The 113604-nt window shown below is 72.2% G+C and carries 105 protein-coding genes (1 of these 105 only partly in view); 68 read left to right on the top strand and 37 right to left on the bottom strand.

Translation table 11 applies throughout. The features are described 5' to 3' along the window. The 5 genes from ACZ4TV_RS26115 to ACZ4TV_RS26095 all read left to right on the top strand — a co-directional run. A protein-coding gene (locus ACZ4TV_RS26115; protein WP_468137329.1) for an NAD(P)/FAD-dependent oxidoreductase crosses the window boundary here: on the top strand, window positions 1-720 show its 3' portion. Its footprint begins 501 nt before the window's first position; 720 of the gene's 1221 nt are visible here — the last part of the coding sequence; the start codon falls outside the window, past its left edge; its stop codon occupies window positions 718-720. Window positions 721-975: 255 nt separating this feature from the next. Beyond that, on the top strand, window positions 976-1341 hold the full coding sequence (locus ACZ4TV_RS26110) for an Rv2175c family DNA-binding protein (RefSeq protein WP_468137327.1): 366 nt from the start codon (window positions 976-978) through the stop codon (window positions 1339-1341). 73 nt (window positions 1342-1414) lie between these two features. Further along, window positions 1415-2050 carry a thiamine phosphate synthase gene (thiE, locus tag ACZ4TV_RS26105; RefSeq protein ID WP_468137325.1) on the top strand — a complete coding sequence of 212 codons (636 nt, stop codon included), beginning with the start codon at window positions 1415-1417 and terminating at the stop codon, window positions 2048-2050. 141 nt (window positions 2051-2191) lie between these two features. Then, on the top strand, window positions 2192-3106 hold the full coding sequence (gene metF / locus ACZ4TV_RS26100) for a methylenetetrahydrofolate reductase [NAD(P)H] (RefSeq protein ID WP_468137324.1): 915 nt from the start codon (window positions 2192-2194) through the stop codon (window positions 3104-3106). A 50-nt stretch (window positions 3107-3156) separates the two neighbouring features. Beyond that, window positions 3157-4029: a hypothetical protein gene (locus ACZ4TV_RS26095; protein WP_468137322.1), complete on the top strand. Its 873-nt coding sequence runs from the start codon at window positions 3157-3159 to the stop codon at window positions 4027-4029. Between the two features lie 51 nt (window positions 4030-4080). Here the strand turns inward: ACZ4TV_RS26095 and ACZ4TV_RS26090 are convergent, their stop codons facing one another. From ACZ4TV_RS26090 to ACZ4TV_RS26070, 5 genes are all read right to left on the bottom strand, one after another. After that, a complete protein-coding gene (locus ACZ4TV_RS26090) occupies window positions 4081-5499 on the bottom strand; it encodes a phytoene desaturase family protein (protein WP_468137321.1) in 1419 nt (472 codons plus the stop codon). A gap of 37 nt (window positions 5500-5536) precedes the next feature. Continuing rightward, window positions 5537-6163: a DUF4126 domain-containing protein gene (locus tag ACZ4TV_RS26085; RefSeq protein ID WP_468137319.1), complete on the bottom strand. Its 627-nt coding sequence runs from the start codon at window positions 6161-6163 to the stop codon at window positions 5537-5539. A gap of 104 nt (window positions 6164-6267) precedes the next feature. Continuing rightward, window positions 6268-6666 (bottom strand): DUF3040 domain-containing protein, encoded by a 399-nt coding sequence (locus tag ACZ4TV_RS26080; RefSeq protein ID WP_468137318.1) that lies wholly within the window; start codon window positions 6664-6666, stop codon window positions 6268-6270. Between the two features lie 314 nt (window positions 6667-6980). Then, on the bottom strand, window positions 6981-7739 hold the full coding sequence (locus tag ACZ4TV_RS26075; protein ID WP_468137317.1) for a class I SAM-dependent methyltransferase: 759 nt from the start codon (window positions 7737-7739) through the stop codon (window positions 6981-6983). A 73-nt stretch (window positions 7740-7812) separates the two neighbouring features. Then, complete coding sequence (locus tag ACZ4TV_RS26070) at window positions 7813-8307, bottom strand: SAV_6107 family HEPN domain-containing protein (RefSeq protein ID WP_468137315.1); 495 nt, start codon at window positions 8305-8307, stop codon at window positions 7813-7815. 171 nt (window positions 8308-8478) lie between these two features. Here ACZ4TV_RS26070 and ACZ4TV_RS26065 point away from each other — a divergent pair, with 171 nt between their 5' ends. From ACZ4TV_RS26065 to ACZ4TV_RS26055, 3 genes are read left to right on the top strand one after another with little or no spacing between them, the layout of a single operon-like run. Further along, the gene (locus tag ACZ4TV_RS26065) at window positions 8479-9339 is read left to right on the top strand and encodes an ATP-binding cassette domain-containing protein (RefSeq protein ID WP_468137314.1); all 861 of its coding nucleotides are present in this window, start codon (window positions 8479-8481) and stop codon (window positions 9337-9339) included. Continuing rightward, the gene (locus ACZ4TV_RS26060) at window positions 9311-11404 is read left to right on the top strand and encodes a YhgE/Pip family protein (protein ID WP_468137313.1); all 2094 of its coding nucleotides are present in this window, start codon (window positions 9311-9313) and stop codon (window positions 11402-11404) included. Before ACZ4TV_RS26065 ends, ACZ4TV_RS26060 begins: the two co-directional genes overlap by 29 nt. A gap of 29 nt (window positions 11405-11433) precedes the next feature. Next, on the top strand, window positions 11434-12060 hold the full coding sequence (locus ACZ4TV_RS26055) for a TetR/AcrR family transcriptional regulator (protein WP_468137311.1): 627 nt from the start codon (window positions 11434-11436) through the stop codon (window positions 12058-12060). A 495-nt stretch (window positions 12061-12555) separates the two neighbouring features. On the opposite strand, the gene ACZ4TV_RS26050 is transcribed toward ACZ4TV_RS26055, so the two are convergent. From ACZ4TV_RS26050 to ACZ4TV_RS26035, 4 genes are all read right to left on the bottom strand, one after another. Further along, window positions 12556-14973 carry a transglutaminase TgpA family protein gene (locus tag ACZ4TV_RS26050; RefSeq protein ID WP_468137310.1) on the bottom strand — a complete coding sequence of 806 codons (2418 nt, stop codon included), beginning with the start codon at window positions 14971-14973 and terminating at the stop codon, window positions 12556-12558. Then, window positions 14970-16337 carry a DUF58 domain-containing protein gene (locus ACZ4TV_RS26045; protein ID WP_468137308.1) on the bottom strand — a complete coding sequence of 456 codons (1368 nt, stop codon included), beginning with the start codon at window positions 16335-16337 and terminating at the stop codon, window positions 14970-14972. The genes ACZ4TV_RS26050 and ACZ4TV_RS26045 overlap by 4 nt, the downstream gene beginning before the upstream one ends. Next, a complete protein-coding gene (locus tag ACZ4TV_RS26040) occupies window positions 16337-17347 on the bottom strand; it encodes an AAA family ATPase (RefSeq protein WP_468137307.1) in 1011 nt (336 codons plus the stop codon). Before ACZ4TV_RS26040 ends, ACZ4TV_RS26045 begins: the two co-directional genes overlap by 1 nt. Before the next feature lie 135 nt (window positions 17348-17482). Next, window positions 17483-18097, bottom strand: a complete 615-nt coding sequence (locus tag ACZ4TV_RS26035) for a beta-class carbonic anhydrase (RefSeq protein WP_468137306.1) — start codon at window positions 18095-18097, stop codon at window positions 17483-17485. Between the two features lie 248 nt (window positions 18098-18345). On the opposite strand from ACZ4TV_RS26035, the gene rsmH reads away from it, so the two are divergent. The 16 genes from rsmH (at window position 18346) to ACZ4TV_RS25955 (ending at window position 36599) form a co-directional block, all read left to right on the top strand. Continuing rightward, window positions 18346-19305 carry a 16S rRNA (cytosine(1402)-N(4))-methyltransferase RsmH gene (gene rsmH / locus ACZ4TV_RS26030; RefSeq protein ID WP_468137305.1) on the top strand — a complete coding sequence of 320 codons (960 nt, stop codon included), beginning with the start codon at window positions 18346-18348 and terminating at the stop codon, window positions 19303-19305. Continuing rightward, a complete protein-coding gene (gene ftsL / locus ACZ4TV_RS26025) occupies window positions 19302-19826 on the top strand; it encodes a cell division protein FtsL (protein WP_468137303.1) in 525 nt (174 codons plus the stop codon). Before rsmH ends, ftsL begins: the two co-directional genes overlap by 4 nt. A gap of 240 nt (window positions 19827-20066) precedes the next feature. After that, window positions 20067-22088: a peptidoglycan D,D-transpeptidase FtsI family protein gene (locus tag ACZ4TV_RS26020; RefSeq protein ID WP_468137301.1), complete on the top strand. Its 2022-nt coding sequence runs from the start codon at window positions 20067-20069 to the stop codon at window positions 22086-22088. Between the two features lie 44 nt (window positions 22089-22132). Continuing rightward, the gene (locus ACZ4TV_RS26015; protein WP_468137299.1) at window positions 22133-23827 is read left to right on the top strand and encodes a UDP-N-acetylmuramoyl-L-alanyl-D-glutamate--2,6-diaminopimelate ligase; all 1695 of its coding nucleotides are present in this window, start codon (window positions 22133-22135) and stop codon (window positions 23825-23827) included. Further along, window positions 23824-25254 carry a UDP-N-acetylmuramoyl-tripeptide--D-alanyl-D-alanine ligase gene (locus ACZ4TV_RS26010; protein WP_468137298.1) on the top strand — a complete coding sequence of 477 codons (1431 nt, stop codon included), beginning with the start codon at window positions 23824-23826 and terminating at the stop codon, window positions 25252-25254. Before ACZ4TV_RS26015 ends, ACZ4TV_RS26010 begins: the two co-directional genes overlap by 4 nt. Next, entirely contained in the window at window positions 25251-26321 is a 1071-nt protein-coding gene (gene mraY, locus ACZ4TV_RS26005; RefSeq protein WP_468137297.1) for a phospho-N-acetylmuramoyl-pentapeptide-transferase, read from the top strand. Before ACZ4TV_RS26010 ends, mraY begins: the two co-directional genes overlap by 4 nt. Next, window positions 26303-27871 carry a UDP-N-acetylmuramoyl-L-alanine--D-glutamate ligase gene (gene murD / locus ACZ4TV_RS26000; RefSeq protein ID WP_468137296.1) on the top strand — a complete coding sequence of 523 codons (1569 nt, stop codon included), beginning with the start codon at window positions 26303-26305 and terminating at the stop codon, window positions 27869-27871. The genes mraY and murD overlap by 19 nt, the downstream gene beginning before the upstream one ends. 64 nt (window positions 27872-27935) lie before the next feature. Continuing rightward, window positions 27936-29297, top strand: a complete 1362-nt coding sequence (gene ftsW, locus ACZ4TV_RS25995; RefSeq protein ID WP_468137295.1) for a putative lipid II flippase FtsW — start codon at window positions 27936-27938, stop codon at window positions 29295-29297. A gap of 6 nt (window positions 29298-29303) precedes the next feature. Continuing rightward, window positions 29304-30398, top strand: coding sequence for an undecaprenyldiphospho-muramoylpentapeptide beta-N-acetylglucosaminyltransferase (gene murG / locus ACZ4TV_RS25990; RefSeq protein ID WP_468137294.1), 1095 nt, complete (start codon window positions 29304-29306; stop codon window positions 30396-30398). Between the two features lie 31 nt (window positions 30399-30429). Then, window positions 30430-31275: a cell division protein FtsQ/DivIB gene (locus ACZ4TV_RS25985; protein WP_468137293.1), complete on the top strand. Its 846-nt coding sequence runs from the start codon at window positions 30430-30432 to the stop codon at window positions 31273-31275. Window positions 31276-31554: 279 nt separating this feature from the next. Continuing rightward, the gene (ftsZ, locus tag ACZ4TV_RS25980; RefSeq protein ID WP_468137292.1) at window positions 31555-32763 is read left to right on the top strand and encodes a cell division protein FtsZ; all 1209 of its coding nucleotides are present in this window, start codon (window positions 31555-31557) and stop codon (window positions 32761-32763) included. A 17-nt stretch (window positions 32764-32780) separates the two neighbouring features. Then, a complete protein-coding gene (pgeF, locus tag ACZ4TV_RS25975) occupies window positions 32781-33491 on the top strand; it encodes a peptidoglycan editing factor PgeF (protein ID WP_468137347.1) in 711 nt (236 codons plus the stop codon). 3 nt (window positions 33492-33494) lie between these two features. Beyond that, the gene (locus ACZ4TV_RS25970; protein ID WP_468137291.1) at window positions 33495-34214 is read left to right on the top strand and encodes a YggS family pyridoxal phosphate-dependent enzyme; all 720 of its coding nucleotides are present in this window, start codon (window positions 33495-33497) and stop codon (window positions 34212-34214) included. Window positions 34215-34363: 149 nt separating this feature from the next. Further along, complete coding sequence (locus ACZ4TV_RS25965; RefSeq protein ID WP_468137290.1) at window positions 34364-34972, top strand: cell division protein SepF; 609 nt, start codon at window positions 34364-34366, stop codon at window positions 34970-34972. Between the two features lie 60 nt (window positions 34973-35032). Then, window positions 35033-35329, top strand: a complete 297-nt coding sequence (locus ACZ4TV_RS25960) for a YggT family protein (RefSeq protein WP_468137288.1) — start codon at window positions 35033-35035, stop codon at window positions 35327-35329. An 82-nt stretch (window positions 35330-35411) separates the two neighbouring features. Next, complete coding sequence (locus tag ACZ4TV_RS25955) at window positions 35412-36599, top strand: DivIVA domain-containing protein (protein WP_468137287.1); 1188 nt, start codon at window positions 35412-35414, stop codon at window positions 36597-36599. A 315-nt stretch (window positions 36600-36914) separates the two neighbouring features. Here ACZ4TV_RS25955 and ileS read toward each other — a convergent pair whose 3' ends face one another. After that, on the bottom strand, window positions 36915-40061 hold the full coding sequence (gene ileS, locus ACZ4TV_RS25950) for an isoleucine--tRNA ligase (RefSeq protein ID WP_468137285.1): 3147 nt from the start codon (window positions 40059-40061) through the stop codon (window positions 36915-36917). 612 nt (window positions 40062-40673) lie between these two features. Here ileS and ACZ4TV_RS25945 point away from each other — a divergent pair. From ACZ4TV_RS25945 to ACZ4TV_RS25925, 5 genes are all read left to right on the top strand, one after another. Then, window positions 40674-41741 (top strand): TraR/DksA family transcriptional regulator, encoded by a 1068-nt coding sequence (locus ACZ4TV_RS25945; protein WP_468137284.1) that lies wholly within the window; start codon window positions 40674-40676, stop codon window positions 41739-41741. A gap of 162 nt (window positions 41742-41903) precedes the next feature. Further along, the gene (gene lspA, locus ACZ4TV_RS25940) at window positions 41904-42464 is read left to right on the top strand and encodes a signal peptidase II (RefSeq protein WP_468137283.1); all 561 of its coding nucleotides are present in this window, start codon (window positions 41904-41906) and stop codon (window positions 42462-42464) included. A gap of 53 nt (window positions 42465-42517) precedes the next feature. Beyond that, a complete protein-coding gene (locus ACZ4TV_RS25935) occupies window positions 42518-43459 on the top strand; it encodes an RluA family pseudouridine synthase (RefSeq protein ID WP_468137282.1) in 942 nt (313 codons plus the stop codon). Beyond that, window positions 43456-43935, top strand: coding sequence for a GNAT family N-acetyltransferase (locus tag ACZ4TV_RS25930; protein WP_468137281.1), 480 nt, complete (start codon window positions 43456-43458; stop codon window positions 43933-43935). Before ACZ4TV_RS25935 ends, ACZ4TV_RS25930 begins: the two co-directional genes overlap by 4 nt. A 277-nt stretch (window positions 43936-44212) precedes the next feature. Further along, the gene (locus ACZ4TV_RS25925) at window positions 44213-45805 is read left to right on the top strand and encodes a Na+/H+ antiporter (RefSeq protein WP_468137280.1); all 1593 of its coding nucleotides are present in this window, start codon (window positions 44213-44215) and stop codon (window positions 45803-45805) included. Here the strand turns inward: ACZ4TV_RS25925 and ACZ4TV_RS25920 are convergent, their stop codons facing one another. After that, complete coding sequence (locus tag ACZ4TV_RS25920) at window positions 45806-46300, bottom strand: SRPBCC family protein (RefSeq protein WP_468137279.1); 495 nt, start codon at window positions 46298-46300, stop codon at window positions 45806-45808. 67 nt (window positions 46301-46367) lie between these two features. Here ACZ4TV_RS25920 and ACZ4TV_RS25915 point away from each other — a divergent pair, with 67 nt between their 5' ends. Next, on the top strand, window positions 46368-46946 hold the full coding sequence (locus ACZ4TV_RS25915) for a TetR/AcrR family transcriptional regulator (protein ID WP_468137278.1): 579 nt from the start codon (window positions 46368-46370) through the stop codon (window positions 46944-46946). A gap of 15 nt (window positions 46947-46961) precedes the next feature. Here ACZ4TV_RS25915 and ACZ4TV_RS25910 read toward each other — a convergent pair whose 3' ends face one another. Further along, window positions 46962-48005 (bottom strand): mechanosensitive ion channel family protein, encoded by a 1044-nt coding sequence (locus ACZ4TV_RS25910; protein ID WP_468137345.1) that lies wholly within the window; start codon window positions 48003-48005, stop codon window positions 46962-46964. 74 nt (window positions 48006-48079) lie between these two features. Between ACZ4TV_RS25910 and ACZ4TV_RS25905 the strand changes: the two genes are divergently transcribed. Then, window positions 48080-48649, top strand: coding sequence for a dienelactone hydrolase family protein (locus tag ACZ4TV_RS25905; RefSeq protein WP_468137277.1), 570 nt, complete (start codon window positions 48080-48082; stop codon window positions 48647-48649). Between the two features lie 101 nt (window positions 48650-48750). Here the strand turns inward: ACZ4TV_RS25905 and ACZ4TV_RS25900 are convergent, their stop codons facing one another. The 5 genes from ACZ4TV_RS25900 to ACZ4TV_RS25880 all read right to left on the bottom strand — a co-directional run bounded on the left by ACZ4TV_RS25900 (window position 48751) and on the right by ACZ4TV_RS25880 (window position 54628). After that, window positions 48751-49698 carry a zinc metalloprotease gene (locus ACZ4TV_RS25900; protein ID WP_468137344.1) on the bottom strand — a complete coding sequence of 316 codons (948 nt, stop codon included), beginning with the start codon at window positions 49696-49698 and terminating at the stop codon, window positions 48751-48753. Between the two features lie 222 nt (window positions 49699-49920). Next, entirely contained in the window at window positions 49921-51582 is a 1662-nt protein-coding gene (locus ACZ4TV_RS25895) for an alkaline phosphatase D family protein (RefSeq protein WP_468137276.1), read from the bottom strand. A 130-nt stretch (window positions 51583-51712) separates the two neighbouring features. Beyond that, complete coding sequence (locus ACZ4TV_RS25890) at window positions 51713-52507, bottom strand: DsbA family protein (RefSeq protein ID WP_468137275.1); 795 nt, start codon at window positions 52505-52507, stop codon at window positions 51713-51715. A gap of 56 nt (window positions 52508-52563) precedes the next feature. Next, entirely contained in the window at window positions 52564-53253 is a 690-nt protein-coding gene (locus tag ACZ4TV_RS25885; RefSeq protein ID WP_468137273.1) for a hypothetical protein, read from the bottom strand. A gap of 49 nt (window positions 53254-53302) precedes the next feature. Beyond that, on the bottom strand, window positions 53303-54628 hold the full coding sequence (locus tag ACZ4TV_RS25880; RefSeq protein ID WP_468137272.1) for a DUF2252 domain-containing protein: 1326 nt from the start codon (window positions 54626-54628) through the stop codon (window positions 53303-53305). Between the two features lie 194 nt (window positions 54629-54822). Between ACZ4TV_RS25880 and dnaE the strand changes: the two genes are divergently transcribed. After that, entirely contained in the window at window positions 54823-58365 is a 3543-nt protein-coding gene (dnaE, locus tag ACZ4TV_RS25875) for a DNA polymerase III subunit alpha (protein ID WP_468137270.1), read from the top strand. Window positions 58366-58462: 97 nt separating this feature from the next. Here the strand turns inward: dnaE and ACZ4TV_RS25870 are convergent, their stop codons facing one another. Next, complete coding sequence (locus ACZ4TV_RS25870) at window positions 58463-58624, bottom strand: hypothetical protein (RefSeq protein ID WP_468137269.1); 162 nt, start codon at window positions 58622-58624, stop codon at window positions 58463-58465. Between the two features lie 221 nt (window positions 58625-58845). Here ACZ4TV_RS25870 and ACZ4TV_RS25865 point away from each other — a divergent pair, with 221 nt between their 5' ends. From ACZ4TV_RS25865 to ACZ4TV_RS25850, 4 genes are all read left to right on the top strand, one after another. Beyond that, the gene (locus tag ACZ4TV_RS25865) at window positions 58846-60174 is read left to right on the top strand and encodes an NYN domain-containing protein (RefSeq protein WP_468137268.1); all 1329 of its coding nucleotides are present in this window, start codon (window positions 58846-58848) and stop codon (window positions 60172-60174) included. A gap of 28 nt (window positions 60175-60202) precedes the next feature. Continuing rightward, window positions 60203-61240, top strand: a complete 1038-nt coding sequence (locus ACZ4TV_RS25860) for an ABC transporter ATP-binding protein (RefSeq protein ID WP_468137266.1) — start codon at window positions 60203-60205, stop codon at window positions 61238-61240. Next, window positions 61237-62040, top strand: a complete 804-nt coding sequence (locus tag ACZ4TV_RS25855) for an ABC transporter permease (protein ID WP_468137265.1) — start codon at window positions 61237-61239, stop codon at window positions 62038-62040. Before ACZ4TV_RS25860 ends, ACZ4TV_RS25855 begins: the two co-directional genes overlap by 4 nt. Window positions 62041-62116: 76 nt before the next feature. Next, window positions 62117-62767: a hypothetical protein gene (locus ACZ4TV_RS25850; RefSeq protein WP_468137264.1), complete on the top strand. Its 651-nt coding sequence runs from the start codon at window positions 62117-62119 to the stop codon at window positions 62765-62767. Window positions 62768-62971: 204 nt separating this feature from the next. On the opposite strand, the gene ybaK is transcribed toward ACZ4TV_RS25850, so the two are convergent. The 3 genes from ybaK to ACZ4TV_RS25835 are packed head-to-tail and all read right to left on the bottom strand — an operon-like array spanning window position 62972 to window position 65835. Continuing rightward, on the bottom strand, window positions 62972-63460 hold the full coding sequence (ybaK, locus tag ACZ4TV_RS25845) for a Cys-tRNA(Pro) deacylase (protein WP_468137262.1): 489 nt from the start codon (window positions 63458-63460) through the stop codon (window positions 62972-62974). Next, window positions 63460-64197 carry an LON peptidase substrate-binding domain-containing protein gene (locus ACZ4TV_RS25840; RefSeq protein ID WP_468137261.1) on the bottom strand — a complete coding sequence of 246 codons (738 nt, stop codon included), beginning with the start codon at window positions 64195-64197 and terminating at the stop codon, window positions 63460-63462. Before ACZ4TV_RS25840 ends, ybaK begins: the two co-directional genes overlap by 1 nt. A 42-nt stretch (window positions 64198-64239) precedes the next feature. After that, window positions 64240-65835 carry an oxidoreductase gene (locus ACZ4TV_RS25835; RefSeq protein WP_468137260.1) on the bottom strand — a complete coding sequence of 532 codons (1596 nt, stop codon included), beginning with the start codon at window positions 65833-65835 and terminating at the stop codon, window positions 64240-64242. Between the two features lie 138 nt (window positions 65836-65973). Here ACZ4TV_RS25835 and hisD point away from each other — a divergent pair, with 138 nt between their 5' ends. The 8 genes from hisD to hisF are packed head-to-tail and all read left to right on the top strand — an operon-like array spanning window position 65974 to window position 71687. Next, complete coding sequence (hisD, locus tag ACZ4TV_RS25830; protein WP_468137259.1) at window positions 65974-67296, top strand: histidinol dehydrogenase; 1323 nt, start codon at window positions 65974-65976, stop codon at window positions 67294-67296. Then, window positions 67293-68408 carry a histidinol-phosphate transaminase gene (locus tag ACZ4TV_RS25825; protein WP_468137258.1) on the top strand — a complete coding sequence of 372 codons (1116 nt, stop codon included), beginning with the start codon at window positions 67293-67295 and terminating at the stop codon, window positions 68406-68408. Before hisD ends, ACZ4TV_RS25825 begins: the two co-directional genes overlap by 4 nt. Further along, complete coding sequence (gene hisB / locus ACZ4TV_RS25820; protein ID WP_326591415.1) at window positions 68405-68998, top strand: imidazoleglycerol-phosphate dehydratase HisB; 594 nt, start codon at window positions 68405-68407, stop codon at window positions 68996-68998. The genes ACZ4TV_RS25825 and hisB overlap by 4 nt, the downstream gene beginning before the upstream one ends. 2 nt (window positions 68999-69000) lie before the next feature. Beyond that, window positions 69001-69168, top strand: coding sequence for a hypothetical protein (locus ACZ4TV_RS25815; protein WP_468137257.1), 168 nt, complete (start codon window positions 69001-69003; stop codon window positions 69166-69168). Next, complete coding sequence (gene hisH / locus ACZ4TV_RS25810) at window positions 69165-69815, top strand: imidazole glycerol phosphate synthase subunit HisH (RefSeq protein ID WP_468137256.1); 651 nt, start codon at window positions 69165-69167, stop codon at window positions 69813-69815. Before ACZ4TV_RS25815 ends, hisH begins: the two co-directional genes overlap by 4 nt. Further along, window positions 69815-70552 carry a bifunctional 1-(5-phosphoribosyl)-5-((5-phosphoribosylamino)methylideneamino)imidazole-4-carboxamide isomerase/phosphoribosylanthranilate isomerase PriA gene (priA, locus tag ACZ4TV_RS25805; RefSeq protein ID WP_468137255.1) on the top strand — a complete coding sequence of 246 codons (738 nt, stop codon included), beginning with the start codon at window positions 69815-69817 and terminating at the stop codon, window positions 70550-70552. Before hisH ends, priA begins: the two co-directional genes overlap by 1 nt. Further along, the gene (locus ACZ4TV_RS25800; protein ID WP_468137254.1) at window positions 70549-70935 is read left to right on the top strand and encodes a RidA family protein; all 387 of its coding nucleotides are present in this window, start codon (window positions 70549-70551) and stop codon (window positions 70933-70935) included. The genes priA and ACZ4TV_RS25800 overlap by 4 nt, the downstream gene beginning before the upstream one ends. Continuing rightward, window positions 70932-71687, top strand: a complete 756-nt coding sequence (gene hisF, locus ACZ4TV_RS25795) for an imidazole glycerol phosphate synthase subunit HisF (RefSeq protein ID WP_468137252.1) — start codon at window positions 70932-70934, stop codon at window positions 71685-71687. Before ACZ4TV_RS25800 ends, hisF begins: the two co-directional genes overlap by 4 nt. A 124-nt stretch (window positions 71688-71811) precedes the next feature. Here the strand turns inward: hisF and ACZ4TV_RS25790 are convergent, their stop codons facing one another. Next, window positions 71812-72444, bottom strand: coding sequence for a TIGR03085 family metal-binding protein (locus tag ACZ4TV_RS25790; RefSeq protein ID WP_468137251.1), 633 nt, complete (start codon window positions 72442-72444; stop codon window positions 71812-71814). A 91-nt stretch (window positions 72445-72535) separates the two neighbouring features. On the opposite strand from ACZ4TV_RS25790, the gene hisI reads away from it, so the two are divergent. The 11 genes from hisI (at window position 72536) to lgt (ending at window position 81706) form a co-directional block, all read left to right on the top strand. Continuing rightward, window positions 72536-72904 carry a phosphoribosyl-AMP cyclohydrolase gene (gene hisI, locus ACZ4TV_RS25785; protein WP_468137250.1) on the top strand — a complete coding sequence of 123 codons (369 nt, stop codon included), beginning with the start codon at window positions 72536-72538 and terminating at the stop codon, window positions 72902-72904. Between the two features lie 15 nt (window positions 72905-72919). Continuing rightward, window positions 72920-74410 carry an anthranilate synthase component I gene (locus ACZ4TV_RS25780; RefSeq protein ID WP_468137249.1) on the top strand — a complete coding sequence of 497 codons (1491 nt, stop codon included), beginning with the start codon at window positions 72920-72922 and terminating at the stop codon, window positions 74408-74410. A 14-nt stretch (window positions 74411-74424) separates the two neighbouring features. After that, window positions 74425-75123: a TIGR02234 family membrane protein gene (locus ACZ4TV_RS25775; RefSeq protein WP_468137248.1), complete on the top strand. Its 699-nt coding sequence runs from the start codon at window positions 74425-74427 to the stop codon at window positions 75121-75123. Between the two features lie 148 nt (window positions 75124-75271). Continuing rightward, window positions 75272-75523: an HGxxPAAW family protein gene (locus tag ACZ4TV_RS25770; protein ID WP_468137247.1), complete on the top strand. Its 252-nt coding sequence runs from the start codon at window positions 75272-75274 to the stop codon at window positions 75521-75523. A gap of 71 nt (window positions 75524-75594) precedes the next feature. Next, complete coding sequence (locus ACZ4TV_RS25765) at window positions 75595-76071, top strand: DUF2752 domain-containing protein (protein WP_468137246.1); 477 nt, start codon at window positions 75595-75597, stop codon at window positions 76069-76071. 172 nt (window positions 76072-76243) lie between these two features. Next, window positions 76244-77053, top strand: coding sequence for an indole-3-glycerol phosphate synthase TrpC (trpC, locus tag ACZ4TV_RS25760; RefSeq protein ID WP_214932893.1), 810 nt, complete (start codon window positions 76244-76246; stop codon window positions 77051-77053). A 9-nt stretch (window positions 77054-77062) separates the two neighbouring features. After that, entirely contained in the window at window positions 77063-77275 is a 213-nt protein-coding gene (gene trpM, locus ACZ4TV_RS25755; protein ID WP_468137245.1) for a tryptophan biosynthesis modulator TrpM, read from the top strand. A 203-nt stretch (window positions 77276-77478) separates the two neighbouring features. Then, window positions 77479-78750 carry a tryptophan synthase subunit beta gene (gene trpB, locus ACZ4TV_RS25750; protein WP_468137244.1) on the top strand — a complete coding sequence of 424 codons (1272 nt, stop codon included), beginning with the start codon at window positions 77479-77481 and terminating at the stop codon, window positions 78748-78750. Continuing rightward, window positions 78747-79577, top strand: a complete 831-nt coding sequence (gene trpA / locus ACZ4TV_RS25745) for a tryptophan synthase subunit alpha (RefSeq protein WP_468137243.1) — start codon at window positions 78747-78749, stop codon at window positions 79575-79577. The genes trpB and trpA overlap by 4 nt, the downstream gene beginning before the upstream one ends. A gap of 110 nt (window positions 79578-79687) precedes the next feature. Beyond that, the gene (locus tag ACZ4TV_RS25740) at window positions 79688-80677 is read left to right on the top strand and encodes a DsbA family protein (RefSeq protein WP_468137242.1); all 990 of its coding nucleotides are present in this window, start codon (window positions 79688-79690) and stop codon (window positions 80675-80677) included. Window positions 80678-80764: 87 nt separating this feature from the next. After that, window positions 80765-81706, top strand: a complete 942-nt coding sequence (lgt, locus tag ACZ4TV_RS25735) for a prolipoprotein diacylglyceryl transferase (RefSeq protein WP_468137241.1) — start codon at window positions 80765-80767, stop codon at window positions 81704-81706. A 142-nt stretch (window positions 81707-81848) separates the two neighbouring features. On the opposite strand, the gene ACZ4TV_RS25730 is transcribed toward lgt, so the two are convergent. From ACZ4TV_RS25730 to ACZ4TV_RS25700, 7 genes are all read right to left on the bottom strand, one after another. Then, window positions 81849-82664, bottom strand: a complete 816-nt coding sequence (locus ACZ4TV_RS25730; RefSeq protein WP_468137240.1) for an HpcH/HpaI aldolase/citrate lyase family protein — start codon at window positions 82662-82664, stop codon at window positions 81849-81851. After that, window positions 82661-83893: a CaiB/BaiF CoA transferase family protein gene (locus ACZ4TV_RS25725; RefSeq protein WP_468137239.1), complete on the bottom strand. Its 1233-nt coding sequence runs from the start codon at window positions 83891-83893 to the stop codon at window positions 82661-82663. The genes ACZ4TV_RS25730 and ACZ4TV_RS25725 overlap by 4 nt, the downstream gene beginning before the upstream one ends. A 137-nt stretch (window positions 83894-84030) precedes the next feature. Next, the gene (gene rbsK, locus ACZ4TV_RS25720) at window positions 84031-85032 is read right to left on the bottom strand and encodes a ribokinase (protein WP_468137238.1); all 1002 of its coding nucleotides are present in this window, start codon (window positions 85030-85032) and stop codon (window positions 84031-84033) included. Further along, window positions 85029-86501, bottom strand: a complete 1473-nt coding sequence (locus ACZ4TV_RS25715) for an ADP-ribosylglycohydrolase family protein (RefSeq protein ID WP_468137342.1) — start codon at window positions 86499-86501, stop codon at window positions 85029-85031. Before ACZ4TV_RS25715 ends, rbsK begins: the two co-directional genes overlap by 4 nt. Window positions 86502-86953: 452 nt before the next feature. Further along, window positions 86954-88099, bottom strand: a complete 1146-nt coding sequence (locus ACZ4TV_RS25710; RefSeq protein ID WP_468137237.1) for an ADP-ribosylglycohydrolase family protein — start codon at window positions 88097-88099, stop codon at window positions 86954-86956. A gap of 7 nt (window positions 88100-88106) precedes the next feature. Beyond that, window positions 88107-89909, bottom strand: coding sequence for an ADP-ribosylglycohydrolase family protein (locus tag ACZ4TV_RS25705; RefSeq protein ID WP_468137236.1), 1803 nt, complete (start codon window positions 89907-89909; stop codon window positions 88107-88109). Continuing rightward, the gene (locus ACZ4TV_RS25700; protein ID WP_468137235.1) at window positions 89906-90892 is read right to left on the bottom strand and encodes an ADP-ribosylglycohydrolase family protein; all 987 of its coding nucleotides are present in this window, start codon (window positions 90890-90892) and stop codon (window positions 89906-89908) included. Before ACZ4TV_RS25700 ends, ACZ4TV_RS25705 begins: the two co-directional genes overlap by 4 nt. 247 nt (window positions 90893-91139) lie before the next feature. Here ACZ4TV_RS25700 and ACZ4TV_RS25695 point away from each other — a divergent pair, with 247 nt between their 5' ends. The 3 genes from ACZ4TV_RS25695 to ACZ4TV_RS25685 all read left to right on the top strand — a co-directional run bounded on the left by ACZ4TV_RS25695 (window position 91140) and on the right by ACZ4TV_RS25685 (window position 98241). Then, a complete protein-coding gene (locus ACZ4TV_RS25695) occupies window positions 91140-91871 on the top strand; it encodes a VIT1/CCC1 transporter family protein (protein WP_468137234.1) in 732 nt (243 codons plus the stop codon). Window positions 91872-92243: 372 nt separating this feature from the next. After that, the gene (gene gltB, locus ACZ4TV_RS25690) at window positions 92244-96788 is read left to right on the top strand and encodes a glutamate synthase large subunit (protein ID WP_468137340.1); all 4545 of its coding nucleotides are present in this window, start codon (window positions 92244-92246) and stop codon (window positions 96786-96788) included. Next, window positions 96781-98241: a glutamate synthase subunit beta gene (locus ACZ4TV_RS25685; protein ID WP_468137233.1), complete on the top strand. Its 1461-nt coding sequence runs from the start codon at window positions 96781-96783 to the stop codon at window positions 98239-98241. Before gltB ends, ACZ4TV_RS25685 begins: the two co-directional genes overlap by 8 nt. Window positions 98242-98613: 372 nt before the next feature. Here ACZ4TV_RS25685 and ACZ4TV_RS25680 read toward each other — a convergent pair whose 3' ends face one another. Continuing rightward, window positions 98614-99036, bottom strand: coding sequence for a hypothetical protein (locus ACZ4TV_RS25680; protein ID WP_468137232.1), 423 nt, complete (start codon window positions 99034-99036; stop codon window positions 98614-98616). A gap of 165 nt (window positions 99037-99201) precedes the next feature. Between ACZ4TV_RS25680 and ACZ4TV_RS25675 the strand changes: the two genes are divergently transcribed. Together ACZ4TV_RS25675 and ACZ4TV_RS25670 are read left to right on the top strand one after the other, a co-directional pair. Further along, window positions 99202-99432: a hypothetical protein gene (locus ACZ4TV_RS25675; protein WP_468137231.1), complete on the top strand. Its 231-nt coding sequence runs from the start codon at window positions 99202-99204 to the stop codon at window positions 99430-99432. Then, a complete protein-coding gene (locus tag ACZ4TV_RS25670) occupies window positions 99429-100520 on the top strand; it encodes a hypothetical protein (protein ID WP_468137230.1) in 1092 nt (363 codons plus the stop codon). Before ACZ4TV_RS25675 ends, ACZ4TV_RS25670 begins: the two co-directional genes overlap by 4 nt. Window positions 100521-100752: 232 nt before the next feature. Here the strand turns inward: ACZ4TV_RS25670 and ACZ4TV_RS25665 are convergent, their stop codons facing one another. From ACZ4TV_RS25665 to ACZ4TV_RS25655, 3 genes are read right to left on the bottom strand one after another with little or no spacing between them, the layout of a single operon-like run. Then, window positions 100753-101280 (bottom strand): pyridoxamine 5'-phosphate oxidase family protein, encoded by a 528-nt coding sequence (locus ACZ4TV_RS25665; protein WP_468137229.1) that lies wholly within the window; start codon window positions 101278-101280, stop codon window positions 100753-100755. 36 nt (window positions 101281-101316) lie between these two features. Further along, on the bottom strand, window positions 101317-102045 hold the full coding sequence (locus ACZ4TV_RS25660) for a VWA domain-containing protein (protein ID WP_468137228.1): 729 nt from the start codon (window positions 102043-102045) through the stop codon (window positions 101317-101319). 15 nt (window positions 102046-102060) lie between these two features. After that, a complete protein-coding gene (locus ACZ4TV_RS25655; protein ID WP_468137338.1) occupies window positions 102061-102663 on the bottom strand; it encodes a PadR family transcriptional regulator in 603 nt (200 codons plus the stop codon). Between the two features lie 99 nt (window positions 102664-102762). Between ACZ4TV_RS25655 and ACZ4TV_RS25650 the strand changes: the two genes are divergently transcribed. Together ACZ4TV_RS25650 and ACZ4TV_RS25645 are read left to right on the top strand one after the other, a co-directional pair. Beyond that, window positions 102763-103491: a glucose 1-dehydrogenase gene (locus ACZ4TV_RS25650; protein ID WP_468137227.1), complete on the top strand. Its 729-nt coding sequence runs from the start codon at window positions 102763-102765 to the stop codon at window positions 103489-103491. A 77-nt stretch (window positions 103492-103568) separates the two neighbouring features. Continuing rightward, the gene (locus ACZ4TV_RS25645; protein ID WP_468137226.1) at window positions 103569-104120 is read left to right on the top strand and encodes a hypothetical protein; all 552 of its coding nucleotides are present in this window, start codon (window positions 103569-103571) and stop codon (window positions 104118-104120) included. A gap of 7 nt (window positions 104121-104127) precedes the next feature. On the opposite strand, the gene ACZ4TV_RS25640 is transcribed toward ACZ4TV_RS25645, so the two are convergent. Then, window positions 104128-104580, bottom strand: a complete 453-nt coding sequence (locus tag ACZ4TV_RS25640; protein WP_468137225.1) for a hypothetical protein — start codon at window positions 104578-104580, stop codon at window positions 104128-104130. A 125-nt stretch (window positions 104581-104705) separates the two neighbouring features. On the opposite strand from ACZ4TV_RS25640, the gene ACZ4TV_RS25635 reads away from it, so the two are divergent. Beyond that, window positions 104706-105431 carry a class I SAM-dependent methyltransferase gene (locus ACZ4TV_RS25635; RefSeq protein ID WP_468137224.1) on the top strand — a complete coding sequence of 242 codons (726 nt, stop codon included), beginning with the start codon at window positions 104706-104708 and terminating at the stop codon, window positions 105429-105431. 7 nt (window positions 105432-105438) lie between these two features. Here the strand turns inward: ACZ4TV_RS25635 and ACZ4TV_RS25630 are convergent, their stop codons facing one another. Then, entirely contained in the window at window positions 105439-106443 is a 1005-nt protein-coding gene (locus ACZ4TV_RS25630; protein WP_468137223.1) for an acyl-CoA dehydrogenase family protein, read from the bottom strand. Further along, window positions 106443-107588: an acyl-CoA dehydrogenase family protein gene (locus ACZ4TV_RS25625; RefSeq protein WP_468137222.1), complete on the bottom strand. Its 1146-nt coding sequence runs from the start codon at window positions 107586-107588 to the stop codon at window positions 106443-106445. The genes ACZ4TV_RS25630 and ACZ4TV_RS25625 overlap by 1 nt, the downstream gene beginning before the upstream one ends. A 109-nt stretch (window positions 107589-107697) precedes the next feature. On the opposite strand from ACZ4TV_RS25625, the gene ACZ4TV_RS25620 reads away from it, so the two are divergent. From ACZ4TV_RS25620 to ACZ4TV_RS25600, 5 genes are all read left to right on the top strand, one after another. Then, window positions 107698-108480, top strand: a complete 783-nt coding sequence (locus ACZ4TV_RS25620; RefSeq protein WP_468137221.1) for an SDR family oxidoreductase — start codon at window positions 107698-107700, stop codon at window positions 108478-108480. 108 nt (window positions 108481-108588) lie between these two features. Then, window positions 108589-109176, top strand: coding sequence for a TetR/AcrR family transcriptional regulator (locus ACZ4TV_RS25615; protein ID WP_468137337.1), 588 nt, complete (start codon window positions 108589-108591; stop codon window positions 109174-109176). A 28-nt stretch (window positions 109177-109204) separates the two neighbouring features. Further along, complete coding sequence (locus ACZ4TV_RS25610; protein WP_468137220.1) at window positions 109205-110362, top strand: acetyl-CoA C-acetyltransferase; 1158 nt, start codon at window positions 109205-109207, stop codon at window positions 110360-110362. A 211-nt stretch (window positions 110363-110573) separates the two neighbouring features. Continuing rightward, window positions 110574-110780, top strand: coding sequence for a cold-shock protein (locus ACZ4TV_RS25605; protein ID WP_030707191.1), 207 nt, complete (start codon window positions 110574-110576; stop codon window positions 110778-110780). Window positions 110781-110880: 100 nt separating this feature from the next. After that, window positions 110881-112563, top strand: a complete 1683-nt coding sequence (locus ACZ4TV_RS25600) for a DEAD/DEAH box helicase (RefSeq protein WP_468137219.1) — start codon at window positions 110881-110883, stop codon at window positions 112561-112563. A gap of 75 nt (window positions 112564-112638) precedes the next feature. Here ACZ4TV_RS25600 and ACZ4TV_RS25595 read toward each other — a convergent pair whose 3' ends face one another. Beyond that, window positions 112639-113385, bottom strand: coding sequence for a tyrosine-protein phosphatase (locus ACZ4TV_RS25595; protein ID WP_468137335.1), 747 nt, complete (start codon window positions 113383-113385; stop codon window positions 112639-112641). Window positions 113386-113604 lie beyond the last annotated feature (219 nt).

The following is a 113604-nucleotide window of genomic DNA, read 5'->3' as shown; positions in this document are numbered from 1 at the left end:
GGCTGCGCGGTGACCGTGGTCGAGGCGGCGGACCGGGTGCTGGCGGGGGCACTGCCCGCCGAGGTCGCCGCGCCGATGGCGCGCTGGTACGCGGAGGCCGGCGCCGAGCTGATCACCGGCGCGAAGGTCACCGGCATCGAGGAGGGGAGGGTCCTGCTCGCCGACGGGCGCGCCCTGCCCGCCGGCGCGGTCGTGGTGGGCATCGGCGCGCGTCCGGCCACCGGATGGCTGGCCGGGAGCGGGGTGGAACGGGGGCCCGACGGTTCGATCACCGCGGACGCCCACCTGCGGACCTCGGTGCCCGGGGTGTACGCGGTCGGCGACTGCGCCTCCTTCCCGTCCGCGCGGTACGGGACGCGGCTGCTCGTGCACCACTGGGACAACGCGCTCCAGGGGCCGAGGACGGTCGCGGCGAACATCCTGGCCGGGGGGCCCGCCCAGGTCTACGACCCGGTGCCGTACTTCTGGTCGGAGCAGTTCGGGCGCTTCGTGCAGTACGCCGGGCACCACGGGGTGGCCGACACCCTGCTCTGGCGCGGTGACCCGGCCGAGCCGGCCTGGTCGGTGTGCTGGCTGCGGGAGGGCGCCCTGGTCGCGGTCCTGGCGGTGGGACGGCCGCGGGACCTGGCGCAGGGGCGCCGGCTGATCGAGGCCGGTGTGCCCCTCGACCCCGCCAAGGTCGGTGACCCGGGGACCCCGCTGAAGTCGGCCTCGGCCTGACGGGCGACCGGGGCTCCGCGCCTCAAACGCCGGCGGGGCTGAAAAGAACGGGGCTCCGCCCCGGACCCCGCGCCTCAAACGCCGGCGGGGCTGAAAAGAACGGGGCTCCGCCCCGGACCCCGCGCCTCAAACGCCGGCGGGGCTGGATGTGCCCGGCGGGGCTGGATGTGCCCGGCGGGGCTGAAAGTGCGGGGCTCCGACCCGGACGGGTCGCTCCGGTACCGGCGGGCAGTCCGAGATGGCAGGCTTGTACCCGTGACCGAGATTGACGCAAAGATCGATGCCCTTGTCCCCTCGTGGCTGTACCTCCCCGACATCGCGGAGATGCTCAACGTCGAGGTGACCCGGGTCCGCCAGATGGTCAAGGAAGGGCAGCTGATCGCCGTGCGCCGCGGCGAGAACCGTGCCCTGCAGGTGCCCGCCCCCTTCATCGACGGCGACAAGGTCGTCAAGGGCCTGGTCGGCCTGCTGACCGTGCTGCGCGACGACCGTTTCACCGAGGAGGAGATCCTGGAGTGGCTCTTCACCGAGGATCCGACCCTGCCCGGCACCCCCGTGCAGGCGCTGAGCGAGAATCGCGGCACGGAGGTGAAGCGCCGCGCGCAGGCGCTCGCCCTCTGACCTGATCCGCATTCGCTCCACCGCGGTGTACGGGCCCCTGCCCGTACACCGCCTCCACCAGGGGGGTACACCCATGCAGCTGTCCGACGCCCGGCTCTACCTGTGCACGGACGCCCGCAAGCGGCAGGGTGACCTCCCCGAATTCCTCGACGCCGTCCTGGCCGGAGGCGTGGACATCGTCCAGCTCCGCGACAAGGGCATGGAGGCGGGGGAGGAGCTCGAACACCTCCAGGTCTTCGCCGAGGCCGCCCGGCGCCACGGCAAGCTCCTCGCGGTGAACGACCGCGCCGACGTCGCCCACGCCATCGGCTCCGACGTCCTGCACCTCGGCCAGGGCGACATCCCCGTCCCCGCGGCCCGCGCCATCCTCGGCGAGCAGGTGCTGATCGGCCGGTCCTGCCACGCCGAGGAAGAGGTCGACGCGGCCGTCGCCGAAGCCGGCGTGGACTACTTCTGCACCGGCCCCTGCTGGCCCACCCCCACCAAGCCCGGCCGCCACGCCCCCGGCCTGGACCTGGTCCGGTACGCGGCCTCCCTGGAGCAGGACCGCCCCTGGTTCGCCATCGGCGGCATCGACAGCACGAACCTGGACGAAGTGCTGGACGCCGGCGCGACCCGCGTCGTGGTCGTCCGCGCCCTCACCGAGGCCACCGACCCCGGTGCGGCCGCCGCGGAGCTCGCCAAGCGCGTCCGGGCCCGGCTCGGCTGAGTCCTGTCCGCCCGGACAGCCGTAGCGCGCCCTAGCGGATTCAGATCGGCTTGGCCAGCGCCGGACGCCCAAGTGTCCAAAAAGGTGTCCAAAAGGCGGACACGGCTTCGGTGTCCGCCGGGCCGCGTCTAACCTGCCCCCATGGCCTCTGGTACCGCTTCCACCTGGTCGGATCGTGCGCACACGGTCCGCGACCTCCTCGTGTCCGGGCGCTCGTACTCGTTCGAGTTCTGGGCCCCGAAGACGGAGAAGGGCGAACGCAACCTCTGGAACGCCCTGCGCCGGGTCGAGGCGGTATCGCCCAGCTTCGTTTCCGTGACCTACGGAGCCGGCGGCTCCACCCGCGGCGGCACCGTCAAGGCCACCCAGCAGATCGCCGCGGACACCACCCTGACCCCCGTCGCGCACCTCACCGCCGTGGACCATTCGGTCGCTGAGCTGCGCAATGTCATCGGGCAGTTCGCCGACGCCGGGATCCGGAACATGCTCGTCGTGCGCGGCGACCCGCCGGGCGACCCGATGGGCGAATGGGTCGCGCACCCCGAGGGCGTGCACTACGCCGCCGACCTGGTCCGCCTGGTGAAGGAGTCCGGCGACTTCTGCGTGGGCGTCGCGGCCTTCCCCGAGATGCACCCGCGTTCGAATGACTGGGACACGGACATCCGGCACTTCGTGGACAAGTGCCGCGCCGGCGCGGACTACGCGATCACCCAGATGTTCTTCGATCCGGAGAATTATCTCCGGCTGCGCGACAGCGTCGAGAAGGCCGGCTGCGAGACCCCGATCATCCCCGAAGTCATGCCTGTTGTGGGGATCAAGCAGCTCGATCGGCTGCCCCAGCTCAGCAACGCGGTCTTCCCCGCGAAAGTGAAAGAACGCATGCTCGCGGTCAAGGACGACCCGGCCGCTGTACGCTCCATTGGCATCGAGTTCGCCACGGAGTTCTGCGCGCGGCTGCTGTCCGAGGATGTCCCGGGGCTGCACTTCATCACGCTGAACAATTCCACGGCGACTCTCGAAATCTACGAGAACCTGGGCCTGCACCAGCGGGCCTGAGCGGCCGTCCCCCGTTCCCGCGCCGGCGGCCGTACCGAGAGGGGCCATGCATGGGAATGACGGTCCTCTACATCGCGTTCGGTTTCGTCGCGCTGTGGCTGCTTGCCGAGGTCCTGATGCAGTACAAGGCCCGGCTCCGCTGGCGCCTGCTCGCCTTCGCCGGCTTCGCCGGCGTGGTCGCCGGGGTGGTGCTGCCCTCGGTGCCGGTCATCGGCGCCGGCGCGGCGGCCTTCGCCGTGGGACAGACCCTGGTCACGCTCTCCTTCCGCAAGGGCTTCGTCGCCGGCTGGGCGCTGCGCCGCGGCGGGGAGCCCGTACGGCAGTCCAGACGGCGCCGGTCCGGGAGCGCGGCGGCCGCGGCGCCGGCGCTCCGGGTCACCGACCTCGAGTACGAGGCCGTGGACGGGGCCGCGGACGAGAGGGAGTTCCGGGCCGCGGCCGAGGAGGTCTACAGCCCGCAGCCGGTGCCCGAGGAGACCGGGTCCTACGGGATACAGAGCTTCGCGCCGGCCCCCGACGCGGGCCAGACGGCGGGCTTCGCCTCGCCGTTCACGACGGCCGAGCAGGACGCCCACCAGTACGCCGCGTACTACGACCCGCAGAACCAGGGCGGCTCGGGCGGCTACGACTACTCCGGCGGCTATCCCACGGGCGAGCAGCAGCAGGTCTACGCCGCCTACTCGGACCCGTACATCGGCACCGGTGGCGCCGTCGCCCCGCAACAGCCGTACGACTACACCCCGTACGCCGACTACGGGCAGCAGCAGTACTCCATGGACACCCCGCCGGGCGGGGTCTGGGTCCCGCAGCAGCGGTCCACCGACGAGTACGGCCGGCCCTACCCGGTGGAGGAGCAGGCGCAGCCGCCGCAGCAGCAGTACCCGTACCCCCAGCAGGGCGAGTACGAGCAGTACCGCTACTGAGGAGGCCGGGGTCGGGGCCGGAGTCCCGGCCGGGCCCGGGTACGGGCCGGTTCACTGCGAGCCGCGGAACCGCGCGCCCTCCACGATCAGCCCGGCCACCAGGGCCCCGGTCATCCCGGCGTGCGCCAGCCCGCCGCCGGGATGCGCCCAGCCGCCCGCCAGGTACAGCCCCGGCACGGCCGTGGTGTTGGCCGGGTGGAGCAGCCGGCCCCCGGCCCCGGCGAGGGCGGGCGGGGGCACCGCGCCGCCCACGGCGCCGGTCGCCGCCTCGACATCGGCCGGCGTGCGCACCTCGTGCCACAACAGCCTCTCCCGCAACCCCTGTACGGCCTTCTCCGCGAGGTTCAGCAGCTCGGCGGGCTCCGAGGTCCCCGGCCCGTGCACGGCGCTCACCGTGACCGCCTCGTGGCCGTCGTCGGGCCGGGTGGCGGGGTCGTCCGGGCGCATGACGGTGACCTGCGCTCCCGGGGCGTGGACGAGGGTGCGGTGGGCGGCCGTGCCGGGGCGGGCGCCGCGCAGCGCGAGCAGGAGAGTGATCCGGCCGGGTACGCCCTCGCCGCGGGCCGGGACCGCGTCCGGCGGCCACGGCAGCGAACCGGCCGGCAGCTGCCGGGGGTCGATCCCGCAGACGACGGAGTCGGCGGCCACTTCACTGCCGTCGGCCAGCAGCAGCCCGGCCGCCCGGCCGCCGCGGACCAGGACCTCCCGCACCTCCGCCCCGAAGGCGAAGACGACCTTCCGCTCCAGGCAGCGCTCGTACACGGCGGTGGCCAGGGCCCGCATCCCGCCGCGCACGTACCAGCTGCCGAAGGTCTGCTCCATGTACGGGAGCACGGCCGCCGAGGCGGGCGCGGTGGCGGGGTCGATCCCGTAGGTGCGCACCAGACCGGTCAGCAGCTCCGCGAGAGCGCCGCCCAGCTCCCGGTCCGCGACCTCGGCGAGGGTCGGTGTCCGGCGGCGCAGCAGACCGCTGCGGCGCAGGGCCGGATACGGGTCGGTGCCCAGCGACCGGCGGGCGCCGTCCCGCAGGGGCTCCTCCAGAAGCGGGCGTCGGGTGGCGTCCCAGGCGTCCCGGGCGCGGCCCAGCACGGCGTTCCAGCGCTCGCCCGCGCCCTGGCCGAAGGAGGCGTCGAGGGCGGCGGCGACACCGCCGCGCGAGGCGCCCGGGAGCGTGACGTCGATGCCGTGGTGGGGAAGGACGTGCCGGACGGCGGGGTCCACCTGGACCATGTCGACGCAGTCCTCCAGCGACCGCTTGCCGGTCTTGACGAACAGGTCGCGGTAGACGGCGGGCAGGTGCAGCAGCCCGGGCCCGGTGTCGAAGGCGAAGCCCTCGCGCTCGTAGCGCCCGACGGCTCCGCCGTAGGTCGTCCCGCGCTCGTACACCGTCACCTGGTGCCCTGCCACGGCCAGCCGGGCCGCCGTCGCCATCGCGCCCATGCCGGCGCCGATCACCGCAATTCGTGCCATGCGGCCGAGCCTATCGACCCCCGTGGGGGCCCCGTCTTCAGCGGGGTGGGGCCCCGGTGGCCTCACGGGCGTCGGCGGCCAGCCGCTTCTCCTCGCGGCGCTGCGCGCGGCGGCGCAGGAAGCGCCGGATCCGGGACCAGAGGAAGATCAGTACGGCCAGTCCGGCGGCCAGCAGGACGGCCGCGATGACGGCGGCGGCCTCGGGGTTGAATATCGCGAAGGTGATGAGGCCGGCCACGCCGAGGTCCTCGGCGATGCTCATGGCCACGTTGCTGAACGGCTCGGGCGAGGTGTTGATCGCCATCCGGGTGCCGGCCTTGACGAAATGGCTGACCAGCGCCGTGGAACCGCCGACCGCACCGGCGGTGATGTCGGAGAGCGAACCGCTCTGGCCGGCCAGCAGCGCGCCGATCACTGCGCCGGACACCGGGCGGACCACCGTGTGGACGGTGTCCCATATGGAGTCCATGTACGGGACCTTGTCGGCGACCGCCTCGCAGAGGAACAGCACCGCCGCGACGATCAGCACGTCCGTGCGTTGCAGCGAGGCGGGGACCTCGTCGGTCAGGCCGGTACGGCCGAAGATGCCGAGCAGGAGGACCACGGCGTACGCGTTGATCCCACTGGCCCAGCCGCTGGTGAAGACCAGGGGGAGCACACTCACTGGATCATCATGCCGTAGAACTGGTGATCCGGTGGGCAGAAAGCAGAACAGTGAGGGGACGCCCGCCTGGCGGCGGCCATCCCCTCACTCACGTTGTCCCGGGGCTACTGCCCCTCGTCACGGCGGCGCTGCCACCGTTCCTCGATGCGGGTCATCATCGACCGACGCTGCCGGTTGTGGCCGCGGGTCGAACCGCCTGTACTTCCGGAGACGGGCTGCTCGCCAGGCTTGGGTGCCTTGCGCCAACCGGTGACCACCAGGACCGTACAGCCCAGCATGACGAGGAAGCCCACCACGCTGATCCAGAGCACGTTCGGAATGATCACACCGGTCATGAGGAGCGCGATACCCACCACAATGCCAGCGACTGCCTGGTAGACCCGTCGCCGGGTGTACGTACGCAGTCCGCTTCCCTCAAGCGCTGTCGCGAACTTGGGATCTTCGGCGTACAGCGCTCGCTCCATCTGCTCGAGCATTCGCTGCTCGTGCTCCGAGAGCGGCACGGGAGTCCTCCTCATCCGTCGGTCGCGGGGGGTAGCGACCAGGGGTCCCCTTCAGGATAGGCGGGGAATCGCCCCCGTGATACCCGCCCTCTACGCCATGTTTCCAAAGGACACAGCCCCAAAAGACACGGTCGGTCCAGAAAAAACACAGACAGTAAAACCACTGCGCGAAAACCGTACCGCCGCGGGAGCGGTCACTGAGGCGCTTATTCCCCAATGGCCCGTCCACCATGCCGGTCACTGCCCCCGATCATACGGGGCCACCGGCCGGATCGGAGGGGGTGTGGCCGACTCCATGCGCGGAAGATCGCAGTTCAGGCCTGCTTCTCGCCCAGCACGTGCAGTTGCGTCGCGACCGCGTGGAAGGCGGGCAGCTCCGCGGCGGCCTCCTCCAGACGCAGCAGCGCCTCCACCGCGCCCGGCTCGGTGTCCACCAGGACCCCCGGAACGAGGTCGGCGAAGATCCGTACGCCGTGCACCGCGCCGACCGCCAGGCCGGACCCGCCGACGAGCTCGGAGAGCTGTTCGGCGGTGAAGCGGCGCGGTACCGGGTCACCGGATCCCCAGCGGCCGGCCGGGTCGGTGAGGGCGGTACGGGCCTCCGTGAAGTGCCCGGCCAGCGCGCGGGCGAGCACGGCCCCGCCGAGGCCGGCGGCCAGCAGGCTGAGCGTGCCGCCGGGGCGCAGGGCCGCCACCGCGTTGGCCACGCCCTCGGCCGGGTCGTCCACGTACTCCAGCACGCCGTGGCAGAGCACCACGTCGTACGCGTCCCGCTCGACGACGTCCAGCAGTCCCTGGGCATCGCCCTGGACGCCGCGGACCAGGTCGGCCACGCCTGCCTCGGCCACCCGGCGCTCGAGCCCGAACAGCGCGTTCGGGCTGGGGTCGACCACGGTGACCCGGTGGCCCAGGCGGGCCACGGGCACGGCGAACTTGCCGGTGCCGCCGCCGGTGTCGAGCACGTCCAGCACGTCCCGCCCGGTCGCCTTCACCCGGCGGTCGAGCGCCTCCTTGAGGACCTCCCACACCACGGCGGTGCGAAGGGAGGCACGGGGGCGGGAAGTGTCCGACACGGCTGATGGCTCCTCGGCGCGGTAAGGGTGAGCGGTCCGTCCCCCACCCTATTGCCTTCCGCGGCCGGGTAGCTCATCCCGCGTCCGGACGCTCCGGGCGCGGCTGCGGCAAGGCCTGCGGCAGGGTGGGCGGCGGCGTCCGTACGGCGAGCATCCGCTCCACCAGGCGCAGGAACATCGAGGCGGCGCGCACCAGATCGTCCGCGTCCCGGCCGCTCGCCGCGCCCGCTATCCCCGCCTCGGCCCGGGCCCGGCGGGCGGCGCCGGAGGCGAAGAGCGCGCTCCACTCGGTCAGCTCCGGCGCCAGCTCCGGCAGCAGCTCCCAGGCGCTGCGGATCCGGGGCCGCCGCCGCGGGCTCAGCGGTTCGGGCCGCCCGCGCGCGGCGAGCACGGCCGCGGCGGTGCGCAGCGCGGCGAGGTGGGCGGTGGCGTACCGCTCGTTGGGGCGGGTCAGCCGGGCGGCCTCGGCCAGGCCGCTGCGGGCCTTGTCGAGCAGGTCGAGCGCGGCTGGAGGAGCCGCCGACTTCCGCAGGACGGGGTGGACAGGGGACGGGGACGGTGTGGCCATGACGAACCTCCTGTCGATGCGTTGCCTCCATCGTGAGGGGACCCACTGACAATCCGTCTGACCTGCTGTTTTGGGGTCATCAGACGGGCAACTGCCCCCTTCTGCGCACCGGATGCGTCCGAGGATGCTAGTTTTTGAACTGACCGGTCAGTTCAAAAGAAGGGGGACGGCGTGGACAGCCCGCACGGCGCGGCCGTCAAAGCCGAGGACTTCGGACTCAAGGGGCCGCGCGGCTGGGCCTTCCGGGGCGTCGGCATCGACGCGGCGCCCGGCTCGCTCATCGCGGTCGAAGGCCCTTCCGGCAGCGGCCGCACCTGTCTGCTCCTCGCCCTCACCGGGCGGATGAAGCCCACCGAGGGCCACGCCGAGATCGGCCGCCACCGGCTGCCGAAGAAGATGGCCGCGGTCCGCCGGATCGCCGCCCTCGGCCCGGTCGGCGGGGTCAACGAGCTCGACCAGGCCCTCACCGTCGCCGAACAGCTGCGCGAGGGCGCCCTGCTCCAGCGCCGCTACGACGCCCCGGTCCGCGCCCTGCTGCGGCCCCGGGCCGAGCGCCGCGCCCGCGCCACGGCCCGGATCGACGCCGCCCTGGACGCCGCCGGCCTGGACCTCGACACCCTGCCGAAGGGTGCGCGCACCTCCGTACGGGACCTGGAACGCCTGGAGGCCGTACGGCTGTCCGTCGCCATCGCCCTGCTGGGCTCGCCGCGGCTGCTGGCCCTCGACGACCTCGACCTCAAGCTCTCGGACACCGAACGCACCGAGGCCTGGGCCCTGCTCCGCTCGGTCGCCGCCCGCGGGACCACCGTCCTCGCGGTGTGCAGCGAGGCGCCCGCCGACGCGGTGGTCCTGCGGACCTGCCCGAAGGAGCCGGACGGACCGGACGCGCCCGCCGCCGCGCCGCCGGCCGAGGCGGACGCCGACGCCCACGCCGGCGAGGACACCGAGAACGACACCGACACCGACACCGACACCGAGAACGACGACACGAAGGGGGCGGACGATGCGCTCGCCGAAGCTGGCCGCGCTTGAGCTGAAGCGGTTCGGGCGGGGGAAGCTGCCCCGGGCCGCTCTCGTCGCGCTGCTCCTGCTGCCGCTGCTCTACGGAGCCCTGTACCTCTGGTCCTTCTGGGACCCGTACAGCCGCCTCGACAAGGTGCCCGTCGCCCTCGTCAACGCCGACCGGGGGACGACCGTCGACGGCAAGCACCTGGACGCGGGCGGTGAGATCTCCAAGAAGCTCCGCGACAGCAAGACCTTCGAGTGGCACGAGGTCGGCGCCAAGGAGGCGGCGAAGGGGCTGGAGAACGGGACGTACTACCTGACCCTGACCATGCCCGCCGACTTCAGCGCGAAGATCGCCTCCAGCTCCGGCGAGGACCCCACCACCGGGGCCCTGCAGGTCCGCACCAACGACGCCAACAACTACATCGTCGGCTCGATCTCGCGCACCGTCTTCGCCGAGGTCCGCTCCGCGGCGTCCACCAACGCCTCCCGCGGCTTCCTCGACAAGATCTTCGTCAACTTCTCCGACCTGCACGACAAGACCGCCGAGGCCGCCGACGGCGCGGACAAGCTCAAGGACGGGGCCGGCAAGGCCAAGGAGGGCGCGAAGGAGCTCGCCGACGGCCTCGACACGGCCGAGGAGAAGACCGGCGAGCTCAACAGCGGTCTGAAGAAGCTCAACTCGGCCGCGGCCAAGCTGGAAACCGGCTCGAAGGACGTCGCGGACGGCACCCAGTCCCTCGCCGACAAGGTCAACGGGGCCGCCGACAAGGCCCGCCCCTTCGTCAAGGACCCCAAGAACCTGGCGGACACCGCCGAGTTGGTCGCCGACAGCGCGAAGGTGGTCAACAACCACCTCGCCACCTTCGCCGAGAAGGCCCCGGCCGCCGCCTCCGCCGCCAAGAAGGCCTCCACCGGCGCGGACGCGTACTACACCAGGCACTGCGTCACCCCGGGCCTCGAACCGCACCTCGCCTCCTGCCCCGACCTGAAGAAGGTCAAGGACGACGCCGCCGAGGCAGCCGAACTCACCGGGGACGTCAGCGCGCTGGTCAAGAACGCGAACGGCGACGTCGCCAAGCTCCGCACCCAGCTGACCGACCTGGAGAAGAAGGCCCGCGAGCTCGTCGACAAGGCCCCCCACCTCGCAGCCGACCTCGACGCGGCCGTCGCCAAGGTCAACGCCCTCAACACCGGCGCCCACAAGGTCGCCACCGGCATGGCCCAGCTGCACACCGGCCTCGGCTCCGCCACCACCGGCTCCGGCGCCATCAACGACGGTGTCGGCAAGCTCGGTGACGGCGCCCACAGCCTCGACGGGGGCATGTACAAGCTCGTCGACGGCACCGGCGAGCTCGCCGGCGGCCTGCACGAGGGCGCCGGCAAGATCCCCGACTACGACCAGCAGCAGCGCGACACCCGCACGCAGGTCATGGCCGACCCGATCCAGCTCGCCAACCAGTCCCTGCACAAGGCGCCCAACTACGGCACCGGCTTCGCCCCCTACTTCATCCCGCTCTCCCTCTGGGTGGGCGCCATGGTCGCGTACATGCTGATCGCCCCGATGAACAAGCGGGCCCTGTCCGCCGGTGCCTCGCCCTGGCGGATCGCCCTCGCGGGCTGGCTGCCCGTGGTGGGGATCGGCGCCGCGCAGGTCGGCCTGCTCATGGCCGTGCTCCACTGGGCCCCGGGCCTCGGCCTGGAGATGGCCCACCCGGCCCTCACGATCGCCTTCCTGATGCTGGTCACCGGCTGCTTCGCGGCGATCGTCCAGTGGCTCAACGCCAAGTTCGGCGCCGCCGGGCGGATCCTGGTCCTCGCCGTCCTGATGCTCCAGCTGACCTCGGCGGGCGGTACCTACCCCGTCCAGACCAGTCCCGGCTTCTTCAACGCGATCCACCCGTACCTGCCCATGTCGTACGTCGTCGAGAGCCTGCGGCGCCTGATCACCGGCGGGGACCTCGCCCCCGTCTGGCAGGGCTGCGCGGTCCTGACGGCCTTCACCGTGGGCGCCCTCGCCCTCACCGCCCTCGCCGCCCGCGGCAAGCAGGTGTGGACCATGGACCGGCTGCACCCGGAACTGAGCCTGTAGAGAGCGGTTGACCTGTGAGAATCAGCGCCATGGAACGCAGCAGCACCGGTACCGGCGGCGCCCGACGCCAGGCGACCCGCCAGAAGCTCTACGAAGCGGCCGTGACCCTCATCGCGGAGCAGGGCTTCTCCGCGACCACGGTCGACGAGATCGCCGAGCGGGCGGGCGTCGCGAAGGGCACCGTCTACTACAACTTCGCGAGCAAGAACGACCTCTTCGAGGAGCTGCTGCGGCACGGCGTCGGGCTGCTGACGGCATCGCTGCGGACGGCCGCGGAGGAGACGGAGGCGCGCGGCGGCAGCCGCGTCGAGGCCCTCGACGCGATGATCCGCGCCGGGCTCGTCTTCATCGACCGGTACCCGGCCTTCACCCAGCTCTACGTCGCCGAGTTGTGGCGGACCAACCGCACCTGGCAGTCCACGCTGATGGTGGTCCGGCAGGAGGCGGTGGCCGTCGTGGAGAAGGTGCTGCGGGAGGGCGTCGAGCGGGGTGAGCTGAGCGCGGAGATCGACGTGCCGCTCACGGCGGCCGCGCTCGTCGGGATGGTGCTGGTCGCCGCGCTGGACTGGCAGTCCTTCCAGAGCGAGCGGTCCCTCGACGACGTGCACTCGGCGCTGTCGCTGCTGCTGCGGGGCCGGGTCAGCGGTAACCGCTGAGCCGAGCCGACCACCCCCCAGTCGGCGGTGCCGCGCCGGCGCCGTAGCCCGTACAACTGGTGGGGCATGCCGCGGCGGCTGAGTATCCGTACCTAGGCGCGGAAATGAGTACGTGCGCGGATGGGCTCCCACCTGCGCGGACGCCAGACTGGGAGCAACGGACGGGAGACCCGGTCCGCACCGCCGACACGGGGCTGCGGAGCGGATTGGGTACCTCCTTCCGTGGCCGGGAGGGGGGAACGGGGGACCGACCGGTGACGTGGTACGCGAACGCGGCGGGGCTCGGGGGGATCGAGCCTCGCCGTTTTCGCGTCCGCTGGGTGTGCGGGTTGGCTGCTGCCGCCGCGCGCCGCCGCTCCTGGGGCTCCGCCCCAGACCCCGCGCCTCAAACGCCGGCGAGGCTGGATTTGCCCGGCGGGGCTGAAAGATCGGGGCTCCGCCCCCGACCCCGCGCCTCAAACGCCGGCGAGGCTGAATTTGCCCGGGAAGTGCGGCTCAGCCGCGGTTCCGTAGTGGCAAGCGGAGGCGGAGCGCTGTCAGGCGGGTCGACAGTGTCGTGGACAGGGCGGACGCGCGGGTCGAGGTCGCCCAGGCGAGGCGGGCCGCCGAGCGGGGGAGGAGCAGGGCGCGCAGCCGTGGCAGCCGGGCCACGCCGGCCAGCAGGCCCGCGCGGGCCAGCAGTACGTCGTCCGCCAGCCCCGCGTACGAGACCTCCGCGCCCGGGGGCGCGTACAGGGCCCGTTCCACCGCACCCGCGACCCGGTGCACGGCGGCCGCGGCCTCCGGGTCCAGGCGGCCCAGGTCCACGACCCGGCTCGCCGCCCGGCGCGGGGACAGCGCCTCGTCCGGGACCACGCCCACGTCCCAGGCCGCGTCGCCCAGCTCCCGCCAGGCCGTCAGGACCTCCCCGGTCCCCAGGCGGCGGGCCCGCAGCCGGCCCCGCCACAGCAGCGGGAGCAGCGGCAGACCGAGCACCGCCAGCACGACCGCCGCCCAGCCGAGGATCGCCGTCGCCGACGGCCCGTCGTCATGGGTCGAGCCCTGCGCGGTCGCGGCCGCCCCGCACTCGCCGAGCTTCTTCAGCGCCGGCGGGCACGCGGGGGTCGCCGACGGCGCCGCCGACGGCTGCGCCGCGCCCTGCGAGGGCAGCGGCGCCGGCGCGGACGGCTGGGCCACCGGGGCCTGCGCCCGGGAGTAGTCCGGCACGTTGATACCGGACCGGGGCGTCGGCTCGAACCGCGTCCAGCCCACGCCCTCGAAGTACAGCTCCGGCCAGGCGTGCGCGTCCCGCATCGACACGTTCACGCTGCCGTCCGACTGCTTCTCACCCGGCGTGAAGCCCACGGCGACCCGCGCCGGGATGCCCAGCGAGCGGGACATCGCCGCCATCGAGAACGCGAAGTGGATGCAGAAGCCCTCCTTGTCGGCGAGGAACCGGGCGACCGCCTGCGGACCCGTACCCGAGGCCGTCCTCGTGTTGTAGCGGAATCCACCGTTCACGGCGAAGTAGTCCTGCAGCTTCACCGCGCGCGTGTAGTCGTCCTTCGACCCCTGCGTCACCTGCCGGGCCGTCTCGGCGACCACCGGCGGCAGATTGTCCGGCACCCTCGTGTACTCGGCGCGGATCGCCGGATCCGGCGCCGGGGCCTTCTGCAGCTGCTGCGCCGTCGGCTTCAGGAGGAGACTGCGCACCGTGTACTGCGCGCCCTGGACGTTCTGGAACTTGTCCCGGCCCAGCTGGTCCCCGACCAGGGTCCGGCCGGCAGGCTCGAACCGCCATTTCCCGCCGATCTCCACCGACGTCGCCGGATACGGCATGGGGAGGTAGCGCTGGGTGTAGGTGTCCGCCGCCGAGATGCTCGTGCGCACCTCCGTCGAGGGGATGCGGACCTGGCCGCCCAGCCCGGGCGGAATCGGAAGCTCCTTCGGCACATCGGTCAGGGAGCGCCCGGAGGCCTCCCACTTGACGCCGTTGAACTCGTCCAGTGCCAGGATTCGCAGGTACTGCTCGTTCTGCTGCGGGCTGTCCGTCCGGTACTTGAGCACCACCCGGTTGTCCTGCGTGTTCAGGTTGCTCTGGAGGGAGACCAGCGGGTTGACCGCGGAGATCGTCCCGCCCGTTCCGCTGCCGCTCTCGCCGCCGTCCTGTGCGCCGCCCAGCAGCCCGCCGCCGAGCGACGGCAGCGCCGCCGGCACCGCCAGCGCCAGGCCCAGGGCCACCGCGCCGATCCGCCGCCCGAACCGCACGGGGGCCATCGCCTGACCGCCCGAACCGGCGGCGAGGCCGGAGTCGGCCGCGCCCCGGCCGCGCGGGGCCGCGCCGAAGACCCGGCCCCACTGGGCGAGGCGGTCCCGGCCCTCGGCCAACAGCATCATCAGGTACCCGAAGCCCGCGATCAGGAAGGAGAACCAGGAGGCCTCCCCGCCGCCCGACAGGCCCGCGGCCACCGAGTAGAGCGCGAGCAGCGGCAGCCCCGCCGCGGCGGCCGTGCGCAGGGTCACCGCCAGCGTCTCCACCAGCAGCCCGATCAGCAGCACCCCGGACACCAGCAGCAGCCGGATGCCGTCCGTCAGCGGGGCGGGGATCGCGTACTCGCCCACGTCCCGCACGCCCTGCGCGAACAGCGCGCCGAAATCCGTCACCAGGTACGCCAGCGGCCCGTCCCCGGTCGACTCGCCCTTGCCGGCGAAGAGGAACGCGAGCAGCAGCAGGGACACCAGCAGCTGCGCGGCCACGGTCAGCGGCCCCGCCACCGGCACCCGCCGGGCCCCGGCCCCCACCGCGCTCTGCACGGCCAGCAGCAGCGCCCCGTGGAGCAGCCAGGCCTGCGACTCGACCAGCGGGCTCAGGGACCACGAGGTGAGCAGCGTCGCCAGTGCCGCGAACAGCGTCAGTTTCGCCCGCCCGCTCATGCCCGACCTCCGGAAGTTCCCGTACCGAGGCGAGCGGTCCCGGCCTTTCGCCACAGCTCGCCGAAGGCCACCCCGGGCGGGGCGGCCAGCGCCGTCCAGCCCGCGTCGCGCAGCCGGTGCAGCCGCTCCTCCAGCGGGGGCACGGCGTGGCCCGGCGCGGGCTGCCCGCCCCACGCCGCGCAATCCAGTACGAAGGCCACCGCACCCGAGGCGCGCTGGCGCATCTTGGCCGCCAGTTCGGTCTGTACGTCGTCCAGGTCGCCGAAGAAGGCGATGAGGAGCCCGTCGCCGCCGGCTCCGCCGAAGCCGCCGCCGGCGCGCACCGCGTCGTAGGCCCGCGAGAGCCCGGCGCCGTCGGAGTGCCCGACCACCGCGAGGGTGTCCATCATCAGTCCGGCGGCCTCCGCGGACTCCTGCCCGCCGGCCGAGAAGCCGCCGCCCTCGCCGCCCACCGAGTCCCCGGTGTCGGTGAGCAGCCGCACCGAGAAGCCCTGCTCCAGGACGTGCACCAGGCTCGACGCGGCCGCCGAGACGGCCCACTCGAAGGCGGAGTCGGGGCCCGCGCCGGTGAAGGCCAGGCGCCGGGTGTCCAGCAGGACGGTGGCCCTGCTGCGCTGCGGCTGCTCCTCGCGGCGGACCATCAGCTCGCCGTAGCGGGCGGTGGAGCGCCAGTGCACCCGGCGCAGGTCGTCGCCGCGCCGGTAGCCGCGCGGGATCACGTCGTCGTCACCGGCCAGGGCCAGCGAGCGGCGGCTGCCGTCGCCGTAGCCGTTGGACTCGCCGGCCAGGCGGACCGGTGGCAGGGGCTCGGTGCGCGGGATGACGGTGAGCGTGTCGTAGGTGCTGAAGGAACGGGTCAGCTCGACCAGCCCGAAGGGGTCGGTCAGCCGCAGCTCGAGCGGGCCCAGCGGGTAGCGGCCGCGCAGGTCGGAGCGGACCCGGTAGGACACCTCGCGGCGTCCGCCGGGCTCGACCCGGTCCAGGACGAAGCGCGGGCGCGGGCCCAGTACGTAGGGCACCCGGTCCTGGAGCATCAGCAGGCCGGTGGGCAGCCGGGAGACGTTGTCCATGCGCAGCCGTACCCGGGCCTCGGTGCCCGCCGGCACCCGTCCCGGGCTCAGCCGGCGGCTGCCGGAGACCCGGTAGCGGGTGCGGTGCAGGGCGTAGACGCAGATCAGCGGCAGGAGCGCGAGCAGCAGACCGACCCGCAGCAGTTCGCCCTGGCCCAGGACGTACGCACACGTGGCGGCGGCGATCCCCGCGGCCAGGAACGAGCGGCCGCGGGTCGTCAGCCCGGACAGCGACGCGCGCAGTCCGCCGCCGTCCCCCGGGCCGCCGGCGCCGCGCGGGGCACCGGCGCTCATCAGAAGCCCCGGATGCCCGCGCCGGGCGGCATCTCGCCGCGGGCGTGCGCGGCCGGGACCGGGGTGCGCTGCAGGATGTCGCCGATGACCTGCTCGGCGGTGCGCCGGTTCAGCTGCGCCTGCGCCGTGGGCAGCAGCCGGTGCGAGAGGACCGGGCCGGCCAGCGCCTGGACGTCGTCGGGCAGGACGTAGTCCCGGCCGGCGAGCGCGGCGGAGGCCTTCACGGCGCGCAGCAGGTGCAGGGTGGCCCGGGGCGAGGCGCCGAGCCGCAGGTCGGGGTGGCTGCGGGTGGCGGAGACCAGGTCGACGACGTAGCGCCGGACGGGCTCGGCCACGTACACCTCGCGGACCGCCTCGATGAGCTTGATGATCTCGTGGGCGTGCGCGACGGCCGTCAGGTCGTCGAGCGGGGAGAGCCCGCCGTGCACGTCGAGCATCTGGAGTTCGGCCTCGGGGCCGGGGTAGCCGACGGAGACGCGGGCCATGAAGCGGTCGCGCTGGGCCTCGGGCAGCGGGTACGTGCCCTCCATCTCCACCGGGTTCTGGGTGGCGACGACCATGAAGGGGCTCGGCAGCGCGTACGTCGTGCCGTCGATGGTGACCTGGCGCTCCTCCATCGACTCCAGCAGCGCGGACTGGGTCTTCGGCGAGGCGCGGTTGATCTCGTCGCCGATGACGATCTGAGCGAAGATCGCGCCCGGCTTGAACTCGAACTCGCGGCGCTGCTGGTCGTAGATGCTGACACCGGTGATGTCGGAGGGCAGCAGGTCGGGCGTGAACTGGATGCGCTGCACCGAGCAGTCGATGGACTTGGCGAGCGTCTTGGCGAGCATCGTCTTGCCGACGCCGGGCACGTCCTCGATCAGCAGGTGCCCCTCGGCGAGCAGCACGGTCAGCGCGAGGCGTACGACCTCGGGCTTGCCCTCGATCACGCTCTCGACCGACTGGCGCACCCGCTCCGCCGTGCTGGTCAGATCCGCGAGGCTCGCTCGGTCGTCATACGTCGTCACCTGGTTCTCCTCGGCCCATTCCCAGGGCCGACGCCTTGGCGCATGACCGGCCCACCCCTCAACACCGACACCGGTTCCGGGGGATCCCGGGTGGTGCCACCCCGCATTCTTGACGGCGTCACGGCCTCGTGTCACTCAAGAGCTGGGATCGATCTCCCGCAGGAGCCCGGTGTGCACATCGAAGACGAAGCCTCGCACATCGTCTTTGTAGGGAAGGAAGGGGTTCGTGCGAACCCGCTGCATGGACTGGCGGACGTCCTGGTCCACGTCCCGGAAGGCCTCGACGGCCCATGCGGGACGCTGGCCGACCTCGTCCTCCAGCTCGTGCCGGAAGTCCTCGGTCAGGCTTTCGAGACCGCAGCCGGTGTGGTGGATGAGTATCACCGTGCGGGTGCCGAGGGCCCGCTGGCTGATGGTGAGGGAGCGGATGGTGTCGTCGGTGACCACGCCGCCCGCGTTGCGGATCGTGTGACAGTCGCCGAGCTCCAGGCCGAGGGCGGCGTGCAGGTCGAGGCGGGCGTCCATGCAGGCGACGACGGCCACCCGCAGGACGGGGCGGGCGTCCATGCCGGGATCGGTGAATTTCGCGGCGTAGCGCTGATTCGCCTCGACCAGTCGGTCGGTGACGGATCCGCCGACGGATGCCTCGGGTACGGAATCGGCAGGCAGGGATGCGGAAGTCGTCATGCATACGACGTTAGTGGTCACGGCAGGTAAAGGCCTTGCGTGAGGGCGGACAAAGAACGTCAACGGGGCTTGTTGTGAGCTAACCCACAGGAGTGCGCATGAGGCGGCCGTCCGGGTGGTTCACGGCTTTTGCCGCTTCGTTCCGAGAGCCGCGCACGGCGCGCGGGGCGGTTCGTTGACCGCGGCGACCGTTGCACTAAAGTGACGCGAACCGGCCGGAGCCCGGCCCTGACCGGCCGCCCGGCCCCTTGGTAACACTCCGCGTGCGCGGCGCGGCGTATGCCTGCCGCGCCGTTATCTGAGAGGGCGCTTTGACTAGCGAGTCCCGACATGTCCCGGTGATGCTCCAGCGGTGCCTGGACCTGTTGGCCCCGGCGCTGGAGAGGCCGGGGGCCGTCGTCGTCGACTGCACCCTCGGCCTCGGCGGCCACAGCGAGGCCCTGCTGACCCGGTTCCCCGACGTGCGCCTGATCGGCCTCGACCGCGACAAGGACGCCCTGCGGCTCTCCGGCGAGCGGCTCGCGCCCTTCGGCGACCGGGTCACCCTCGTCCACGCGATCTACGCCGACCTCGCCGAGGTACTGGACAAGCTCGGCATCCCGACCGTCCAGGGCATCCTCTTCGACCTGGGCGTCTCCTCCATGCAGCTGGACGAGGCCGACCGCGGTTTCGCGTACGCGCAGGACGCGCCGCTGGACATGCGGATGGACCAGACGACGGGCATCAGCGCCGCCGAGGTCCTGAACACCTACGCGCCGGGCGAGCTCGTCCGGATCCTGCGCCAGTACGGCGAGGAGAAGCAGGCCAAGCGGATCGTGTCCGCGATCGTCCGGGAGCGGGAGAAGGAGCCCTTCACCAACAGCGCCCGACTGGTCGAGCTGATCCGCGACTCCCTGCCGCAGGCCGCCAAGCGGACCGGCGGCAACCCGGCGAAGCGGACCTTCCAGGCGCTGCGGATCGAGGTCAACGCCGAGCTCGCGGGGCTGGAGAAGGCCATTCCGGCGGCGGTGGACCGGATCGCGGTCGGCGGCCGGATCGCGGTGCTCTCGTACCACTCGCTGGAGGACCGCCTGGTCAAGCAGGTCTTCGCGGCGGGCGCCGCCTCCACGGCCCCGCCCGGGCTGCCGGTGGTCCCGGAGAAGTACCAGCCGAAGCTGAAGCTGCTGACGCGCGGTGCGGAACTGCCGACCGAGGAGGAGATCGCCGAGAACCGGCGGGCCGCCCCGGCGAGGTTCCGCGGGGTCGAACGCATCCGGGAGGCGCGGCTGTGACCAAGGCCGGGAAGGTCGCCACGCTGACCCGCGGGCAGGCGGCCCGCCTCGGCCGGGCGCTCGGCGGCCGCCCGGTCCGCCCTCGTCCCGGTGGGCAGGCGGCGCGGATGCCGTTCGTCCTGCTGGTCGTGGCGCTGCTCGGCGGCGGGCTGATCAGCCTGCTGTTGCTGAACTCGGCGCTGAACGAGGGCTCCTTCCAGCTGACCAAGCTGAAGAGGGAGACCACCGCCCTCACGGACGAGGAGCAGGCGCTGCAGCGCGACGTGGACGCCTACTCGGCCCCCGACGCGCTCCAGCGGCGGGCGCAGGAGCTGGGCCTGGTCCCGGGCGGCAGCCCGGTCTTCATCGGCCCGGACGGCAAGGTCACCGGCACCGCCGTGGCGGCCGAGGCCTCGCCGTCGCCGACACCGGCTGCCCCGGCCGCCCCGCCGGCGTCGGCCCCGCCGGGCCAGCCCGCTCCCTCCGGTTCCTCGGCCGCGCCGAGCCCGACACCGCAGCCCAACCAGCCTCCTGGAAGGTGACGTCGTGACGCGGACCCCTGCGGGGCCTTTCCCCACCCCGCCCTTCCTCCGTTCGCCGGGCGCTGCCCGGACCCGCGCCTCAAAAGATCCAGCCTCGCCGGCGTTCGAGGCGCGGGGTCTGGGGCGGAGCCCCGGGAAGCCCGGGCGGAGCCCGGGGGCGCTCGCGCGGCGGCGCCGCACCGGCGGGCCCGCGGCCCAGCACCCCGGCAGCCGCACCAGCACGCCGCGGGCGGTGGCCGCATGAGCCCGCAGGAACCGCCCCGGCGGCGGGTGCCCGGCCCGGCCAGGCCGCCCCGGCCGGGTGACCGGGCCCGGGCCACCGCCCGCCCGGCCTCGCGCCCCGCGACCCGGCGCCCGGCCGGGCCCCGCCCGCCCCACACGATCCGGCTCGGCAGCCCCCGGCCCCGGCTGCGCCTGGTCAGCGTCGGCCTGACCCTCGTGATGCTCGTCTTCGTCGTCCGCCTGCTCCAGGTACAGGCCGTCGACGCCTCGGCCGTCTCCGCCGAGGCCTCCAAGAACCGCTACACCAGCGTCCGGCTGGCCGCCGAACGCGGTGAGATCACCGACCGCAAGGGCGTGGCCCTCGCCACCAGCGTCGACGCGTACGACATCACCGCCGACCCGAAGATGTTCACCCCGCAGGACAGCAAGGCCCCCGACGCCCCGGAGCAGGCCGCCGCCCTCCTCGCGCCCATCCTCGGCAAGGACGCCAAGGACCTCGCCGACCGCCTGAAGACCAAGAACAGCCGGTACGTGGTCCTCGCCAAGCGCCAGACCCCCCAGGTCTGGAACCAGATCAAGGACCTCCAGCGGGTCTTCGCGGACAAGGCGGCGGCCGACAAGAGGAACAACGGCCCCGGCGCCAACGTCCTCGCCGGCGTGTTCAAGGAGGACAGCAGCAAGCGCGTGTACCCGGGCGGCGACCTGGCCGCCGGGATACTGGGTTACGTCAACGCCGAGGGCAAGGGCGGCGGCGGCCTGGAGTCCTCCCTCGACAAGAAGCTGTCCGGCAAGGACGGCGAGATCACCTACGCCCAGTCCGGCGGCCGCAAGGTCCCCACCGCCGGCTCCAGCGAGAAGCCCGCCGTCCCCGGCGACGACATCGAGCTGACCATCGACCGGGACATCCAGTGGGCGGCGCAGAGCGCCATCGCCGAGCAGGTCCAGAAGTCCGAGGCCGACCGCGGCTACGTCATCGTCCAGGACACCCGCACCGGCGAGGTACTGGCCATGGCCAACGCCCCCGGCTTCGACCCCAACGACCTGACCCGGGCCCGCTCCACCGCCATGGGCAATGCCGCGCTCCAGGACGTGTACGAGCCCGGCTCCACCGCCAAGGTGATGTCGATGGCCGCGGTGCTGGAGGAGAAGAAGGCCACCCCCGACACCCGTGTCGAGGTGCCCAACCGGCTGCACCGCGGCGACCGGCTGTTCAAGGACGACATCGACCACCCGACCTGGTACCTGACCCTCAACGGGGTCCTCGCCAAGTCCTCCAACATCGGCACCATCCTGGCCACCGGCCAGCTCGGGCCCACCCAGGCCGAGGCGAACAAGGTCCTGCACTCCTACCTGACCAAGTTCGGCATCGGCCGGCCCACCGGCCTGAACTACCCGGGCGAGTCCCGCGGCATCCTCGCCGAGCCCGAGGACTGGTCCACCTCCCAGCAGTACACGATCCCTTTCGGCCAGGGACTGTCCCTCAACGCCATGCAGGCGGCCTCCGTGTACTCGACCATCGCCAACGGCGGGGTCAGGATCGAGCCGACCCTCGTCCGCGGCACCAAGGGCCCCGACGGCCGCTTCACCCCGGCCCCGGCCCCCGCGCAGAACCGCGTGGTCAGCGAGGAGACCGCCAAGACCCTCGCCCAGATGCTCGAATCCGTGGTCGACGACCAGGAGGGCACCGGCACCAAGGCCCGCATCCCCGGCTACCGGGTCGGCGGCAAGACCGGCACCTCCAACCGGGTGGATCCGGCCACCGGCCGCTACAAGGGCTACACCGCGTCCTTCGCCGGGTTCGCCCCCGCCGACAACCCGCGCATCACCGTCTACTGCGCCATCCAGAACCCCACTAAGGGCAGCTACTTCGGCGGCCAGATCTGCGGCCCGATCTACAAGAAGGTCATGGAGTTCGCCCTCAAGACCCTCCAGGTCGCCCCCACCGGAACCGCCCCCGCCGGGCTTCCGGTCACCTACGAACCCGGCCCGCAGCCTGCCCGGCAGCCCTCCCCGCAGCCCAGTCCGCAGCCCGGTCAGTGACCCACAGCCCGGTCGGCCCGCAAGAAGAGCGTGAGGCACCATCAGTGACAACGATCACCCCGGAACCCGGGAACCAGTCGGCCACCGACGCCGGGGCCGGGCCCTCACTTCGCGGGCGGCCCGCCGCGCCCGGTACGCTCACCGCCGTGCCCCACGCTGATCAGCCCAGAACCACCCAGGAAGACGCCCCGGCAGCGCCGCCGGGAGCGCCCCGGCCCGTGTCCGCCCGCCCGAGCCCGCTGGGCGAGCTGGCCACCCTGCTGGGCATCCCGGCGCCAGGCGCGGCGCAGATCACCGGGATCACGCACGACTCCCGTGCGGTGCGTCCCGGAGACCTGTACGCGGCCCTGCCCGGAGCCAGGACGCACGGCGCCGACTTCGCCGCCCAGGCGGCCGGCCTCGGCGCCGCCGCCGTGCTGACCGACCCCGCGGGGGCGGAGCGCGCCGCGGCGACCGGCCTGCCGGTCCTGACCGTCGCCGACCCGCGGGGCCGGATGGGCGAGCTCGCGGCCACGATCTACGGCCGCCCCGGCGAGGACCTGCTCCAGATCGGCATCACCGGCACCTCCGGCAAGACCACCACGGCGTACCTCGTCGAAGGCGGCCTGCGCGGGGCCGGACGCAGCACCGGACTGGTCGGCACCGTCGAGATGCGCATCGGCGACGAGCGCATCAAGTCCGAGCGGACCACCCCCGAGGCCACCGACCTCCAGGCCCTCTTCGCGGTCATGCGCGAACGCGGGGTCGAGGCCGTGGCCATGGAGGTCTCCAGCCACGCACTGGTGCTCGGCCGTGTCGACGGCTGCGTCTTCGACGTCGCCGTCTTCAACAACCTGAGCCCGGAGCACATGGAGTTCCACTCCGACATGGACGACTACTTCCAGGCCAAGGCGGGGCTGTTCACCCCCCGCCGCGCCCGCCTGGGCGTGGTCAACCTCGACGACGAATACGGCCGCCGGCTGGCCAAGGAGGCCACGATCCCGGTCGTCACCTTCTCCGCCGCGGGCGATCCGGCCGCCGACTGGCGCGCCGAGGACGTGGACCTCGGACCGGCGAGCTCCACCCTGACCCTGCTGGGCCCCGAAGGACAGCGCGTACGGGCCGTCGCGCCGCTGCCCGGCCCGTTCAACGTCGCCAACACCGTCGCCGCGATCGTCACCCTGGCCGCCGCCGGCCTCGACCCGCAGACCGCCGCCCACGGCGTCGCCGCGGTCCCCGGGGTCCCCGGCCGGCTGGAGCGGGTGGACGCGGGACAGCCGTACCTCGCCGTCGTCGACTACGCGCACAAGACGGACGCCGTGGAATCGGTCCTGCGCGCGCTGCGCGAGGTCACCGAGGGCAAGCTGCACATCGTGCTCGGCTGCGGCGGCGACCGTGACACCACCAAGCGCGCCCCGATGGGCGCCGCCGCCGCCCGGTTCGCCGACGTGGCCGTCCTGACCTCCGACAACCCGCGCTCTGAGGACCCCCTCGCGATCCTCGCCGCGATGTTCGAAGGCGCCGTGTCCGTACCGCCCGCCGAGCGGGGCGCCGTCCTCGTCGACGCGGACCGGGCCGCGGCCATCGCCGCCGCCGTCGCGCGCGCCCGGCCCGGTGACACCGTGCTGGTGGCGGGCAAGGGCCACGAGCAGGGCCAGGAGACCGCCGGAGTCGTGCGCCCCTTCGACGACCGCGAGGTGCTCCGTGCGGCCATCGAGACACAGCAGAGCAATGCCCGACAGGCCGAGGTGAACCAGTGATCGCCCTCTCCCTCGCCGAGATCGCCGACATCACCGGCGGGCGGCCCCACGACATACCGGATCCGTCCGTGCGGATCAGCGGTCCCGTCGTCATCGACTCCCGGCAGGTGGAGGCAGGCAGCCTGTTCGCCGCCTTCGCCGGCGAGCACGTCGACGGCCACGACTACGCCGGGCGCGCCGTCGCCGCCGGAGCCGCGGCCGTCCTCGCGGCCCGGCCGGTCGGCGTACCCGCCATCGTCGTCCCCGACGTGGAGAAGGCGCTCGGCGCCCTCGCGCGGGCCGTCGTCGGGCGTCTCGGCACCGACGTGGTGGCCCTGACCGGCTCGGCCGGCAAGACCTCCACCAAGGACCTCATCGCGCAGGTGCTCCAGACCCACGCGCCCACCGTGTGGACGCCGGGCTCCCTCAACAACGAGATCGGCCTGCCGCTCACCGCCCTGAAGGCCACCGAGGAAACCAGGCACCTGGTCCTGGAGATGGGCGCCCGCGGCATCGGCCACATCCGCTACCTCACCGGACTGACGCCGCCGCGGATCGGCCTGGTCCTCAACGTCGGCACCGCCCACATCGGCGAGTTCGGCGGTCGCGAGCAGATCGCGCGGGCCAAGGGGGAGATGGTCGAGGCCCTGCCGGCCGCGGCGGAAGGCGGTGTCGCCGTCCTCAACGCGGACGACCAGCTGGTTCGCGCCATGGCCGCGCGCACAAAGGCCCGTACGGTCCTGTTCGGTGAGGCCGAGGACGCCGAAATCCGGGCCACGGACGTCCGGATGACGGACAGGGGACAGGCTTCCTTCACACTGCACACACCCACCGGGTGCAGTGACGTGACCTTGCGGCTGTACGGTGAGCACCACGTGTCGAACGCGCTCGCCGCGGCCGCCGTCGCCCATGTACTGGGCATGTCCGCCCCGGAGATCGCCTCCGCGCTCTCCGGAGCGGGCACGCTGTCCCGGTGGCGGATGGAGGTCACCGAGCGGGCGGACGGTGTGACGATCGTCAACGACGCCTACAACGCGAATCCCGAGTCCATGCGGGCCGCACTGCGCGCGCTCGCCGCGATGGGCGGTGCCTGCCGGGCGAACGGGGGACGCACGTGGGCGGTGCTCGGCCCGATGGCCGAGCTCGGAGACGAGGCTCTCGCCGAGCACGACGCGGTCGGGCGACTTGTCGTCCGGCTCAACGTGAGCAAGCTCGTCGCAGTCGGGGGCAGGGAAGCATCCTGGCTGCAACTGGGCGCATATAACGAGGGTTCGTGGGGTGAGGAGTCGGTGCACGTGTCCGACGCGCAGGCGGCGGTCGACCTGTTGCGCAGTGAACTGCGCCCGGGTGACGTCGTGCTGGTGAAGGCTTCCAGGTCGGCCGGTCTCGAGCGGGTGGCCCAGGCCCTGCTCGACGGCACTGTCGAGGGCGAGGTCGCCGGCCGATGAGGCAGATCCTGTTCGCCGGCGTCATCGGCCTGTTCCTGACGCTCATCGGTACTCCGCTGCTGATCAAGCTTCTGGCCCGCAAGGGCTACGGCCAGTTCATCCGCGACGACGGCCCCCGCGGCCACGCCGGGAAGAAGGGCACGCCCACCATGGGCGGCATCTCCTTCATCCTGGCCACGCTCATCGCGTACGCCCTCACCAAGGTCATCACCGGCAGCGAACCGAGCTTCTCGGGCCTGCTCGTGCTCTTCCTGATGGCGGGCATGGGTGTGGTCGGCTACCTGGACGACTACATCAAGATCGTCAAGCGGCGCTCGCTGGGTCTGCGGGCCAAGGCGAAGATGTCGGGCCAGCTGATCGTCGGCATCGCCTTCGCGGTGCTCGCGCTCCAGTTCGAGGACTCGCGCGGGCTCACCCCGGCCTCCACCAAGCTGTCGTTCGTGACGGACTTCGGCTGGTCGATCGGCCCGGTGCTGTTCGTCGTCTGGGCCCTGTTCATGATCCTGGCGATGTCCAACGGCGTGAACCTGACCGACGGTCTGGACGGTCTGGCGACCGGCGCAGCCGTGATGGTCTTCGGCGCCTACACCTTCATCGGCGTCTGGCAGTTCCAGGAGTCCTGCGTCAACGCGCAGACCCTGCCCAGCCCGAACGCCTGTTTCGAGGTGCGCGACCCGCTCGACCTCGCCGTGGTCGCCTCCGCCCTGATGGGCGCCTGCTTCGGCTTCCTGTGGTGGAACACCTCGCCCGCCAAGATCTTCATGGGTGACACCGGTTCGCTGGCCCTCGGCGGCGCGCTCGCCGGTCTCGCGATCTGCTCCCGCACGGAGTTCCTGATCGCCCTGCTCGGCGGCCTCTTCGTCCTCATCACCATGTCGGTCGTCATCCAGGTCGGCTCCTTCAAGCTGACCGGGAAGCGCGTCTTCCGGATGGCCCCGCTGCAGCACCACTTCGAACTCAAGGGGTGGTCCGAAGTCCTTGTGGTGGTCCGCTTCTGGATCATCCAGGGCATGTGCGTGATCGTGGGTCTCGGTCTCTTCTACGCGGGATGGGCAGCCGACAAGTGAGCGACGACCCGACTGTGTCCGCGGAGCCCGGCTCCGCCCCCGAGCCGGCGCGGTACGGCCTCCCGGCCCGGATCACGGTCGCCGGGCTCGGCGTGAGCGGCATCAGCGCCGCGCGCGCCCTGGCCGGGCTCGGCGCCGTGGTGACCGTCGTCGACAACGCCGACGGCGACGCGCACCGGGCGAAGGCCGCCGAGCTCGCGGAGCAGGGCATCGAGGTCCGCCTCGGCCACCTGGCCGGCGGCGCCCGCGCGGGCGACGTCCTGCCCGAGGGCACGGAGCTGGTCGTCACCTCCCCGGGCTGGAAGCCCGACAGCCCGCTGTTCGCGGCTGCCGCCGCGGCCGGCGTGGATGTCGTCGGAGACGTGGAGATCGCCTGGAGGCTGCGCGAGCTCGGCGCACGCCGCCGCGCGGCCGCGGCCGGAGCGCAGGACGTCGGGAGCGCGGCCCCCGCGCCATGGCTGGCCGTCACCGGGACCAACGGGAAGACCACCACCACGCAGATGCTGGCGTCGATCCTCAAGGCCGCAGGCCTGCGGACCGCGGCCGTCGGCAACATCGGGACCCCCATCATCGACGTGGTGCTCGGCGAGCAGGAGTACGACGTGCTCGCCGTCGAACTCTCCAGCTACCAGCTGCACTGGGCGCCCTCGCTGCGCGTCCACTCGGCGGCCGTGCTCAACCTGGCCCCGGACCACCTCGACTGGCACGGCTCGATGGAGGCGTACGCCGCCGACAAGGGCCGGATCTACGAGGGCAACACGGTGGCCTGCGTCTACAACGTGGCCGACCCGGCCACCGAGAAGCTGGTCGAGAACGCCGACGTCGAGGAGGGCTGCCGGGCGATCGGCTTCACCCTCGGCGCCCCCGGCCCCTCCATGCTCGGCGTCGTCGACGGCATCCTCGTCGACCGGGCCTTCGTGGAGAACCGGCAGAAGAACGCGCAGGAGCTCGCGCACGTCGAGGACGTCAACCCGCCGGCCCCGCACAACATCGCCAACGCGCTCGCCGCGGCCGCCCTGGCCCGCGCCTTCGGCGTGGAGGCGCGGGCCGTTCGCGACGGGCTGCGCGACTTCCGCCCGGACGCCCACCGGGTCGCGTACGTGGACGAGGTCGCCGAGGTCGTCTACATCGACGACTCCAAGGCCACCAACACGCACGCCGCGGAGGCCTCCCTGGCCGCCTTCGAGACGGTCGTCTGGATCGCCGGCGGCCTCGCCAAGGGCGCGACCTTCGACGAACTCGTGCGGAAGTCGGCGAAGCGGCTGCGCGGCGCGGTGCTGATCGGCGCCGACCGGGCGCTGATCGCCGAGGCGCTGGCGCGACACGCCCCCGAGGTCCCGGTCGTCGACCTCGACCGGACCGACACTGGGGCGATGCTCGCAGCGGTCCGCGAAGCGGCCGCGCTCGCCGAGCCCGGCGACACGGTCCTGCTGGCACCCGCCTGCGCCTCGATGGACATGTTCGCGAACTACAACAAGCGTGGGGACGCATTCGCCGAAGCGGTGCGCCAACTGGCGGCCGAGGACACTGCGGACACGGCCCAGGCCTAGGGCTCCGGGACAGGTTCCCTCCGGCCGGCTGCTCGCCTCGTACGAGTGGAGGGGAAGATCACAGATGCCGGCCAAGCAGATGCTGTCGGGGCGGCGACCGTCCGCCGTGAAGGCGCAGGGCCGCAAACGCCCTGTGGTGAGTGGGAAGCGGCCCGCCCGGCGCGGGCCGCTGGCCCGGCTGCGGCGTACGCAGCAGCAGTTGCGCAAGGCCTGGGACCGCCCACTCACCGCCTATTACCTGATTTTCGGCAGTTCGCTGCTCATCACCGTGCTCGGCCTGGTGATGGTGTACTCGGCCTCCATGATCAAGGCCCTCCAGCTCGGCCTGGGCGACGCCTACTTCTTCAAGAAGCAGTTCCTGGCCGCCCTCATCGGCGCCGGCCTGCTGCTGGTCGCCTCCCGGATGCCCGTCAAACTGCACCGGGCGCTGTCCTATCCGGTGCTCGCCGGCACGCTCTTCCTGATGGTCCTGGTCCAGGTCCCCGGGATAGGGGTCGCGATCAACGGCAACCAGAACTGGATCTCCCTCGGCGGTCCGTTCATGTTGCAGCCCAGTGAGTTCGGCAAACTGGCGCTGATCCTGTGGGGCGCCGACCTGCTGGCGCGCAAGGGCGACAAGGGGCTGCTGAGCCAGTGGAAGCACCTGCTGGTGCCGCTGGTCCCGGTGGCCTTCCTGCTGCTCGGGCTGATCATGCTGGGCGGGGACATGGGCACCGCGATGATCCTCGGCGCCATCCTGTTCGGTCTGCTCTGGCTGGCGGGGGCTCCGACCCGGCTGTTCGTCGGGGTGCTGGCCTTCACGGGTGCGATCATCGCCCTGCTCATCAAGACCAGTCCGCACCGGATGGACCGGCTGGAGTGCCTCGGCGCGACAGAACCGGGCAAGAACGACCTTTGCTGGCAGGCCGTCCACGGGATCTACGCCCTCGCCTCGGGCGGATGGTTCGGTTCCGGTCTGGGTGCAAGTGTGGAAAAATGGGGGCAACTACCCGAAGCCCACACCGACTTCATCTTCGCCATCACCGGGGAGGAACTGGGTCTCGCGGGGACGCTGTCGGTGCTCGCCCTGTTCGCGGCTCTAGGCTATGCGGGTATCCGCGTGGCCGGACGCACGGAGGATTCCTTCGTACGGTTTGCCGCGGGAGGCGTGACCACCTGGATCACGGCCCAGGCCGTGATCAACATCGGTGCGGTGCTCGGCCTGCTGCCGATCGCCGGAGTCCCGCTCCCGCTGTTCTCCTACGGAGGGTCCGCCCTGCTGCCGACCATGTTCGCGATCGGACTGCTCATCGCCTTCGCGCGTGAGGAGCCGGCCGCGCGCGCGGCCCTCGCGATGCGACAGCCGAAGACCGGCTGGTGGCGGACCGGGGTGAGATGGAAGTCGATGAGACGGCGCGTCAAGAAGCGTCCGTCCGGAGAGCGGTGAATTTCGGTGCATGTCGTACTCGCCGGTGGGGGGACCGCCGGCCACATCGAGCCGGCGCTCGCCCTCGCGGACGCCCTGCGCAGGCAGGACCCTTCAGTGGGCATCACCGCCCTCGGCACGGAGCGCGGACTGGAGACCCGCCTGGTGCCGGAACGCGGCTACGAGCTCGGGCTGATCCCCGCCGTGCCGCTGCCCCGCAAGCCCACCCCGGAACTGATCACCGTCCCCGGGCGGCTGCGCGGCACCATCAAGGCCGCGGAGGAGATCCTCCTGCGCACCAAGGCCGACTGCGTCGTCGGCTTCGGCGGCTACGTGGCCCTGCCCGGCTACCTCGCGGCCAAGCGGCTCGGGGTGCCGATCATCGTCCACGAGGCCAACGCCCGGCCCGGACTGGCCAACAAGATCGGCTCCCGGTACGCGCACGCCGTCGCGGTCTCCACCCCCGACAGCAAGCTGCGCGGCGCCCGCTACGTGGGCATCCCGCTGCGCCGCTCCATCTCCACCCTCGACCGGGCCGCCGTCCGCCCGGAGGCGCGCGCCGCCTTCGGCCTGGACCCCAACCTGCCGACGCTGCTGGTCTCCGGCGGCTCACAGGGCGCCCGCCGCCTCAACGAGACGATCCAGCAGGTCGCTCCGGCCCTCCAGCGCTCCGGGATCCAGATCCTGCACGCCGTCGGGCCGAAGAACGAACTGCCGCGTGTCGACAACATGCCCGGGATGCCGCCGTATGTGCCGGTACCGTACGTGGACCGGATGGATCTCGCGTACGCCGCCGCCGACATGATGCTGTGCCGCGCGGGCGCGATGACCGTCGCCGAACTCTCCGCCGTCGGGCTCCCCGCCGCCTACGTCCCGCTGCCGATCGGCAACGGCGAACAGCGGCTCAACGCCCAGCCGGTGGTCAAGGCCGGCGGCGGCCTGCTCGTCGACGACGCGGAACTGACCCCCGAGTGGGTACTCGGCCAGATCCTCCCGGTGCTGTCCGACCCGCACCGCCTGTACGAGATGTCCCGCGCCGCCGGTGAGTTCGGCCGCCGGGATGCCGACGAGCTCCTGGTCGGCATGGTGTACGAGGCGATCGCGGCCCACAGAGCCCGCTGAGGCGGGAAGCACAGACGCAGGAGGCACAGGAGTGGCCGGAGCGAGGACCGCACAGCGCGGGACACCGTTTTCTGATCGGTCCGGCCGCTCTGCCCGCAAGGGCACCGGTGCTCCCAAGCCGCCCAAGGACCCGGAGTCCACGAAGAGATCAGGCCCGCCGGGCCTCGGAAAGCACCTGCGCCGGGGCCCCGTACTGGCCTCCCTGGTCGCCGCGGTGCTCCTCCTCGCGGGCGGCACTTGGGTGCTCTACGGCTCTTCCTGGCTCCGCGTCGAGAAGGTCACCGCCACCGGCACCCAGGTGCTCACCCCCGAGCAGGTCCTCGCCGCCGCGGCCGTCCCGGTCGGCGCTCCGCTGGTGAGCGTCGACACGGACGAGATCGAGAGCCGCGTCCGCGGACGGCTGTCCCGCGTCCGTTCAGTCGATGTGGTGCGGGCCTGGCCCCACGGCATCGGGCTGAAGGTGACGGAACGCAAACCCGTACTGCTCATCAAAAAGGACGCCAACTTCGTCGAAGTGGACGCTTCGGGTGTGCGATTCGACACGGTTCCGAAAGCACCCGCGGGCGTTCCGGTCCTCGAATTGAACGCGGATCGCTCCCCGAGCGCCCGCCGCTTCGACGGGGAACGGCTGCTGCACGAGGCCGTACGCGTCGCGAGCGCCCTCCCGGAGCCGATCGCCAAGGAAACCGTGCAGGTCAAGGTGCGTTCCTACGATTCGGTCGTGCTGGAGCTGACCCGGGGCCGGTCCGTGACGTGGGGGAGCGGCGAACAGAGCGAGGCGAAGGGGCGAGCGCTGACCGCTTTGCTGAAAGCCGCGCCGAAGGCCGGTCACTTCGACGTGAGCGTTCCCACCGCCCCTGCCGCGTCCGGGAGTTGACGTCCGGTCGAACAGCGGCGCACCCTGGTTGGCCAGCGATACGGGTGATCACATAGGGTGAAAAGAAAAACGGGAGGTTCGGCGTGTTCGTTGAACACGCGCTACTTGTCGACTTAGTGTCCTGTTCGGAAGAGTCCAAGGAACAGACACACCCCTAACCCTAAACTTCAGGGTGAGGGTTCGGGTCGGCGCGTTCGGACCGTCCCCATTTCGGCATCAGTCGTCGCAACGCAGGCCCGCGAGGCGGCGACACGTAACTCGAGGCGAGAGGCCTTCGACGTGGCAGCACCGCAGAACTACCTCGCAGTCATCAAGGTCATCGGTGTCGGCGGCGGTGGTGTCAATGCCATCAACCGAATGATCGAGGTCGGTCTCAAGGGCGTCGAGTTCATCGCCATCAACACGGACGCCCAGGCGCTGTTGATGAGTGACGCCGACGTCAAGCTCGACGTCGGCCGTGAACTGACGCGCGGCCTCGGCGCCGGCGCCAACCCGGCAGTCGGCCGGAAGGCGGCAGAGGACCACCGCGAGGAGATCGAGGAGGTCCTCAAGGGGGCCGACATGGTCTTCGTCACCGCCGGTGAGGGCGGCGGCACCGGCACCGGCGGCGCACCCGTCGTCGCCAACATCGCGCGCTCGCTGGGCGCCCTGACGATCGGTGTGGTCACCCGGCCGTTCACCTTCGAGGGCCGCCGCCGCGCGAACCAGGCGGAGGACGGCATCGCCGAGCTCCGCGAAGAGGTCGACACCCTCATCGTCATCCCCAACGACCGACTGCTGTCCATCTCGGACCGCCAGGTCAGCGTGCTCGACGCCTTCAAGTCGGCCGACCAGGTCCTGCTCTCGGGCGTCCAGGGCATCACCGACCTCATCACCACCCCGGGTCTGATCAACCTCGACTTCGCCGACGTCAAGTCCGTGATGTCCGAGGCCGGCTCCGCCCTGATGGGCATCGGCTCGGCCCGCGGCGACGACCGCGCGGTGGCCGCGGCCGAGATGGCGATCTCCTCGCCGCTGCTGGAGGCGTCCATCGACGGCGCCCGTGGCGTGCTGCTCTCCATCTCCGGCGGCTCGGACCTCGGTCTCTTCGAGATCAACGAGGCCGCGCAGCTGGTGAGCGAGGCCGCGCACCCCGAGGCGAACATCATCTTCGGTGCCGTCATCGACGACGCGCTCGGCGACGAGGTACGGGTCACCGTCATCGCGGCCGGCTTCGACGGCGGACAGCCCCCGGCCCGCCGGGACAACGTCATCGGCGCCGCGTCCACGAAGCGCGAGGAGCCGGCCCCGGCTCCGGTCCGCGCCGCCGAGCCGGCCCGCCCGGCCTTCGGCGGACTCGGCTCGGTCACCCCGCGCGAGGACCCCCCGGCTCCCGTCGAGGCGGCCCCGGTCGAGGCCCAGGCCCCCGCACCGCCGCAGGTCCCCACCGCCCGGCCGTACCAGGACAGCCCGGCCGAGGAACTGGATGTCCCGGACTTCTTGAAGTGACACCGGAGCAGCATCACGTGGGCGGCGCCCACTTCGCCTTCACCGACCGGTGGGGCGGGGTGAGCGCCGTTCCGTACGAAGAGCTCAACCTCGGCGGCGCGGTCGGAGACGACCCGGCCGCCGTTGTCGCGAACCGGGCACGGGCGGCCCGGTCACTGGGTCTCGAACCGGGCCGGGTGGTCTGGATGAACCAGGTGCACGGCAAGGACGTGGCCGTGGTCGACGGACCCTGGCCGCTGGGGGAGGAGATCCCCGCGGTGGACGCGGTCGTGACCGCCCGCCGGGGAGTGCCGCTCGCGGTCCTCACCGCGGACTGCACGCCGGTCCTGCTCGCCGACCCCGTCGCCGGGGTCGCGGGGGCCGTCCACGCCGGGCGGCCCGGACTGGTCGCCGGGGTGGTGCCCGCGGCCGTGGAGGCGATGGTCTCCCTCGGAGCCGAACCCGGGCGGATCGTCACCCGTACCGGACCCGCGGTCTGCGGACGCTGCTACGAAGTGCCCGCCGAGATGCGGGACGCGGTGGCCGAAGTGGTGCCCGCCGCCCGGGCCGAGACCAGCTGGGGGACACCGGCCGTCGACGTGGTCGCCGGAGTGCACGCCCAGCTCGCGGAGGCGGGGGTGGTGAACAGCCGCCGCTCCCCGGTCTGCACACTGGAGTCGCGGGACCACTTCTCGTACCGCCGTGACCGGGTGACCGGGCGGCTTGCCGGATATGTCTGGTTGGACTGAGGAATGACGGATCGTAAGTCGGAGCTCGCCGAGAACCTGGCGCGGGTGGAGGAACGTATCTCGTCCGCCTGCGCGGTGGCGGGACGCGAGCGGGAAGAGGTGACGCTCATCGTGGTCACCAAGACCTATCCCGCGAGCGACGTACGACTGCTGGCGGAGCTGGGTGTCCGTCATGTTGCGGAGAATCGTGACCAGGACGCCGCCCCCAAGGCCGCGGCCTGCGCGGATCTGCCGCTCAGCTGGCACTTCGTCGGTCAGTTGCAGACGAACAAAGTCCGTTCCGTGGCGGGATACGCGCATGTGGTGCAGTCGGTCGACCGGCCCAGGCTCGTGACCGCCCTCTCGACCGCCGCTGTGAGTGCCGGCCGGGAGCTCGGCTGCCTCGTGCAGATCGCCCTCGACGCCGAGTCGGGGGAGCGCGGGGCCCGGGGCGGCGCTGCGCCGGAGCAGCTCGCGGAGTTGGCGGACCTCATCGCCGGGGCGCCGGGACTGCGGATCGACGGGCTGATGACCGTCGCGCCGCTGTCCGGCCGGTACGCGGGACGCGAACGGGCCGCTTTCGAGCGGTTGATGGAATTGTCATCACGCCTGCGCGCGGACCATCCGGCTGCCACGATGGTGTCGGCCGGGATGAGCGCGGACCTGGAACAGGCCGTTGCGGCCGGTGCGACACATGTACGCGTCGGCACTGCGGTACTCGGCGCGAGACCCCGGCTCGGGTAACGTCGCGAAGAAAGTCGGACCACAGCAGAAAATATGGTCATTCCCGCTGATCAGCGGGCAGACCACGTGGATCGCGGGCAGTTGGTGACATTCGTGACACGGCGGCACCTGCGACAGGGCGATCCACCACAGAGCGGAGGACTCGGAGAATGGCCGGCGCGATGCGCAAGATGGCGGTCTACCTCGGCCTCGTGGAGGACGACCGGTACGACAACCCGGGGTACGACCCCGATGACGAGTTCGAGCCGGAACCGGAGCCGGAGCGGGATCGTCGCCGACAGCAGCCCGTGCACCAATCGCCCGTATCGGACGAACCGGTACGAGCCGTACAGCCTCCGGCGCAGCGGGAACCCATCCCAATTCCGGTGGAAAACGGACGTCCTGCGCGAATCGCCCCCGTGGCATCCATCACACCTGACCGCACGAACCTGGAGAAGAACGCCCCCGTGATCATGCCCAAGGTCGTCTCCGAGCGGGAGCCGTACCGCATCACGACGCTGCACCCCCGGACCTACAACGAGGCCCGTACCATCGGGGAACACTTCCGTGAGGGCACTCCGGTGATCATGAATCTCACGGAGATGGACGACACGGACGCGAAGCGTCTCGTGGACTTCGCCGCCGGACTCGTGTTCGGTCTGCACGGCAGCATTGAACGCGTGACACAGAAGGTGTTCCTGCTGTCGCCTGCTAACGTCGATGTCACGGCGGAGGACAAGGCCCGCATCGCGGAGGGCGGGTTCTTCAACCAAAGCTAGACCGATCCGTCAGATACGGGACCGGGAACAGAGCGGAAAACGGGGAGAGGGAAGCGCGGGATGGGCGTCGCACTACAGGTGGTCTACATCGCGCTGATGTGCTTCCTCATCGTGCTGATCTTCCGACTGGTCATGGACTACGTGTTCCAGTTCGCACGTTCATGGGCACCCGGCAAGGCGATGGTGGTCGTTCTGGAGGCCACCTACACTCTTACCGACCCACCGCTCAAGCTTCTTCGGCGGTTCATCCCGCCGTTGCGTCTCGGGGGCGTGGCACTCGACCTGTCCTTCTTCGTTCTGATGATCATCGTTTACATCCTCATCAGTCTCGTCAGCGGTGCTGCGAGAAGCGTATGAACGATGAACTTCTCCGCGCACGCGGGGACGATCCCGATACGGTCTTGCCGACTGCCGACGACTACGTAGAGGTGAAGAAGACATGCCGCTGACTCCCGAGGACGTGCGGAACAAGCAGTTCACGACCGTCCGCCTGCGAGAAGGCTATGACGAGGACGAGGTCGATGCCTTCCTCGACGAGGTCGAGTCCGAACTGACGCGCCTGCTGCGCGAGAACGAGGACCTGCGCGCCAAGCTGGCAGCCGCCACGCGTGCCGCCGCGCAGAACCAGCAGCAGCAGGGCATGCGCAAGCCGGAACCCCAGGACCAGCGCGGCCCCGGCGCCCCCGTGCCCGCGGCCATATCCGGCCCGCCGCAGCAGCAGATGGGCCCGCCCCAGCTCCCGGGCGGCCAGCCGCAGCTGCCGGCCGGTCCCGGCGGACACGGACCGCAGGGTCCGGGCCCGATGGGCGGCCCCATGCAGCAGCACCCCATGGGCGGACCGCAGGGCATGGGCCAGCAGCCCATGGGCCAGCAGCAGCAGTCGATGGGCGGCCAGAACCCGCTCGGCCAGCAGATGCAGCCCATGGGTCAGCAGATGCAGCCGATGGGCCAGCAGATGCAGCCCATGCAGCAGATGCACCAGCAGCAGCCGCAGCTTCCGCAGCAGGGCCCCGGTGGCGACAGCGCCGCCCGCGTCCTGTCGCTGGCGCAGCAGACCGCGGACCAGGCGATCGCGGAGGCCCGTTCCGAGGCCAACAAGATCGTCGGCGAGGCCCGGTCGCGTGCCGAGGGTCTGGAGCGGGATGCCCGCGCCAAGGCCGACGCGCTGGAGCGGGACGCGCAGGAGAAGCACCGCGTCGCGATGGGTTCCCTGGAGTCCGCGCGCGCCACGCTGGAGCGCAAGGTCGAGGACCTGCGGGGCTTCGAGCGTGAGTACCGTACGCGCCTGAAGTCCTACCTGGAGTCGCAGCTGCGTCAGCTGGAGACCCAGGCCGACGACTCCCTGGCCCCGCCGCGGAACCCGGCCGGTCCGGCGCTGCCGCCGTCGCCGTCGCCTTCGATGGCTCCGGCCGGTGCGATGGGCCACTCGATGGGCGGTCCCTCGATGGGCGGTCCGTCCCCCATGGGCGGTCCCTCCCCGATGGGCGGAGGCCCGTCGTACGGCGGTCAGCAGCAGATGTCCCCGGCGATGACCCAGCCGATGGCTCCGGTGCGGCCTGCTGCGCCGCAGCCGATGCAGGCGCCGTCGCCGATGCGGGGCTTTCTGATCGACGAGGACGACAACTAGGCGCCGCCGCCGCGCCTGTCGGCAGTCGCGTTTCGGGCCGGGCCCGAGGTTCTACGGAACCTCGGGCCCGGCCCGTTCGCGTACCCGGGTGCGGCGCCGTCGCCGGGGGCGCTGCCCCCGGACCCCCGCGCCTCAAACGCCGGCGGGGCTGGATTTGGCCGCGGCAATTCCAGCCTCGCCGGCGTTTGAGGCGCGGGCGCGGAGCGCCGTGTAGTGAGCCGCGCTGGCGTTTGAGGCGGGAACGGTGGAAGGGCGGATAGGGGACAGCAAAGAGGCCCGCACCCCAAGCGAGGGTACGGGCCTCTTTGGCCTGGGCTACGCCTTGCGGAGGCGGAAGGTCAGGCCGAGGGGCTCGTCCGTGAAGGGTTCGCCGTACGTGGCGTCGGCCTCGCCGGAGGCGAAGTCCGTCGAGAGGACCTCGTCCGCGATCAGGGCCGCGTGGTCCGTCAGGGCCGTGACGACCTCCGGGGACTCGGCGGTCCAGCGGAGGGCGATCCGGTCCGCCACGTCGAGGCCGGAGTTCTTCCGGGCCTCCTGGATCAGCCGGATCGCGTCACGCGCCAGGCCCGCCAGCCGCAGCTCCGGGGTGATCTCCAGGTCCAGGGCGACCGTCGCGCCCGCGTCGGACGCCACCGACCAGCCCTCGCGCGGGGTCTCCGTGATGATGACCTCCTCCGGCGTGAGGACGACCTGCTCGCCGTTCACCTCCACCGAGGCCTCGCCGGAGCGCAGGGCCAGGGACAGGGCCGCCGCGTCGGCCGCGGCCACGGCCTTGGCCACGTCCTGGACGCCCTTGCCGAAGCGCTTGCCCAGCGCACGGAAGTTCGCCTTCGCCGTGGTGTCCACCAGGGACCCGCCGACCTCGGAGAGCGAGGCCAGGGAGGAGACGTTCAGCTCCTCCGTGATCTGGGCCTGGAGCTCCGGGGAGAGCGCGTCGAAGCCCACGGCACCGACCAGCGCCCGGGAGAGGGGCTGGCGGATCTTGACCCCGGACTCGGCACGCGTCGCCCGGCCCAGCTCCACGAGGCGGCGTACCAGCAGCATCTGCTGCGAGAGGGCCGGGTCCACCTGAGCGGTGTCCGACGCCGGCCACGACGACAGGTGCACCGACTCCGGCGCCTCCGGGGTCACCGGGACGATCATGTCCTGCCAGACCCGCTCCGTGATGAAGGGGGTCAGCGGGGCCATGAGGCGGGTGACCGTCTCGACCACGTCGTGCAGCGTGCGGAGCGCGGCCGCGTCGCCCTGCCAGAAGCGGCGGCGCGAGCGGCGGACGTACCAGTTGGAGAGGTCGTCCACGAAGGAGGACAGGAGCTTGCCGGCGCGCTGGGTGTCGTACGCCTCCATCGCGTCCGTGACCTCGGCGACGAGGGTGTGGAGCTCGGAGAGCAGCCAGCGGTCGAGGACCGTGCGGTCGGCCGGGGCCGGGTCCGACGCGGAGGGCGCCCAGTTCGACGTACGGGCGTACAGGGCCTGGAAGGCGACCGTGTTCCAGTACGTGAGGAGGGTCTTGCGCACGACCTCCTGGATCGTGCCGTGGCCGACGCGGCGCGCCGCCCACGGGGAGCCGCCCGCCGCCATGAACCAGCGCACCGCGTCCGCGCCGTGCTGGTCCATGAGCGGGATCGGCTGGAGGATGTTGCCCAGGTGCTTGGACATCTTGCGGCCGTCCTCGGCGAGGATGTGGCCGAGGCAGACCACGTTCTCGTAGGAGGACTTGTCGAAGACGAGGGTGCCGACCGCCATCAGCGTGTAGAACCAGCCGCGCGTCTGGTCGATGGCCTCCGAGATGAACTGCGCCGGGTAGCGCTTCTCGAAGATCTCCTTGTTCTTGTACGGGTAGCCCCACTGGGCGAAAGGCATCGAGCCCGAGTCGTACCAGGCGTCGATGACCTCGGGCACGCGGACGGCGGTCAGGGAGCAGCCCTCGGCCGTGCAGGTGAAGGTGACGTCGTCGATGTACGGGCGGTGCGGGTCCAGGGCGGACTGGTCCGTGCCCGACAGCTCGCTCAGCTCCGCGCGCGAGCCGACGCAGGTGAGGTGGTTCTCCTCACAGCGCCAGATCGGCAGCGGGGTGCCCCAGTAGCGGTTGCGGGAGAGCGCCCAGTCGATGTTGTTGTTCAGCCAGTCGCCGAAGCGGCCCTGCTTGACCGAGTCCGGGAACCAGTTGGTCTTCTCGTTCTCCCGCAGCATCGCGTCCTTGACGGCGGTGGTGCGGATGTACCAGGACGGCTGCGCGTAGTACAGCAGCGCGGTGTGGCAGCGCCAGCAGTGCGGGTAGCTGTGCTCGTAGGCGATGTGCTTGAAGAGCAGACCGCGCGCGTCGAGGTCGGCGGTCAGCTTCTCGTCGGCCTTCTTGAAGAAGACGCCGCCGACCAGGGGGACCTCCTCCTCGAAGGTGCCGTCGGGGCGGACCGGGTTCACGACGGGCAGGCCGTACGCGCGGCAGACCGCGAGGTCGTCGGCGCCGAAGGCGGGGGACTGGTGGACCAGACCGGTGCCGTCCTCGGTCGTGACGTACTCGGCGTTGACGACGTAGTGGGCCTCGGCCGGGAATTCCACCAGGGAGAACGGGCGCTCGTACGTCCAGCGCTCCATGTCCTTGCCCGTGAAGGACTCGCCGGTGGCCTCCCAGCCCTCGCCGAGGGCCTTCTCCAGCAGCGGCTGGGCGACGACGAGGTTCTCCTCGCCGTTGGTGGCGACGACGTACGTGACCTCGGGGTGCGCGGCGACCGCGGTGTTGGAGACGAGCGTCCAGGGGGTCGTCGTCCAGACCAGCAGCGCCGCCTCGCCCGCGAGGGGGCCGGAGGTCAGCGGGAAGCGGACGAAGACGGAGGGGTCGACGACCGTCTCGTAGCCCTGGGCCAGCTCGTGGTCGGAGAGGCCGGTGCCGCAGCGGGGGCACCAGGGGGCGACGCGGTGGTCCTGGGTGAGCAGACCCTTGTTGAAGATCTCCTTCAGCGACCACCACACGGACTCGACGTACTCGGGGTCCATGGTCCGGTAGGCGTCGTCCAGGTCGACCCAGTAGCCCATCCGGGTCGTGAGCTCGGCGAACGCGTCGGTGTGGCGGGTCACGGAGTCGCGGCACTTGGCGTTGAACTCGGCGATGCCGTACGCCTCGATGTCCTGCTTGCCGTTGAAGCCGAGCTCCTTCTCGACGGCGAGCTCGACGGGCAGGCCGTGGCAGTCCCAGCCGGCCTTGCGGGCCACGTGGTAGCCGCGCATCGTGCGGAACCGGGGGAAGACGTCCTTGAAGACGCGGGCCTCGATGTGGTGCGCGCCGGGCATGCCGTTCGCGGTGGGCGGGCCCTCGTAGAAGACCCACTCGGGGCGGCCCTCGGACTGCTCCAGGGTCTTGGCGAAGGTCTTGCTCTCGCGCCAGAAGTCGAGGACCGCGTGCTCGAGGGCAGGCAGGTCGACCTGGGCGGGTACCGGGCGGTACTGCGGCGGTGTGGTCATGAGGCTGAACTCTTCCTCCGGCGGGGTGTCACTTCCGTCCGGAGGGACGAGAGCGACTGCTGCTCCCGCGGTACCACCCTCCTTGGCCGCCGGACGGATCCGATGGCCCCCTCATTGGGGTGCGAAGCCGGTTCTACTCGCCGTACGGGGCTCCGTGCGGGATCCGTACGCGCTTTCTTCCGGCGGCTCCGGGGTGATCCTTCACGTCGCGCTCGCCCCCGGGCTCTCACCGTCCCCGGGTCGCTCCTGGCTGCGTCCGACGCTACTCGTCCCCATCCATGCCTCTCGCTGGGCCCAGTGTACGGGCCCGGGGAGCGCTCGGCAGACCGGTTTACGGGGGGCCGTGCGGGGGCCGCCGTAGCGGCGTGGCGGGGGCGTGGCCGGGGGTCTGGGCGGGGGTCTGGGCGGGCCTTCACGTGACCCGAATGGGCCCGACGCGCCGGTCCGGAGTGGGGTGGGGCGTGAGTGGCGGATTACCGGGCCGACGGATGGGCACAACGGATGCAGGTTGACCTCGCTGGATGCGTGCCCCGTTGCCGCAGGGCTGGAGTCGATTTATCGTTCCGGCACGATTCGCGAGCAATGATCACAGTATGTGAAGGGGCCGCGGCCATGGTGGCGAAGAAGACCGCCGGGAGTACTGCCAAGAAGGCCGTCGGGAAGGCGGCCGGGAAGGCGGCGATCTCCGAGGACGCGGCTCACGCCGAGAAGGCGACCGCTGCCCGCAAGACCGCCGCCAAGAAGGCTCCGGCCAAGAAGGCTCCGGCTACCAAAGCCCCGGCCAAGAAAGCCCCGGCTACGAAAGCCCCGGCTACGAAGGCCTCGGCTTCGAAGGCCTCGGCTACGAAAGCCCCGGCTACGAAGGCCCCGGCCAAGAAAGCTCCGGCTACGAAGGCCCCGGCCAAGAAAGCTCCGGCAAAGAAGGTCGAGGCCAAGAAGGCCGAGGCCGCGAAGGCTCCGGCCAAGAAGGTCGAGGCCGCGCAGGCTCCGGCCGGAAAGGCCGCGGTCAAGAAGGCTCCGGCCACGACGGCTCCGGCCGGAAGGGCCGAGGCCGAGAAGACGACCGCCGCCAAGAAGACGACCGCCGCCAAGAAGGCGACCGCCGTCGAGAAACGGACGACCGCGGCCAAGAAGGCCGGGGACGAGGGGGCGGCGCATGCCGCGAAGAAGACGGGAGTCCGGAAAGTGGTTGCCAAGAAGAGCGCCGGTACGGCGAGGAAGACGGCTGCGGCCGCCACCAGCGGGCTGCCCAAGGCGCCGCGGGCCACGGCGGCCCTCACCCCCGGCGAGCTCGCCGTACGCCCCGGAGAGGACCCCTGGACCGAGCAGGAGGTCGACGAGGCACGCAGCGAGCTGAGCAGCGAGGTGCTCAGGCTGCGCGCCGAGCTCGACGCGTCCGAGGTGGCCATCTCCGGCCTGATGCGGGACTCGGGCGACGGTGCGGGCGACGACCAGGCCGACACGGGCACCAAGAACATCACCCGGGAGTCCGAGCTCGCACTCGCGGCGAACGCCAGCTCGATGCTGGAGCAGAGCGAGCGGGCCCTGGAACGGCTGGAGGCGGGCACGTACGGGCTGTGCGAGAACTGCGGGCAGCCCATCGGCAAGGCCAGGATGCAGGCCTTCCCGCGGGCCACGCTGTGCGTGGACTGCAAGCAGAAGCAGGAGCGGCGGCACTAGGCGGGCCCCGGACGAGCCTTGGCAAGCCCTCGGGAGGCCCTCGGCGGGCCCGGCGGGTGCGGAGTGGGAGGTGGGGCGGGCGGCGCGCGGGGGCCCTGACGTACCCTCGTGTCTCGTCAGGGTCCAGGAGGAGCCTGGTTCGAGCTAGTTCGAGGGACTCACGTGGCAGAGGCGGAGCGCATCATCGGTACGCCGGAGGTCGGGGACGACGCCCAGCCGGAGTCCGTCGGGCCCAAGGGGCACCGTCGGATCGTGGCGCTGCTCGTCGTGGCGGTGCTCGCCTACCTGCTGGACCTCGGCACCAAGATGCTCGTCGTGGCGAAGCTGGAGCACCAGCCGCCGATCGAGATCATCGGTGACCTGCTGAAGTTCGAGGCGGTCCGCAACCCGGGCGCGGCCTTCGGCTTCGGCGAGGCCTTCACCATCATCTTCACCTGCATCGCGGCCTCCGTGATCGTGGTGATCGTGCGGCTGGCCCGCAAGCTCTACAGCCTGCCGTGGGCGATCGCGCTGGGCCTGCTGCTGGGCGGCGCCCTGGGCAATCTCACCGACCGCATCTTCCGTTCGCCGGGCGTGTTCCGGGGGGCGGTCGTCGACTTCATCGCGCCGGCCCATTTCGCGGTCTTCAACATCGCGGACTCGGCGATCGTGTGCGGCGGCATCCTGATCGTTCTGCTGTCGTTCAAGGGCCTGGACCCGGACGGCACCGTCCACAAGGACTGATCGCCGGACTGATCGCGGGACTGCCGGTCCGTCGAGTCCTGCATACTCGACGGGTGAGTACGATTCCCGAGATCCGCACCCTGCCCGTTCCCGATGGCCTCGAGGGCGAGCGCGTCGACGCCGCCATCGCCCGTATGTTCGGATTCTCCCGGACGAAGGCGGCCGATCTCGCGGCCGCGGGGAAGGTGTCGGTCGACGGCAGTGTCGTCGGGAAGTCCGAGCGCGTGCACGGTGGCGCCTGGCTCGAAGTCGAGATGCCCGAGCCGCCGCGGCCGGTCGAGGTCGTCGCCGAGCCCGTCCCGGGCATGGAGATCGTCCACGACGACGACGACATCGTCGTCATCATGAAGCCCGTGGGCGTCGCCGCCCACCCGAGCCCCGGCTGGAGCGGCACCACCGTCATCGGCGGTCTCGCCGCGGCGGGCTACCGCATCTCGACCTCCGGCGCGGCCGAGCGCCAGGGCATCGTGCACCGCCTCGACGTCGGTACGTCCGGCCTGATGGCCGTCGCGAAGTCGGAGCGCGCGTACACCTCGCTGAAGAACCAGTTCCGCGAGCGGGTCGTGGACAAGCGCTACCACGCGCTGGTGCAGGGCCACCCGGACCCGATGAGCGGCACGATCGACGCGCCGATCGGCCGGCACCCGAGCGCGGACTACAAGTGGGCCGTGACCCAGGAGGGCAAGGCCTCCGTCACCCACTACGACCTGATCGAGGCCTTCCGCGCCGCCTCGCTGCTGGACATCAAGCTGGAGACCGGGCGTACGCACCAGATCCGCGTGCACATGTCCGCGCACCGGCACCCGTGTGTCGGCGACCTGACGTACGGCGCCGACCCGACCGTCGCCAAGCGGCTCGGGCTCACCCGGCAGTGGCTGCACGCGGTGCGCCTCGGCTTCGAGCACCCGTCGGACGGGCAGTGGGTGGAGTTCGAGAGCCACTACCCGGCCGACCTTCAGCACGCGCTGGACGTGATCCGGGCGGAGAGCGAGTGACCACCTCGTTCTCCTTCGAGATCCGGGTGGCCGAGGGCGAGGCCGACCGGGCGGCCTGCTTCGCCGTGCGGTCGGAGGTGTTCGTCGTCGAACAGTCCGTGCCGGAGTCGATCGAGTACGACGCGTACGACGCGGACGCGGTGCACGTGCTGGCGGTGGGGCCGGACGGAGAGCCGCTCGGCACCGGCCGGCTGCTGCACGGCGCCGCCGCGGTGGCCAAGACGGGGGCCGAGGGGGTCGGCTCGCTGGGGCGGCTGGCCGTACGGAAGGCCGCGCGCGGGCTGGGTGTGGGTGTCGCGCTGGTCCGCGCGATCGAGGCGCAGGCGGGGCGGTTGGGGCTCGCGGCGGTGGATCTGGGCGCGCAGACGCATGCGCTTGGTTTCTACGAGCGGCTCGGGTACGTGGCCTACGGGCCGGAGTTCGAGGATGCGGGTATCGCGCACCGCGCCATGCGGCGTCCCCTCGCGGGGAGCTGAGCCACGATCCCGCGCGCGGCGCCGTAGCCGTGGGCCAGCCCCCGAACCCCCGCGCCTCAAACGCCGGCGGGGCTGGATTGTGCCCGGCGAGGCTGAAAGCGCGGGGCTCCGCCCCGGACCCCGCGCCTCAAACGCCGGCGAGGCTGGATCTTTCAGCCCCGCCGGCGTTTGAGGCGCGGGCGCGGAGCGCCGTCGGGGTGCGGGGCGGAGTCCCGACACGTGGGTGCGGCCGCGGCAGCCGGCGCCGCCAAGCGCAGCGGACTGGCAGGGTGGGGGAGTGGATCAGCTTGCTCTGCTCTTCGTGCTGCTGCTCGGGGCCGTGGTCACGGTGCCGCTCGGGGACCGTCTGGGACTGCCCCCGCCCGTGCTCATGACCATCGGCGGGGTGGTCCTCGCGCTGGTGCCGGCCGTGCCGAACGTCGAGGTGCCGCCCGAGTACATCCTCCCGCTGGTGCTGCCGCCGCTGCTGTACGCCTCCGTGCAGCGCACCTCCTGGCGGCAGTTCGCCGCCAACGTCCGGCCCATCCTCCTGCTGGCCGTGGCCCTGGTGTTCGTCACGACCGCCGCCGTGGCCGCCGTCGCGCACGCCGTCGTGCCCGGGCTGCCGATCGCCGCCGCCGTCGCGCTCGGCGCGCTCGTCGCCCCGCCCGACCCGGTGGCCGCCACCGCCGTCGCCGGATCGCTCGGGCTGCCCCGCCGCATGGTGTCGATCCTGGAGGGCGAGGGGCTCTTCAACGACGTGACGGCGATCGTGCTCTATCACGTGGCCGTGGCCGCCGCCGTCAGCGGCAGCTTCTCCTGGCCGGACGCGCTCGGCGAGTTCGTGCTCTCCGCCGTGGTGGCCGTGGCCGTCGGGCTCGCGCTGGGCTGGGCCGCCCACCGGTTCATGGGGCGGCTCGGGGACGGCACGCTGCAGATCGGGCTGACGCTGCTGGTGCCCTTCGTGGCGTACGTGGTGGCGGAGGAACTCCGCGGGTCGGGGGTGCTGGCCGTGCTGACGACGGCCCTGTTCCTCGCCGAGTACGCGACCGACGCCGACGACGTGCTCGGGCGCCTCGCCGGGCACACGTTCTGGGAGGTCGTCGACATGCTGGTGACGGGGGTGGCCTTCGGGCTGATCGGGCTGGAGCTCCACAACGTGTTCGGGACGGCGCAGGGCCGCGAGGCGGAGATGGCCGGATGGGCGGCGGCCGTGGTCGCGGTGGTGATCGGCGTACGGCTGGTGTGGCTGCTGCCGGCCGGCTGGCTCGCCAAGAAGCTGCACCGGCGGCGCGACTACGACGAGGAGATCCCGCTGAGCTGGCGGGAGAGCGTGGTGATGTGGTGGGCCGGGATGCGCGGGGTGGCCTCGGTGGCCCTGGCCCTGGCCATTCCGCTGCGAACGGAAGCCGGTGAACCTTTTCCGGTGCGGGACGAGATCATTTTCATCGCGTTCGCGGTGATCATGGCGACCCTGGTGTGCCAGGGGCTGACCCTGCCGTGGCTGGTGCGGCGGCTGGGGGTGGAGGCCGACTCGGACGCCGAGCGGGATGCCCAGCGGCAGCTGGCGATCCGCGCCGCCAAGGCCGCGAAGCGGCGGCTGAAGGAGATCCAGCAGGTGGAGGACCTGCCGGAGGACCTGGTCGAGCAGCTGCACCGGCGCGCGTACGACGTGGGCGCCAGGATCAGCCCCGACATGGTGGACGAGGAGCGGCGCGAGGCGTACGCGAAGCGGGTGGAGCGGATCCGGGACGTCCAGCGGATCCAGCGGGAGATGATGTCGGCGGCCCGCCACGAGGTACTGGCCGCCCGCAGCGAACCCGGCTCCGACCCGGAGATCGTCGACCGGGTGCTGCGGCACCTCGACGTACGCAGCCTGCGCAGCCCGTAGCTAGCGTCCGAGGACGCGAATCAGGGCGCGCAGCAGGCGGACGTACGGATTCCAGCGGGCGGGGCGGGCGATCGTCCCCGCGGTCGCGAGCTCGGCCCGGTCCAGGCTGTCCTCCAGCAGGGCATCGTGCAGCGGGCGCCAGACGAGGGGCCAGGCCACGCGTGACAGGCCGGTGGTCCTCATCGCGAGGGTGTGCCGCAGGACGGTGCGCTCCTCGTCGATGGGCAGTACGGCGAACTCGTGGAAGCCGTGGAATCCGCGCGGCCCGCTGAAGGTGAAACGGACCCAGGTGCCGGGCACGTACGCCGTGACGCGGTAGCGGACCGGGCCGTGGCCGCCGGCCGAGCCCACCGTCAGGCCGCGGTCGAATTCCACCGGAGGCCAGGCTTGCGGCCAGAGCCGGTCCGCCGCCCCCTTGGACACGGTGTCGACGAGCGCGCCCACCTCCCTGCCCTTGGCGGCCAGCAGGCGTTCGTGCACGTTGTAGACGGCCATGCGTCAGTCCTCCCCGTACCGGTATTAGAGAGCTCTCTCTAATAAATTGGAGGGTACCCTCTGATTCATGGCGCGACCACCCCGCTTCGACACCGACCAGATCCTCGACGCCGCCGTCCGGCTGGCAGCCTCCACCGGACCGGGTGGCGTGACCATGTCCGCCGTGGCCCAGGCGATCGGCGCGCCGAGCGGCTCCATGTACCACCGGTACGCCGGGCGTACGGCCCTGCTCGCCGAGGTGTGGCTGCGTACGGTCGAGCGGTTCCAGGAGAGCTACGCCGCCGTCCTCCACGGCGACCCCGACCCCCGCCGGGCCGCCCGCGCGGCCGCCCGGCACGTCGTGGCGTGGAGCCGCGCGCACCCGCAGGAGGCGGCGCTCCTCCTCCACGGCCCCGAGGAGTTCGGCCGCGCCGACTGGTCCGAGGAACACCGTGAACGCGCGGACCTGGGCAACCGCCGCGTCTTCGCCGCGGTGCACTCCCTCGCCGCGTCCCTCGGCGCGAGGGACCCCCAGGACCACGAGCGCATCACGCTGGCCATGGTCGACCTGCCGCTGTCGGTCGTACGTCGCCACCTGCGCGCCGGCCGGCCGCTGCCGCCGCACGCCGAGGACCTCGCCGAGGAGTGCGCGGCCGCGCTGTTGTAGGGCGGGTGGTGCGCGTCAGGCCGGCGGCCGGGGGGCGGCCTCGGCGGTCGCGATGCGCGGCAGGGCGTAGGGGTGGTGGGTCACCAGCCAGGTGATCAGGCGTTCGCGGACCGCGCAGCGGAGCGTCCAGAGGTCGTCCGCGTCCTTCGCGGTGACTACCGCGCGGACCTGGATGGTGTGCGGTGTGGTGTCCGTCACCGCGAGGCCGCCGCCGCGGCCGTCCCATTCCGGGAGGTCCTTCAGCACGTGCTGGAACTGCTCCCGCATCTGGTCGAGCGGCGCGCTGTGGTCCAGGTGCCAGAAGACCGTGCCGGTCATCTGGGCGCCGCCGCGCGACCAGTTCTCGTAGGGCTTGCTCGTGAAGTACGAGACCGGCATGGTGATGCGGCGCTCGTCCCAGGTGCGGACGGTGAGGAAGGTCAGGGTGATCTCCTCGACCCTGCCCCACTCCTTGTCGACCACCACCGTGTCGCCGATGCGGACGGTGTCGCCGAAGGCGATCTGGAGGCCGGCGAAGAGGTTGCCCAGCGAGGACTGGGCGGCGATGCCCACCACGATGCCGAGGACGCCCGCGGAGGCCAGCATCGAGGCGCCGACCGTACGCATCGGGGGGAAGGTCAGCAGCATCGCCGAGACGGCGACCACGACCACCACCGCCGTGACCACCCGCTGGATCAGCGTGACCTGGGTGCGGACCCGGCGGACCCGGGCATCGTCCTCGGTCACCGCGGCGTAGCGCGCGTACATCGAGTCGACGGCCGCCGTCGCGATGCGGACCGCCAGCCAGGCGGCGGAGGCGATCAGCACCAGGGTGAGGAACCGGCCGACGCCGAGGGCGTGCTCGGGGAGGATCCCGGCCTGCCGGTACGCGCCTCTGAGCAGCGAGGTGCACAGCACCACCTGGAAGGGCAGCCGGCAGCGGCGCAGCAGACCCCACAGGGGGGTCTCGGCGTGCCGGGCGTCGGCCCGGCGCAGCAGCAGGTCCAGCAGCCAGCCCGCGAGCAGGGTGATGACCAGCGCGCCGCCGACGACCGTCACGGGGCGTAGGAAGTTCTCCATCTCCATGGAGACGAACGTAGCGGGAAGCGGTCGGCGGGCGGCCCGTCGCGTGGGGCGGCTGGCACGATGGAGGCATGAACATCATGCTTTTCCATTCGACGTACGGGCTGCGGCCAGCGGTGCACGCGGCGGCCGACCGGCTGCGCGCGGCCGGGCACCAGGTCCAGGTGCCGGATCTCTTCGAGGGACGCACCTTCGAGACCGTCGAGGAGGGCATGGCCCACCGGGACGAGATCGGCCGTGACGAACTGCTGAAGCGCGCGGTGCTGGCCTCCGCCCCTTACTCCGACCAGGGACTGGTCTACGCGGGCTTCTCCTTCGGCGGCTCCGTCGCCCAGCACCTGGCGATGGCCGACGAGAAGGCGCGCGGGCTGCTGCTCCTGCACGGGACGGCGGACCTGGAGGACGGCGCCTCGGTGGACGAGCTGCCCGTGCAACTGCACATCGCCGACCCGGACCCCTTCGAGCCGCACGACTGGCTGACCGCCTGGTACCTGCGGATGCAGCGGGCCGGGGCGGACGTGGAGGTCCACAGCTACCCGGGTGCCGGGCACCTGTTCACCGACCCGGAGCTGGACGACTACGACGCCGAGGCCGCCGAGCAGGCCTGGAAGACCGCGATCGGCTTCCTCGACAGCCTGTAGCCCCGGCCACGTGCTGAGGGGCCCGGCCCGGCGGATGCCGGACCGGGCCCCTTTTTCAGCTTTTTCAGCGGGGTTCAGCTCTTCAGCTCTTCAGCCGGGGGTCAGCCGGCCCGGTAGGCGGTCCAGGCGCTCGACATGCGAGCCACCTGACCGGCGGTGAACTGGTACATGCACGAGTCGTACGTGTAGTCCATGAAGTTGCGGATCGGGTCCACGCCGGGCTTGCTGGCGCAGCTGTCGCGTCCGGTCGGGCACTCGTACGCGGGGCTCTTCTCGGCCGGGGTGTCGGAGACGTAGTCGCCGTTGCCGTTACAGCCGCCCTGGAAGGTGTGGTACAGCCCCAGCCAGTGGCCGACCTCGTGGGTGGCGGTGTCACCCTCGTTGTAGTTGGCCGCGGAGCCGCCCGGCAGCGAGCTGTCCAGCACGACCACGCCGTCCATCGTCGGGGCGGAGTTGTAGGAGGTCGGGAAGGTCGCCCAGCCCAGCAGACCGCCGGAGAGCTTGGCGGTGTAGAAGTTGAGCGCGCCCGGGCCGCCCTGACGCAGGGTGTTCTTCATGTCCTTCTCGGCCTGGGAGCCGGAGGCCAGGTTGTACCAGGTTGCGTTGTCCGTGTAATCGGTGGACGCAAGGGTGAACTGGAAGTTCGTGTTGACATTGCCGGTGCCCTGGCCGCCGTAGGCCGCGTTGAGGACCGCCAGCTGGTTGTTGATGTCCGTGGCCGTCAGCTTTCCGGCGGTGCCGGAGTGCACGACGTGGAAGTACACGGGGATGTTGACGACGGCCTCGGCCGCGGCCAGGCTGCGCTGCGGCTGGTTCTTGAGGGCCTTGTCCAGCTTCACCTTGAGGTCGGCGTCCATGGCCTTCGCCTGCGCCTCGGTGACCTCGTTGGGCTCGTTCGCGTGCTCGTCGTGCTCGCGCGACACGCGGGCGTTGGCGGCACCGTGGGGCTGCTCGGCGCACACCTCGGCGGGGGTCTTGGCGGCCGCGAGCGTGGTGGGGGCTGCGAGCGGGGTGAAGGCCAGGGTTCCGGCCAGTACCGCAGTGCCCATCAGGCGGCGGCGAAGAAGGGGGGATATGCGGGCAACTGCGCGCACGTGTGCTCCTCGCGGTGGGGGGTGATGGCGTGAAGGATCTCTTCAGCTGGCGCGAAGCTTATGTGTGCATGACATATTCAGGTCAAGAGGCTTACGTAAAAGATTTGTTGCTTCTGATACACAAGGGGCGCCTGGTATGTACCAGGCGCCCCGTGCGGCAGGAGATTTGACGGTCAATCAGCTGATCGGCTGATAGGCCCGCTCCACCTTCTGGGTCCCGTTCAGGGTCCGGTAGGAGCGGGTCCACGCGGCCGTGGCGTCCTGCCGCCGCTTGTCGGACACGACGTAGTAGTCCATCTGCGAGCGCTCCGCCGTCACGTCCAGCACGCCGTAACCGTGCGCGTCCATGTCCAGCCACTTCACGTGCCAGTTGGAGGCCCTGATGGCCGATTCGGCCACCAGTGAGGCTGTGTCCGCGGGCACGTGCAGGATGTCGTCGAGGTTGTCGGAGGTCACCGACGTGACGACGAACTCGGTCGCCGCCGTCCCCGAGCCCGGGTACGTGGCCATGTTCACCGGGACCTCGTTCGCCCACGCCATGTGGATGTCACCGGTCAGGAACACGGTGTTCCTGATGTTCCGGTCCTTGAGGTGGCCCAGCAGCTCCTTGCGGTCGTCCGTGTACCCGTCCCACTGGTCCACGTTGATCGCTATGCCGCCCTCGGCCAGTCCGAGCAGCTTGCCGAGCGGCCCCAGCAGGTGCGCCGGCAGCGAGCCGAAGGCCACCGGTGAGATCATCACCGAAGTGCCGACCAGCTTCCAGGTCGCGTTCGAGCCCGCGAGGCCGGACTTGAGCCAGTCCAGCTGGGCCCGGCCGGTGAGGGTGCGTTCCGGGTCGTCCACCGAACCGCTGCCCGCCTTGGCCTGCTGCGAGCGGAAGGAGCGCAGGTCCAGCAGGTGCAGATCGGCGAGGGTGCCGAAGCGCAGCCGCCGGTAGACGGTGCCCGCGATGGAGGTGCGTACGGGCATCCACTCGAAGTACGCCTGCTTCGCGGCGGCCGCGCGGGCCGCCCAGTCGCCCTCCGTCCCCGGCGTGTGGTTGTCGGCGCCGCCCGACCAGGTGTCGTCGGCGAACTCGTGGTCGTCCCAGATCGCGATCACCGGGTGCGCCTGGTGCAGCGCCTGGAGATCGGTGTCCGTCTTGTACGTGCCGTGCCGCGTGCGGTAGTCGGCGAGCGAGACGATCTCGTGCTTCGGCTCGTGCGGGCGTACGACGTACTTCGCCTCCGGATATCCCCCGGACTGGTACTCGTAGATGTAGTCGCCCAGGTGCAGGACCGCGTGCAGATCGGTGCGGGCGGCCAGGTGGCGGTACGCGGAGAAGTGGCCGGACTCCCAGTTGGCGCAGGAGACCACACCGAAGCGGACCCCGTCGGTCGTCGCCTCGTGGCCCGGGGTGGTCAGGGTGCGCCCGACCGGGGAGACGGTGGAGCCGGCGGTGAACCGGTACCAGTACGGCGTCTGCGGCTGAAGCCCGCGCACGTCCACCTTGACCGTGTGGTCGGTCGCCGCGCTCGCGGTGACGGCGCCGGCGGCCACGATGCGGGAGAAGCCCTTGTCGGAGGACACCTCCCAGTTCACCTGGGTGGCCGGGCCGAGTCCGGAGCCGGGCGCGGCCTCCGGGGTGGGGGTGACGCGGGTCCACAGCAGGACCCCGTCGGGCAGCGGGTCACCGGAGGCGACGCCGTGCAGGAAGGCGGGTGCACCGCCGGTGGCGTGGGCCGCCGAGGCGCCCAGCGAGGTGAGGGGGGCCAGCGCGGCGGTGGCCGCGGCGGCGAGAACGACCGTACGGCGACGAGGAGTTGCCGCGGTCTGAGAAGGGATGAGATGACTGGTCACGGATGATCATATTACCGACGGGTACGCCTCCTGGGACAGCCCCGGGAACGCAACGGGCGGGCGAACTCTGGGAGTTCGCCCGCCCGTTGGCGCGGCCTGTCCGGAAAACGGTTCCCGGAATGTCCGGGGATCAGCCCTGCAGGGCCTTGTCGATCGCCGCCGTGAACTGCTCCGCCGTCTGCGGGGTGTCGATCTTCTTGCCGTCCATCTTCAGGGTCGGCGTACCCTTCACCCCGGACTTGTCGAAGGCCTTCGACATCTCCAGCGCCCACCGGTCGTACGTGCCGTCCTCGACGGCCTTCTTGAACTCGGCGTTGCCCTTGAGCGCGGGGACCGTGTCCGCGACCTTCAGCAGGTAGTCGTCCTTGGCGAAGCTGTCGACGGTCTCCTCGGGGTGCAGCTCCTTGGAGTACAGCGCGGCCTTGAAGTCGAGGAAGGCCTGGGGGCTGACGTTCAGCGCCGCGCCCAGCGCGCTCAGCGCGTTCTTCGAGCCCTCGCCCTTGACGGCGTTGTCGATGAAGGTGGCGCCGACGTACTGGAGCTTGTACTTGCCCGCGTCCACGTCCTTCTTGACCTGCTCGCCGACCGCCTGCTCGAAGGAGGCACAGGCCGGGCAGCGCGAGTCCTCATACAGCTCCAGGGTCTTCTTCGCCTCGGCCTTGCCGACGACGACCGTGGTGCCGTCCTCGCCCTCGGTGTTCTTCGGCTTGACCAGCTCGGCCTTGGCGGCCTTCTCCCAGTGGCCGGGCTGGTTGGCCTGCACGAGCCCGTAGCTGACGCCGCCGATCAGGGCGAGCGCGGCGAGCACCGCACCCGCCACGATCACCTGGCGGCGCACCTTGTCCTTCTTCGCCTGCGCCTCGCGCTCGGCGCGCAGCCGCTCGCGGGCCGCTGCCTTGTTCGCCTGGCTGTTGCGTGAACTCATCGTGATCTCCGTGGGATGTGACGTGTGAAGACGTGAAAGGGACTGCCGTACCTGCGTCAGGCGCGTGCGAGCGCGCCGAGCAAGGGCGGTCCCCGCCGTCCCACGGAGTGTGCGGGGAATCGCGTACGGGCTCCCGCGCCCGGGAGGACCGGCCGCAGCGCCCGCCGCGCCGGCCCCCAGGCCACCGCGGCCCGGGCCACCGCCAGCAGCAGCGGCCGGAACGCGAAGGCGGCCACGGCCCGCAGCAGCCTGCCCAGCGCCCGCTCGCCGTGGCGCAGCCACCCGGCGGCCAGCAGCCCCACCGACACGTGGACGCCGAGCAGCAGCCAGGGGGCCCACGGCCCCGGCGAGGCCAGCAGCGCGGCCGGGTCGGCGGCGGGACCGGCGACCTCGGTCAGCGGCCCGCCCACCGGCGTGCCGCCGCACAGCGCGTCCAGGCCCATCGCGCGCAGCGGGCCCGCGACGGGGCCGCCGGCCGGGCCGTAGCAGAGGTGCTGTCCGGAGGTGAAGACGGTGTCGGCGGCCAGCTCCAGCGGTACGAGGAGCCCGGCGATGGGGCCGAAGCCCCGTTCGCGGCCCGCGAGCGCGTAGGCGATCACGAACACGGCGGCGAAGGCCCCACCCACCAGCGCGGGCGGCAGCGGAACCCGGGACAGGAGGACGTGCGAGGCGGCCGAGAGCAGCACGACGGTCGCGCTGAACAGCGCGGCCCGCAGCCCTCGGATCCCTGCTCCTGAAATGTCCATCGCCGCGAGTGTGCCATGCGCACCTGTGAAAGCCCCTCCCAGGTCCCGGCTACGACGTGAGACGCCCGTTGCGGAAGAGGTCCACGAAGATCTGGTGGTCGGCGCGCGCCCGGGCACCGTACGCGTGGGCGAAGTCCACGAGCAGCTCCGCGAAGCCCTCCTCGTCGGCCGCGATCGCCGCGTCGATGGCCCGCTCGGTGGAGAAGGGCACCAGCGTCTGCCCGCTCTCGGCGGCGTCCGCGGCGCCGTGCATGGTCGCGGTCGCCCGGCCCAGGTCCGCGACGACGGCCGCGATCTCCTCCGGATCGTCCAGGTCGGACCAGTCGAGGTCCACCGCGTACGGGGAGACCTCCGCCACCAGCTGCCCCGCCCCGTCCAGCTCCGTCCAGCCCAGCCACGGGTCGGCGTGCGCCTGCAGGGCCCGCTGCGAGATCACCGTGCGGTGCCCCTCGTGGTGGAAGTACTCCCGCACCGCCCGGTCCGTGATGTGCCGGGAGACCGCAGGGGTCTGCGCCTGCTTGAGGTAGATCACGACGTCGTTCTCCAGGGCGTCGCTGTGCCCCTCCAGCAGGATGTTGTAGGAGGGCAGGCCCGCCGAGCCGATTCCGACGCCCCGGCGGCCCACCACGTCCTTGACCCGGTAGGAGTCGGGCCGTACGAGGGACTCGTCGGGGAGGGTCTCCAGGTACCCGTCGAAGGCGGCCAGCACCTTGTAGCGGGTGGCGGCGTCCAGCTCGATGGAGCCCGCGCCGGCCGTGAAGCGGCGCTCGTACTCGCGGATCTCCGTCATCGAGTCCAGGAGCGAGAAGCGGGTACGGGAGCGGGCCGAGCGCAGCGAGGCCAGCAGCGGGCCCTCGGCGGTGTCCAGGGTGAAGGAGGGCACCTCCTCCTGCTTGGCCCCGGTCGCCAGCCGGTGGATCCGCTCCCGGTAGGCGCCGGCGTAGATCCGCACCAGCTCGCTTATCTGATCGTCGCTGAGCGCCTTGGTGTAGCCGATCAGGGCGACGGAGGCGGCGAACCGCTTCAGGTCCCAGGTGAAGGGGCCGACGTACGCCTCGTCGAAGTCGTTGACGTTGAAGATCAGCCGGCCGTTGGAGTCCATGTACGTGCCGAAGTTCTCGGCGTGGAGATCGCCGTGGATCCACACCCGGCCCGTCCGCTCGTCCAGGTACGGGCCGCCGTGCCGGTCCCGCTCCAGGTCGGAGTAGAAGAGGCAGGCCGTGCCCCGGTAGAAGGCGAAGGCGGAGGCGGCCATCTTGCGGAACTTGACCTCGAAGGCAGCGGGGTCGGCGGCGAGCAGCTCACCGAACGCGGTGTCGAACACGTCGAGGATCTCCTCGGCGCGCTGCTCGTCGGTCGTGTCGGGAACCGCCATGGCGGATGCCTCCTGGTGCACGGGGTGGTACAGGTCTGTCCGGTCGGACGCCGGACCGGTGATCCTGGTTCTGCAACGCCCGACCGTACCTGTGAGTGCCCACGCCACGGGAGCCTCGGTGTGACCCTTCCGTGTCGGTCCGGCGACGTAGACTTCGAGGCTGCCCCCTCTCTCCCCCCCGGAGGACTCACACCGTGACCAAGCCGCCGTTCACGCACCTGCACGTCCACACCCAGTACTCGCTGCTGGACGGTGCCGCGCGGCTGAAGGACATGTTCAACGCGTGCAACGAGATGGGCATGACGCACATCGCCATGTCCGACCACGGCAACCTGCACGGGGCCTACGACTTCTTCCACTCCGCCCAGAAGGCCGGCATCACGCCGATCATCGGCATCGAGGCGTACGTCGCCCCCGAGTCCCGGCGCAACAAGCGCCGCATCCAGTGGGGCCAGCCGCACCAGAAGCGCGACGACGTCTCCGGTTCCGGCGGCTACACCCACAAGACGATCTGGGCGGCGAACGCCACCGGCCTGCACAACCTCTTCCGGCTGTCCTCCGACGCGTACAAGGAGGGCTGGCTCACCAAGTGGCCGCGCATGGACAAGGAGACCATCGGCAAGTGGTCCGAGGGCCTGATCGCCTCCACCGGCTGCCCCTCCGGCGAGCTCCAGACCAGGCTGCGCCTCGGCCAGTTCGACGAGGCCCTGAAGGCCGCCTCCGAGTACCAGGACATCTTCGGCAAGGACCGGTACTTCCTGGAGCTGATGGACCACGGCATCGAGATCGAGCGCCGGGTCCGTGACGGGCTGCTGGAGATCGGCAAGAAGCTCGGCATCCCGCCGCTGGTCACGAACGACTCGCACTACACCTACGCGAGCGAGGCGGCCGCCCACGACGCCCTGCTGTGCATCCAGACCGGCAAGAACCTCTCCGACCCGGACCGCTTCCGCTTCGACGGCACCGGCTACTACCTGAAGTCCACGGACGAGATGTACGCCATCGACTCCTCGGACGCCTGGCAGGAGGGCTGCGCCAACACGCGGCTGGTCGCGGAGCAGGTCGACACCGAGGGCATGTTCAAGTTCCGGAACCTGATGCCGAAGTTCGACATCCCGGAGGGCCACACCGAGGTCAGCTGGTTCCGCGAGGAGACCATGCGCGGCATGCACCGCCGCTACCCCGGGGGCATCCCCGAGGACCGGATGAAGCAGGCCGAGTACGAGATGGACACGATCATCTCGATGGGCTTCCCCGGCTACTTCCTCGTGGTCGCCGACTTCATCATGTGGGCCAAGAACCAGGGCATCGCGGTGGGCCCGGGACGAGGCTCCGCGGCCGGCTCGATCGTCGCCTACGCCATGGGCATCACCGACCTCGACCCGCTCACCCACGGTCTGATCTTCGAGCGCTTCCTGAACCCCGAGCGCGTCTCCATGCCCGATGTCGACATCGACTTCGACGAGCGCAGGCGCGTCGAGGTGATCCGGTACGTGACCGAGAAGTACGGCGAGGACAAGGTCGCCATGATCGGCACGTACGGCACCATCAAGGCCAAGAACGCGATCAAGGACTCGGCGCGCGTCCTGGGCTACCCGTACGCCATGGGCGACCGGCTCACCAAGGCCATGCCCGCCGACGTCCTCGGCAAGGGCATCCCGCTCTCCGGCATCCTCGACCCCTCGCACCCCCGCTACAGCGAGGCCGGCGAGATCCGCGGGATGTACGAGAACGAGCCCGACGTGAAGAAGGTCATCGACACCGCCCGCGGTGTGGAGGGCCTGGTCCGCCAGATGGGCGTGCACGCCGCCGGCGTGATCATGTCCAGCGAGACGATCACCGACCACGTGCCCGTCTGGGTGCGGCACACCGACGGCGTCACCATCACCCAGTGGGACTACCCGAGCTGCGAGTCGCTCGGCCTGCTGAAGATGGACTTCCTGGGCCTGCGCAACCTCACGATCATGGACGACGCCGTCAAGATGGTGAAGGCCAACAAGGGGATCGACATCGATCTCCTGGCCCTGCCGCTCGACGACCCCAAGACCTTCGAACTGCTCGGCCGCGGTGACACCCTCGGCGTCTTCCAGTTCGACGGCGGCCCCATGCGCTCGCTGCTGCGCCTGATGAAGCCCGACAACTTCGAGGACATCTCCGCCGTCTCGGCCCTGTACCGGCCGGGCCCGATGGGCATGAACTCGCACACGAACTACGCCCTGCGCAAGAACAAGCAGCAGGAGATCACCCCGATCCACCCGGATCTGGAGAAGCCCCTCGAAGAGGTGCTCGCGGTCACCTACGGCCTGATCGTCTACCAGGAGCAGGTGCAGAAGGCCGCCCAGATCATCGCCGGGTACTCGCTCGGCGAAGCCGACATCCTGCGCCGCGTGATGGGCAAGAAGAAGCCCGAGGAGCTGGCGAAGAACTTCGTCATCTTCCAGGAGGGCGCGAAGAAGAACGGCTACAGCGACAAGGCGATCCAGGCCCTGTGGGACGTCCTGGTCCCCTTCGCCGGCTACGCCTTCAACAAGGCCCACTCGGCCGCGTACGGGCTGGTCTCCTACTGGACCGCCTACCTCAAGGCGAACTTCCCGGCCGAGTACATGGCCGGCCTGCTCACCTCGGTCAAGGACGACAAGGACAAGTCCGCGATCTACCTGAACGAGTGCCGGCGCATGGGCATCAAGGTCCTCCCGCCGAACGTGAACGAGTCCGAGCCGAACTTCGCCGCCCAGGGCGACGACGTGATCCTCTTCGGCCTCACCGCGGTGCGCAACGTCGGCCAGAACGTCGTCGAGTCGATCATCAAGACGAGGAAGGCCAAGGGGAAGTTCTCCTCCTTCCCCGACTTCCTGGACAAGGTCGAGGCCGTCGTCTGCAACAAGCGGACCGTCGAGTCGCTGATCAAGGCCGGCGCCTTCGACGAGATGGGCCACACCCGCAAGGGCCTCGTCGCCCACCACGAGTCGATGATCGACAACGTGGTCGCGGTCAAGCGCAAGGAGGCCGAGGGGCAGTTCGACCTGTTCGGCGGAATGGGCGACGAGGGCGCGAGCGACGAGCCGGGCTTCGGCCTCGACGTGGAGTTCTCCGACGTCGAGTGGGAGAAGTCCTACCTGCTCGCCCAGGAGCGCGAGATGCTCGGCCTCTACGTCTCCGACCACCCGCTCTTCGGCCTGGAGCACGTGCTGTCCGACAAGACGGACGCCGGCATCTCCCAGCTGACCGGCGGCGAGCACTCCGACGGCGCGGTCGTCACCATCGGCGGCATCATCTCGGGCCTCCAGCGCAAGATGACCAAGCAGGGCAACGCCTGGGCCATCGCCACCGTCGAGGACCTGGCCGGCTCCATCGAGTGCATGTTCTTCCCGGCGACCTACCAGCTCGTCTCCACCCAGCTCGTCGAGGACACCGTCGTCTTCGTCAAGGGCCGCCTCGACAAGCGCGAGGACGTCCCCCGCCTGGTCGCCATGGAGATGATGGTCCCCGACCTCACCTCGGCTGGCACCAACGCCCCGGTGGTCCTCACCATCCCCACCGTCAAGGTCACGCCGCCGATGGTGACCCGTCTGGGGGAGATCCTGCGCCACCACAAGGGCAACACCGAGGTGCGGATCAAGCTCCAGGGCCCGCGGACCACCACCGTGCTGCGCCTCGACAAGCACCGCGTCCAGCCCGACCCGGCCCTCTTCGGCGACCTCAAGGTGCTGCTCGGGCCGTCCTGCCTGGCCGGATGACGACGGGCCGGATGACGACCGGCCGCCACCTGCGCGGCGCGCGGAAGGGCCTGCCCGGCATCGCCGGGCAGGCCCTTGCCTCACAGGAGCGCCGGCGTCAGTTGTGGCCGAACTTCTTCTGCTTGCTCTTGTGGGCCAGATCCATCGGACTCGGCGAATGGCTCATCGACTCGGACGAGGACTCGCTGGAGCCCTTCGACGGATCCTGCGACGAGCGGGCCTGCTGCTTCGGCTGCTTCTGCTGCTTGTTCTTGGCCATGGTGGAGCCTCCGTGAGGGTCTAGGGGCCAGGACCGCCTTCACACTCACACAGCACCAGAAATCGCGCATTTTGGATCATTGTCGCGCGGCGCCGGGACCCGTCCGGTACCCGCCCGTGAGATCCGCCACGCCGATGATCGAGTTCCGGCCTTCAACGCCCTTGAGGTCGGGCAGACTCGGGGCACCCGCCGAAAAACACAGAGGACCCCCAGGGAAGAGGGTGGAACGCGTGGACCGCTGCGTCGTCCTGGTGGACGCCGGCTACCTGTTGGGCGCCGCCGCCAGCCTTCTCGCCGGGGAGCCCTCCCGCTCCCGGATCACCGTCGACCACGCGGCCCTCATCCAGGGCCTGCGCGAGCGGGCCGAGGCGGATACCGAGCAGCCCCTGCTGCGCATCTACTGGTTCGACGGTGCGCCCGATCGGGTGCCGCAGCCCGAACACCGGCGGCTGCGCGTCATGTCCCGCGTCACCGTCCGCCTCGGCGCCCTGACCCGCAGCGACGGCCGCTGGGCGCAGAAGGGCGTCGACGCCGCCATGCACGCCGAGCTCACCGAGCTCGCCCGCAACCGCGCCTGCTCCGACGTGGTCCTGGTCACCGGCGACGGCGACCTGCTGCCCGGCCTGATGTCCGCCAAGGAACACGGGGTCGCCGTCCACCTGTGGGCCGTCCAGGCCGCCGACGGGGACTACAACCAGTCCGAGGACCTCGTCGCCGAGGCCGACGAACGCCGCGTCCTCGACCGCGCCTGGATCACCCGGGCCGTCCGCGCCAGGGACCTCACCGGGATGTGCTCCCCGCCGCCCGCCCCGCGCCCCGACATCGCCGCCATCCTCTCGGCCCCGCTGCCCGAGGCGGCGCTCGCCGAGGCCGCCCGCAACGGCGCCGCCGCCACCGGGGACGACGAGCGGGAGGGGGTCCCCGTACCGGCGCCGGCCGCGCCCGGGGGCAAGAGCGTACCCACGCCCAAGGACCTCGCCGGAGCCCTGCGGGCCCCCGGTCAGCAGTCCGGTCAGTCCGGTCCGCAGTCCGGTCCGCAGGCGGGGCCGGGCAGCGGGCCGACCCCGGCCAGCGCCCTGCGCTGGTCCTCCGACAAGGGCTGGATCGACCGGGCCGGACCGCTCGGCGAACCGGCCGAGACCGCCTCGCTGCCCACCCTCGCCCAGCTCACCAGCGCCGAACAGCGCTGGGCGGACCGGGAGGAGGACATCACAACCGTCGGCGGGGACCCGTTCGAGGTGGGACAGGTGTTCGCCCGGCGCTGGATGGAACGGCTCCCCGAGAGCGTGCACCTGCAGAAGCTGGCCACGATGTACCCGCGCATCCCGCACCGGATCGACGGCGAACTGCTGCGGTACGCCGCCCGGTTCGGGCTGCTCGCGCACAAGGACGACCAGATCGACGAGCATGACCGGTACGCCATCCGAGCCGGGTTCTGGAGGGAGATCGACGTCCGGGCGGCCGCCGAGCACGTGGCCGCCGTACCGGCCGCCGCGCCCGGAACCGGCCCCGGCGACCTCGGCGCCCCGCTGACCCCGACGGCCGAGTAGGGGCGGGAACCCCGTAGGCTGCTCCCTCGTGAGTACGGGCACAGCACAGGCGGAAAACGGCACGGCGGCGGCCGCGGGAGCGGCGTCCGACGTGGTCTGCGCGGTGCGTGACCTGGTCAAGACGTACCCCGCGGTACGCGCACGGCGCGGCGCTCCGGCACTGCCCGAGACCCGCGCCAACGACGGCGTCTGCCTGGACGTCCGGCGCGGCGAGATCTTCGGCCTCCTCGGCCCCAACGGCGCCGGCAAGTCGACGCTGGTCCGTCAGCTCACCGGCCTGATGCGACCCGACGCGGGCGCCGTGACCCTGCTCGGCCACGACCTCGTACGCCACCCCGAGCGGGCCGCGCGGCTGCTCGCCTACCTGGGGCAGGAGTCCACCGCCCTGGACGAGCTCACGGTGGCGCTGGCCGCCGAGACCACCGGACGGCTGCGCGGGCTCGACCTGCGGGCGGCGCGAGCCGCACGCGACGCCGTACTGGAGGAACTCGGGCTGAACGGGATCGCCGGACGGCCCCTGAAGAAACTTTCCGGCGGACAGCGGCGCCTCGCCTGCTTCGCCGCCGCGCTGGTGGGGGAGCGGCCCGTACTGGTCCTCGACGAGCCCACCACCGGCATGGACCCGGTGGCCCGGCGGGCGGTGTGGGCGGCCGTGGACCGGCGGCGCGCGCAGCACGGCGCGACGGTCCTGCTCGTCACCCACAACGTCATCGAGGCCGAGACCGTCCTCGACCGGGTCGCCGTCATCGACCAGGGCAAGGTCATCGCCTGCGACACCCCGGCCGGACTGAAGGCCAGGGTCTCGGGCGAGGTCCGGCTGGAGCTGGTGTGGCGCTGCGCCCCGCCGCTGGAGGTGCCGGAGGTCGCGGCGCTCGCACCGCGGGCCACCGAGTCCGGCCGCCGCTGGGTGCTGCGGCTGGCGCCGGAGGAGGCGCGTGCCGCGGTGGCAGCGGTCACCGGAGGGCCGGCCTTCGCCGCCCTCGACGATTTCACGCTCGCCACACCGAGCCTGGAGGACGTCTACCTGGCGCTGGGCGGGCGGACGAAGGGGCTGGTGAAGTCGTGACCACCACCACTGCCGCGGGGCACACCGCTGTGGGGAACACCGCTGTGGGCGTGCTCGCGCCGAGGGCACGGTTCTTCCCCTCGCTGGCCGCCGTGTACCGGGCGCAGCTGTCCCGGGCGCGGGTCGCGCGGATCCCGCTGCTGTTCGTGGCCACCTTCCAGTCCGTCGGAATCATGATCCTGATGCGGGGCGTGGTCGACGGGGGCTCGGAGGCCCGGGCCGTCGTCGCCGGGTCCTCGGTGCTCGTCGTCGCCTTCGTCGCGCTGAACCTGCTCGCGCAGTACTTCGGGCAGCTGCGGGCCGGCGGCGGGCTCGACCACTACGCCACCCTGCCGGTGCCGCCCGCGTCGGTGGTGCTGGGCGCGGCCGGCGCGTACGCCTCCTTCACGCTGCCGGGGACGCTGGTCACCGCCGTCTTCGGGTGCCTCCTGTTCGGCCTGCCGATGAGCGGACTGTGGATCCTGGCCGCGGTGGTACCGCTGGCCGGGGCCGCGCTGGCCGGGCTCGGCGCGACGCTGGGGCTGCTGGCGCCGCGGCAGGAACTGGCCACCCTCGCGGGGCAGCTGGGGATGTCGGCGGCGCTGCTGCTGGGGGTGCTGCCGCCCGAGCGGATGCCCGGCGTGATCGTGTGGGCCCGGGACCTGCTGCCGTCGACGTACGGGGTGGAGGCCTTCGCGCGTACCTTCGCCCCGGAACCGGACTGGGCCGCCGTCGCCTTCGACCTCGGTGTGTGCGGGGTGGTGGGGGTGCTCTCGCTGGCCCTCGCGACGTGGGCGTACCGGCGGGCCGCGGTCCGCTGACGTCCGCCGGCTTCCGCTGACCTCGCTGACGCGGTCCGCCGAGACCGTTGCCGGTCGCACCTGGCACGATGTGGGGGTGACCGAAGCCGTGACCCCGCCGTCTCCTTTCGACCCGCCGTCGCTCCCGCCCGAGAAACCGCGTGATGCCGCCGCGGCCATCACCCCGGAGGACGTCCGGGACGGGGCCGTCGTCGCCCTGGTCGTGGGGGTGGCCGGGCTGCTCCTCGGACTGCTGTGGGTATGGCTGGCGCCGCGGGTGCAGTACGTCTCCAACGGGGAGTCCGTGTTCCTGCGCAACAGCGAGAGCGAGGCGCGGATCGCGGCCGACGGGACCTTCTTCCTGCTGTCGGTGGGGCTGGGCGTGCTGAGCGCCGTCGGCACGTTCCTGTGGCGCCGGGGCGGTGGCGTGCCGCTGGTGATCGGGCTGGCGGTCGGGGCCGGCTTCGCCGCGCTGGCGGGGTGGCGGTTCGGGCTGTGGCTGGACCCGTCGGCGGATCTGGCGGCCGCGGCGGTCAGGGCGGGCAAGGGGGTGGCCTTCGACGCGCCGCTGCAGTTGCTGGCGCACGGGGCGTTGCTGGCGTGGCCGATGGCCGCGGTGCTGGTCCACCTGGGCCTCATGGCCCTGTGGGCCCCGCGGGACCCGGATCCGGCCCCGGCCGTCGGCTGGAGCGGCTACTACCAGGCGCCGCCGGCCGGCCCCTCGGCCGGGGAGACCCCGCGCCCCTGACCCCTGCGGGCCCGCTGCCGGGGCTCCGCCCCGGACCCCGCGCCTCAAACGCCGGCGAGGCTGAAAGACCGGGGCTCCGCCCCAGACCCCGCGCCTCAAACGCCGGCGGGGCTGGATTTGCCCGGCGAGGCTGGATCTTTCAGCCCCGCCGGCGTTTGAGGCGAGGGGGTTCGGGGGCGGAGCCCCTGACAGTGGCGCAGACGGCTACGGGCGGGCGATGGGGGCCAGTACGGCCCCCGTGAGGGTGGCCAGGTCCGCGGGGGACAGCTCGATCTCCAGGCCGCGGCGGCCCGCCGAGCAGCAGATCGTGGCGTGCGCCGTCGCGGACTCGTCGAGCACCGTGCGCAGCCGCTTGCGCTGACCGAGCGGGGAGATGCCCCCCAGGACGTAGCCGGTCGTGCGCTCCGCCAGCGCGGCATCGGCCATCGCCGCCCGCTTTCCGCCGACCGCCGCGGCCAGCGACTTCAGGTCCAGTGACCCCGAGACCGGGACCACCGCCACCGTCAGGACGCCGTCCACGTCCGCGATCAGGGTCTTGAAGACCTGGGCGGGGGAGACGCCCAGGGCCTGCGCCGCCTCCTCGCCGTACGAGGGGTGCGCCGGGTCGTGCTCGTACGCGTGCGTGGTGAACGCGACGCCCGCCGCCGTCAGCGCCACGATCGCGGGGGTGCCCGCCGGCTTCTTCCGCGCCATCAGTTCGGGCTCGTCGGGGCGCGGGTCAGGTCCACCGCCGGCAGGGACGGGAGGTGACGGATCACCGCCGTCTCCGTACGCAGCAGCTTGAGCTCCTCCGCCAGCCGGGTCGCCGTGTCCGGGGCCTGCAGCAGCCGCTGCTTCGCCGGGATGTCCAGCACCGCCGCCGCTGCCACCAGGTACGAGACCACCGACGGCTCGTCGGGCAGTTCCGTGGCCGTCAGGGACCGCTCGCGGGCTCCGGCCAGCCGCTTCTGGTAGTTGCGGAAGGCCCGCAGCACCCCCTCGGCCAGGACCTCCGCGCCGTCGCCCGAATCCTCCGTGAGCTCTTCCAGCTCCGCCGTCAGGAAGGGGCCCGAGGAGTCGACCGAGACCAGCCGGACCCGCGTCGTGCCGGTCGCCAGGACCTCGAAGCTGCCGTCCTCCCGCTCCCGGATCGTGGCCGCGTCCGCGATGCAGCCCACCCGGTGGAAGGCCTGGATCGGGTCGGCGCCGAAGCCCGCGGCAGGGCCCCGCTCCGGCAGGGACGTCTGGTCCGGCAGGCCGGGCGCGGTCGGCGCGACCTCCCGGCCGTCGCGGATCGCGACGACCGCGAAACGACGCGGCCCGTCCTCGCCCGTCTTCAGCAGCTCGCGCATCATGGCGCGATAACGCTCCTCGAAGATGTTCAGCGGGAGGACGAGGCCCGGGAACAGCACCGAGTTCAGCGGGAAGAGGGGCAGGCGAACGGTGGTCACGAGGCACAGGGTAGTGGCCGGGGACCGGCAGTCCCTAGCCGGTTACCCGCGCCTCAGCAGCCGGGAGGCCCCCGCCGCCACCGTCGTCGCCAGGATCCATCCGAGGAGGACCAGCGCCGCCGCTCCCCACTGCCAGCCGCCCTCCAGCCTCCACCGGCCCTCCTGCCCGAGATCGATCACCGGCAGCAGGAGGTCCAGCGCGTACAGGGCGGCATTCCACTGCGGGGACTCGTCCGCCTTGATCGCCGGTGGATCGTGCTGGGAGAAGAGCAGCGCGCCCGCCGCCCACAGGACCGCCATCCACAGCGCGGCCCGGCCGGGGCGGTACCCGTAGACCACCGTCCAGTCCTGGAGGTACCCCCACGCCTTCGGCCCCGGCGGCAGCGTGGCCCGGCGCCGGCGCTGCTTGGCCAGCAGCACCTCGCGGGCGTCCGCGTCCTCGCCGCTGGCGCGCAGGACGGAGGCGAGGCGTTCGTAGGGCTCCGGGGAGTACTCCACCGTCGCCGCCTCGACCCAGGCCAGCCTGCGGGAGAGGGGGAAGTGGCCGCGGGGCGCGAGGTTCTCGTAGACGAAGCCCTCGATCGACACCCCGCCCGGACCCGGCCAGCTCGTGGAGGTGTCGACGAGCTTGACCACCTTGGCCCCGGACACCACCACCCGCCCGTGCTCCGGCCGCTCGCCGACGAAGCGGAATTCGGGGGTCTGGATCCGGCGCAGGGATATCTCCTGCTCGGCCGTGAGCAGGAAGCGCGCCCCGTAGAAGTCGATGGCGTCCCCGAAGCGGCCGTCGTCCAGCCGCAGCCCGCCCCGGCACTCGAAGCGCTGCGCCCGCTGACCGCGCGTCGGGGTCGTCCCCAGCCCGTACGGGGGAGTGGAGGAGCCCCCGCCGGGCACGTAGTCCAGCGCGATGGAGGTCAGGTACAAGGTCCGCTCGACGGTCAGCTGCGGGGCGTTCAGCGCGTACCGCCCGTACGGATTGCGCAGGCGCGCTCCGCGCAGGTTCATGGAGACGCCGACCTTGGCGCCGCGCAGGCTCACCTCCCCGTACGTTTCCAGCAGCTCGCCCTGCAGGTCCTGCGCGACCGACATCCCGTCGGCGGCGATCGCCCGGCCCTTGGTGTCCCGCTGCACCACGACCTGGCTGACCAGCAGGTCGGTGCCGATCTGCGCGTCGGTCAGCCGGATCCCGCGCGCCACCCGGCAGCGCGGCAGGTGCAGATCGCCCTCGGTGTGCAGGCGGGCCGCCTCCAGCCGCGGAATCGCGCAGTTGATCAGGCGCAGCGTGCCGAAGCGGGCCTCGGACAGCTGGATCTCGCTGTCGAAGCGGCAGGACTGGAGCTCCACGTACGGGGCCACCGAGCCGCCGGACAGATCGAGCCGCCCCGTGATCCGCACGCCGCGCAGCTTCAAGGAGGCCACCCGGCCCGGTATCGGCGGCGGCCCGTGGAGCAGCAGCAGGGCGACCACCTCGGCGCGGACGCTGCGCCCGGCGCCCCAGACGCGGTCGGCGTGCGGATCGTCCTGGCCGGCGGCGCGGGCACTGAGATCGCAGACGCTGCCCGTGCGGTACGCCTCCCACATGCGGTGCTCGGCAGGGGTGAGGTCCGCCGGCTCCTCACCCACGCGTGCCTCGGTCATGGCGGCCCCCCTCCGCTGTCCCCTCACGCCTTCACGACGTTCGTGATCAAAGCTAACGGGCCCCTGTGACATCCGGGGCGTGTATCAGCCAGTGATACGGGCGAACGGTGGCGTGAGGCGGTCTGAGAGAATTGGGACGTGATCTCTCGAATCGACCTGCGCGGTTCCGCCCTCCCCGAGGGCGGCGCCCTGCGCGATCTGCTGCCCCGTGCCGAGTTCGACGTAGAAGCCGCCCTGGAGAAGGTGCGGCCCATCTGCGAGGACGTGCATCATCGTGGCACGGCGGCGCTGATCGAGTACGCGCAGAAGTTCGACGGAGTCGAGCTCTCGCAGGTCCGGGTACCCGCGGAGGCCATCAAGGCCGCCCTGGAAGAGCTGGACCCGGCCGTCCGCGCCGCCCTGGAGGAGTCGATCCGGCGCGCCCGGATCGTGCACCGGAACCAGCGCCGCACCGAGCACACCACCCAGGTGGTCCCCGGCGGCACGGTGACCGAGAAGTGGGTTCCGGTGGAGCGCGTGGGGCTGTACGCCCCGGGCGGCCGCTCGGTGTACCCCTCCTCCGTCGTCATGAACGTCGTGCCGGCGCAGGAGGCGGGCGTCGAGTCCATCGCGCTCGCGTCCCCGCCGCAAAAGGAGTTCGGCGGTCTGCCGCACCCGACGATCCTCGCCGCGTGCGCGCTGCTCGGTGTGGACGAGGTGTACGCGGCGGGCGGCGCCGTCGCCGTCGCGATGTTCGCGTACGGCACCGAGGACTGCCTGCCCGTGAACATGGTGACCGGCCCCGGCAACATCTGGGTCGCGGCCGCCAAGCGCTACTTCACCGGGAAGATCGGCATCGACACCGAGGCCGGTCCGACCGAGATCGCGGTCCTCGCGGACTCCACGGCCGACCCGGTGCACGTCGCCGCCGACCTGATCAGCCAGGCCGAGCACGACCCGCTGGCCGCGGCCGTGCTCGTCACGGACTCCGCGGAGCTCGCCGAGGCCGTCGAGCGGGAGCTTGAGCCGCAGGTCGCCGCGACCAAGCACGTCGAGGACCGGATCAAGCCCGCCCTCGCCGGCAAGCAGTCCGCGATCGTGCTGGTCGACAGCCTGGAGGACGGCCTCAAGGTCGTCGACGCGTACGGAGCCGAGCACCTGGAGATCCAGACCGCCGACGCCGCCGCCTGGGCCGCCCGCGTACGCAACGCCGGTGCGATCTTCGTCGGTCCGTGGGCCCCGGTCTCGCTCGGCGACTACTGCGCCGGGTCGAACCACGTGCTGCCCACCGGCGGCTGCGCCTGCCACTCCTCCGGCCTGTCCGTGCAGTCCTTCCTGCGCGGCATCCACATCGTCGACTACACGCGCGACGCGCTCGCCGAGGTCACCCACCACGTGGTGACGCTGGCCGAGGCCGAGGACCTGCCCGCGCACGGCGCCGCCCTCAAGGCGCGCTTCGAGTGGAAGGTGCCGACCGTATGACCGACACCATCGGCATCGACGACCTGCCCATCCGGGACGAGCTGCGCGGCAAGACCCCGTACGGCGCCCCGCAGCTCGACGTGCCCGTCCAGCTGAACACGAACGAGAACCCGTACGAGCTCCCCGAGGCGCTCGTACGGCGCATCGCCGAGCGCGTCGCCGAGGCCGCCCGCACCCTCAACCGCTACCCCGACCGGGACGCGGTCGAGCTGCGCACCGAGCTGGCCGCCTACCTCACCCGTACGGGCAAGCACCCGGTCGCGCGGGAGAACGTATGGGCCGCCAACGGCTCCAACGAGGTCATCCAGCAGCTGCTGCAGACCTTCGGCGGGCCCGGCCGCACCGCGATCGGCTTCGAGCCCTCGTACTCGATGCACGCGCTGATCTCCCGCGGCACCGGCACCGGGTGGATCTCCGGCCCGCGCCGCGAGGACTTCACGATCGACGTGGAGGCGGCCGAGCGGGCGATCGCCGAGCACGCGCCCGACGTCGTCTTCATCACCTCGCCCAACAACCCCACGGGTACCGCGGTCGAGGCCGAGACGGTCCTCGCTCTCTACGAGGCCGCCCAGGCGGCCAAGCCCTCCCTGGTGATCGTCGACGAGGCGTACGTGGAGTTCAGCCACCGCGACTCGCTGCTGCCCCTCATCGAGGGACGGCCGAATCTGGTGGTCTCCCGGACCATGTCCAAGGCCTTCGGCGCGGCCGGTCTGCGCCTGGGCTACCTGGCCGCGCACCCCGCCGTCGTCGACGCCGTGCAGCTGGTGCGCCTGCCGTACCACCTGTCGGCCGTCACCCAGGCGACCGCGCTGGCCGCCCTGGAGCACACCGACACCCTGCTCGGCTACGTCGAGCAGCTCAAGGCCGAGCGGGACCGCCTGGTCGTCGAACTGCGGGCCCTCGGCTACGAGGTCACCGAGTCCGACGCGAACTTCATCCAGTTCGGGAAGTTCGAGGACGCCCACACCGCCTGGCAGAAGATCCTCGACCAGGGCGTCCTGGTCCGGGACAACGGCGTACCGGGCCGACTGCGGGTCACCGCCGGCACGCCGGCAGAGAACGACGCGTTCCTGGAAGCGGTTCGCGCACTGAAGAAGGAGCAGCACGCATGAGCCGCATCGGACGGGTCGAACGGACCACCAAGGAGACCTCGGTCGTCGTCGAGATAAACCTCGACGGCACCGGCCAGGTCGACGTCTCGACGGGCGTGGGCTTCTACGACCACATGCTCGACCAGCTCGGCCGCCACGGCCTCTTCGACCTCACGGTCAAGACCGACGGCGACCTGCACATCGACACCCACCACACCATCGAGGACACCGCCCTCGCGCTGGGCGCCGCCTTCAAGCAGGCCCTCGGCGACAAGGTGGGCATCTACCGCTTCGGCAACTGCACCGTCCCGCTCGACGAGTCCCTCGCCCAGGTAACCGTGGACCTGTCCGGCCGCCCCTACCTCGTGCACACCGAGCCCGAGAACATGGCGCCGATGATCGGCACGTACGACACGACGATGACCCGGCACATCTTCGAGTCCTTCGTCGCGCAGGCCCAGATCGCCCTGCACATCCACGTCCCGTACGGCCGCAACGCCCACCACATCGTGGAGTGCCAGTTCAAGGCCCTCGCCCGGGCCCTGCGCTACGCCGCCGAGTTCGACCCGCGCGCGGCCGGCATCCTGCCCTCCACGAAGGGCGCCCTCTAGCCGTGACCGGCCTCAACACCATCCTGATCGTCCTCGGCCTGTTCCTGGCCGGCGGCGTCTACTCCTTCCACAAGCAGCAGATGCCCAAGTCGGTCATCGTCCTGCTCGCCATCGGCTCCGCGATGTGTCTGCTCGCCGGAGTCCTGCGGATCCAAGGAATCTGGGAATGAGCACAGCACGCCCCACCAAGAAGGTCGTGGTCTTCGACTACGGCTTCGGCAACGTCCGCTCCGCCGAGCGCGCCCTCGCCCGCGCCGGCGCCGACGTCGAGATCACCCGCGACTACGACAAGGCCATGGACGCCGACGGACTCCTCGTCCCCGGCGTCGGCGCCTTCTCCGCCTGCATGCAGGGCCTCAAGGACGTCCGCGGCGACTGGATCATCGGCCGCCGGCTCTCCGGCGGCCGCCCCGTCATGGGCATCTGCGTCGGCATGCAGATCCTCTTCGAGCGCGGCATCGAGCACGGCGTCGAGACCGAGGGCCTCGACGAGTGGCCCGGCACAGTCGGCCCGCTCAAGGCCCCCATCGTCCCCCACATGGGCTGGAACACCGTCGAGGCCCCGGCCGACAGCCAGGCCTTCGCCGGCCTGGACGCCGACGCCCGGTTCTACTTCGTGCACTCCTACGCGGCGCACGACTGGAGCCTGGAGACCACCAACCCGCTGATCCGCGCCCCCAAGGTCACCTGGGCCACCCACGGCGAGCGCTTCGTCGCGGCGGTGGAGAACGGGGCCCTGTGGGCCACCCAGTTCCACCCGGAGAAGTCCGGCGACGCCGGCGCCCAGCTCCTCACCAACTGGATCGAGACCCTGTGATGACCGCGCACTCCGCCAAGCTGGAACTCCTCCCCGCGGTCGACGTCCGCGACGGCCAGGCCGTCCGCCTCGTGCACGGGGTGTCCGGCAGCGAGACCTCCTACGGTTCCCCGCTGGAGGCGGCCCTCGCCTGGCAGCGCTCCGGCGCCGAATGGCTGCACCTGGTCGACCTCGACGCCGCCTTCGGCACCGGCGACAACCGCGCCCTGGTCGCCGAGATCACCGCCGCCATGGACATCAAGGTCGAGCTCTCCGGCGGCATCCGCGACGACGCCTCGCTGGCCGCGGCCCTCGCCACCGGCTGCACCCGCGTCAACCTCGGCACCGCGGCCCTGGAGACCCCCGAGTGGGCCGCCAGGGCGATCGCCGAGCACGGCGACAAGATCGCGGTCGGCCTCGACGTACGCGGCACCACCCTCAAGGGCCGCGGCTGGACCAGCGAGGGCGGTGACCTGTACGAGACCCTCGCGCGGCTGGACTCCGAGGGCTGCGCCCGCTACGTCGTCACCGACATCGGCAAGGACGGCACGCTCACCGGCCCCAACCTGGAGCTGCTGAAGAACGTCTGCGCCGCCACCGACCGCCCCGTCGTCGCCTCCGGAGGCATCTCCTCCCTGGACGACCTGCGGGCGCTCGCCGAGCTGGTGCCGCTGGGCGTCGAGGGCGCGATCGTCGGCAAGGCCCTGTACGCCAAGGCCTTCACCCTGGAAGAAGCCCTGAAGGTGGTCTCCGCATGAGCTCCGACGAAGTACGCCGCATCTCGTCCGGCGGCGCCTACGAGGACGTGATCGGCTACTCCCGCGCCGTTCAGCTCCCCAACGGCCTCGTGCTCGTCTCCGGCTGCACCGCGGCCGACGGCGGCGGCCCGTACGAGCAGGCGATCATGGCCTTCGGCGTGGCCTTCAAGGCCCTCGCCCAGGCCGGGCTCGGTCCCGAGGACGTGGTCCGCACCCGGATGTACCTCACCCACGCCCGGGACGTGGACGACGTGGGCCGCGCCCACAAGGAGCTGTTCGACGCGGTCCGCCCCGCCGCATCCATGATCATCGTTTCTGGCTTCGTCGACCCGGGCATGGTCGTCGAGGTCGAGGTCGAGGCCTACCGAGGAGCGTCCGCATGACTCTCGCCGTACGGGTGATCCCCTGCCTGGACGTGGACAACGGCCGGGTCGTCAAGGGCGTCAACTTCCAGAACCTGCGGGACGCCGGTGACCCGGTGGAGATGGCCAAGCTGTACGACGCCGAGGGCGCCGACGAGCTGACCTTCCTCGACATCACCGCGTCCTCCGGGAACCGCGAGACCACGTACGACGTGGTGCGCAGGACCGCCGAGCAGGTCTTCATCCCGCTGACCGTGGGCGGCGGCGTCCGCACCGCGGACGACGTGGACAAGCTGCTGCGGGCCGGTGCGGACAAGGTGGGCGTGAACACCGCCGCGATCGCCCGCCCCGAGCTCATCCAGGAGATCGCGGAGCGCTTCGGCCGTCAGGTCCTCGTACTGTCGGTCGACGCCCGCAGGACCGAGTCGGGCTCCTTCGAGGTCACCACGCACGGCGGCCGCCGGGGCACGGGCATCGACGCCGTCGAGTGGGCCCACCGGGCCGCGGAACTGGGCGCCGGGGAGATCCTGCTGAACTCGATGGACGCGGACGGCACCAAGGACGGCTACGACACCGAGATGATCGCGGCCGTACGCAAGCACGTCACGGTCCCCGTGATCGCCTCGGGCGGCGCGGGCGAGCTGGCGCACTTCGCCCCGGCGATCGCGGCGGGCGCCGACGCGGTGCTCGCGGCGTCGGTGTTCCACTTCGGTGACCTGCGGATCTCCGAGGTCAAGACCGCCCTCCGCGAAGCGGGCCACCCGGTCCGCTGAGGCCGCCTCCTGGGGCTCCGCCCCAGACCCCGCGCCTCAAACGCCGGCGGGGCTAAAAATAGCCTCGCCGGCGTTTGAGGCGCGGGGGTTCGGGGGCAGAGCCCCCGACAGCGGCGCCGCAGGTTTAGATGCCCAGCTTGGCCGTCGTCAGTTTGGCGACGGCCTCCTTGTCACCGTCGAGGGTGACCGCGGCAGCGTCCTGGCGGCCGAAGCAGAACAGGGTCAGTTCGCCCGGCTCACCCGTCACCGTCACCACCGGCGCACCCTTGTGCGCCACCGCGGTCTGCCCGTTCGGACGGCGCAGCACCAGGCCCACCGGCGAGCGGCGGCCCGTGATGCGGGCCAGCTTCTCCAGGCGGGACCACAGCGCGTCCGAGAACACCGGGTCCAGTTCCCGCGGGGACCAGTCGGGCTGCGCCCGGCGGACATCCTCCGCGTGGACGTAGAACTCGATCGCGTTCGCCGCCTCGTCGAGCTGCTTCAGCGCGTACACCGACATCTTCGGCGGGCCGGTCCGGATCAGCTGGATCAGTTCCTCGTACGGCTTGGCGGTGTACTCCTCCATCGCCTTGTCCAGGCGCGCCTTCAGGACGTTCAGCAGGATCCCGCCCGCCGCGTCCGGCCTGCGCTCCCGGACGACCACGTGCGCGGCCAGTTCCCGGCAGGTCCAGTCGTCGCACAGCGTGGGGGCCTCCGGACCGGCCGCCTCCAACAGGTCCGCCAGCAGCAGTCGTTCACGCTTCGCATGGGTTGACATGCCGGCCAGCCTACGGCCGGAACACGCCGCGCGCCTGCTCATCAGGCGGACAAGGATCATTCCCCCCATCCCGGCCCGGCACAATGGCCGCATGAGTACGTCCCCCCGCCCCGGCACCCTCGATCCCGCCATCGCCGCGCGCCTCAAGCGCTCCGCCGACGGCCTGGTACCGGCCATCGCCCAGCAGTACGACACCGGTGAGGTGCTCATGCTGGGCTGGATGGATGACGAGGCCCTGCACCGCACCCTGACCACCGGCCGCTGCACCTACTGGTCCCGCAGCCGTCAGGAGTACTGGGTGAAGGGGGATACTTCCGGCCACTTCCAGCACGTGAAGTCCGTCGCTCTCGACTGCGACGCCGACACCGTGCTCGTCAAGGTCGACCAGGTCGGAGCCGCCTGTCACACCGGCGCGCGCACCTGCTTCGACGACGATGTCCTCCTCCGCGCAGCCGACTAGGTAGGGTCCCACGCAATGGATCTTGAGACGTTCCGCAAGCTCGCGGCCGACCGCCGCGTCATCCCCGTGAGCCGCAAGCTGCTGGCCGACGGGGACACCCCCGTCGGGCTCTACCGGAAGCTGGCCGCCGAACGCCCGGGCACCTTCCTGCTGGAGTCCGCGGAGAACGGCCGTTCCTGGTCCCGGTACTCCTTCATCGGGGTCCGCAGCGACGCCACCCTGACCGTGCGGGACGGCCGGGCGCACTGGATCGGCACCCCGCCCGTCGGCGTACCCACCGACGGCGACCCCCTCGACGCCCTGCGCGCCACGGTCGAGGCCCTGCACACCCCCCGCGACCTCGCGGGAGGCATGCCGCCCTTCACCGGCGGCATGGTCGGCTACCTCGGCTACGACATCGTGCGCCGCCTGGAGCGCATCGGCGAGCACACCAGGGACGACCTGGAGCTGCCCGAGCTGACCATGCTGCTCACCTCCGACCTGGCGGTCCTGGACCACTGGGACGGCACCGTCCAGCTCATCGCCAACGCGATCAACCACAACGACCTCGACACCGGCGTGGACGAGGCGTACGCGGACGCGGTGGCCAGGCTCGACGCCATGGAGGAGGACCTCGCGCGGCCCGCCCCCTACACCCCGACCCCGCTGCCCGCCTCCGAGCTCCCGGAGTTCTCCGCGCTGTGGGGCGGCGAGAAGTACCAGGCGGCCGTCGAGGACATCAAGGAGCGGATCCGGGCCGGCGAGGCCTTCCAGGTGGTGCCCTCGCAGCGGTTCGAGACCCCGTGCAAGGCCTCCGCGCTGGACGTCTACCGGGTGCTGCGGGCCACCAACCCCTCCCCGTACATGTACCTCTTCCGATTCGAGAACGGCTTCGACGTGGTCGGGTCCAGCCCCGAGGCGCTGGTCAAGGTCGAGGACGGGCGGGCCATGGTCCACCCCATCGCCGGCACCCGGCACCGCGGCGCCACCCCGCAGGAGGACCACGACCTCGCCGAGGAGCTGCTGGCCGACCCCAAGGAGCGCGCCGAGCACCTGATGCTCGTCGACCTCGGCCGCAACGACCTCGGCCGGGTCTGCGAGCCGGGCTCCGTCGAGGTCGTCGACTTCATGTCCGTCGAGCGGTACTCGCACGTCATGCACATCGTGTCCACGGTCACCGGGCGGGTCGCCGAGGGCAGGTCCGCCTTCGACGTGCTCACCGCCTGCTTCCCGGCCGGCACCCTCTCGGGCGCGCCGAAGCCCCGCGCCATGCAGATCATCGAGGAGCTGGAGCCCTCCCGCCGCGGTCTCTACGGCGGCTGCGTCGGCTACCTGGACTTCGCCGGGGACTCCGACACGGCCATCGCCATCCGCACCGCGCTGCTGCGCGACGGCACGGCGTACGTGCAGGCCGGCGCCGGTGTCGTCGCCGACTCGGTGCCCGAGCTGGAGGACAACGAGTGCCGCAACAAGGCGGCCGCCGTGCTGCGCGCGGTGGGAGCGGCGAACCGCCTCCACGGTTCCTGAGGGCGTAGGGGATAGTGGGGTACGTGAGTGCCGTACCCCCGCCCCGAACCGATGCCGCCCCCGAGCCCGAGGCTCCCGGCCACCGCAGCGCCCGGCGCAGCGTGGCCGCCGCCCTGCTGCTCGGCGCGCTCGGCGCCACCGTCGTCCTGCTCGCCTCCGGCCGGACCTGGGCCAGGGGCACCACCGCCATCGGCGGCGACTCGCTCCAGCTGGCCGCGGACGGGCGGGCCGTCACCGGGCTCCCGGCGGCCCTGGCCATCGTGGGCCTCGCCGCCCTGGTCGCCGTCTTCGCCGTACGCGGCAAGGCCCGGCTGCTGGTGTCGGGACTGCTGGCGCTCAGCGGCCTGGGCGCTGCCCTGTCCGCCGTCTTCGGCGACGGCGGCCGCAGCGCCCTGGACGCGCAGGCCGCCCGTACGACCGCGGACACCGCGGCGCAGGTGGCCGCGCTGACCCAGACCACATGGCCGTACGTCACGGCCGCCGGCGCGGTCCTGATCCTGGCCGCCGGACTGCTGGCGCTGCGCTTCGGGCGGAGCTGGCCCTCGATGGGCGGCCGCTACGAGCGGGACGGCAGCCCCCGTCGGCGTACCGTCGCGGCGGTGGATCCCGACCGGCCGGAAGATCTGTGGAAGGCTCTGGACCGCGGAGAGGACCCGACCACCGGCCCGACCACCGGCCCGACCACCGGCCCGACCGCCGATCCGGCCCGCTGACCGGCCCGCCGACCCGGCCGCTGACCCGACCCGCTGACCCGACCCCCGTGGACGGCGAAGTCGCCCGGTGCGGGACAATGGTCACCGAGCGTTCGACACAGACCGCACGTTCGACACAGCAGCGCGACAGAGCAACGAGGAGCAACTCATGGCGGGCACTAGCCACGGACACACCCCGGCCGCCTGGACCGGTGTCATCATCGCCTTCATCGGTTTCTGCATCTCCGGTGCCTTCATGGTGATCGCGAACCCGCTCGGCTTCTGGGCCGGTCTCGTCGTCGTCGCGCTCGGCGGTGTCGTCGGCATGGCGATGAAGGCCGCCGGCATGGGCGCCCCGAAGGCCTCGCACAAGGACCTCGCCGAGGTCATCGCCGCCGCCAAGGTCGCTTCCAAGGTCTGAGCGCGCGTGACCGACGCCGTTCCAAGCGGCGCAGCCGAAAGGCGCGGCCCCGTCGGGCTGCGCCTTTTGTCATGACCGGAGAGAATCAGCGCGTGGACGCCCCCCGCACCCCCGATGTCCTGCCGCCGCCGGCGCCCGCCGAGCGGCCGTCCCGGGCCCGGCGGCTCGCCGCCCCGGCCCTCTACCTGGCCGCGGCCGCCTCGGCCTTTGCGTATGTGGGCACCGTGAACCCCAATGAACCGGGCCACTATCCGGTCTGCCCCCTGCTGCGGCTGACCGGAATCCTGTGCCCGGGCTGCGGTGGCCTGCGCAGCGCGTACGCGTTCGCCCACGGCGATCTGATCGCAGCTTTCGGGGCAAATGCCCTCGCCGTCGTGGGCTACTTCGCCTTCGCCGGGTTCATGGCCGTGTGGCTGGTTCGCGCCGTCCGGGGCGGGCCGGTCCCGCGGATCGTCCTACGGCCGCCGTACTGGTGGGCGATCGGCGCGGTGGCGCTGATTTTCGCCGTTGTCCGAAATCTTTCTTTCGGCTCCGCGCTGGCCCCCTGAGCCCCGTCAGCAGCCCATATGAAGCCCGGATTCCGGATGTCCAGTTACTGGGACGCCGTCAACCGCGTGCGGAGTGCAACGCCTCCTGCGGATACCATTTGATTGCTGACCTTGCAGTTGTACGTGTCTGCAAGGCGGCCGACCGTCATCGACCCGGAAGGGGGCCGCTCGCGTGAGTGTGCTCGACGAGATCATCGAAGGGGTCCGCGAAGACCTTGCCGAACGGCAGGCCCGCGTGAGCCTCGACGAGCTCAAGGAGCGTGCCGCCAAGGCGCCCCAGGCCAAGGACGGCGTCGCTGCCCTGCGCGGCGACAGCGTCAAGGTGATCTGCGAGGTCAAGCGTTCCAGCCCCTCCAAGGGCGCGCTGGCCGCGATCGCGGATCCGGCCGGGCTCGCCGCCGACTACGAGGCGGGCGGTGCGGCGGTCATTTCCGTCCTCACCGAACAGCGCCGATTCGGCGGCTCGCTGGCCGACCTGGAGGCCGTCCGCGCCCGCGTGGACATCCCGATCCTGCGCAAGGACTTCATCGTCACGGCGTACCAGCTCTGGGAGGCCCGCGCCTACGGCGCCGACCTCGCTCTGCTGATCGTCGCGGCCCTGGAACAGGAAGCCCTCGTCTCCCTCATCGAGCGGGCCGAGTCCATCGGCCTCACCCCGCTCGTCGAGGTCCACGACGAGGAGGAAGTGGAGCGCGCGGTCGCCGCCGGTGCCAAGATCATCGGCGTCAACGCCCGCAACCTCAAGGACCTCAAGGTCGACCGCTCCACCTTCGAGCGCGTCGTCGGCGAGATCCCGGCCCACATCGTCAAGGTCGCCGAGTCCGGCATCCGTGGGCCGCACGACCTGATCGCCTACGCCAACGAGGGCGCCGACGCCGTCCTCGTCGGGGAGTCCCTGGTGACCGGCCGCGACCCGAAGGCGGCCGTGGCCGACCTCGTCGCCGCCGGCGCCCACCCCGCCCTGCGCCACGGGCGGAGCTGACCCGTCCCCATGACCCACAACCGCCCCTCCGTCCGCACCCGACCCGGCCGCCGCGGCCCGGTCGGCGTGCCGACGGCGCACGCGCCCCTGGCGCGCGGCTGCCGCCCTCGCGGCTGCCGCGCCCCGGCCCGGCGCGTGCACGGGCGACGGGTCCGGTACGTGATCGGCTCCGAGCCCGGTCAGGTCAACGGCATGCGATGGCGCCGCGGAGGCGCGCTGTAACGAGGGCCGCCGCGGCCCGGTACGCCGGACGTACCGCGCCGCGAGGTGGCCCCGTACGGCCTGCCGCCCGGGCCGACCGGCTCCGGGCGCAGGCTGACCGCACCGTACGCGGCCACCTCCCCAGCGGGGTGTGCGCGGCACGGGCGGGCGGCGCAATACGGTGAATCCACCCGCCGCATCTCGCACCCGTAGGAGCACTGGACATGTCCAGCGAGTTCTTCATCCCGGACCCGGAGGGTCACGTTCCGAACGCCGAGGGTTACTTCGGCGACTTCGGCGGCAAGTTCATCCCGGAGGCGCTCGTCGCCGCCGTGGACGAGGTCGCCGTCGAGTACGAGAAGGCCAAGGGCGACCCGGCCTTCGCGGCCGAGCTCAATGAGCTCATGGTCAACTACACCGGCCGCCCCAGCGCCCTCACCGAGGTGCCCCGTTTCGCCGAGCACGCCGGCGGCGCCCGGATCTTCCTCAAGCGCGAGGACCTCAACCACACCGGGTCACACAAGATCAACAACGTGCTGGGCCAGGCGCTGCTCACCAAGCGCATGGGCAAGACCCGGGTCATCGCCGAGACCGGCGCCGGCCAGCACGGTGTGGCCACCGCCACCGCGTGCGCGCTCTTCGGCCTCGACTGCACCATCTACATGGGCGAGATCGACACCCAGCGCCAGGCCCTGAACGTGGCCCGGATGCGGATGCTGGGCGCCGAGGTCATCGCCGTGAAGTCCGGCTCCCGGACCCTGAAGGACGCGATCAACGAGGCGTTCCGGGACTGGGTCGCCAACGTGGACCGGACCCACTACCTCTTCGGTACGGTCGCCGGCCCCCACCCCTTCCCGGCCATGGTCCGCGACTTCCACCGGGTCATCGGTGTCGAGGCCCGCCGCCAGATCCTGGAACGCGCCGGCCGGCTGCCCGACGCCGTCGCGGCCTGCGTCGGCGGCGGCTCGAACGCCATCGGCCTCTTCCACGCCTTCATCCCGGACGCCGACGTCCGCCTGGTCGGCTTCGAGCCCGCCGGGCACGGCGTCGAGACCGGCGAGCACGCGGCCACGCTGACCGCCGGCGAGCCCGGGATCCTGCACGGCTCCCGCTCGTACGTCCTCCAGGACGACGAGGGCCAGATCACCGAGCCGTACTCCATCTCGGCCGGTCTGGACTACCCCGGCATCGGCCCGGAGCACTCGTACCTCAAGGACTCCGGCCGCGGCGAGTACCGCGCGGTCACCGACGACGCCGCGATGCAGGCCCTGCGCCTGCTCTCCCGCACCGAGGGGATCATCCCGGCGATCGAGTCGGCGCACGCCCTCGCCGGGGCGCTCGACCTGGGCAGGGAGCTGGGCAAGGACGGCCTGATCGTGGTCAACCTGTCCGGCCGCGGCGACAAGGACATGGACACGGCGGCCCGGTACTTCGGCCTGTACGACGCCGACGGGGAAGTCGCCGAGAACGAGTTCTCCGAGGGGGACGACAAGTGAGCGCCAACGGAAACATCGAGCTGCTGAGCGCGACCCTCGCCAAGGCGAAGTCCGAGGACCGGGCCGCACTCGTCGCCTACCTGCCCGCCGGCTTCCCGACCGTGGACGGCGGGATCGAAGCCGTCAAGGCCGTCGTCGCGGGCGGCGCGGACGTCGTCGAGGTCGGCCTGCCGCACAGCGACCCGGTGCTCGACGGCCCGGTCATCCAGACCGCCGACGACATCGCCCTGCGCGGCGGGGTCAAGATCGCGGACGTGATGCGCACCGTGCGGGAGGCGTCCGAGGCCACCGGCGCCCCGATCCTGGTGATGACGTACTGGAACCCCATCGACCGCTACGGCGTCGAGCGCTTCACCGCCGAGCTGGCGGCGGCGGGCGGCGCGGGCTGCATCCTGCCCGACCTGCCGGTGCAGGAGTCCGCGCTGTGGCGCGAGCACGCCGAGAAGCACGGTCTGGCGACCGTCTTCGTCGTGGCGCCGAGCAGCAAGGACGAGCGCCTGGCGACCATCACGGAGGCCGGTTCCGGCTTCGTCTACGCGGCTTCCCTCATGGGCGTCACCGGCACCCGCGAATCGGTCGGCAACCAGGCGCAGGACCTGGTGCGGCGCACCCGGGCCACCGATGGTGCCCGCCGTGGGCTCCCCGTCTGCGTCGGCCTGGGCGTCTCCAACGCCGCACAGGCCAAGGAGGTCGCGGGCTTCGCCGACGGTGTGATCGTCGGCTCGGCCTTCGTGAAGCTGCTGCTGGACGCGCCGGACCTGACGGCCGGACTGGACGCCGTTCGGGCACTCGCGGGCGAACTCGCGCAGGGCGTACGCCGGAGCTGACACGCGCGTTCGATCAGAAGTGTGGACATCTGAGCGGGTTCTGTAGCCCGATCGGGTGGAAGTGGGAGCGGGGAGGCACGCGAGTGCCTCCCTGCTTCGTTTGGCCGAACGTGAGCGAGAAGAACGACGGTGCGAACCGCGATGCGACGAAACGATCGGCCCGGGAGCGACTCCTCGTGGAGCGCGAGCGGCAGAAGACCCGGGACAAGCGCCGGCGGACGCTGATCGTGGCGGCGGCGGTGGTCGGCGTGCTCGGGCTGGCGACCGTCGTCGGCGTGATCGCGGCGAACACCGGCAAGGACGGCGGCACCGCCAAGGAGGGCCCGCTGATCGCGCCCTCCGGGGCCACCGGCAAGGACGCCCTCGCCATCCAGACGGGAAAGGCGGAGGCCAAGTCCACCCTCACCGTGTGGGAGGACTTCCGCTGCCCCGCCTGCAAGAACTTCGAGGACCTCTACCGGGACGTCATCCACGACCTGGAGGCCAAGGGGCTGCTCAAGGTCGAATACCACCTGGTCACGCTCATCGACGCGAGGATGGGCGGCAGCGGCTCGCTGAAGTCCGCGAACGCGGCGGCCTGCGCGCAGGACGCCGGGAAGTTCACGGCGTACCACGACGTCCTCTTCCAGAACCAGCCGCACGAGGTCGACGACGCCTTCGGCAAGAACGCCAAGCTGCTGGAACTGGCGGGCAAGGTGGAGGGGCTCGACACGCCCGCGTTCCGTGCGTGCGTCGAGGACGGCACGCACAACAGCTGGGTCGGCAAGTCGCAGGAGGCCTTCCGCGCCGGGAACTTCCGGGGCACGCCGACCGTGCTCCTGGACGGCAAGGACATCCTGGGCGACCAGGCCAATCAGGTGAGCCCGCAGAAGCTGAAGGAGCTGGTGGAGGCCAAGGGCTCCGGCGGGGCCGGGGCCGCGAAGGGGGCGGCGAAGGCCTCGCCGTCGGCGGGTTCGACGTCGGGATCCGGGGCGAAGGCCGGGGCGAAGGCCTCGCCGTCGGCCTCGAAGGCGGCGTCGACCGGCTCCTCGGAACGCTCCCCGGACCGCTCCTCGGACCGCCTCCCGGACCGCTCCCCGAACGGATCCTCGGGAGACTGAGGACCACCCGTCCATGTGTGGATTTGGTTTCGTCTTGCCGGGCGGGTTGCGGTCCGCACCGCCCGGCAGGGTAGCGTCAGGTCTGCCATGGACATTGCTTACATCCCCAGTCCGTCGACCGGCGTGATCCATCTCGGACCGATCCCGCTCCGCGGCTACGCGTTCTGCATCATCATCGGCGTCTTCGTCGCCGTCTGGCTCGGCAACCGGCGCTGGATCGCGCGCGGCGGAAAGCCGGGCACGGTCGCGGACATCGCCGTGTGGGCGGTGCCGTTCGGCCTGGTCGGCGGTCGCCTCTACCACGTGATCACCGACTACCAGCTCTACTTCGGCGAGGGCCGCAACTGGGTCGACGCCTTCAAGATCTGGGAGGGCGGCCTCGGCATCTGGGGCGCGATCGCGCTGGGCGCGGTGGGTGCCTGGATCGGCTGCCGGCTGCGCGGTATCCCGCTGCCGGCCTGGGCGGACGCCCTGGCCCCCGGTATCGCGCTGGCCCAGGCCTGCGGGCGCTGGGGCAACTGGTTCAACCAGGAGCTGTACGGCCGGGCCACCGACCTGCCGTGGGCGGTGGAGATCACCGCGGGCCCGAACCGGGACGCGGGGACCTACCACCCGACCTTCCTGTACGAGTCGCTCTGGTGCATCGGCGTCGCCGTGCTGGTGATCTGGGCCGACCGCCGCTTCACGCTCGGGCACGGGCGGGCGTTCGCCCTGTACGTGGCCGCGTACTGCGTCGGGCGCGGCTGGATCGAGTACATGCGGGTCGACGAGGCGCACCACATCCTGGGCCTGCGGCTGAACGTCTGGACCTCGATCGTCGTCTTCGTGCTGGCGGTCGTCTACCTGGTGCTGTCGGCGAAGCTGCGGCCGGGGCGCGAGGACGTCGTCGAGCCGGTTGCCTCCGGCGGTGAGGGCGGGGACGCTGCGGCTCCGGAGCCCAAGGACGCCGTACCGCTGGGCGCGGCCAAGGCCGATCTCCGCAAGGCGGAACCGGGCGAGGCCGAGGCCTCGGGGGCCGAGAAGCTCTGACCTGAACGGTCGGTCCGCGAGGGAGGCGCCGCACACGCTGCGGCGCCCCCCTTCGCGTACACCCGCTTTTTCAGCCTCGCCGGCGTTTGAGGCGCGGGGTCTGGGGCGGAGCCCCGGGAGACGGCGCGGCACTCTGCCCTCGTCAGCGCGCGGGCGGCCGGGTGGACAGGGCGAGGGTGCGGTGCGCCGCCGCCACGACGGCCGGGTCCACGAACCGGCCGTCGGGCAGGGCCAGCGCACCCGGGGTGGCCCGCGCCGCGCTCAGGACCTCCACGGCGGCGCTGACCTCCTCCGGCCCCGGAAGATACGCCCGCTCGATCACCGGAAGCTGGCGCGGGTGGATCGCCGCCCGGCCGAGGAAGCCGAGGGACCGCCCCCGGGCGCACGAGACGGCCAGCGCCTCCAGGTCCCGGATGTCCGGGAACACCGACTGGGCCGGTGGCGCGAGCCCGGCGGCGCGGGCCGCGACCACCACCCGGGAGCGGCACCAGTCCAGGCCCGCCTCCGCGCTCACGGCCAGATCGGCCCGCAGGTCCGCCTCGCCGAGGGAGAGCCCGCGCAGGGCGGGGTGCGCGCGGGCGATCTCGTACGCGCGCTCCACGCCCAGCGCCGACTCCAGCAGGGCGTGGAGGCTCACCCCGCCGGTGCGGTCCGCGATGACGGCGACCTGCTCCGGGGCGCTGATCTTCGGCAGGCGCAGCCCCGCCAGCCCGCGCAGTCCGCCGAGCGCGGTGAGGTCCGCCCCGCCCCAGGGCGAGTCCAGGGCGTTGACGCGGACGTGGACGGGCACCGGGGGCCGCTCGCCCAGCAGCTCGGCGGTGGCGGCGCGCGCGTACTCCTTGCGGGAGACCGGGACCGCGTCCTCCAGGTCGACGATCACGGCGTCCGCCCCGCAGCCGAGGGCCTTGGCGACCACCTCCGGGCGGTCGCCGGGCGCGTACAGCCAAGTCAGGATCACAAGGCTCCCTCGGCCCGCAGCGCGGTGATCTCGGCCCCGGTCAGCCCGAGCTCGGTCAGGACCTCGTCGGTGTCCGCGCCGTGCGGGCGGCCGGCCCAGCGGATCCCGCCGGGGGTCTCGGAGAGCCGGAAGAGGATGTTCTGCATCCGCAGCGGGCCCAGCTCCGGGTCGTCGATCTCGGTGATCGTGTCCAGGGCCGCGTACTGGGCGTCGGCCATCACGTCCCGGACGTCGTACACCTGGGCGACCGCCGCCTCGGCCTCCTCGAAGGCGGCGACGACCTCCTCGGCCTTGCGGTGGGCGATCCAGCCGCCGACCGCCTCGTCCAGGACGTCCGCGTGCCGGGCCCGCCCGGAGCCGGTCGCGAACCAGGGCTCGTCGATCAGCTCGGGCCTGCCGACCAGTCGCATGACCCGCTCCGCGATGGACTGGGCGGAGGCGGAGACCGCCAGCCAGCGCCCGTCGGCACTGCGGTAGGTGTTGCGCGGGGCGTTGTTGGTGGAGCGGTTTCCGGTGCGGGGCTGGACGAAGCCGAGCTGGTCGTACCAGAGGGGGTGCGGGCCGAGCACGGTGAGGATCGGCTCGATGATGGCCAGGTCCACGACCTGCCCGTGCCCGGTGCGGTCGCGGCCGGCGAGGGCCGTCATCACGGCGTACGCGGTGGTCAGCGCGGCGATCGAGTCGGCGAGCCCGAAGGGCGGCAGGGTCGGTGGCCCGTCCGGTTCCCCGGTGATCGCGGCGAACCCGCTCATCGCCTCGGCGAGGGTGCCGAAACCGGGGCGGCGGGCGTACGGGCCCTGCTGGCCGAAGGCCGTGACGCGGGTCAGGACCAGGCGCGGGTTCGCGGCGGACAGTTCGGGCCAGCCCAGCCCCCACTTCTCCAGCGTGCCGGGGCGGAAGTTCTCGATGATCACGTCGGCGGTGGCGGCGAGGCGCAGCAGGGTGTCCCGGCCGCCGGGGGTGGACAGATCGAGGGTCAGCGTCCGCTTGTTCCGGCCGAGCAGCTTCCACCACAGGCCGATGCCGTCCTTGGCGGGGCCGTGGCCGCGGGAGGGGTCGGGCTGGTCGGGGTGCTCGACCTTGAGCACCTCGGCGCCGAAGTCGCCGAGCAGGGTGGCGGCGAGCGGCCCGGCGAACAGGGTGGCGAGGTCGAGCACCCGGAGCCCTTGCAGGGGCCCGTGCCCTGGCCGGGCTTCGGCGGGGGCTGGCTCGGCCCCGGGTCCCGCCATCGCACCGGGTGCCGTGCCCGAGGTCCCGTACGGGCTCGTGGGGCGTCTGGGGCCGGGCGTGCCGGGGGCGGGGCCCGGGCGCCGCCCGGCTGAGGCGATCCCCTCGGGCCGGGCAGGGCCGCCCGCACCGGTATCGCTCACGAGGCGCCTCCCGCCGGGAGCCGGGATCCGGCGTCCGGTGCATCGGCCTGCCCGGGGCCGGTCCGGGCGCCGGATCCGGGCGGCGGCCCCGGCTCCGGTTTCCGTCCGGCCAGGGCGAGGGCGTCGGTTTCGGCGCGGGTCGGCATCGAGGCCTGGGCGCCGGGGCGCTGGACGGAGAGCGCGGCCGCCGCCGAGGCCCAGCGCAGGGACTCCGGCATCGGCCGGCCCTCGCCCAGGGCCACGGCGAGGGCGCCGACGAAGGTGTCCCCGGCTGCGGTGGTGTCCACGGCCCGGACCCGGGGCGCGGGCACGCTCAACGGCTCCCGGCCCCGGGCGGCGTACAGGACTCCCGCCGCGCCGAGGGTGATCACCACCTCGGGCACGTCGTGCAGCAGCGCCTCGGCGGCCTGGCGGGGGTCGGTGAGTCCGGTGAGGGCGGCCGCCTCGTGCTCGTTGGGGACCAGGAGGTCGGTGGCGGCGAGGAGCTCGGCGGGCAGCGGCCGGGCGGGGGCCGGGGTGAGCACCGTACGGACGCCGTGCGCGCGTGCGCAGAGGGCGCCGGCGAGTACGGCCTCCAGGGGGAGTTCGAGCTGGAGGAGGAGGGAGTCGGCGGCGGCGATCCGGGAGTCGTCGCCCGCCTCCAGCCCGGTGACGCGGGCGTTGGCGCCGGGGATGACGATGATGCTGTTGGCGCCCTCGTCGTCCACGGTGATGTGGGCGGTGCCGCTGGCGCCCTCGACGGTACGCAGGGACGCCGTCTCGACCCCGGCCGCGGTGAGCGCGGAGCGCAGCCGTACGCCGAACTCGTCGGCCCCGACCGCGCCGATCATCACCACCTCCGCTCCCGAGCGGGCGGCGGCGACGGCCTGGTTGGCGCCCTTGCCGCCGGGGACGGTGCGGAACGCGCGTCCCGTGACGGTCTCCCCGAGGCGGGGGGCCTTGGGAACGTAGGCGACGAGGTCCATGTTCGTACTGCCGAGCACGGCGATGGCCGTCATGAGCGTGCTGCCTCCTGTGCGGTGAGGTGGGCGAGGGCGTCGAAGCCGATGCCGTCGAAGCCGGGGACGGTGGTGGCGAGGCGGTTCTTGAGGGGCGCGGTCCAGCGGTGCGGGATGGCGTCCGGGGAGCCGGCGATCAGTCCGGCCAGGGCGCCGGCGGTGGCGCCGTTGGAGTCGGTGTCCCAGCCGCCGGACACGGCGCGGCAGACGGAGCGGGTGAAGTCCCCGTCGGCGTGGGTGAGGGCGGCGGCGATCAGGGCGGTGTTGGGGACGGCGTGGACCCAGTGGTAGTGCCCGTAGCGCGCGTGCAGCCGGTCGACGACGAGGTCGAAGTCCGCCTCGTCCCGGGCAGCGCGGATCCCGAGGCGGACGGCCTCGGCGAGGCGGGAGCGGGGTGGTACGACGGCCAGTCCGGCCCGCAGCGCGGTGTGGACGTCGGCGCGGCCGGTGGCGGCCTCGGCGGTGGCGGCGGCGACGAAGAGGGCGGCGTAGACGCCGTTGGCGGTGTGGGTGAGGACGGCGTCCCGGTACGCCCGGGCCGCGGCGGCGGCCGGGTCGCCGGGGTTGGTCCAGCCGTGGACGTCGGCGCGGATGAGGGCGCCGATCCACTCGCGGAAGGGGTTGTGGTGGGTGGCGGTGGCGGGCGGCTCCAGCCCGAGCAGCAGGTTGCGGTACGCGATCCGCTCGGCGGTGAAGGTGCGCCCGGCGGGCAGTTCGTCGAGCCAGAGGCGGGCGACGTCGGCGGTCGTGAAGCCCTTGCCGTGCCGCTGGAGGAGGAGCAGGCCGAGGAGGGGGTAGTTGAGGTCGTCGTCCTCGGGCATGCCGTCGATGTTCTCGGCGAGCGAGGTGGGGGCGGAGCGGCGGTTCCAGGGGTGCGCGGCCAGGACCTCCGGGGGGACGCCGCGTGCGGTGAACCAGTCGTTCAGCGGCCAGTTCCCGGCTGCCCGGGCCAGGGCCCGGATCCCCTCCAGGGGGAGCTTCTCGACGGGCTTGCCGAGCAGGCAGCCGACGGCCCGCCCGAGCCAGGCGGCTTCCAGCCGGGTCCGCAGACGGGGGTCGGGGCCGCCGGATGTCCCCGTGCGGGTCCCGGCGTCTTGCGGGCGGGCGGGGCTCCGGGGGGTCGCCTGCGGCGGGTGCCCGGTGGGGGCCCGTTCAGCGGTGCGGGCCGCGGCCGGGGTGCCGACCGGTCCGCCCGGCTTGGGCCAGGTGGCCCGGATGGCCTCCCAGGACTGCGGCTCGGCGGTGGCCGTCGGGGACGGGAGGGCGGCGAGCTCGTCCATGAGACGGGAGGCCAGGGCGCGCAGCTCCGGCGGTGCCGGGGCGGGAGAGGCCCCGGCGCGCTCGGGGGCGGGATGGCCGCCCGCCGCCAGCCAGGCCCGCCGGGCGGGTTCCGGATCCCGGCCGTCCTCGGCCGCCTGGCGCAGCTCGTGCCCGACGAGGTCCTCGGGCTGCGCCCAGGTGAGACGCACGAGCTCCGCGGCGCAGCCGGCTCCCGCACGCTCCCCGGCGTCCGACGGGCGCGCCGGCGCCCGCGCCGGACTCTCCGCGACCGCCACCTGATGACCTCCGTGCCTGGCGGCGGCCGGGGTGGCGGCGGTTGCGGTCGTGGCGGCGGCCGGGGTGGCGGCCCCGGTGGTGCTCTCGGGGTTCGCGGCTGCAGTGGCAGCGGCACCTGGGGTGGTGGCACCGGGTGTGGTGGCACCCGGGGTGGAGGCCGCGGGGTTGGTGGGACGACTCGGGGTGGTGGGACGACGACCCGGGGTGGTGGCTTCCGTGGTGGTGGTCTCGGGGCTCGCAACCGCAGTGGCAGCGGCACCTGGGGCGGCCTCGCGGGTGGTGGCCGCAGCGGTGGTGGCACCGGGTGTGGTGGTGGCCGGGGGCGGGTCGGCCGGGGCTGCGGGCGGGTGGGGGCAGGGCCGGGTCATCGGGGGGCCGTGATCGCGGTGAAGGCCGCCTCGTGGGTCCGGCGGCGGGACCGGTCGAGGGCGAAGATCTCCCGGGCCACGGCGGCCATCGCCGCGGCCGGGGCGTGCAGGTCGAGGCGGCTGGCCTCGGCGACCTGTTTGGCCCAGGCGGCGGGCACCACGGCCTCCCCGCCCAGGGCCCCGGCGATCGCCCCCGCCATGGTGGCGATGGAGTCGCAGTCCCGGCCGTAGTTGACCGCGCCGAGCACCGAGGCCTCGTACCCTCCGTCCGCGACGAGCAGCATCCCCAGCGCGATCGGGAGTTCCTCGATGGAGTGCAGCCGGGACGGGCGGCGGGCATCGAGCGAGGGCGCGCGGTAGTCCGGGCCGACCGAGTCGTACGGGGCCACCGCCGCCCGCAGCGGGGCCAGCGCCGACTCGAAGTCCCGGTGGGCGGCGGCCACTTCCCGGACGGCCGAGATCGCGGCACGCGTGCCGTCCTTGGCCAGGGACAGGGCCGTCTCCACCACCGAGGCGGCGCTCGCCCCCGGCACGCACGCGGCCGCCACCGCCGCGGCGAACACGCCCGCCGCCTCCCGCCCGTACGAGGACTGGTGCGCGCCGGCGATGTCCAGGGCCTCCGCGTACGCGCCCGCCGGGTTGCCCGCGTTGGCGATGCCCACCGGCGCCATGTACATCGCCGCGCCACAGTTGACGATGTTGCCGCTGCCCGCCTCGCGCGGGTCGACGTGCGCGTAGTGCAGCCGGGTCACGATCCACTTCTCGGCGAGGAAGATCCGCTGCAACGGCAGGGCCTCGGCCTCCAGTTCCGGGATCCAGCGCGGGGTGGACATCAGGTCGGGGACCAGGTGCTCGGCGACCGCGTGGGCATCGAGATGGTCCCGTACGGCTTCGTAGACCCGTACCAGCGCGTGCGTCATCAAGGTGTCGTCCGTGACGTGTCCGTCGCCCTTGTGGTACGGGGCGATCGGGCGCGCCGTACGCCAGTCCTCGTGCCACGGGCCGACGATGCCGTGCACGCGGCCGCCGTGCCGTTCCACGATCTGGTCCGGGGTCCAGCCCTCCACCGGGCCGCCGAGCGCGTCGCCGACGGCGGCTCCGACGAGAGCGCCGCAGGCCCGGTCCTCCAACGTGAGCGTCATGTCCGAATCATCCCTTGGGTGAGGTGAGTTCCGTGCGCGCGAGGAGCGCGGCGAGTTCCACGAGGTCGGTGCCGGCGAGGCGGGGGAGGGCGCAGCCGGAGAGGGTGCGGCAGGCCTCGCGCCAGGCGGCGGGGATCGAGTCGCCGCCGCCGAGCACGCCGGTGAGCGCGCCGGCGAGGGCGGGGGCGGAGTCCGCGACGCGGGACAGGCAGGCGGCGGCCGGGACGGCCTCGGTCACCTTCCCGCGGGCGGCGGTCGCGAGGGCGAGGGCCACGGGGACGGTCTCGGCGGCGGCGATCCCGTAGCTGTAGACGTGGTCCACGATCTCGTGTTCGAGAGTGGGGACGATGGCGAAGGCGCCGCCGTCGGTGTGGGTACGGGCGAGCTCGACGGCGTGCCGGGCGTTGCGGCCGATCTCGGTGGCCGCGGGGAGCTGGGCGAGGGCGGCGTCCACGGCGGCGTCGACGTCCGCGGTGGTGAGGGCGGTGGCGATGGCGGCGGCCATGGCGCGGGCGCCGTGGACGCCGTCGCCGTCCTGGGTGTAGCGGGCGTCGAACTCGGCGAGGTCGGCCGCCGCACCGGCGTCGCCGGGGTGGACGACGGCGAGCACGCAGGCGCGGATGCAGGCGGCGTCGTCGAAGTAGTGCGGGTTGTCGTGCCCGGTGGCCGGCGGGCGCAGGCCGGTGGCGAGATTGCCGAGGCCGGCGCGTACGGAGATCCGGGCGCGCAGCGGCAGGACGGCGGACTCGACCTCGGGCGCGCGCTCCGCCGCGGCGGCGACCTCGGACGCCAGGGCGTTCCACGCCAGGTCGATGGCGGCGCGCATCCTCCTCGATCTGCTGAGGTCGCTGAGGAGGACGCCGGCGGCGGTGAGCACGGACTCGGCGACGAAGGCGGCCCACTCGGCGTCGTCGGACGGGCCGAGGCGCAGGGGTTCGGGGGGCTGGTTGAGGGCGATGGGGACGGGGAGGGTGGTGGTGGCGTTGTGCTCGGCGAAGGTGTCGAGCTCGCGGGTGAGGCGCCGGGTCCACTCGGGCATCCGGCTGGCGCGGTGGCGGGCGGCGGGCCACCCGGCCGCGTCGCCTGCGGCGAGCCCGAGGAGGAGGCCCTCGATCCGGCGGGGCGGGTCCCCTGCCTGAGCCCCTGCGGGGTGCTCGGCCGGGGCGGTACGGTCCTGCGCGCGTGCGGTGACGGCCGAGCCGAGGGGGACCTCCAGGATCCGGACCGCGGCCCGCGGCTCCAGAGCCACCACCATGCGCGGCCGGACCCCGCCCGGGTCCGTGGCCGCAGCCGTCGCCCGGTCGCCGAACGCCGCCGACCCGGGCCAGGAGCGTGCCCCGGAGCCCGCGACCGCGTGCGGCCGGACCTCGGCCGGGTCCGTGGCGGCTGCTGGGGCGGAGAGCGCCGCCGAGACGGGCCCGGAGGGTGCCCCGGAGTCCGCGAGCGCGTGCGGCCGTGTCCCACCCGGGTCGGTGGCGGCCGCTGGGGCCCGGGCGGGGAGGGCCGCCGAGACGGGCCCGGAGGGTGCCCCGGAGTCCGCGAGCGTGTGTGGCCGGGCCTCGGCCTCGGGGGCCGCGGGCTGCGGCGGCGTCGGGTTGCGGCCGACCGGAGTGGCGATGAGTGCCGCGCGCGGCAGGGCTTCGCCCGGGGGGTCGGTGAGCGCCCCGCGCGGTCGGGCTTCGGGCCCGGGGGGCGGGGTCTGCCCGGTGGGGGCCGGCGGGGTCGGGGGACGGTCGGCGGGTGGGGTGGTGAGCGCCGCGCGCTGTCGGGGTTCGGGCGGGGGGACGTCCTCCGGGGGTGGGGGTGTCATCGGGGGGCCTCGTATTCCGGGGTGAGGAGGTCCGCGATGTCCAGCACGTGGTAGCCCCGCATCGAGGGGAGGCAGCTGCCGCGGACGTGGCCGATGGCCGAGGACCAGGCGGCGGGGATCGCGGCGGCGCCCGACATCGCGCCGGCCAGCGCGCCCGCCACCGCCGCCGTGGTGTCCGCGTCGCGGCCCATGTTCACGGCGGTGAGGACCGAGGAGGGAAAGTCGCCCCCGCACGCGGCGAAGGCGCCGAACGCCAGGCCCACCGCCTCCGGGGCCAGGTCCGTCCACGGGTAGCCGCCGATGACCACCGCCGAGCGCACCGCCCGTTCGCCGCGCGGGGCGGCGGTGACCGCCCGGCGCAGGGAGCGGGCCGTCCAGGAGTCCGAGGGGATGACGGAGAGGGCCGCCGAGACGACCGAGGCGGGCGACCCGCCCGCCATGGCCGCCGCCACGCCCGCCGCCACCGCCTGGCCGCCGTAGATCCCCTCGCCTTCATGGCTGACCGTGCCGTCGATGGCGACCAGCCGGGCCGCTTCCGCGGGCCGGCCCGCCGCGAAGACCCCGAACGGCGCCGCCCGCATGGCCAGGCCGTCCGACCACGCGTGCCGGTGCTGGGCCGAGATGGGGGCCGCCAGTCCCCGGCGGAGGTTCTCCAGGGTGCCGCGCTCCGAGAAGCCCGCGCCCCGGAACGGCCCCTCGTCGAGGTCCGCGATCCAGTGGTGCCAGGCCCGCTCCACGTGGGAGACCGTGAGCGCCGAGCCGTGCCGGGCCAGCAGCAGCCCCGAGAAGATCGCGTACTCGGTGTCGTCCGTGCCCGCCGGATCCTCCGACACGAAGCCCTCGATGCGGCCCCATTTCGCCCGGATCTCCGACGGCTTCATGTTCTCCGCGGGGGCGCCCAGCGCGTCGCCCACCGCGAGTCCCAGAAGAGCGCCCCTGGCCCGTTCGAGGAGGACCTGCGGATTGCATGCAATCAGCTCCATGGCGCGCCTCTCCACTTGATGGGACTCATGATGAGCCCTTGGGGGATTTGTGCCATGGCATGTGGTTTGTCGCTCGTCGCGAAACACCCGCCGAACGCTGTCGTCACCCGGTCGCCGACCCGCAAAACCGCAGGTAAGTACGGCCTTCCTTGCTGGCGGGCGGCAGAAATCGTGCGTAGTTTCGAGGTGTTCAGGGGGAGCGGGCCGCCTCGTGGGGTCCGTTCGCACAAATGGGGAGATTCGCCGCATGTCCATCATTGACATCGAAGCACCGCTGCACACTGCCCACCGCGACAACCACACCCACCGCGACGTCAACGGTGGATGGCTGCGGCCGGCCGTCTTCGGTGCCATGGACGGGCTCGTCTCCAACCTCGCCCTGATGACCGGCGTGGCCGGCGGCGCCGTCGCCCCGCAGACCATCGTGATCACCGGACTGGCGGGCCTCGCGGCCGGCGCCTTCTCGATGGCGGCCGGCGAGTACACCTCCGTCGCCTCGCAGCGCGAACTGGTCCTCGCCGAGCTCGACATAGAGCGTCAGCAGTTGCGCAAGCACCCCGTCGACGAGATGGAGGAGCTGGCCGAGCTCTACGTCTCCCGCGGCGTCGAGCCGGCGCTCGCCCGCGAGGTCGCCATGCAGCTGTCCCGCGACCCGGAGCAGGCGCTGGAGATCCACGCCCGCGAGGAGCTCGGGATCGACCCCGACGACCTGCCGTCGCCGCTCGTCGCCGCGGTCTCCTCCTTCGGTTCCTTCGCGCTGGGCGCGCTGCTTCCCGTACTGCCCTACCTGCTCGGTGCCACGGCCCTGTGGCCCGCGGTGCTGCTCGCGCTGGCCGGGCTCTTCGCCTGCGGGGCGGTCGTCTCCCGGGTCACCGCCCGGTCCTGGTGGTACAGCGGCGTGCGCCAGCTCGCCCTGGGTGGCGCGGCCGCCGGTGTGACGTACATCCTGGGAACCTGGATCGGCGCAGCCATAGGCTGACCGGGCTGCGAGTGAGACACTATGCAGTACGCAACATAAGTAGTCCGTTACTCGGTGGTTTCGATCCCGTGTCCACCGGGCATCAGACCAGGGCTCCGGGCAATGATGCCCGCCCTGCACCGGGACTTCGCCTCGCGATACGTCCGTAAAGCGCCGCGTAAGTCCCCTCTTTCTGCCTCGTGCAGCGTCCGCATGCTGGAATGGCGTATCCGCTTCTCGGGATAGTCGCCATCATGTAATCTGCACGAAATTTCGCAGAGGGCCAACGTCGTCCCTCGGCTATGCACATATGCCACGACGACGACGGGAGAGCCGATGCGTTCCGCATCCACGCACTCCGCGACCGGCCCCAGCACCACAGCCTGGTCGCCCATGGACGGTCGCCCCGCCCAGCAGGGCATGTACGACCCGCGCAACGAGAAGGACGCCTGTGGCGTCGGATTCGTGGCGAACCTCACCGGCGAGGCCACCCACACCCTCGTTGAGCAGGCCCTGACCGTATTGCGGAACCTCGAGCACCGCGGCGCCACCGGCTCCGAGCCGGACTCGGGCGACGGCGCCGGAATCCTCTGCCAGGTACCGGACGCGTTCCTGCGCGCGGTGGCCGGCTTCGAGCTCCCCGAGGCCGGCGCGTACGCCGTCGGCATCGCCTTCCTCCCCGCCGACGGCCCCGCACAGGCCGTCGCCGTGGAGCAGATCGAGGCGATCGCCGCCGAGGAGAACCTGACGGTCCTCGGCTGGCGCGAGGTCCCGGTGACGCCGGACCTGCTCGGCAACGGCGCCCGCGCCACCATGCCGGCCTTCTCCCAGCTCTTCGTCTCCGGGGCGGCCGCGACCGGCATCGAGCTGGACCGCAAGGCCTTCGTCCTGCGCAAGCGCGCCGAGCGCGAGGCCGGCGTGTACTTCCCGTCGCTCTCCGCCCGCACCATCGTCTACAAGGGCATGCTGACCACCGGCCAGCTGGAGCCCTTCTTCCCCGACCTCTCCGACCGTCGCTTCGCCTCGACGCTCGCCCTGGTCCACTCGCGGTTCTCCACGAACACCTTTCCGTCCTGGCCGCTCGCCCACCCGTACCGCTTCGTCGCGCACAACGGCGAGATCAACACGGTCAAGGGCAACCGGAACTGGATGCGCGCCCGCGAGTCCCAGCTGGCCTCCGAGGTCTTCGGCGAGGGCGCGCTGGACCGGATCTTCCCGATCTGCACCCCGGACGCCTCCGACTCGGCCTCCTTCGACGAGGTCCTGGAGCTGCTCCACCTCGGCGGCCGCTCGCTCCCGCACAGCGTGCTGATGATGATCCCGGAGGCGTGGGAGAACCACACCTCGATGGACCCGGCCCGCCGCGCGTTCTACAAGTACCACTCCACGCAGATGGAGCCCTGGGACGGCCCGGCCTGCGTCACCTTCACCGACGGCACCCAGGTCGGCGCGGTCCTCGACCGCAACGGTCTGCGCCCCGGCCGCTACTGGGTCACCGACGACGGCCTCGTCGTCCTCGGCTCCGAGGTCGGCGTGCTCGACATCGACCCGGCCAAGGTCGTCCGCAAGGGCCGCCTGCAGCCCGGCAAGATGTTCCTCGTCGACACCGCCCAGAAGCGGATCATCGAGGACGACGAGATCAAGGCCGAGCTGGCCGGCGCCGCCCCGTACGCCGAATGGCTGGAGACCGGCGAGATCGAGCTGACGGACCTGCCCGAGCGGGAGCACATCGTGCACACCCACGCCTCGGTCACCCGCCGCCAGCAGACCTTCGGCTACACCGAGGAAGAGCTGCGCGTCATCCTCGCGCCGATGGCCCGTACCGGCGGCGAGCCGCTCGGCTCCATGGGCACGGACTCCCCGATCGCGGCCCTGTCCGAGCGCCCCCGGCTGCTCTTCGACTACTTCACCCAGCTCTTCGCGCAGGTCACCAACCCGCCGCTGGACGCCATCCGCGAGGAGCTCGTCACCTCGCTGCTGTCCTCGCTCGGCCCGCAGGGCAACCTGCTGGAGTCGACCGCCGCGTCCTGCCGCAGCGTCACCCTGCCCTTCCCGGTGATCGACAACGACGAGCTGGCCAAGCTCATCCACATCAACGCCGACGGCGACATGCCGGGCATGAAGGCCGCCACGCTCTCCGGCCTCTACCGGGTCTCCGGCGGCGGCGAGGCGCTGGCCGCGCGGATCGAGGAGATCCGCGCCGAGGCCGACGCGGCCATCGCGAACGGCGCCCGCCTGATCGTCCTCTCGGACCGCCACTCGGACGCCGAGCACGCGCCGATCCCGTCGCTGCTGCTCACCTCCGCCGTGCACCACCACCTCATCGCCACCAAGCAGCGCACCCAGGTGGGTCTGCTGGTCGAGGCCGGTGACGTCCGCGAGGTCCACCACGTGGCCCTGCTCATCGGCTACGGCGCGGCCGCGGTCAACCCGTACCTCGCCATGGAGTCCGTCGAGGACCTGCTGCGCGCCGGGACCTTCCTCTCCGGCCTGGAGCCGGAGCAGGCCATCAAGAACCTGATCTACGCGCTCGGCAAGGGCGTCCTGAAGGTCATGTCCAAGATGGGCATCTCCACCGTCGCCTCCTACCGCGGCGCCCAGGTCTTCGAGGCCGTCGGCCTCGACGACGAGTTCGTCGCGACCTACTTCAACGGCACCGCCACCAAGATCGGCGGAGCCGGCCTGGACGTCATCGCCAAGGAGGTGGCCGCGCGCCACGCCAAGGCGTACCCCGCCTCCGGCATCGCGGCCACGCACCGTGCGCTGGAGATCGGCGGCGAGTACCAGTGGCGCCGCGAGGGCGAGCCGCACCTGTTCGACCCGGAGACGGTCTTCCGCCTCCAGCACGCCACCCGCAACCGCCGGTACGACATCTTCAAGCAGTACACGGACCGGGTGAACGAGCAGTCCGAGCGCCTGATGACGCTCCGCGGGCTCTTCGGCTTCAAGTCCGACCGCCCCTCCCTCTCCATCGACGAGGTCGAGTCGGTCGCCGACATCGTCAAGCGCTTCTCCACCGGCGCCATGTCGTACGGCTCCATCTCCAAGGAGTCGCACGAGACCCTCGCCATCGCCATGAACCAGCTGGGCGCCAAGTCCAACACCGGTGAGGGCGGAGAGGACCCGGACCGCCTGTACGACCCGGCGCGGCGCTCGTCCATCAAGCAGGTCGCCTCCGGCCGCTTCGGCGTGACCTCCGAGTACCTGGTCAACGCGGACGACATCCAGATCAAGATGGCGCAGGGCGCCAAGCCCGGCGAGGGCGGCCAGCTGCCCGGCCACAAGGTCTACCCGTGGGTCGCCAAGACCCGGCACTCCACCCCGGGCGTCGGCCTGATCTCCCCGCCGCCGCACCACGACATCTACTCCATCGAGGACCTGGCTCAGCTGATCCACGACCTCAAGAACGCCAACCCGGCCGCCCGCATCCACGTGAAGCTGGTCTCCGAGGTCGGCGTGGGTACGGTCGCCGCGGGTGTCTCCAAGGCCCACGCGGACGTCGTGCTCATCTCCGGCCACGACGGCGGTACGGGCGCGTCTCCCCTGACGTCCCTGAAGCACGCGGGCGGCCCCTGGGAGCTCGGCCTCGCCGAGACCCAGCAGACCCTGCTGCTCAACGGGCTGCGCGACCGGATCGTCGTCCAGACGGACGGCCAGCTCAAGACCGGCCGCGACGTGATCATCGCCGCGCTGCTCGGCGCCGAGGAGTTCGGTTTCGCGACCGCGCCGCTCGTCGTCTCCGGCTGCGTCATGATGCGCGTCTGCCACCTGGACACCTGCCCGGTCGGCATCGCCACGCAGAACCCGGTCCTGCGCGAGCGCTTCTCCGGCAAGCCCGAGTTCGTCGTCAACTTCTTCGAGTTCATCGCGCAGGAGGTGCGCGAGCTCCTCGCCGAGCTGGGCTTCCGTACGATCGAGGAGGCCGTCGGCCACGCCGAGCTGCTCGACACCACCAAGGCCGTCGCGCACTGGAAGGCCCAGGGCCTGAACCTGGAGCCCCTCTTCTACGTGCCCGAGCTGCCCGAGGGCGCGGTCCGCCACGCCCTGATCGAGCAGGACCACGGTCTGGAGAAGGCCCTCGACAACGAGCTCATCGAGCTCGCCGCCGACGCGCTGAACGCCGAGTCCGCCGAGGCGGCCCTGCCGGTACGCGCCCAGGTCGCGATCCGCAACATCAACCGGACCGTCGGCACCATGCTCGGCCACCAGGTCACCAAGAAGTTCGGTGGCGCGGGCCTGCCCGACAACACCATCGACCTGACCTTCACCGGTTCGGCCGGCCAGTCCTTCGGCGCCTTCGTACCCAAGGGCATCACCCTGCGCCTGGAGGGCGACGCCAACGACTACGTCGGCAAGGGCCTCTCGGGCGGCCGGATCGTGGTCCGCCCGGACCGCGGCGCCGACCACCTCGCCGAGTACTCCACCATCGCCGGCAACACCATCGGCTACGGCGCCACCGGCGGCGAGATGTTCCTGCGCGGCCGCACCGGCGAGCGCTTCTGCGTCCGCAACTCCGGCGCCCTGGTCGTCTCGGAGGGCGTGGGCGACCACGGCTGCGAGTACATGACCGGCGGCCAGGCGGTCGTCCTGGGCGAGACGGGCCGCAACTTCGCGGCCGGCATGTCGGGCGGCGTCGCGTACGTCATCGACCTCGACCCGGACAACGTCAACGTCGGCAACGCGGGCGCGGTCGAGACCGACCTGTCCGACGCCGACAAGCAGTGGCTGCACGATGTGGTGCGCCGCCACGAGGAGGAGACCGGCTCGACCGTGGCCGCGAAGCTCCTGGCTGACTGGTCCGTCGCGGTGGACCGCTTCAGCAAGATCATCCCGACCACGTACAAGGCAGTGCTCGCCGCCAAGGACGCCGCTGAGCTCGCCGGACTCTCGGAATCCGAGACCACGGAGAAGATGATGGAGGCGGCGACCCATGGCTGACCCGAAGGGCTTCCTCACCACCCCCCGCGAGAGCGCCTGTACCCGTCCCGTCGCCGAACGGCTGAAGGACTGGAACGAGGTCTACGTCCCGGGCTCGCTGCTGCCGATCATCAGCAAGCAGGCCGGCCGATGCATGGACTGCGGCATCCCGTTCTGCCACAACGGGTGCCCGCTCGGGAACCTGATCCCGGAGTGGAACGACTTCGCGTACCGCGAGGACTGGTCGGCGGCTTCCGAGCGCCTGCACGCCACGAACAACTTCCCGGAGTTCACGGGCCGGCTGTGCCCCGCCCCGTGCGAGTCGGCGTGCGTCCTCGGCATCAACCAGCCGGCCGTCACGATCAAGAACGTCGAAGTCTCGATCATCGACAAGGCCTGGGACAACGGCGACGTCACCCCGCAGGCGCCGGAGCGCCTGTCCGGCAAGACGGCCGCCGTCATCGGCTCCGGCCCGGCGGGTCTGGCCGCGGCCCAGCAGCTGACGCGGGCCGGTCACACCGTGGTGGTGTACGAGCGCGCGGACCGCATCGGCGGTCTGCTCCGCTACGGCATCCCCGAGTTCAAGATGGAGAAGGTGCACATCAACCGCCGCATCGAGCAGATGCGCGCGGAGGGCACGAAGTTCCGTACCGGCATCGAGATCGGCCGCGACCTGAGCGCGACCGACCTGCGCAAGCGGTTCGACGCGGTGGTCATCGCGGCCGGCGCGACGGTCTCGCGCGACCTGCCGGTCCCGGGCCGCGACCTCAAGGGCATCCACTTCGCGATGGAGTACCTGCCGCTGGCCAACAAGGTCCAGGAGGGCGACTTCATGGCGCCCCCCATCACGGCCGAGGGCAAGCACGTGGTCGTCATCGGCGGCGGCGACACCGGCGCGGACTGCGTGGGCACCGCCCACCGCCAGGGCGCGGCCTCGGTGACGCAGCTGGAGATCATGCCGAAGCCGTCCGAGGAGCGCCCGACGGGGCAGCCCTGGCCGACCTTCCCGATGCTCTACAAGGTCACCTCGGCGCACGAGGAGGGCGGCGAGCGGGTCTACTCCGTCTCCACCACCCACTTCGAGGGCGACGAGGACGGCAACGTCCAGGCCCTGCACCTGGTCGAGGTCGAGTTCGTCGAGGGCAAGCTCGTCCAGAAGCCCGGCACCGAGCGCGTCCTCCCGGCGCAGCTGGTCACCCTGGCGATGGGCTTCACGGGCACCGACCAGGCCAACGGCCTGGTGGACCAGTTCGGCCTGGAGCTGGACGGCCGCGGCAACATCGTGCGCGACGCCTCCTACGCGACCAACGTCGACGGCGTCTTCGTCGCCGGCGACGCGGGCCGCGGCCAGTCGCTCATCGTCTGGGCCATCGCGGAAGGCCGCTCGGCCGCCCGCGGCGTGGACCGCTTCCTGACCGGAACCAGCACCCTCCCGTACCCGGTCAAGCCGACGGACCGCTCGCTGACCGTATAACCCGGCAGCACCCCCGCCCCTCCCGGGCGGAACCGTAGCGCGAACGCGTCACGGGCAGTGCCCCTCCCCTCGGGGAGGACCCCTCATACGGTCCGTACAACGGCGTGCGGAACTCCGACACAGCGCCCGTCATGACACCTTCTTGACGCCGCGCTCGCACCGCTCGGCCGCAGGCGGCCTCCCGGGCTTCGCCCGGCTGCGCCGGCCTCCGGCCGTCGGTGCGCGGTCCGCGGCCCGCTTGCGCGTCACGGGCAGTGCCCCTCCCCTCGGGGAGGACCCCTCATACGGTCCGTACAACGGCGTGCGGAACTCCGACACAGCGCCCGTCATGTCCCCGACCAGGGATGACGGGCGCTGTGGCGTGCGTGGGGGCTACTCGGGCTGGATGACCGTGGCGCCCCAGCGTATGGACGGGGACGAGGTCGTCACGGAGGCTCCGAAGCCGCCGTGGAGGCCGTTGCCGAGGGGGACGGTGACGCGGGCCGGGCTGTCCGTGGGGCAGTCCAGCGTGAAGGGGGCCGGTTCCCGGTCCGGGTGGTTGTCGAGGCGGAAGGTCACCTCGATGCTGCCGCCTCCTTCGCAGCCGAAGGTGATCAAGGTGTCCAGTCGGGCAGCGAGTCCGCTCGAGACGAAGCCGCCGGAGCCGGTCCGTTCGGGTATCCAGATCAGCCCGTCGGGCCCCGGGTAGCCGATGATTTCGCCCTCCGCCGCAGCCTGGCCCACCCCTAGTGTCATGGTCAGCGCTGCGGCCACCGCCACGACGGCAACGGACCTGCGGCCCCTGTGCATGTGCATGTGCTTCATGGTCCCCCCCTGGAATCCTCGGTCGAGTGCTCGATCGCATTCGACTCCGTCGACGCTAACCGCTGCCACTGACAACGCTATTCACGCGTATTGACTAATAGTCAATACGGGGTCAGGCTCGGGGCGAGCCGTCGTCTCCGCGAGGGAGGTCGTCCCGTGAGTGTGGATCAGGATCAGGAACTGGGCCGGTTGGGCCGGGAGTTGAGGGGCGCCGAGCCTCCCGGGTCGTTCGCGGGGCTGGGCGCCGGGGAACTGGCGCGGCTCGCCGACGCCGTGCGGGCGGAGCGGGCGCGGCAGGCCGGCGGGCTGAACGAGGCCGCCGAGGAGGCGCTCAAGCTGGTGCCCGCCCTCGCTCGCGGGGCCGTACGGAAGGTGCTCTTCCGGTGAGCCGGGCCGAGGTGGAGAAGGTCGCCCGGCTGCTGGGCACGGACGCCGCCGCGCTCGGATTCCTGGGCGGGCTGCCGAGCGGGGACGTACGGCGGTTCCGTGAGCAGGTGACCGCCGTCCTCAACGACGGGGCGCCCGAGATGCTCGACCGGATCGCCGCCGCCACCAAACTGGTGCCCGCCGCGGTCGCGGCCGCCATCTCGCAGAAGGCGCTCGGCCCCCGGCTGGCCGCCGCTGTCGCCGGGCGGCTGGACCCCGGCCGGGCCGCCGACATCATCGCCAAGCTGCCGGTGTCCTTCACCGCCGAATCCTGCGCCTACCTGGACCCCCGGAAGATCGCCGGCATCGTGGACCGGCTCGACGGGGGACTGGTCGTACGGATCGCCGTCGTGCTGGCCGAGCGCCACGACCACCTCACCATGGGACGCTTCGTCGGCCACCTGCGGGACCAGGTCCTCCAGCGGATCCTGGAGCAGGTCGGGGACACGGACGTACTGCGCGCCGGGTTCTACGTCGACCTCCCCGAGCGGCTCCCGCGGATCCTGGAGCTGATGGGCGACGAGCGGCTCGGCTCGGTGGTCCGGGCCGCCGCGGCCGGCGGGCTCTGGGAGGAGGCACTGGCCGTCGCCGGCGCGGTCGGAGGGGCGCAGCGGCTGCGGATCGCCCAGCTCACCGCCCGTCTCGACGCAGCCGAGCTCGATTCGCTCGTGCGGGTGACTCACGAAGCCGGGCTCTGGGAGACGCTGCTGCCGCTCGTCGCCCTGCTCGGCGAGGAGGACCTGCTCGCCGTGGCCGGGCTGGACGCCCTGCGGGACCCGCAGGTGCTGGCCGGGGTGGTGCGGGCCGTCGTGGCGACCGGGCTGTGGGGGGAGTTCCTGCCGCTGGTCGGCGTCCTGCCCCAGGAGGCGCGGAAGGTGGTGGCGGACGCCGCCGCCGGGCTGGGCGACGCGGAGTTGGACGCGCTGGCCCACGAGGTCGACAAGCGGGACCTGTGGGAGCTGGTGCTGCCGCTCGTCGAGCTGATGGCGGAGGAGGGGAAGGAACGGATCTTCGCACTGCCCGCCTTCCAGGACCAGGGGGCGGGGTAGGCAGGCCCGCCGGCCGGGGGACAGGCCGGACGGACCATCTGCGGGGCTCCTCGGCGCAGTTGAGGGGTCCCGCCGTCCACGTACGGCGGGATCACGATCGACATCGACCGCAACTGGGTGGACGTGGACCCGACCGTCCTCGGCCCGGCCGGCGGCCTCCTCCCGCTCAGCTAGGCCCTGTCCGGGCGCCAGAGCCCTTCGCCCGGCCGGAGCCGGAGCCGGTTCCAGCCGCTCAGTCGCCCTGGCCGGCCGGCGCCGGGTCCTCGCGCGGCGGCTCGTCGTCGTTGCCCCGGCGCAGGGTGCGCAGGCCGCGCGCCGGGGTCCACGACCGCACCACCAGGTCGTCGCCCTCCACGCTGATGTGGACGACCTCCGTCAGATCGGCGTGGAAGAGGTGGAAGGGGTGCGGAGTCTCCGTCTCCTCCGCGTACCGGTGCAGCTCGGGCGGGTCCACGAGCTCCACCGCGCGCCCGGAGATCCGTACGTCCCCGTCCGGCATCTCCTCGCCCGCACCCGGGTTGGTGTGCAGGGCGAAGCGCGGGTCGCGCTGGAGGTCCCTGGCCTTCATCGAGCCCGCCATCATGCCGAGCCACAGCTCCCCGCCCCGGATGTCGACATTCAGCCCGGCCACCCGGGGGGAGCCGTCCTTGCGGAGGGTGGCCAGGACGTGGTGCGGATACTGCGCGAAGCGGGCCTGGACGGTCGCGGCGAACTCCGGCTCCGCCTTCTCGAACGCGGCCCAGTTGTTGATCGTCGTCATACGACCATCAAACCGCCTGCCCCTGACAGCCGCCGCTCAGGCGCGCACGACGCCCGCGCCACGGGCTGCTTCCAGCCACGCCGGGAACTCCCCGACCAGGCGGTCGTACAGTTCGCCGTCCGGCACCGCGCGGGGGTCGGGACCGGCGTGGAAGTAGCCCGCGTTGTCCACCGCCCGCTTCGCGGGAACGGGCAGCTCGTCCAGCCGGCGCAGGAAGTCGAACTGCGTGCTGCGCGTGTTGCCGAAACCGACGAACTGCCAGAAGAGCGGCAGCCGGGCCGCCTTGCACAGGTACTTCTCGGCCGCGAGCTTGTTGATCGGCCCGCCGTCGGTCTGGAAGACGACGAGCGCGGGCGCCGTCGACCCCGAGTCCAGGTAGTGGTCGATCACCGCGTCCATCGCCGCGTGGTAGGCCGTCTTGCCCATGTGGCCGAGGCGGGAGGCGATCTCGGTGACCCGGCCCTCGTGCCCGGCCAGGGAGATCTCCTCCACCGCGTCGACCTCGGTGGAGAAGAAGATCACCGGCACCCGGGCGTCGTCGTCCAGGTGCGCGGACAGCCCCAGCACCCGGTCAGCGAGGGCCTGGACACTGCCGTCCTCGTAGTACGGGCGCATCGACCCGGAGTAGTCCAGGACCAGGTACACCGAGGCGCGCCCGCCCTCCATGCCGTACTTGCGCAGGGAGACCCCGGCGCTCTTGTAGAGGCTCACGAGCGCCGGAGCCGTTTCCTCGACCTTGCGGAGGTTGATCGCACTGCCCGTCATGGGGGCGAGGGTACGTCAGCGCTCGGCGGGCCCGCCCCGCCCGGCGGCCGGCGCGTCGATGTCGTCGAGCATGGCGGCCGCGAGGTCGCGCTCGGAGGCGTAGTACCGTTCGGCCCACTTGAGGGTGAGCACCGGGTACGCCCACGCCGCCTCGTCCTGCGCGCCCTCCACGTCGGCTGCCGCGCGACGGCGCATGCTCTCCGCGAACTCCTGTTGCCGCACGAGGACTTCGCGCATCTGCTCCGGCTCCAGCAGGTGGCCCAGCCACAGTCGCAGCATCGGCCCGTGCTTGAGGACGGGCGGGTCCACCGGGGCCTCGCGGGCCCATTCCCGTACGGCCGCCATGCCCTCGTCGGTGATCCGGTACACCCGCTTGTCACGCGTCCCGGTGTCCTGGGCGATCCTCCGCGAGGAGGCGTAGCCCACCTTCTCCAGGCGTTTGAGCTCGCTGTAGATCTGGCTGAAGGACGGGCTCCAGTAGAAGAACCGCAGCGACCGGTCCGACCACTTCTTCAGGTCGTAACCGGAGAGTTCCTCTCCGAAGGAGAGCAGCCCGAGCACCGCCCAACTGGTCGCGGGGAGCGCGGGCCTGTTCGTCTCGTCTGCCACGCAGCGCAGTCTACGACCGGCCCCTCGCGGCGCCCTTCCCCCGGCCTGACATGCCTGCTAGAAGTATTCCTATTCGAAATGACTCCTCGCGTGCTGGAGGGCTGAGCGGTGGTCTCCCTCGAAGGGAAGGTCGTCATCGTCACCGGCGCCGGACGCGGCCAGGGCGCGGCCGGGGCCCGCCTGTTCGCGGAGGCGGGGGCGCGCGTCGTCGTCACGGACCTACGGGAGGACGAGGGCCGGGCGGTGGCCGCGGAACTCGGCGACCACGGGCTGTACGTACGCCACGACGTGGCCGACGCGGTGAGCTGGGCGGCGGTGGTGGCGCAGACGATCCGCGCCTTCGGAACCGTCTCGGCGCTGGTCAACAATGCGGCCCTGTGGCGCACGGCGCACGTGGAAGAACAGCGGCTGGAGGACTTCGAGGCCCTCCTGCGCGTCAATCTGCTGGGGCCGTTCCTCGGCATCCAGGCGGTCGCGCCGACGCTGCGGGCGGGCGGGGGCGGCTCGGTCGTCAACATCTCCTCCACCGCCGGACTGGTCGGGATACCGGGCCACGCGGCCTACGGCTCCACCAAGTTCGGGCTGCGCGGACTGACCCGGTCGGCGGCGCTCGACCTGGCCCGGGACCGGATTCGGGTCAACTCGGTGCACCCGGGGGCCATCGACACCCCGATGGTGGCCGAGGCGGTCGCGGGCCGGGACTGGTCGCACGTACCGCTGGGGCGGATGGGGCGGCCGCAGGAGGTCGGGGAGCTGGTCCTCTTCCTCTGCTCGGACGCGTCCTCGTACGTGACGGGCGCGGAGTTCACCGTGGACGGCGGGATGACCGCGGGATGACCGCGGGATGACGGCGGACGCGGAACGTGGGTGGAGGGGGCGGCCGGATGCGCACCCGCCCCAGGCATGATGTGTCCATGGCTGAACTGATGCGGAGGCTGCCGGGGGCGATCCTGCGCAACTGCCTCCTCCTGGCGGGGGAGTTCGGGGCGATCTGGCTGCTCCGCGGACCCGAGGGCGCTTGGGTCCCGGTCCTGCTGGCCGTCTTCGTCCTCGGTGCGGCCGTACCGCACGGCACCGGCGCGGAGTTCGTGGCCCGCACCACCGTCGCGCTGGTGGCGGTCGGGGTCGCGGTGCTCGGCGGAATCACCTGGGACCGGCACACCCTCCACGACCGCGGCCGCGAGGAAACGGCGGTGGTCGCGGCCCGGACGATGGTGGAGGACGGCTCCGGCCACTCCCCGTCGCTGCGGCTGCGCACGGCGGCGGGCCGCGACCTGCCCGGGCCGGTGGCGATGGACCTGGCGGTCGGCGCGCGGCTGACGGTGACGGTGGACCCCGACGGCCCGGCGTGGTCCGTGGGCGGGCGTCCGGCCCGGCCGCTCCGGCAGGCGGCCGGCACCGGGGCGCTCCTCCTGCTCCAGACCGCCACCCTGGGGTGGCTCTCCCTGTGCCGCCCCCGGAACTGAAGGGCGACTACTGCTTGATGGTGTAGGAGCAGCCCTTCACGTTCTTGACGCCGTCGCTCTCCGCGACCTGCTTGCCGTCGACCTTGATGGTGCAGGGAGCCTGCTGGAGCACTCCGCCGGGCCCCGTGATCGTGCCCGGAACGACATTCACCAGGTAGCCCACCTTCTGCTCCGCGGCGGTGAGTTCGACCGTGCCCGTCTTCGACCACGGCAGGGTCTGCTGCTCGAAGCCGCTGCCGACGCCGCTGAACATGATCGCCGTCTTGCCCGTGCCCCCGACCTCCAGGGTCACCTCGTGGGTCGCGCCACCGGGCTTGGCCGGCGGCGCGGACGACGCGGGGCTCTGGGCGGCCGAGGGCGTGCTCCTGTCGAGGGCCGGCTTCGGGATGTCGCTGCCACAGCCGGTGAGGAGTGCCGCCGCCGCCGTGCCCAGCATCAGCCCGGTCATCGTCCGTCGCATGTTCCTGTACCTCGTTCTCGTTCGTCGTTCGTCGTTCGTCGTTCGTTCGATCACAGGGATGTCATCACATCTCTTGCCGGTTCCGCACGTTGGCTTCGGCGGGCGTGATCGAAAACAATGGACGGATGACGACACGTGCCCGTTCCTTCGATTCCGCAGCCGCTCTCTACGCCGCGGCCCGGCCCGGTTATCCCCCGGCCCTGTTCGACGCGGTCGAGGAACTGGCCGGGCGGCCGCTCGCCGGGGCGCGCGTGGCCGACGTAGGGGCGGGGACCGGGATCGCCACCGCGCTGCTGCACGACCGCGGGGCCCAAGTCCTCGCCGTGGAGCCCGGCGACGGGATGGCCGCCGAATGCCGCCGGGCGAATCCCGGGATCCCGCTCGTGCGCGGGGACGGGGACCGGCTGCCGCTGGCGACCGGCGCCTTCGACCTCCTCACGTACGCCCAGGCCTGGCACTGGACCGACCCGGCACGCTCCGTCCCCGAGGCCCGCCGCGTGCTGCGCCCCGGCGGCGCGCTCGCGATCTGGTGGAACGACGCGGACTCCACCGTTGCGTGGATCGCCGAACAGGAGGAGCGGCTCCGCGACTTCTTCGGGGCGCAGGGCGAGAGCTTCCGCATGCTGCCCCAGGGGCTCGGGGAATTCGCCACCCGCGCCGTGCGGTGGTCCCGGCGCGTCACGCTGGACGACCACCTCGCCAACCTCGCCAGCCACTCCGCTTTCCTGATGCTGGGCGAGGCCCGCACCCGCGCGTACTGCGCCGCGGAACGCGCGCGGCTGGCCCCCCTCTTCCCGGACGGCACGGTCGAGGAGCAGTACGTCGTGAGCCTCGGCGTCGCCTTCGTGTGACCCGGCCCTACACGCCGAAGGAACGGACGACCTCCGACCGGCAGGCCGACGGCGTTCCCCAGGCTTCCCGCAGCGGGCGGGCCTTGCGCAGCCACAAGGACAGGTCCAGCTCCTCCGTGTAGCCGACCGCGCCGTGCAGCTGGAGCGCCGTCATCGCCGCCCGGTAGCACGACTCACCCGCCGACAGCTTCGCCGCCGCCACGTCGCCCGGGGCCAGTGACAACGCCGCCGCCCACACCAGCGGGCGGGCGAACTCCAGGGCGAGCAGGGTGTCCGCCAGCCGGTGCTTGACCGACTGGAAGGACCCGATCGGCGCCCCGAACTGCGTGCGCTGCTTCGCGTACTCCACCGTCCTGGCCAGCAGCGCCTCACCGGCGCCCAGGCACTGAGCTGCCGTCAGCAGCCGGGCCCAGCGCCCGGCCACCGCCGCGGCCGCCGCCACTCCCGGCCCCGCCGCCAGCGGCTCGCCCCCGGCAGCCGAAGGGAGGAACAACCGGCGCGCGGGGTCCGTCGACCGCAGCGGTACGCCCACGCCGTCGGCGCCACCCGCGCCACCCGCCAGCCGCAGCTCGCCCGCCCGCGACACCGTGAAGCAGTACGTCGCCGGGTCCGCGTCCAGGGCGTACGGGCTCCCGCCCGGCAGCGTCAGCGTGGCCGAGGTCTCGCCCGCGACCAGCCCGGGCAGGAACCGCTTGGCCAGGGCCTCGTCCCCCAGCTCCGACAGCAGCACCGAGACGGCGGCGCTCTCCACCACCGGCCCCGGCACCCCGGCCCGCCCCAGCTCCACGAAGCCGAGGGCCAGCTCCAGCGGCAGCAGGCCCGCTCCCTCGTACGGCTCCGGCGCGGCCAGCGCGAACAGGCCCGTCCCCGCGAGCCCGGACCACAGCGCCCGCCCGGGCCCGTACTCCCCGTCCGCCCAGGCCCGTACGGCCGCCGGGACCTCCGCCGCGCCCAGCAGGGAGCGCAGCGTACGGGCGAAGTCCGACTGCTCGTCGGTCAGCAGGAAGCGCATCAGCGGCGGCCCTTCGGGAGGCCGAGCAGCCGCTCGGCGATGATGTCGCGCTGGATCTCGTTCGTCCCCGCGTAGATCGGCCCGGCCAGGGAGAAGATCCACGGCTCGGCCCACTCGCCCTCCGCGAGCTCCGCGTCCGCGCCCAGCAGGTCCAGTGCCGTCTCGTGCAGGGCGATGTCGTACTCCGACCAGAACACCTTGTTCAGGCTGGACTCGGCGCCGATCGTCCGGCCCGCCGCGAACCGGGAGGCGCTGGCCCAGGTGAACAGCTCGTACGCGCGCGCCCCGACCACCGCGTCCGCCACCCGGTCCCGCAGTGCGGTGTCGGACGGGTCCCCGTGCGAGCGCCACAGCCCGACCAGCCGGTCCGCCGCTGCCAGGAAACGGCCCGGGGAGCGCAGGGTCAGCCCGCGTTCGTTCCCGGTCGTCGACATCGCGATCCGCCAGCCCTGCCCCGGCTCCCCGATCACGTCCTCCTGCGGTACGAAGACCTGGTCCAGGAAGAGCTCCGCGAAGGCCGGCTTGCCGTCGAGGCGGCCGATGGGCCGCACCGTCACCCCGGGCGCCCGCAGGTCGAACATCAGGTACGTGAGCCCCTGGTGCGGTTTCGGGGCGTCCGGGTCGGTGCGGAAGATGCCGAAGGCGCGGTCGGCGAAGGCCGCGCGCGAGGACCAGGTCTTCTGCCCGGACAGCAGCCAGCCGCCCTCCGTGCGGACCGCCCGCGACGTCAGGGAGGCCAGGTCGGAGCCCGACTCCGGCTCCGACCAGGCCTGCGCCCAGACCACCTCGCCGCTCGCCATCGACGGCAGCACCCGCGCCCGCTGCTCCGCCGTCCCGTGGTCGAAGAGGGTCGGCGCGAGGAGGCTGATGCCGTTCTGCGAGACCCGGCCGGGCGCGCCCGCCGCCCAGTACTCCTCCTCGAAGACCAGCCACTTCACGATGTCCGCGCCCCGGCCCCCGTACTCCTCGGGCCAGGACACCACCGACCAGCGGTCCGCGTGCAGCAGCGCCTCCCACTCCCGGTGCGCGGCGAAGCCCTCCCGCGTCTCCAGGGAGGGCAGCGGGGCGGCGGGGACGTGGCCGGCCAGCCAGGTCCGGGCCTCGGCCCGGAAGGCCTCCACCTCAGCCGTCTGGGTCAGGTCCATCAGGTGTCCGCCTCCTCCGCGACCAGGTTCCCTAACAAGTGTTTGGTAGGTTAACGTACGGCCATGAGCAGCGTCGAGGAGTTCGTATGAACGCGCCCCGGTACACCGCATGAACGCGCCCCGGTACATCGCCGGTCACCACCTGCTGAAGGACCGCACCGCCGTCGTCACCGCCGCCGCCGGGGCCGGGATCGGCGGGGCCACCGCCCGCCGCCTCCTGGAGGAGGGCGCCCGCGTCGTCATCGGCGACGCCCACGCCCGCCGCCTGAAGGAGACCGAAGACGCGCTCGCCGCCGAGTTCGGGGCGGACCGCGTCACCTCCCTGCCCTGCGACGTCACCGACGAGGACCAGGTCCGGGCCCTCTTCGCGCTCGCCGAGCGGACCCACGGCCGCCTCGACGTGGTCGTCAACAACGCCGGGCTCGGCGGCACCGCCGCCCTCGTCGACATGACCGACGAACAGTGGTCCCGCGTCCTCGACGTCACCCTGAACGGCACCTTCCGCTGCACCCGCGCCGCGATGCGCTCGTTCAAGGCGTCCGGAGCGGGCGGGGTCATCGTCAACAACGCCTCCGTCATCGGCTGGCGCGCCCAGACCGGCCAGGCCCACTACGCCGCCGCCAAGGCCGGGGTGATGGCGCTGACGCGCTGCGCGGCCCTGGAAGCCGCGCAGTTCGGCGTACGGATCAACGCGGTCGCCCCGAGTCTGGCCATGCACCCCCACCTGGCGAAGGTCACCAGTGCGGAACTGCTGGCGGAACTCACCGCCCGCGAGGCCTTCGGCCGGTACGCAGAGCCCTGGGAGGTCGCCAACGTGATCGTCTTCCTGGCCAGCGGCTACTCGTCGTACATGACGGGCGAGACCGTGTCGGTCAGCAGCCAGCACGCCTAGGCCGAGAATGGACGCGTGCCGACCAACAAGCCGACAGAGCAGACAGAGCAGACAGAGCCGACTGCGCCGACGCCGCCGACAGCGCCGAGAGCCAAGAAGAAGCCGCAGGTGACGGCCTCGCCCGAGCGGCGCCGTGAACTCCTCGACACCGCCGCCGAGGTCTTCGCCGCGCAGGGCTACAACGCCACCACCGTCCGCAAGATCGCCGACGCCGCCGGCATGCTCGCCGGCAGCCTCTACTACCACTTCGATTCCAAGGAATCGATGCTCGACGAGATCCTCTCCGCCTTCCTGACCGAACTGTGGGACGGGTACGACACCGTCCTCGCCGCCGGTCTCGGCCCCAGGGAGACCATCGAGGCCCTCGTCACCGAATCCTTCCGGGAGATCGACCGGCACCGCGCCGCCGTCGCGATCTACCAGAAGGAGTCCCGCACCCTCGCCGCGCAGCCCCGCTTCCACTACCTGTCCGACTCGCAGCAGAAGTTCGAGAAGGCCTGGCTGGGGACGCTGGAGCGGGGAGTCGCCGCCCAGGTCTTCCGCGCCGACCTCGACATCCGCCTCACCTACCGCTTCGTGCGCGACACGGTGTGGGTGGCGGCGTCCTGGTACCGGCCGGGCGGACTGCACAGCCCCGAGGAGATCGCCCGCCAGTACCTGTCGATGGTGCTGGACGGGATCGCCGTACGCACCTGACCGACCAGACCCGATCAGAGGAGTCCCGATGCCCGAGGCCTACATAGTCGAAGCGGTGCGCACACCGGTGGGGCGGCGCAAGGGTGGCCTGTCCGCCGTACACCCGGCCGACCTGGGCGCGCACGTCCTGAAGGCGCTGGTCGAGCGGTCCGGGGTGGACCCGGCCGCCGTGGAGGACGTGGTGTTCGGCTGCCTCGACACGGTGGGGCCGCAGGCGGGGGACATCGCCCGGACGGCGTGGCTGGCGGCGGGCCTGCCGCAGGAGGTGCCGGGGGTCACCGTCGACCGCCAGTGCGGCTCGTCCCAGCAGGCGGTGCACTTCGCGGCGCAGGGCGTCCTGTCCGGCACCCAGGACCTGGTGGTCGCGGGCGGCACCCAGAACATGTCGATGATCCCGATCGCCTTCGCCTCGCGGCAGGCGGCGGAGCCGCTGGGCCTCGCGGAGGGGCCGTACGCGGGATCGGCGGGCTGGCGGGCCCGGTACGGCGACGCCCCCGTGAACCAGTTCCACGGCGCCGAGCTGATCGCACGCAAGTGGGGCATCTCCCGCCGGGACATGGAGGAGTTCGCGCTCCGCTCCCACCAGCGGGCGCTGCGCGCCATCGACGAGGGCCGCTTCGAGCGCGAGCTCGCGCCCTACGGGGACGTCCGCACGGACGAGGGCCCGCGCCGGGACACGACGCCGGAGAAGATGGCGGCGCTGGCGCCGGTGGTCGAGGGCGGCACCATCACGGCGGCGGTCTCCTCCCAGGTCTCGGACGGCGCGGCCGCGATGCTGATCGCCTCCGAGCGGGCGGTACGCGAACACGGCCTGCGGCCGCGGGCCCGCATCCACCACCTCTCGGTACGGGGCGAGGACCCGATCCGCATGCTGTCCGCGCCGATCCCGGCGACGGCCCACGCGCTGAAGAAGACCGGCATGTCGCTGGCCGACATCGACCTGGTGGAGATCAACGAGGCCTTCGCCCCGGTGGTGCTGGCCTGGCTGAAGGAGACCGGAGCCGACCCGGAGCGGGTCAACGTCAACGGCGGCGCGATCGCCCTCGGCCACCCGCTGGGCGCGACCGGGGTGAAGCTGATGACCACCCTCCTCCACGAGCTGGAACGCACGGGCGGCCGCTTCGGCCTCCAGACGATGTGCGAGGGCGGCGGCCAGGCCAACGTGACGATCATCGAGCGGCTGTAGCCCCTGCGGCAGGTGCGCGCGGGTACCACAAGGACGTAGATCACACCCTCGCCCCGACACCCCCGGACGGAGGTGTGCTAGCTTAGAGCTCGTTGCAGTTGTGGTACCCATGAACTTTATGTGCGCCTGACGGGAATGATCCTCAGGCGCTTTTATTGTTTTGCCGGAATCTCCGGATGGGGCCCTTTGCCGCCTATTCAGGAGATTCAAAATGGCACTTGGCACCGTGAAGTGGTTCAACTCGGAAAAGGGCTTCGGCTTCATCGAGCAGGACGGTGGCGGCCCGGACGTCTTCGCCCACTACTCGAACATCGCCACCCAGGGCTTCCGTGAGCTCCAGGAGGGCCAGCGCGTGTCCTTCGACGTCACCCAGGGCCAGAAGGGCCCCCAGGCGGAGAACATCCTCCCCGCCAACTAAGTATTTCAGCTTGCCGGGGTCCGCACCGTGAGGTGCGGACCCCGGCTTGTCTGCTGTTTCGACCTTGTTGTACCTGCCGGTTTCAGGAGGGCTTTCTCGCATGACCAGCTCCAGCTCCGCACGACCCAGCCGCCGCCCCACCCGGGGCCGAGGTGCGGCCCAGGGACGTCCGAAGGCTGGCGCGGGACGGCAGAAGTCCGCCCCCGTAGCCAGGCCCCAAGAATTCACCATGCCCGAACCGATCGCCCCGGCCCTCCCGCCGGTCGCCGCGTTCGAGGACATGGACATGCCCGAGGCGCTGCTGAAGACCCTCGCCGCCCAGGGCGTCACCGAGCCGTTCCCCATCCAGGCCGCGACGCTGCCGAACTCCCTCGCCGGCCGTGACCTGCTCGGCCGCGGCCGTACCGGCTCCGGCAAGACGCTGGCCTTCGGCCTGGCGCTGCTGGCCCGGACCGCCGGCCGCCGTGCGCAGCCGAAGGCGCCGCTCGCGCTGGTCCTCGTACCGACCCGTGAGCTCGCGCAGCAGGTCACCGACGCGCTGGCCCCGTACGCCACGTCCGTCAACCTGCGCATCGCGACCGTCGTCGGCGGCATGTCGATCAACCGCCAGTCGGGCGCCCTGCGCCGCGGCGCCGAGGTGCTCGTGGCCACCCCCGGCCGTCTGAAGGACCTCATCGACCGCGGTGACGCCGACCTCTCGCAGGTCGCGATCACCGTCCTCGACGAGGCCGACCAGATGACCGACATGGGCTTCATGCCGCAGGTCACGGCGCTGCTCAAGCAGGTCGAGGCCGGCGGCCAGCGCATGCTGTTCTCCGCGACGCTGGACAAGAACATCGACAAGCTCGTCAAGATGTTCCTGACCGACCCGGTCGGCCACTCCGTCGACCCGTCGGCCGGTGCGGTCACCACCATGGAGCACCACGTCCTGTACGTCATGGACGAGACCGACAAGAAGGCCGTGGCGACGCGCATAGCCGCTCGCGACGGCCGGGTGATCATGTTCGTGGACACCAAGCGCGGCGTGGACCGCATGGTCAAGAAGCTCCTGGCGGACGGCGTACGCGCCTCCGGCCTGCACGGCGGCCGCTCGCAGCCGCAGCGCAACCGCACCCTGGACTGGTTCAAGACGGGCGAGGTCACCGCGCTGGTGGCGACGAACGTCGCGGCGCGCGGCATCCACATCGACGACCTCGACCTCGTCGTCAACGTGGACCCGCCCACCGACCACAAGGACTACCTGCACCGCGGCGGCCGTACCGCCCGCGCCGGCGAGTCCGGCAGCGTGGTCACCCTGGTGCTGCCCGACCAGAAGCGGGACATGACCCGCCTGATGTCGGACGCCGGGATCTCCCCGCGCACCGCGCAGATCAAGTCCTCCGACGAGGAGCTGTCCCGGCTGACCGGCGCCAAGGAGCCCTCGGGCATCCCGGTGGTGCTGGAGGTGCCGCAGCCGACCGCGCCGAAGCCGCGCAGCGGCGCCGGGTCCGGTTCGGGCTCCGGCTCGCGCCGCCGGTCGGGCGGCCCGCGTACCGCATCCGCCACGGGCGGCGCACCGGCGGCCGGCGGCCGCGGCCGCCGCTCCGGCGGGGGCGCCTCCGGGCAGGCCCCTGCGGCCTCCGTGCCGGGCCAGACCCGCCGCGGCGGTCAGGGCGGCGGCGGGACCACCGGCTCCGGCGAGCGCGGCCGGCGCACCGGGGGCGGCGCCACCGGTGGCGCCGCCGCGGCGTCCTCGCGCAGCCGGGTCGGCTCCGCGGGCCAGGGCCGCCGCCGGGCGGTCTGACCCGTACCGCCCGCGTATACGCACACGACGCCGGGCAGCGCGTTCCGCACGCGCTGCCCGGCGTCGTGCTGTCTCCTACCGGACCATCTTGTCCTGCAGCCTCGCCAGCGTGTGCAGATCCAGACCGAGGCCCCTCGTCAGGTAGCCGTAGAAGCTGCCGTAGTCGGCCTCCATCTGCGCCGTCGCCGAGTCCAGGTAGTCCTGGCGGACCTCCTGGAGCGGGATCAGCAGGTCCGGGTTCTGCATCCGCCCCGACTGCTTGAGGCCCGCCCGCACCCGGGCGTCGTAGGCGGCGCGGAAGGTGTTCGACGCCAGGTAGTCGCTCTCGGCGGTTTCCTCGGGAACGGCCAGGGCGCGCAGCAGCACGTAACTCACCCAGCCCGTCCGGTCCTTGCCGGACGTGCAGTGGTACAGGAGAGGGCCCTGCGCGCGGTCCGCGATCTCCCGCAGGGTCGCCGCGAACTGGGCCCGGTTCTCGGGGCTGGTCACGAACGTGCGGTAGATGTCGCGCATGTAGGCCTCTGCGCGGCCGCCGCCGAGCATCTGCTCCTGCTTGACGGGGTCGCCGCTGGAGATCGCGCCGACGAGGGTCCCGTAGAGGCCGAGATCGCTGACCGGGCGTGAGGTGGGGGAGAGTCCGGCGGGCAGCCGGTCGGCGCCGTCGTACTGGAGCTCCATCGGGATGCGGAAATCGACGACCTTCGTGAGGCCGAGACCGGAGACGGTGGTGACGTCCGCGTCGGTCAGCTTGCTCAGCGCGTCGGAGCGGTAGACGAGCCCCTGTCGGACCTGGCCACCGGTCCAGGTGCGGTAGCCGCCGATGTCCCGGACGTTGACGGCGCCCTGGAGGGGGATCTGACGAATCGTTTCGGCGTATTGCTGCTGGTGCTGCTGGTGCTGCTGGTGGTGCTGGTGGTGCCGGGCACTGACCCCGGCGCCGGGTGCCGGGGGGGGGGGGGGGGGGGGGGGGGGGGGGGGGGGGGGGGGGGGGGGGGGGGGGGGGGGGGGGGGGGGGGGGGGGGGGTGGGGGGGGGGGGGGGG

The sequence above is a fragment of the Streptomyces sp. NPDC028910 genome, from assembly GCF_055564955.1.
Note: the sequence above shows the minus strand (reverse complement) of the source record. Positions and strands in the feature narration are given on the sequence as shown.

Coding starts and splice junctions, on each gene's coding strand:
- thiE (WP_468137325.1), top strand. CDS start 1,415: ATGCAGCTGTCCGACGCCCGGCTCTACCTGTGCACGGACGCCCGCAAG.
- metF (WP_468137324.1), top strand. CDS start 2,192: ATGGCCTCTGGTACCGCTTCCACCTGGTCGGATCGTGCGCACACGGTC.
- ACZ4TV_RS26095 (WP_468137322.1), top strand. CDS start 3,157: ATGGGAATGACGGTCCTCTACATCGCGTTCGGTTTCGTCGCGCTGTGG.
- ACZ4TV_RS26090 (WP_468137321.1), bottom strand. CDS start 5,499: ATGGCACGAATTGCGGTGATCGGCGCCGGCATGGGCGCGATGGCGACG.
- ACZ4TV_RS26070 (WP_468137315.1), bottom strand. CDS start 8,307: ATGGCCACACCGTCCCCGTCCCCTGTCCACCCCGTCCTGCGGAAGTCG.
- ACZ4TV_RS26060 (WP_468137313.1), top strand. CDS start 9,311: ATGCGCTCGCCGAAGCTGGCCGCGCTTGAGCTGAAGCGGTTCGGGCGG.
- ACZ4TV_RS26055 (WP_468137311.1), top strand. CDS start 11,434: ATGGAACGCAGCAGCACCGGTACCGGCGGCGCCCGACGCCAGGCGACC.
- ACZ4TV_RS26050 (WP_468137310.1), bottom strand. CDS start 14,973: ATGAGCGGGCGGGCGAAACTGACGCTGTTCGCGGCACTGGCGACGCTG.
- ACZ4TV_RS26045 (WP_468137308.1), bottom strand. CDS start 16,337: ATGAGCGCCGGTGCCCCGCGCGGCGCCGGCGGCCCGGGGGACGGCGGC.
- ACZ4TV_RS26020 (WP_468137301.1), top strand. CDS start 20,067: ATGAGCCCGCAGGAACCGCCCCGGCGGCGGGTGCCCGGCCCGGCCAGG.
- mraY (WP_468137297.1), top strand. CDS start 25,251: ATGAGGCAGATCCTGTTCGCCGGCGTCATCGGCCTGTTCCTGACGCTC.
- murD (WP_468137296.1), top strand. CDS start 26,303: ATGGGCAGCCGACAAGTGAGCGACGACCCGACTGTGTCCGCGGAGCCC.
- ftsW (WP_468137295.1), top strand. CDS start 27,936: ATGCCGGCCAAGCAGATGCTGTCGGGGCGGCGACCGTCCGCCGTGAAG.
- ACZ4TV_RS25970 (WP_468137291.1), top strand. CDS start 33,495: ATGACGGATCGTAAGTCGGAGCTCGCCGAGAACCTGGCGCGGGTGGAG.
- ACZ4TV_RS25965 (WP_468137290.1), top strand. CDS start 34,364: ATGGCCGGCGCGATGCGCAAGATGGCGGTCTACCTCGGCCTCGTGGAG.
- ACZ4TV_RS25960 (WP_468137288.1), top strand. CDS start 35,033: ATGGGCGTCGCACTACAGGTGGTCTACATCGCGCTGATGTGCTTCCTC.
- ACZ4TV_RS25955 (WP_468137287.1), top strand. CDS start 35,412: ATGCCGCTGACTCCCGAGGACGTGCGGAACAAGCAGTTCACGACCGTC.
- ileS (WP_468137285.1), bottom strand. CDS start 40,061: ATGACCACACCGCCGCAGTACCGCCCGGTACCCGCCCAGGTCGACCTG.
- ACZ4TV_RS25945 (WP_468137284.1), top strand. CDS start 40,674: ATGGTGGCGAAGAAGACCGCCGGGAGTACTGCCAAGAAGGCCGTCGGG.
- ACZ4TV_RS25920 (WP_468137279.1), bottom strand. CDS start 46,300: ATGGCCGTCTACAACGTGCACGAACGCCTGCTGGCCGCCAAGGGCAGG.
- ACZ4TV_RS25915 (WP_468137278.1), top strand. CDS start 46,368: ATGGCGCGACCACCCCGCTTCGACACCGACCAGATCCTCGACGCCGCC.
- ACZ4TV_RS25910 (WP_468137345.1), bottom strand. CDS start 48,005: ATGGAGAACTTCCTACGCCCCGTGACGGTCGTCGGCGGCGCGCTGGTC.
- ACZ4TV_RS25905 (WP_468137277.1), top strand. CDS start 48,080: ATGAACATCATGCTTTTCCATTCGACGTACGGGCTGCGGCCAGCGGTG.
- ACZ4TV_RS25900 (WP_468137344.1), bottom strand. CDS start 49,698: ATGGGCACTGCGGTACTGGCCGGAACCCTGGCCTTCACCCCGCTCGCA.
- ACZ4TV_RS25890 (WP_468137275.1), bottom strand. CDS start 52,507: ATGAGTTCACGCAACAGCCAGGCGAACAAGGCAGCGGCCCGCGAGCGG.
- ACZ4TV_RS25885 (WP_468137273.1), bottom strand. CDS start 53,253: ATGGACATTTCAGGAGCAGGGATCCGAGGGCTGCGGGCCGCGCTGTTC.
- ACZ4TV_RS25880 (WP_468137272.1), bottom strand. CDS start 54,628: ATGGCGGTTCCCGACACGACCGACGAGCAGCGCGCCGAGGAGATCCTC.
- ACZ4TV_RS25870 (WP_468137269.1), bottom strand. CDS start 58,624: ATGGCCAAGAACAAGCAGCAGAAGCAGCCGAAGCAGCAGGCCCGCTCG.
- ybaK (WP_468137262.1), bottom strand. CDS start 63,460: ATGGCGCGGAAGAAGCCGGCGGGCACCCCCGCGATCGTGGCGCTGACG.
- ACZ4TV_RS25835 (WP_468137260.1), bottom strand. CDS start 65,835: ATGACCGAGGCACGCGTGGGTGAGGAGCCGGCGGACCTCACCCCTGCC.
- ACZ4TV_RS25825 (WP_468137258.1), top strand. CDS start 67,293: ATGACCGACACCATCGGCATCGACGACCTGCCCATCCGGGACGAGCTG.
- hisB (WP_326591415.1), top strand. CDS start 68,405: ATGAGCCGCATCGGACGGGTCGAACGGACCACCAAGGAGACCTCGGTC.
- hisH (WP_468137256.1), top strand. CDS start 69,165: ATGAGCACAGCACGCCCCACCAAGAAGGTCGTGGTCTTCGACTACGGC.
- priA (WP_468137255.1), top strand. CDS start 69,815: ATGACCGCGCACTCCGCCAAGCTGGAACTCCTCCCCGCGGTCGACGTC.
- ACZ4TV_RS25800 (WP_468137254.1), top strand. CDS start 70,549: ATGAGCTCCGACGAAGTACGCCGCATCTCGTCCGGCGGCGCCTACGAG.
- hisF (WP_468137252.1), top strand. CDS start 70,932: ATGACTCTCGCCGTACGGGTGATCCCCTGCCTGGACGTGGACAACGGC.
- ACZ4TV_RS25790 (WP_468137251.1), bottom strand. CDS start 72,444: ATGTCAACCCATGCGAAGCGTGAACGACTGCTGCTGGCGGACCTGTTG.
- hisI (WP_468137250.1), top strand. CDS start 72,536: ATGAGTACGTCCCCCCGCCCCGGCACCCTCGATCCCGCCATCGCCGCG.
- ACZ4TV_RS25780 (WP_468137249.1), top strand. CDS start 72,920: ATGGATCTTGAGACGTTCCGCAAGCTCGCGGCCGACCGCCGCGTCATC.
- ACZ4TV_RS25770 (WP_468137247.1), top strand. CDS start 75,272: ATGGCGGGCACTAGCCACGGACACACCCCGGCCGCCTGGACCGGTGTC.
- ACZ4TV_RS25765 (WP_468137246.1), top strand. CDS start 75,595: ATGACCGGAGAGAATCAGCGCGTGGACGCCCCCCGCACCCCCGATGTC.
- trpM (WP_468137245.1), top strand. CDS start 77,063: ATGACCCACAACCGCCCCTCCGTCCGCACCCGACCCGGCCGCCGCGGC.
- trpB (WP_468137244.1), top strand. CDS start 77,479: ATGTCCAGCGAGTTCTTCATCCCGGACCCGGAGGGTCACGTTCCGAAC.
- lgt (WP_468137241.1), top strand. CDS start 80,765: ATGGACATTGCTTACATCCCCAGTCCGTCGACCGGCGTGATCCATCTC.
- ACZ4TV_RS25725 (WP_468137239.1), bottom strand. CDS start 83,893: ATGGCGGGACCCGGGGCCGAGCCAGCCCCCGCCGAAGCCCGGCCAGGG.
- rbsK (WP_468137238.1), bottom strand. CDS start 85,032: ATGACGGCCATCGCCGTGCTCGGCAGTACGAACATGGACCTCGTCGCC.
- ACZ4TV_RS25710 (WP_468137237.1), bottom strand. CDS start 88,099: ATGACGCTCACGTTGGAGGACCGGGCCTGCGGCGCTCTCGTCGGAGCC.
- ACZ4TV_RS25705 (WP_468137236.1), bottom strand. CDS start 89,909: ATGACACCCCCACCCCCGGAGGACGTCCCCCCGCCCGAACCCCGACAG.
- ACZ4TV_RS25700 (WP_468137235.1), bottom strand. CDS start 90,892: ATGGAGCTGATTGCATGCAATCCGCAGGTCCTCCTCGAACGGGCCAGG.
- ACZ4TV_RS25695 (WP_468137234.1), top strand. CDS start 91,140: ATGTCCATCATTGACATCGAAGCACCGCTGCACACTGCCCACCGCGAC.
- gltB (WP_468137340.1), top strand. CDS start 92,244: ATGGACGGTCGCCCCGCCCAGCAGGGCATGTACGACCCGCGCAACGAG.
- ACZ4TV_RS25685 (WP_468137233.1), top strand. CDS start 96,781: ATGGCTGACCCGAAGGGCTTCCTCACCACCCCCCGCGAGAGCGCCTGT.
- ACZ4TV_RS25680 (WP_468137232.1), bottom strand. CDS start 99,036: ATGCACATGCACAGGGGCCGCAGGTCCGTTGCCGTCGTGGCGGTGGCC.
- ACZ4TV_RS25665 (WP_468137229.1), bottom strand. CDS start 101,280: ATGACGACGATCAACAACTGGGCCGCGTTCGAGAAGGCGGAGCCGGAG.
- ACZ4TV_RS25660 (WP_468137228.1), bottom strand. CDS start 102,045: ATGACGGGCAGTGCGATCAACCTCCGCAAGGTCGAGGAAACGGCTCCG.
- ACZ4TV_RS25645 (WP_468137226.1), top strand. CDS start 103,569: ATGGCTGAACTGATGCGGAGGCTGCCGGGGGCGATCCTGCGCAACTGC.
- ACZ4TV_RS25640 (WP_468137225.1), bottom strand. CDS start 104,580: ATGCGACGGACGATGACCGGGCTGATGCTGGGCACGGCGGCGGCGGCA.
- ACZ4TV_RS25635 (WP_468137224.1), top strand. CDS start 104,706: ATGACGACACGTGCCCGTTCCTTCGATTCCGCAGCCGCTCTCTACGCC.
- ACZ4TV_RS25630 (WP_468137223.1), bottom strand. CDS start 106,443: ATGCGCTTCCTGCTGACCGACGAGCAGTCGGACTTCGCCCGTACGCTG.
- ACZ4TV_RS25625 (WP_468137222.1), bottom strand. CDS start 107,588: ATGGACCTGACCCAGACGGCTGAGGTGGAGGCCTTCCGGGCCGAGGCC.
- ACZ4TV_RS25620 (WP_468137221.1), top strand. CDS start 107,698: ATGAACGCGCCCCGGTACATCGCCGGTCACCACCTGCTGAAGGACCGC.
- ACZ4TV_RS25610 (WP_468137220.1), top strand. CDS start 109,205: ATGCCCGAGGCCTACATAGTCGAAGCGGTGCGCACACCGGTGGGGCGG.
- ACZ4TV_RS25605 (WP_030707191.1), top strand. CDS start 110,574: ATGGCACTTGGCACCGTGAAGTGGTTCAACTCGGAAAAGGGCTTCGGC.
- ACZ4TV_RS25600 (WP_468137219.1), top strand. CDS start 110,881: ATGACCAGCTCCAGCTCCGCACGACCCAGCCGCCGCCCCACCCGGGGC.